We start from the raw sequence: 107,707 nt of genomic DNA, 5'->3' as shown, positions 1-107,707 counted from the left end.
CGGAAGGCGCTCAGCACCGCGAAGCCCGTCCCGATCGCGGGCAGGCCCTTGCCCTGGACGTCACCGACCAGCACCCGGGTGCCGTGCGGGGTGGCGGCGATGTCGTACAGGTCGCCGCCGACCAGCGCGTCCTGCTCCACCGGCCGGTACAGCCCGTCCAGGCGCACGTCGGAGGTGGTCACCGGCAGCGGGCGCAGCAGCTGACGCTGGAGGGCGACGGCGCTCTGCCGCATCCGGGACAGCTGCCGCTCCCGGCGCACCCGCCGCGCGCACAGGCCGATCACCGCGGCCTCGGCGGCGATCACGCCCAGCACGGTGCCGAGGCGGGCCGTCAGGTCACCGGGCGGGAACAGCACCGAGTGGACCACCACCACCGCCGTCACCCACACCGAGGCGGCCACCGTCTGGGCGATGGTCCCCAGACCCGCCAGCAGCGCGGGCAGGAACACCAGCAGCAGCACCAGCCGGGAGTTGGTGCCGCTGGCCGCCTGGACGAGCAGCACGGCGACGGTCGCGGCCAGCACACCGAGGGCCACCGCCCCGTTGCCGGGGGCGCGCGGGGAACCGGGTTGCTGATCGTCGCGGTCCAACCCCGTCGCCCTCTCCGCCGTCCGGCCGTCCCTCCAGGGTGGTCGGCCCGGCGGGGCGGACGCGAGCGGGTTGCGCCGTGTGGGTGACAGCGGGGCAGCGCGGGGGAGCACCGGCGGGGACGCCGACTGTCGGAGGCACTGGGTACGGTGGCCGGTGTGCCGCCCTCGTCCTCTCCCGCCTCCGCCGCCGCCTCGTCCCCCCGGCTGCCGCTCGACGACCTCGTGCGGCTGCGCCGGGCCAGGGACCGGATGGACCGCGAGTACGACCAGCCGCTGGACGTCCCCGCGCTGGCCCGCACCGCGCTGATGTCCTCCGGCCACTTCTCGCGCAGCTTCCGCACCGCCTACGGCGAGACCCCGTACAGCTACCTCATGACCCGCCGGATCGAGCGCGCCAAGGCACTGCTGCGCCGCGGGGACCTGAGCGTGACCGAGGTGTGCATGGCGGTGGGCTGTACCTCGCTGGGCTCCTTCAGCACCCGGTTCACCGAGCTGGTGGGGGAGAGCCCGAGCACCTACCGGGCCCGCGACCACGAGGAGGGCGCGGCGATCCCGGCCTGCATCGCCAAGATCCGCACCCGCCCGGTGCGGCGTACGGAGGCCAAGGGTGCCAAGGAGGCCAAGGGGGCGGAGGGGGCGGAGGGTGCCGGTGGCCCCGGTGCTCCCGTAGCGTGACGGCCATGAGCATCGAACTCGCGCAGTGCTTCATCGCCGTCGACGACCACGACCGGGCCCTCGCCTTCTACCGCGACGTCCTCGGCTTCGAGGTGCGCAACGACGTCGGCTTCGAGGGCATGCGCTGGGTCACCGTCGGTTCGCCCGACCAGCCCGGCGTCGAGATCGTCCTGGAGCCCCCGCTGGCCGACCCGCACGCCTCCGAGACCGACCGCCGGGCCGCCGCCGAACTCCTCGCCAAGGGCCTGCTGCGCGGCGTGATCTTCCGCACCGACGACTGCGACTCCACCTTCGAGCGGCTGCGCGCGGCCGGTGCCGAGGTCCTCCAGGAGCCGATGGACCAGCCCTACGGGGTGCGCGACTGCGCCTTCCGCGACCCGTCGGGCAACATGCTGCGCTTCAACCAGCCGCGCACGAAGTAGCCCGTGGCCCGCAGCCCGTGGCCGGGCGTGGGGTGCCGGCCGTTCAGGCGGGCCGGATGCGGGCGTGCAGGAGGCAGAACTCGTTGCCCTCGGGATCGGCCAGGACGCGCCAGTTCTCGGCGCCGCTCTGGCCGATGTCGACGGGCCTGGCGCCGAGCGCGAGCAGCCGTTCCAGTTCGGCGTCCTGGTTGCGGTCGGTGGCGTTGACGTCGATGTGCAGCCGGAGCTTGGCGGGCCGCGGGTCGCTGGTGGGGCCGAAGACCAGGGTGGGCTGCGGGCCGCCGAAGCCGGTGCCGGGCGGCCCGATCTCGATGCTGCCGTCGCCCTCCCGGCCGAGCTCGACGTAGCCCAGGACCTCGCTCCAGAACACGGCGAGGCGCTCGGGATCGGCGGCGTCGATGACCAGTTCGCTGATGCGGCATGCCATGGCCCGTGAGCCTACGTGCCGGTGCGGCGGCAGGGCTTCCGACGCTCCGGGCCCGGGTGCGTGTTCAGGCGGACCGCACCGGCAGCGGGTGGTCGGGCAGCGGGTAGTCGGGCAGGGCGACGTCGCCGGCCTTGGCGAACTGGGCGGCCATCAGCGGGCGCAGCGGCCAGCGGCCCATCCAGCGCATGGAGGCGGCGCGCAGGCGGATCGTCAGGGCGCTGCCGGGGGCGTAGCCGTTCAGGCCGCCGGGCGGCAGTTCCTGGGCACGGGCCACGTAGGGGCGCATCAGTTCCTCGTAGCGGGTGAAGGCGGTGCGGAAGTCGCCTGCGGCGGCGGCGAGTTCACCGGCCAGCAGGTAGGCGCCGACCAGGGCGAGGCTGGTGCCGAGGCCGGTGAGCGGGCTGGGGCTGTAGCCTGCGTCGCCGAGCAGGGCGATGCGGCCGCGGCTGTAGCGGTCGAGGTGGATCTGGCCGAAGGAGTCGAAGGCGAAGTCCTCGGCGGTGCGCATCCCGGCGAGCAGCCGGTCGCTCTCCCAGCCGGCGCCGGCGAAGCGGTCGGCGAGCAGGCGCTGCTGGGCGGCGGTGTCGTGGCGGTCGTAGGTCAGGGGTGCGCAGCGCACGCCCAGGGAGGCCTTGACCTCACCGGGCAGCCGGCCGGGGCGGGCGGCGGCGACCAGGCCGCCGGGGGCGTTGTACATCTGGAACCAGCCGTCCAGGGCCCGGGCGAGCGCGGGGTCGTGGACGGTGAACCAGGCGTGGTAGCCGCCGAGGGGGCGGTAGTGGGAGCCGTCGCCGGGGAAGGCGAGGCGGCGTACGGCGGAGTGCAGCCCGTCGGCGCCGACGACCAGGGCGAAGCGCCGGGCGGGGGCGTTCTCGAAGGTGACGGTGACGCCGGCGGCGTCCTCGTCGAGCGCGGTGACGGTGTCGTCCCAGAGGTACTCGACGCCGTCGGTGGCCTCGCGCAGCAGGTCGGCGAGGTCGCCGCGGAGGATCTCGATCTCGGAGACGATGCCCTCGCCGCCGAACAGGTCGACGGGTATCCGGGCGGTGGTTCGTCCGCGCCGGTCGACCAGGGCCAGGCCGTGCTGTTCGACGCACAGCGCGCGGGCCCGTTCCATCAGGCCCATCCGTTCGATGACGGTGCGTCCGGCGCCGCGCAGGTCGACGGCCTGCCCGCCGGGGCGCGGGCCGGGGGCGCGTTCGACGACGGTGGGGGTGAAGCCGTGGCGGCGCAGCCAGTGGGCGAGGGCGGGCCCGGCGATGCCGGCGCCGGAGATGAGGACGTCGGTGGTGGTGTGGTGGTGGTCCATGCCGAGAAATGTACGGCGTACGCATCGGCCCCAACAAGCCTTGTTCTGTGGGTACTTGAAAGTGGTGCACTAGTGCGGCGGGGTGCTGCAGGGCGAGTCGGGCGGCGGGCGGCGGGCGTTCGCGCAGGTTGGCGGCCCGGCGAGTGCACTAGTGCACTACGGGCGGTGGTGCCGGGGGCGCTCTCACCGGGGTTTCACGGCCGGCTCGGTCCCGGGCCGACGGGGTGGATGCCGCAGCCGGCGGCGTCCGCCCCGCGGCCGCATCGCCCCGGGGAGTCTGCCTCAGCCGAGCTTCGCGAGCGAGGCGGCGATGTTGCCGACCGCCGTCAGGACTCTGTCGGTGGTGTCGGCGGTGTAGCACAGCCGGAAGTACCCGGGCTTGGGACAGTGCATCTCCCCTCCGGGCAGGAGGGTGACCTTCGCGTCCTTCAGCAGGTACGCCCCCAGGAGGGCTTCGCGCTGGTCGATCTCGTGGTTGATCGGCATCAGGTCCGGGGGGAACGTCTTGTCCAGGTAGGCGCTCAGGTCGAGCAGGAAGAACTGGGCGGCGTTGCGGGAGGTGTCGTCCTGGCCCACGTACGGGATCTTCTTGTCCTTGAGTTCGGCCGCGGTCTGGTCGAACGCCGTCTTCAGGCGCTCGGCGTAGTCCTCCATGAGCGCGGTGGGGAAGGGGCTCGGCTTGCCGTCGTCGGTGAGGAACAGTTTGCGCACGTAGGCGCTCTTGAGCGAGTCGAGCGGGCCGAACCACGTCAGTGACTTCAGCGTCTCGTTGCCCTGCATGACGGTGCGGACGTCGTTCGACTTGGAGACGAGGAAGCCGATCCGGAAGCCGGACAGCCCGAAGTCCTTGGTCAGCCCGTACACGAGGTGGATGCGGTCGGGGTCGGTGGCGTAGGCGTCCGTCGACAGGACGCTGTGGAAGCCGTCGGTGCCGGTGCTCTGCGAGTGGGAGTAGATCTCGTCGGAGACGATGTGCATCTGCCTGTCCAGTGCCCACTGGCAGATGTCGTCCAGCAGCTGCTTGCCGTAGTTGACGCCGAGCGGGTTGTGCGGGTTGGTCAGGACCAGGAGCTTGGGCTTGGGCTCGGAGGCGGCCTCGTACGCGCGCTGGAGGGCGGCGACCGACAGCGTGAAGTGGTCCGGCCCGTCGAGGCGCACGGGCACGCACTTCAGTCCGGGCCGCTGCTCGAAGCACCACAGGAAGCCGGGCCAGAACGGCGCCGGCAGCATGACGCGGTCGCCCGGCGCCAGCACGCCGCCGTGGATCAGTCCGAACACCAGGCACTCCAGGGCCCCCGAGCCCCCGGCGGTCGCGTACACGTCGAACTTCGGGTCGATCCCGGCGGAGAACCTGGGGTGCAGGAAGGCGGTGATCGGATCGAGCAGGTCCTGCGTGCCGTAGGGCGGCGCCGCGTACTTGGCGTCCTCCTCGGTCAGCTTCACCTTGCTGAAGACGTCGGTGTCCAGCTGGTCGAACAGGAGGACGTTGTTCGCGATGCCGAGGTTGTAGATGTCCTCCGGGACGACCTTGTCGTAGTAGGCGAGGCGCTCCTCGGGGTCGGCGATCCGGTGCAGGCGCTCCATGGCCAGGGCCTGCTCGACGCTCGCGACGAGCGCGGCATCCGTGTCCTGCCCGGTGTCGCTCCTCGTGATGCTCTGGGTCATCTCTTCCGAACCTCCGTGGGTGAGAGCCGGGCCGGCTCCCTGCCGGTCCGGCTCTCCTTCTCCCCCTTCCGCGCAGGTCGGGTACGTGGTGGTAACCCGCGCGGATCAGGAGCTTCCCTCCATCGGGCGCCTGTTCGAGGGCCTCCAGGGAGCGAGGAAGGCCTCGGCGGTCCGGATCAAAGGCCTCACCCGACCCGCTACTTGGTCACCGCCCCAGGCGCCCCCGGTGCGGCACCATGGTGCGATGGAGAGCAATCGACAGACAGTCAGTTCCGGCTCACCCCTCGAACCGCGGATCGGCTTCTCCCGGGCCGTGCGCAAGGGGAACTACGTGGCGGTCGCGGGCACCGCGCCGATCGGGGAGGACGGCACGACGGTCGGGCAGGGCGACGTCCACGCCCAGACCATCCGGTGCCTGGACATCGCCGAGACCGCCCTGCGGGAGGCGGGCGCCACGCTCACGGACGTCGTACGGACCCGCATCATGCTCACCGACATGAGCCAGTGGCGGGAGGCCGCGCGCGCCCACGGCGAGCGTTTCGCGCAGATCCGGCCGGTCACCACCTTCGTGGAGGTGACGCGCTTCATCGACGAGCGGTGGCTGGTGGAGGTCGAGGTGGACGCGGTCATCGGCTGACGGGCCGGCGGAGCCCGGGGGTGCGGCCACCGGGGAGGCGGGTGCGGCCATCAGGGTGACCAGGCGCGCGCCGTCCGCGTCGTCCGAGCCGCCCGCGCCGCCCGCGACGACGCCACGGGCCGGCCGGGCCGCCACCCCCGTGAGCGGCCCGGACGGCCGGGCCTACGCGCGCCGCAGGGCGCCCAGCACCGCCGACAGGTCCTGCTCGGCGATCGACGGGTGTGCCAGCAGCACCTCGCGGGCCGCCGACAGGACGGGGCCGTCGCCCGCCAGGGCGAGGTCCTTGGCGGCCAGGCGGACGGGGAAGTCCGACTCCGCGCTGAACGCCCGGGCCACCACCCCCGCGAGCGGCCCGGCCGCCAGCACCTCCCGCGCCTGCTCCTGCGGGACGCCCAACTCCCCGGCCACCGCGAGGACTTCGCCGAGGGCGGTGACGCACGCGACGATCGCGCCGATCACCACCACCTTCAGCGCCGCGCCCGACCCGGGCCCGCCGCAGCGCCGCACCCGGCCCAGGTGCTCCAGGACGGGCCGGGCGCGGTCCAGGTCGGCGTCCTCGCCGCCCGCGAAGACCACCAGCTCGCCGGCGGCCGCCGGGCCCACGCTGCCGATCACCGGGGCGTCCACCAGGGCGACGCCGTCCGGCAGCCGGGCGCGCAGCCCGGCGGTGGCCCGCGGGCCGATCGAGGACATCTCGATCCACAGGGTGCCCGGCGCCAGCCGCTCGGTGAACCGTCCGGCCACCTCGGCGACGGCCACCGGGTCGGAGAGCATGGTGACGACGACGTCCGCGCCGCGGACGGCCTCGGCCGGGGTGGCGGCCTCGGTGAGGCCGCCGGCGCGTCCGGGGGAGCGGTTCCAGACGGTCAACGGGTGCCCGGCGGCGGCGAGTCGGCGGGCCATCGGCAGGCCCATCCGGCCCAGCCCGAGAAAAGCGATCTTCTGCATGACCGCCACGCTAGGCAGCCACGAGCCAGGCGACAAGCGAATGTCCCGCATGGTATCCATGCGGAATGGACATGGCTTGGCTGGAGGTCTTCCGCACCGTCGCGCACCTGGGCTCCTTCACCGCCGCGGGTGAGCGGCTGGGCTTCACCCAGTCCGCGATCTCCCGGCAGATCGCCACCCTGGAAGGGGAGTTGGGCACACCGCTGTTCGACCGGCTGCCGCGCGGCGTGCGGCTCACCGAACACGGCCGCGCACTGCTGCCGCACGCCGAGGCGATGCTGGAGAGGCTTGGCACCACCCGGCGCGACCTGGCCGCGCTCACCGAACTCACCGCCGGCCGGCTACGGGTGGGCGCCTTCGACAGCGCCAACGCCGCCCTCGTCCCCGGCGCCCTGGCCGCCTTCCGCGCCGCGCACCCCGAGGTCGCGATCAGCCTCACCGAAGGGCTGACGGCACACCTGCTGGACCTGCTGGCCGACGGCGCGATCGACCTCGCCCTCATCGCCTCCTACACCGAACCCGCCGACGACGGCGAGCAGTTCGACTTCCACCCGCTGATGGCCGACCCGGTGCTGGTCGCCCTCCCGCGCGGACACCGCCTCGCCGGGCGCCGCCGCCTGCGGCTGGCCGAACTCGCCGACGAACCGTGGATCGCCGCCCGCCGCCACGCCGAGTCCACCCTCCTCGCCGCCTGCGTCCGCAGCGGCTTCCAGCCCCGCATCGAGTACGCCGTCGCCGCCTGGACCGCCAAACTCGGACTGGTGGCCGCAGGACTGGGCGTCACCCTCATCCCCTCCCTGGCCGCCCGCGTCGGCCACCCCGGCGCCACCCTCGTCCCGCTGCACCCCGACGACACCCCGGTGCGGCAGGTGCACACCGTCACCAGGCGCGGCCGGCGGGTGCCCCCGGCCGTGGAGGCCTTCGGCGCCTTCCTGTGCGCGCAGGCCACGAGCCCGCCCGACCGGCCGCGCACCGGAGCGGTGGCCTAGGGTGTGATGCCGAGAACGAGGGGGGAGCGAATGTCGAGGCACACGGTCGAGGCGGAAGCGCGGATGAAGGGGATCACCTTCCCCGCCTGGCAGGGCCGCCACTACGTGACGCTGGCCGAACTGCTCATCCGCCTCGGCAGCTTCGGCCTCGGGCTGCGCTGGCGGGTCGAGTGCGACGAGGAGTGGGACCTCACCGCGGAGCTGGAACGCCGCTCCGAGGGCGACGGCATGGACACCCTGACCCTGCTGTCCCTCGTCACCCCCGGAGTCCAGCTGATCGACGCCGAGGCCGGCGGGTTCCGCGGGGACACCCTGGTGGTGGTCCTGACCGAGGCGGACAGCTCCTTCTGGAACGTCAGGGCCGACGACGAGCGCGTGCTCACCGTCCTGCGGCGCCACTACCCGGGAGCCCGCGCGCTCTGAACCCGCCCCTCAGCAGGTGGTGTCGGCGGCCGGCAGCGCGCCCGTCGACAGGTAGGCGTCCACGGCCCGGTCGGCACACGCGCTGTAGCCGCCCAGGTAGACGGTGTGGACCCGGCCGGGGACGGTGACCAGGCGCGAGCCGGACAGCCGGGAGTGCAGGGCGAGCGCGCCCTGGTAGACGGCGTGGGTGTCCCCGGTGGCGTGGAGCTGGAGCGCGGGGACGGCGTTGCGCACCTCGACCGGCGGCTCCAGCGGGACACCGCGCCAGAACGCGCACGGCGTCGGGCCGTTGTAGACCGGGCCGAACACCGGCTGGGCGGCGCGGGAACGCTCGACGGCCTCGCGGTACCACTGCGCCGAACGCGGCATCGCCACGTCGTCGCACAGGATGCCGATCGCGGCCGCCAGGTCCGCGCCGCCCGCCGGGCCGGGATCCAGGACGACGGTCAGCAGCTCGTGCAGGGTCGCACTCACCCGCACCGGCCTGCCGTCGGCGGCGTCCAGCAACTGGCGCAGCACGTCCGCGTAGTCGGCGCCGTCACGGTCGTCGTTCTGGCAGACCGCGAGCAGCACCGGCAGCATGGCACCGTCCAGCCGGAACCCGTCGACGGCGATCGGCGCCGCCTCGGCCCGGCGCACCAAGCCCTCCACGGTGGCCCGCACCGCCGCCGGGGTCGCGCCCAGGTGGTGGTCGGCGTCGCGCGGCGCGGCCCAGGCCGCGAAGCCGTCCAGGGCACGCTCGTTGGCGCCGCCCATGTCCTGGAAGGTCCGCATGCCGTACCGGGCCGGATCGAGGGCGCTGTCCAGTACCAGCCGGTCCACCCGCTGCGGGAACAGCTGCGCGTACACCGCGCCCAGCAGCGCACCGTAGGACTGCCCGAAGAAGGAGGTCCGCTGCTCGCCCAGCGCCGCGCGCAGCACGTCCACGTCCCGGGCGATGTTGCGGGTGGTGAGGTGGGGCAGCAGGTCCGGGTACTTGTTCCAGCAGGCGTCCGCGTCGGCCTTGGCCAGCCGCAGCCCCTCCGCGAGGCCCGCCGGGCCGCTGCCCGCCGAGCGCAGCCAACTGCCGCGCGTCAGACCGCAGTCCAGACCGCCGCTGGCACCCACCCCGCGGGTGTCCATGCCGACCAGGTCGTACGCCGCCGCCGTCTCCGGCGCCAGCCGCTCGCGCAGCGCGGCCGGCATGTCCAGCCCGCGGTTGCCCGGGCCGCCGGGGTTGGTCTGCAGGACGCCCCGGCGCCTGGCCGGGTCGGCCGCCCTGATCCGGGAGACGGCCAGGGACAGGGTGCGGCCCTGCGGCTCGCGGTAGTCCAGCGGGACGGTCAGCGTCGCGCACTCGGTGCCGGTCAACTGTGGGTCCTGGCAGGCGGACCAGGCCAGCGGCTGGTGGCGGAAGCGCTCCAGCGGGTCCGGCGACGCGGGGGAGGCGGAAGCAGGGGAGTCGGCGGCAGGGGAGTCGGCGGCAGCGGAGGCCGGGGCGCCGGCCGTGAGGACGGTGGCCGCGGACAGGGCGAGGGCGGCGGCGAGCGCCGAAGCGGTCTTCATGTGCGCCAGCCTAGAAGGCAGTTGACCACCCCGGCGGGCCGGGCCCGGGTTCCCGAACCGCCTTGACCTCAAGTCGACTTCAGGTCCTACGGTCGGTCGCGTCCTGGCGAACAGGAGACAGACGAACAGCCGCGAGGAGCACGGAAGCATGACGATCAAGACGTACGAGCCGCAGATCATCGCCGCCCAGCCCATCGGAGCCTGGACCGGTGAACTCTTCCGCCGCCTGGTGGTGGAAGGCCTGCGCGGGCAACTGGCGGTCGAAGGCCTCACCCAGCCGCACTGGTGGACGCTCAACCACGCCGCCGGCAGGCCCGGCGGCTGGACCCGCACCACCCTCACCGAGCGCCTCACCCCCTACGACGACCAGCACACCGCCTTCGACACCGTCTACGACGACCTGATCGCCCGCGGCTGGCTGACCGAGGACACCGACGGCGCCCTCACCCTCACCGAGGACGGCGAAGCCGGCCGCCTGCGCGCCCGCGAACGCAACCTGGCGATCCACGAACGCGCCCACGAAGGCATCGGCACCGACGAGTTCGTCACCACGGTCAACGTGCTGCGCCGCATGGTGGCCAACCTGGGCGGCAACGGGAACCTCCCGGACTGACGAAGCCGGGGCCCGTCCGAGGCACGGACGGAATTGACCCATGAAAGCAGCCGCTGATTGCCACATGATCATGGGTCTTTCCGGCCATAGCCTGGTCACATGACGACGACGACGAAGAACACCACCGCCCCCGCCGCCGCCCCCGTGCTGACCCGCTGCGCCGAGGCCGAGATCTGCGCAGACCCGAGCTCCACCATGACCCTGCTGGCCGACTCGGCCCCGGAGCAGGGCGGCTTCACCGTCTACCGCTCCACCTTCGCCGCCGGTGCCGCCGGAGCGCCCGCGCACTTCCACACCAAGGCCTGGGAGCTGTTCTTCGTGATCGGCGGCTCGCTGCGGGTGCTGGTCGGCGAGGAGGTCACCGTGCTCGGCGCGGGCGACTTCCTCGCCGTGCCCCCGCACACCCCGCACGCCTTCGCCGCCGCCCCCGGCTCCGAGGCCGACGTCCTGTGCGTGTTCACCCCCGGCATGGAGCGCTTCGACTACCTGCGCCTGCTGGGGCAGGTCATGCGCGGCGAGAGCGACCCCGGGGCGATCGCCGCCTCCTCGGAGCGCTTCGACAACCACTACGTGGACAGCCCGGCCTGGCGCGCCGCCCTGGCGGGCGAGAACGCCTGAGGACGCCTGAGAACGCCTGAGGACGGCTGCCCCGGGGTGGCGGAGCCCCGGGGGCGCGGGCCGCTCGACGGGCCGGGGCCGCCCGGGTGTGGAACGGTGGAAGACCGGAAGGACCGATCCCGGCTGCGAGAGGAGTGGCCATGTCGTCCAAGCGCCGCCGCAAGAAGAAGGCCAGGGCCAGACACCGGGCCAACCACGGTCGTCGGCCCCAGTGCTGAGCCGCGGCTGAGCGGGTGAGGGTGCCCGGACCGGCCGGGAAGGCCGTCCGGGCGCGCCCCGCACCCACCCGTTGCCCTACATCCGCCCGCGCCCCGCGAAACCGCCCCGCGCCACCCGGTGGTACCGGCAGCGGCCGCCCCAGCCCGCGCCGAAGGCCAGCTCCAGGAGCGTGCCCCGCCCGTCCGCCCGCCCCTCGCGCAGCAGCTGCGCCGCGTCCGCGTCCGGCGGGTCCTGCTCGAACACGTAGAGCCGGCTGATGTACGGGCCGGCCGGGATCGGCTCCCGGCACGGGACGCCGGGCCGCTCCCAGGTCAGCCTCACGCCCGGGCCGGCCAGACAGGGGGAGTCCATCCGCCGGCCGTTCGCGTCGATACCGCCGTCGCGGTGCCAGCGCAGCGCGTGCTCCAGGCTCCCGTGCGGGTCCGGCCCCTGGCCGTCGGCCCGCCACTCGGCCACGCCCGCCGCCGCGATCCTGGGCAGCACGTCGACGACGTCCTCCCGGACGACGAAGTAGGCGCGGGCGTGGATCTCGCAGACCAGCAGCGTGTCCCTGGGGTGGTCCGCGCCGTGGAAGGTCGGGCGCACGGACTGGTCCAGGACCTGGGTCACCACGTGCTCGACCCCCTCCACCGCCCCCAGCACCCCGACCAGAGTCCGGATCCGCTCCCGCTCCGTCGCCCGGGCCGCCCGCGCCCTCGGCGAGCGGACCAGCGCGAGCCGGCGCCGCTCGGTGGGCCAGCGCTGCGCCGACAGCGACCGCACACCCTCGACGGCCCGGAACACCGGCATGCCGACGAGGTACAGGACGCTCTTCAGCACGTTGTGCAGGAAAGCCTTCACCAACCGGTCCTCTCGGGTCACCCGCGTTTTCGCCCACACCCTGGCCCGCCCGCGCCCCGGTCCGCAATCCACTCCCGTACTCAACTCCCCTCCGTGCCCGCACGGTTGCGCAGTGCGTCCACCCGGGCTCACGCATCGCCCGGCCGGCCGGCCGGGCGCAGTAGCCGGGGCGCGCCGCTGCCGGGACCGTGGTCGTCCGGCCTGCCGGACAGTCTCCAGCTGCCGGGCATCCTCATGCCGCCGGCCGTCGGTACGGTGGGATCCTCTTCCGTGCTCAACTTCCCTCCACCTCCGAGCGGTTGGCGAGCGTATCCACCGCCGCCCGGGCGGTGTGCGGGCGGCCGAGGAAGTCGGTGCCGTCCGCCCACTGGTCCACCGCGCCCACCGGCGGCAGTGCGCGCAGGTGCTCGTCCGTGAGGCCGGCCAGCAGCGGCCGCGCGAAGCGCTCGGCGTGCAGCACCAGATACGGGCGGCCGTGGTACGGGCGGCGCGTCGCCTCGACCGGGGCACTCAGGCCGAGGGCGTTGTGCCGGCGGCCCGCCGCCTCGTACGCCTCGCACAAGTACCGCTCCCGGTCGGCGTATTGCCGTGCCGCCAGGGCGCCCCGGAGCAGCGGCCCCAGCTCGGCCGCCGCCTCGGTGCGGGCGAACGCGCTGCCCAGCCACTTGCCGTACGGGGCGTAGCGGCGCTCCAGCAGCAGGCACAGCCGCATCAGGTCCCGCACCAGGCGGGCGGCCGTCACCGCCGAGCCCAGGTCGTCGCCGGCCTCCGCGCAGCGGCCGACGAACGCCTCCTCCTGGGCGATGCGCTGCCACTGGCAGGCGAGCAGGTAGCGCCACACCTGCTCCGGGTACCAGGCCAGGCGCTCCCGTGCGGCGGTCAGTTCGCCGGGGCCGTCGTGGAACACCGCGCCGGCGGTCACCTCCAGCAGCCGCTGCTGGGGCAGCGCCAGCCAGCCGAGGGTGTCAGGGCCGGGCGTGTCAGGGCCGGTCGGGGCGGCGGCCGGGCCCAGCCGGCCGGCCAGCCAGGACGGCAGGTCGTGCACCTCGACGCGGTGGTCGACCGGGCCGTCGGTCCACGCCAGGTGGCGCACCGGGTCGTGCGGGTCCTCGCCGCGCCGGAAGTGGGTGGGCACGCCGCGCACCTGCCGGGGCAGGTGGTGCGCCAGCAGTTCGTGCAGCCGGGGCCCGTGGCGGGCGGCGTCGGCGGAGGAGAGGAACAGCTCCAGGCGCGGCCCCCAGTCGTGGTCGGCCGAACGCGCCGAGTCGAAGCCCAGCACCTCCGAGCCGGCGCCCACCCGCGCCGCCGCGTACGGCAGGTGCGGGAACTCCCGTGCCAGCAGCGGCCGTACGGCCTCCTCGTAGAGGATGCGGGCCAGCCGGAGCCCGGGAACGAACGCGTCATCGGCGGTGTCGGGAGTGGTCACGGCGCCCACTGTGCCGTCGCCGCCGCCGTCCGGGCCACCGGATTCCCGCGGCGCGCCGGTGCGGGCGAACCGTGTGGACGCTGGCGATGCTGGTGGCGACCGTCCGGCGGTCCGCCTTCACCAGTACGGAAAGAGGTCCCCTTGAACGACTCGAACGGCGTGCACGACTCGAACGGTGCGAACGACTGGAACGGCGTGCACGACGACCTGCTGACCACGAAGATCGCCCTCGGCTTCGACCAGCTCGACGCCGACGGCGACGGCCGTCTCACCGAACGCGACCACGTCCTGATGGGCGAGTCCTCCGCCCGCGCCCTCGGGCACCCGCCGGGCTCCGAGGCCGAGCGCAGGATCATCGACGCCTACGTCGGCATCTGGCGCGACCTGCACCAGCCCGCCGTCGGCGGCGCGGACGCGATCAGCCGCGACGACTTCATCGCCTCCACCCTCACCCTGGCCGACGACCAGGAGGCCGCCGCCGCGACCGTCGGCCGGCTCGCCGAGATCTTCCGGTCCGTCGCCGACGCGAACGGCGACGGCACGGTCGACCCCGACGAGTTCCACGCCTTCCACCACGCCCACTTCCCCCGCCTCGGCCGCGACCGGGCGGACACCGCCTTCCGCCACCTGGACCGCAACGGCGACGGCACCCTCTCCCACGACGAGTTCGTCGGCGCGATCGTGGAGTACTGGACCAGCCGCGACCCCGAGGCCCCCGGCAACTGGTGGACGGGCGAGTACCCGTCGCGGGCCGGGTAGCCGGCTACCGGCGGGTGCAGGTGGGGTCGGTGTCCGGGAGGTGTCCGGAGGCCAGGTAGGCGTTGACGGTGTCGTCCACGCAGGCGTTGCCGTACGTCCCGTACAGCCCGTGCTGGTCGGCGCCCTGGAGGGTCAGCAGGCGTGAGCCGGGCAGCAGGTGGTGCAGGGTGAGGCCGTCCCGGTGGAGGGCGCGCGGGTCGCCGGTGGCGGACAGGAGCAGCACCGGGGCGTCGCGGCGCACCTGGGTGGGCGCCTCGCGCGGGGCGTCCCAGAAGGCGCAGGGGCTGATGGTGCCGAGCATCGGGCCGAAGAGCGGGTGCTCGGCGCGGGCCGCCTCGATCCGGCGCCAGTAGTCCTCGGGGTCGCGGGGCGCCGCTCGGTCCGCGCACAGGACGGCCTGCATGGCGCTGCCGCCCGGCGAGCCCTGCGGGCCGAACAGCAGGTGCAGCAGGGCGGCGGTCGGCGCCGACGGGGTGGCCGGCCGGCCCGCCGCGGCCTCGGCGAGCATCGTCATCTGCCCGGCGAGGGCGGCCCGTTCCGGGTCGGAGTCGCCCTGGAGCCCCACGTAGAGCAGCATCGGCACCCGGGTGTCGTCCAGTTCGACGGCGTCGGCGCCGCTGCCGACGACGAGCGGGCGGGCCGCGGCCGCGTCGATGGTGCGCAGGACTCCGGCGGTCACCTCCTCACCGGTGCGGCCGAGCCCGTACGTGCCGTGGCGGGCCGCCGTCCAGCTCGCCCAGTCGGCGAACGCGTTTTCCTGGCCGGGCAGTTGGTGGGGGAGCAGGGCGGGTCCTGTGTGGTGCGGGTCCAGTGCGCTGTCCAGGACCATCCGGTCGAAGCGGCCGGGGAACAGCTGGGTGTACACCGTGCCGAGGTATGTGCCGTAGGACAGGCCGAGGTAGGAGATCTTCCGTTCGCCGAGCGCGCCCCGGAGCACGTCCAGGTCCCGGGCGGTGTCGCGGGTGCTCGCGTACGGCAGCAGGTCCCCGGCCGTGGAGCGGCACTTGGCCGCGAGGTCCCGCTGGTAGGTGACCTGGCGATCGAAGGAGGCGCGGCCGGTTCCGGCGGAGTAGAAGCCGCCGTCCGGCCAGCCGCAGTCCAGCGGGGTGCTCCGGCCGACGAAGCGAGGGTCCATCCCGACGATGTCGAAGCGGGCGGCGGTCTCCTTGAGGGCGGCGTGCACCCGGGGTGGGGCGCCGATCGTCGGGCCGCCGGGGCCGCCGTCGTTGAGCAGCAGCGCGCCGATCCGGTGGCGGGTGTCGGTGGCGGCGATGCGGGAGAGCGCCAGGGTGACGGTGCGTCCGCCGGGGTCGCCGTAGTCGAGTGGCACGGTGATCTCGGCGCAGCGGGCGCCGGCGCGTTCGAGTGCGGCGCCGTCCTGGTCGTCCGGGCCCAAGGCACAGCCGTGCCAGTCGAGATGCTGCCGGTAGTAGCCGTCGAGTTCCGGGGCGCCAGCCTCTGCGGGGGCGGTCGCGGCGGCGGTGACGGCCAGGCCGGCCACGAGGGCGAGGCCGGCCGCCACGGTGCGCCGCAGGGCGCTGGGCCGTCGGGCGGCGGGAGCGGTACGGCTGCGCTGGGGGTCGGGCATGAGGCCTCCTCGGCGACGTGGGCCCTTCCCCGAGGAACCGGCCGAGGAGAGCCCCTGTGATCAGCCTTTCCTGTTCCGTTCCGGAGCCGTCGCGGAGACGGCCCCGCGGTGCAAGCTCCTCAGCGTAGACGCCGAACCGGCCGTGGAAGGTGCAGAGTTCGCGTCACGTCGTCGTTCCGTCCCGCCGAACCCCCCGGCCCCCGCCGCGCACGAGAAGTCGGCCCCGCCGACTTCTCACGCAAAGCCCCTGGTCGGATGGCCTACCATGGCCCCCATGTTCCTCTCGCGTGACTAGGACCACAGGCGGCGGCCGCACCCCGGTGGTGCGGCGGCCCTTCGGCGTCCCGGTACACCGGCGCGCGGCGCGCGCCAGCCTTCGAGGAACCCCTTCATGCCTTCGTCCTACGCGGCGGTCCTGCGCACCCCCGGCGCGGTCCGGCTCTTCTCCGCTGCCCTCATCGGCCGCCTCTCCTACGGCGTCGTCCCCCTCTCACTCCTGCTCGCCGTCAGCGCCACCACCGGCTCCTACGCCCGGGCCGGCTGGCTGACCGCCCTGTTCGGCGCCTCCAGCGTGTTGCTCTCGCCCGTCCGCGCCGGACTGGTCGACCGCCACGGCCCGCGCCGGGCGCTGCCGCCGATGGCGGCCGGGTACGCGCTGGTGCTGCTCGGCCTGGCCACGGCCACCTGGCGCCCTGGCGTCCCCTACCCCGCGCTGCTCGCCCTCGCCGTGGCGGCCGGGGTGTTCGCGCCGCCCCTCGGGCCGGTCACCCGGGCGCAGTGGAGCGCCCTGCTGCCCGACCCCGGCCTGCGCCGCCGGGCCTACAGCCTGGACACCGTCGCCGAGGAACTCCTGTACGTCACCGGGCCGTTGCTGGCCGGTGTGATCGCCGCTGCGACGGCGCGTCCGGCGCTCGGGCTGGTGCTCGGCGCCGGTCTCGTCCTCGGCGGCACCCTCGCCCTGGCCGCCTCCGTCCGCACCGGGTCCGGCGCTGACACCGGCTCCACGGACGCCGGGGACCGGTCGCGTCCCTGGCAGTTGCTGGCCCGCACCCGCCAGCCGCTGGCCGCCGCGGCCGGGGCCGGTGCCGGGCTCGGGGCGTTCGGCCTGCTGGCGGTGGTCTTCGCCCAGCGGCACGGGCAGGCCGCGGACGCCGCCTGGGTGGAGGCGGCGCTGGCGGCCGGCAGCGCGGTCGGCGGTCTCGTTCTCGGTGCCCTCGACTGGCGGGCTCCGGCGCGGGCCAGGCTCGCCGTCCTCACCGCGGCGTTCGGCGGCACGCTGGCCCTGGCGGCCTTCGCCCCGACGCTCCCGCTCCTGGCGGCCGTCGCCGCCCTGGCCGGACTGGCCGTGGCCCCGACCCTCACCACCGCCTACCTGTTCACCGACGAACTCGCCGGCCCCGGCCGCCGCACCCGGGCCGGCGCCTGGGTCAACGCGTCGTTCAACGCGGGCAGTTCGGGCGGCACCGCGCTGGCGGGCCTGCTCGCCGACCGGCTCCCGTTGCCCCTGTGTCTCGCCCTCGCCGCCACCCCGGCCCTGGCCGCCCTCACCACCGTCCGGCTCGGCGGGCGGCCGTCCTCGGGCTCGGCGGACCGGCCGGACGAGGCTGCTCGCGCGGAGGATCCGTCGGCTCACCTCGGCGGGGCGCCGTCCGCGTGATCACTCGGTACCGCTCCTACCGCGATGTCGAGGGGTCGTTCGCCGTACCTGCCGGGACCGGCTCCTCGGCGGGGCAGGTGGTGGGGACATCCGCGCGGCCTCCATACCCGGGGCCCCGAACGCGGCGGCCCGGCGCCGGCGGCCCGGCGCCGGCGGGGCGGTAGAGGGGCGGTCCCGGTCGCTCGCACGGGCTAGCGACCGGGGCCAAGTCCCCCGTTTCTTTTGGTGCCTTGCCCATGTCACCGGACCCGCGACGGCTCGCAACGCCGTCGGAGGGAGTCGATCACCCCGCGAGCCCATCGCGTGTCCCCGGAATCCCCGAGCTCGGGCAGGGCGGCGAGCTGCAACCGCTCCCACACCCCGGCCCGGCTCCACTGGGCGAAGCGACGGTAGACCGTCTGCCATCGCGGACCGAACAGCGGCGGCAGCTCACGCCACGGGATGCCGGCGGTGACCACGAACACGATCCCGGCCAGCACCTCGCGGTCATCGGCCTTGCGCCGGCCGCCGCCTTGCGGCCGGACCGCCTCCGTCGGCGGTACCACTCTTCTGAACGGATCCCACAGCTCGTCGGGGACCAGACGCGAAACCAGGAGGACTGCCACGTCCTGGTCAAACGAGCGGGCGAGCCATAGGAAACCCTGCACAGGGAGAGGTTCGGGTACCTACTTGCTAGCGTCGCCTCCGGTGGGCCGGAACGGCGTGATGGATGCCGACAAAGGCGGCCCACTTTCGAACGCTAGCAGGGGGATGACGGCAATGCCCCAGCCTGAATTCATCAGGGTGCTGATCGTGTTCAACGCCGAAGACATCGTCAACGATCTCGGTCCGGGTTCCCAGGATCCGAAGAATCCCACGTGGGTCGAAGCGGCCGCCAAGTACATCTACGTGACCGTCAAGCAGGCGAACACCGTGTCCGGAAGCACCGGAGCCGAACTCAACATCACCGCACACGTGGATGACGAGATCCGGTGGCGCGAGACCACGTACTCCCTGGACGACAACTTCGCCGCGCTGCTCTACGACTACGAGAGCACGAGCAACCTCATCAGCAAGCCGCAGCCTTCAGGCCCGGCCCAAGCCAGGCTTCCCTTTTCGACCGCGACCAGCGCGGGGGACACGAAGTACGACGCCACGCAGAAGGTGCAGAACAGCTACTGGTCCGCCAACGTGACCAACCCTGGAAGCGGCAGTTACACGTTCTCGTTCCAGATCATCGACAGGGACGGAAACCTGGTGGGCTACTACAAGTGGGACCCGTTCCTCACCATCACGGGGTGACCTTCCGCGTCCCTGCCCGGCCGTTCTCGACCGGCTGGACAGGCACGGATCGACGGGCCTTCGACGCTCGTGGAAATGCGCTCCGGCATTCGCCTGTGGAATGGTGCCGTGGTGCGCGGGGAGTGGCGCGAGGGCCTTTCCGGCCGACGGCGTGGATGCCGGACTCCGCCGTTCCGGAAGGCCCGCACCCGTTCCAGGACGGTTGTACGGCGCACCGCCTGGTCCACCCGGAGTGGGAAGTCGGCCGGCCCGACTTCCCACTCCGGGCGGCGGGCCGGTGGGCGTCAGTCCTGGGAGAGGATCCAGTTCTGGTCGGGGGTGCCGGGCAGGCCGGCGCCGGTGGGGCCGGCGCCGTTGTCGGGGGCGGGGGAGCCGGTGACGGGCTGGTCGACGCCGGTGGTGTGGAGGACGAGGCCCAGGTCGCCGTGGCTCCTGATCAGGGTGGTGTCCTGGCTGTTGTCGATGATCCAGCGCTGCGTCAGGTCGCCGCTGCGGCAGGTCTCCTGGACGACGGCCTGCCCGATGCCCTTGGCGGTGACGCACTTGCCCGAGGTGCTGCCCTTGACGGTGAAGACGCCGACGGACTCGTAGGCGTAGTCGACCTTGTCGAACACCCAGGTCTGGCCGGCCGGAGCGGCGGCGCGGGCGAGGACGCCGGTGCCGGTGCCCTCGTCCAGGTAGGTCTGGTTGCCCTGGACCTGGAGCTGCCCGGTGAAGTGGGCCAGGCCGGCGGACGCCGGGGCGCTGTTGAGGACGGCGATGCCGGTGAACGCGACGGTCGCCCCCGCGAGGGTGGCGAGGGTCTTGTGGGTGATGAGCCTCATGTGACCCCACCCTACGCACAAGATCCTCCTCCGATAAAGGGCTTAGGTCTCCGGCCCGTTACGCCCCCGACCCGCGTCCGCCTACGGTCCTTGCCGTGGATACGACAGGGATTCTGGACGAGGCGCTCCACCGGCTGCACGGCACCGGGCCCGAGCGGCTCGGGCGGCTCAGCAACCACGCGCCGATGGCCGTCGAGGCCCTCGCCGCCCACGGGCAGGCGGGGGCGGTGCACCGCTGGCTCGACCTGTACGCGCGGAGGCTGGAGGAGTTCCCGTCCCGCGTCGAACCGGTCACGGACGCCAACTGGCGTTCGGCGCTGGGCGATCCGGGCCGCGTAGCCGACTGGATCGGCCACTTCGAGCGGGAGCTGGCGGAGCGTCCCTGGCGCGAGGTGCTCGCCCGGTGGTGGCCCCGGCTGCTGCCCGGCCTGTACGGCGGTTCGACGCACCCGGTGATCCGGGTCGGCCACGCGGTGCGCACGCTGCTGGCGGGCGAGGCCGCAGGCGCCGCCGGGGCCGTCGGGGTCGCCGCAACCGGGCCGAGGCTCGCGGAACTCGCCCACGGCCTCGGCTACTGGGCCGCCCGCCACCGGCCCGTCGCCGCACCCGCCCGGCTGCCCGGCGCCGCCGGCGCGGCCGCCGCGCTCGACGCGGTGCCGCCCGTCGCCGTCCGGGACGGCGGCTTCCCCGACCGGCTCGACCGCGTCACGGCCCTGCCGGTGTGGGCGGACGCGGTCACGGAACCGGGGGAGGCGTACGACCGCCTCACCGAACTGGTGCGGGCGGCCACGCACCGGTACGCCGCGTACGGCCACGGCGAGGAGACGATGCTGGTCCACGCGGCCACCGCCCCCAACGCCGTGCTGCGCACGCTGCCCGCGCTCCCGCGGGCGCTGTGGCCGGCGAGCCTGCGGGCGGCCTGGACGGCCTCCGCGGCGGTGACGGCGATGTACGCGCCCGCGGCGCCGGTCGCCTGCGTCCCGCCCGGGGCGGTCACCCCCGAGGAGGTGTTCGAGCTGGCCCTGGCGCACGGGGACGAGCACGTCATCAAGCTGGCGGACACGGCCCTCGACGTCGGCGACGCACCGGCGCTGGCGGCGGCCCTGCGCGCGATGGAGCTGAGCGACCGGCTGGGGTGAGGTGCGGAAGGGGACGCGGAATTCGTCCGGTGGTCCCGTCGTCGGATCCGTCGGCCTGAACGTGTACATCAGGGCGGCAACTCCCCGACGGCGCCTGCCACATGCCTCCGAAGGCCGACCCCCGACGTCCCGCGCGACCGCCGCGCACCGACCCCCGCCGCCCGGACCGGCCCGGGCGCCCCGTGAGCGTGCACCCCACCGCCTCCACCGCGAAGGAGTCCTGATCATGGCGAAGCTCATCATCGACCTGGTCGAGCGCACCGTTGCCACGTACGCAGCGGCGTTCCTCGGCCTGCTGCTGGCGGACGGGTTCGACCTGACGTCGATCAGCGCGCTCAAGGCGGCGGCACTGGCGGCGCTTCCGGCCGCGCTGACGGTGGTCAAGGGGGCGGTCGCGTCCCGCGTCGGCGACCCGCAGTCGGCCGCCCTGCTGGGCCGCAGCCGGGAGTGACCCGGGCCGGGGCCCCGCCCCGCCCGGCCGGGGCCGGCCTCACCCGGCAGCCGGCCCGCCCCACGGGGTCCGCGCCGGGTCGCCGCCCGTCCACGGCGCCCGGCCGTCCTCCGCCAACACGCTGACGAGCCACTGGAAGTGGGGCTCCTCGTCGAGGTGGCGGGAGGAGCCGGGCAACGGCCTCAGCGCACCCTCGCGGAGGCGGTCCCCGAAGAGCACCACCGACCTCGCCCCGCTGTCCTTCGACGACCGCCAGACCAGGCCCTGCGCCCAGGGGGCCGTCGCCCGCAGGGCCCTGGCCCACTGCCGGGTCCTGCGGTAGTCCTCCTTCGCCCCCCGGACGAGCCACTCGCCCTGGCCGACGGCGGCCAGGTCCCCCGGCTCGGCGAGGGACACCAGGCAGGCGTCCACGGTGAGTTCCACCGCCGAGATCACCCGGTTCCTGGCCCCGACCTTCGGGTCCTCGGCGGGCCCGCCCCGGCCCTCGTCGAGGAACACCTCGAAGACCGCCGTCCGGGGACTCAGGGCCGCGTAGTAGTACGGGTACGGCTCCTCGGAGGTGCTGTCGAAACGCCCGCCGCGCGGGGTGCCCCCGGTCGAGCCGGGGTTGAACTCGACCGGCGACCGGTGGGAGCGGTGGACGCGGTGCAGGACGGTTCCGCGGGGGAGCAGGTGCCGTCTGGGTGCGGTGGTCATGACGGTGAACCACTCAGAGTCGCTGGTGTGTTCCGGTCGACGTCAGTCCGGCCGTCTCTTCGAGGGCCGAGAGGAAGGCATCGCGGGTGAGGTTCTTGCGCGCGAGGAAACAGATGTCGGTCAGCGGCGACTTGGGGTTCTGCCGCAGGTAGCCTACCGCGGCCGCCACCATGCGCTGCGCGGTCGTCTCCCGGTCCCCGCGGCCCGAACCGACGCCCAGCGGCGGGAAGACGATGGACCGAGGCGGCTTGTCCGCGCCCAGGCGGGCGGCGGCCGCCAGCGCGTTGGTCACGCAGCGGTCGATCCCGCCGATCTGCTGGAAGCCCTCTCCCGGCTCGCCCCGGACGGTGGCCACGTGGACGACGAACGCCACGTTGTGCGAACGCGCGAGTTCACCGGAGCCCGTGACGATCGCGACACCGGGGGCGACCGGCGTCTTCCCGGCGACCTTCGCGGAGAGCTCGTCGGCGATCACGTCCTCGACGATGTGCCCGAACTCGTCGCGCCTGGCGCCCTCGTACCTGATGGTGCCGGAGATCGAGCGTTCGAACTGGCTGGACATCTGCATCTCGGTGTTCTCGGAGTTCACCCAGATGTCGACGCACTTGAGGTCGCGGAGATTGCCGGTGATCAGGCAGATCCGCTTGCCGCGGACACCGTCCAGGAGGAACGGGTGTACGACGAACTCCCGCAGGGTCTCGGGCGCTTGATCGGTACGGGTGGCTGCGGTGCGCTGACGCGGGATCCGGGCCGGGGGAGGGGAGGCGTTGCCGCGGTCGATCTCGGTGACCCTGCCGTGCACCCACATGATGGCGCGCAGGACGACGAACACGAAGGCGCCGGCCCCGCCGAGGGAGAACCCGAACGCGGAGCCCTGGGCCTCGGTTTGGGGGAAGAAGGCGAAGAGGACGAGGGTCGCTGCGAGGGCGAGGCAGAGCCAGGCGTACGTCATGGTGGCCTGGCCGCGGGTGCCGGATCTTTCGTTCGACCGTCGCAGCAGGAGGGCCATGCTGAGGACGAGCAGCACGGTGGCCGCAGCGAGTACGGGGACGTTGACCGACAATCCGCACCACCCAGGGGAGTCCGGTGTTCCGGGGGCTCCTTACCCGAGTGGTCGCGGGGACATGCGGGGGTGGTTCAGGGGCGTTGGGTCGGGAACTCGCCCCCGCGGACGGCTTCGATGAAGGAGGTCCAGGAGGAGGCGGGGAAGAGGAGGGCCGGGCCGTGGGGGTCCTTGGAGTCACGCACCGGGACGGCTCCGGGGAGGAAGCCAAGGGCCGCCTCGATGCACTCGCGTCCGTCGCCCGCGCTGTAGCTGCTCTTGCGCCAAGCGGCCTTCTTGAGATCGACGTTCTGCAAAGCGGTACTCCTCCATCGCATCGGTGATCAGGGCGCGGGTATCCCCCGGCGAGAGCACATCGGTACGTGCCAGGTCGAAGTCTCGCCTGGACTCTGCGACAACCGATGGGGCGTCACTGAATCGCCCACGGTACAGGCTCTCCGAGTACACGCATTCCTTCCCATCCGGCATCACCATCAGGATGAAGGATGTCGACGGCGTCACCGGCGCCGGACGATCGAACGGGGCCACCTCGACCACGATGTTCGAGCGCTCAGTCACCGCGAGCAGGTGTTCCATCTGCCGCCGCATCACGCCCGGACCGCCGATGATTGAGCGGATGGCACTCTCGTCAAGCACCACCATGAGTGTCGGCCCATCAGCAGTCAAGAAGCGGCGCTGTCGCTTCAGCCGAGCTTCGACCCGCTCGGCGAACAGCTTCGGGTTGTTGCGCGCGTTTCCGGTGCACATCATCGCGTGAACGTACTCCTCGCACTGCAAGAGGCCGTTGATCCGATTGTACTGAAGCACTCGAATCGCCAGAGCTGTCTCCTCCAGCTCCGTGAACATCCCGAACCAGTCCGGGCTTTCGATTTCCGCTTGCCAGTCCACTCGTTCCCAGAGTCGGACCAGCATGCCTCCCATGGCCAGGAAACCGTCGATCCGCTCCACGGTCTCCCGGTCCATCGACCTCCTGCCGCCCTCGAACCGGGTGATCACCGTGCGGTCGACGTGCAGCAGCTTGCCCAACTCCTCCTGCGTGTAGCCGGCTTGCTCACGCGCGAAGCGGAGCGCTTCGCCGAACATCTCTGCCGGGCTCACCGTCGGTCCGCTACCAAGACGCCGATGTGCCATGTGTTTCTCCTTCAGGTGCCACGGATCCCTACACAGCGTTTTGGTCGCCACCGTATCTCCAGCACCTCGATGATTGGCACCGGAACGCATTCAATCGCATGCAAAGCGTGACGTACGCCCCCTTTGCGCGCCCCCTCCTCCCCCTCCGAGGTCCCCTGATGCTCGCTGCCCGTCGCCCCCGCATGTTCGTCGCGCGCCTCGACTCCGAGACCGAATCCACGCCCCTGGCCCGCTACTTGCTCCGCGCCTACCTCTCCGGGCTCCCCATCGGCGAGCGCTACGCCGACACCGCCGAACTCCTCCTCGGCGAACTCTTCGCCAACGCCGTCCAGCACACCGACACCCCCGACGACCGCCACATCGAGATCCGCTTCGACCTCACCCCCGACCACCTCCTGCTCCTCGAAGTCCACGACGCCGACAGCGGCCACCCCACCCTCCGCACCGCCGGCCCGGACGACGAGCACGGGCGCGGACTCTTCCTCGTCAACGAACTCGCCCACCGCTGGGGCTACTCCCCCCGTCCGGGCGGTATCGGGAAGTTCATCTGGGTCCTCGTCGCCCCCGCCGTCACCCCCTCCCTCCTCACCGCCTGAAAGCCCGACCCCCTCATGAACCTCACCACCGTCGCCCGCCACGCCCTCACCCGTGGCCACACCCCCGCCGCCACCTACGCGCTCCTCGCCAAGCGCTCCGGCAAGCCCCTGCACTCCGCCCGCGCCGTCTGCCTCGCCCTGGCCATCCCGCTCGCCGAAACCACCCGCCGCCTCACCGACTGCCACGACACCCTCCTCGCCGACCCCCGCCCGAACTCCGAAACCGACACCGGCGAAGTCCTCGAAGCCCTCGGCATCTTCGACGTCCCCAAGTCCCTCACCGACACCGAACTCGCGGTCGTCGACCTGTTCCTGACCGCCATCGACGCCATGGGCGGCATCCGGGCCGGCCACCAGCACGGCCTCCAGCGCTGGATCACCACCGGCAACCTCACCACCGCCTACCTCTCCCTCGCCGCCGCCCACCCCCTCCCCCGCACCGGCAACCCCGCCCGGTACTGGACCACCCTCGTCGCGGCCGGCGAACTCCTCGCCACCACCCCCAGCCCCGACCGCCGCATCATCTACGCCCTCACCCACTGCCGCACCCAAGCCACCATCCAGCACCAGAAGTCGGCCCCGCCGACTTCCCACGCACCCACCGCGGCATACTCGGGCACCCGTTCGACGGCGACGACCGGGCGGCACCCGTAGTCCGTTCCCTACGCGGCATCCGGCCGGTCAAGGCCGGATGCTCCGGCCTCACGAATGCCGAGGCGTCACGCCGTTCTCCCGGCCGTGGTGCCTCCGGACAGCGGTGGGCGCAGGCTCCCCGGACGCTGAAATCGGAGTGCCTGCACCCGTGTCCGGTTCCCTACTTCAGGACCACGAACTTGTAGGAGCCGCTGGTGCCGCCCGAGCCCTCCACGGTCACGTCGTAGGTCCCGGGGGTCAGTCCGTCCGGAACCGTCACGGTCAGCGTTTCATCGTCGACCACGGTCGGGACGGCATCCTGCTTGTGGCCGGAGCCGTCATCGAAGTGGACCTTCGTCACGAAGGCCAGGTGATCACCGCTGATGGTGATCGTCGCCCCCTTCTTCGCCGCCTCGGGGTCGATGTCGTCGATCTTCGGCTTGTGGGTGGACCTGGTGCTGGTCATTGCTCCTCCTGCTGTCGGGTCGGGTGTTGACGACCCGGGCGTCCGCCCGTGCGGCTCGCCCGGGGGACTCGGGGACCCGGTGAACTCGACCCTCCGGTGCCTTCCGGAGGCCGGGGCACGTCGGGTCGATCGCGGGCCGGTCAGGACCGGAGAACGGCGAAGACGTACGGAGCGCTCCAGCCCGCCGAGTTCTCCACGGTCACGTCGGTGTTTCCGGCGGGAAGCCTCTCGGGAACCTTCACGGTGATCAGCTCATTGCTGAGGACCTCAGGGGTGACATCCTGAGGACTGCCCGTGGCGGGTGTGAACTTGACCTTGATGGCGCCGCCCAGGTGATCGCCCTCGATGCTGATCACCGTCTTGGTCTTCGCCGCCTCCGGTTCGATGTCGACGATCTTCGGCTTGTGAATGCTCCTGGTCTCCGTCATGTCTTCTCGTGCTGTTTCGGTGGACCACGCAGGCCTGAGGGTCGTTCGTGCAGGGAACTCGGTGGACCGCACGGTGCCTTGCGATGCGTCGGTCATCCGGTACGCGGGAGGAGCGTCTTCGGTGAAGGATCGGGACGGCGACGGCGAACTCCGGGTGGTGGTCTCGGAATTCGATGCACGTTCTTCTCGCGGAGCCTTCGCGGCACGGGTGTATCGGGCGGAGTCGCCCTTGGGGGAGAACGTATCACCAGGAAGTTCGTGCAAGTCTGACCTCGGCCGCAGGACAACGCGGGCGGGCTAACCCCGGGCTGTCACGGGGCGGGCTGTCCGAGGGGCGCGGGGCGTCGCGCGGGTACCGCGACGGACCGGGCGAGGGCGCCGCCCGCCGGGCGGGCGGCGCCCCGGTGGTCCTGCCAGTGGGGTTCCTGCCGTTGCGCCACCGCTTGCCGGTCCGGGAGTTGATCCCGACGATCCGGCAGGCTTCCCTGCTGCTCAGACCCTGGTCCATGAGCCGGAAGCATTCCTCCCGCTCACGGACCGGCTTCCGTCGTCCCCGTCCCGTTCGGTCCTTGCGGATCTCGAAGTCATTGCACTCCTCAGCTGGAGTGTTGCAACGATCCCTAGAACCCAAGCACGGGGCCGGGGGCCGCCGAGGTAGGTGTGCACCTGCGGTGAGGCGAGCAGTTCGATGAACGCCGCACGGTCCCGGGCCTCGGGCTGACGGAGCACGAGCCTGTCGGTCCTGATCGGCTCGGGCGGCCACGCCACGGGTCCCAGATCTTCCACCCCCGCACGCTGACAGACGGTCGCACCAGCCGAACGGGCGACGGATCCGGCCCCAGTGTCCGGCAGAGGGCAGAGGGCAGAGGGCGAGGAGCAGCAGACCGAGGGAGGCCGCGGAGAAGGGGACGATGCGGCCACGTCCCAACGCCGCTGGGAGACCAGGGTGTCGAGGCCGGACCAGCCTCGGCCCCGGCTCGCCGGCCGGGTGTCAACGTGCCGGGCCCGGGGCGGCAGCGGACCTGACGCCGCGTGGGATCGGACCGGGCTGGTGGCGCGGTGTCGGCCGGCTGTCAGCGGGGACGGCGACCTGCCGGTGGGATGTGAGCGGCCTGCGGAACCGTGGGGAGGGACGGCGGCCGATCCGCCCGCCGTCCCTCCAGACCCACTCCGAACTCCGGGAGCCCCGCCGTGCCAGCCACCCCCTCCGTACCCCAGGCCGCGCCGTGGGACGTCCACCGGCTGCCCCGCGCCGACGGGAAGAACGTCCTGGTCACCGGCGGCAACGCGGGCATCGGGTACTTCGTCGCCGAGCAGCTCGCCGGCACCGGCGCCACCGTCGTCCTCGGCAGCCGCGACAGAGCGAAGGCCGAGGCCGCGATCGCCTCCATCGGCTCGCGCGTCCCCGGCGCCAGGGTGACGCACCTGCCCCTGGACCTGGCCGACCTCGGCTCGCTCCGGGCCTCCGTGGACGGGCTCGGGCTGGACCGCCTCGACGCCGTCGTCCTCAACGCCGGTGTGGCGCTCGACCATCCGCCGCGCCGCGAGACCGGGGACGGCCACGAGCTGATGTTCGCCACCAACCACCTGGGCCACTTCGCGCTGACCCACTGCCTGGGCCCCCTGCTCACGGCGACCCCCGGGAGCCGGATCGTCACCACGGGCAGCTTCGCCGCCAAGTCCGAACGCCTGGACCTCGACGACCTCCAGAGCACGCGCGACTACCGGCCCAAGCGCACCTACGGGCGCTCGAAGCTGGCCCAGATGCTCTTCGCCGTCGAACTCGACCGCCGCCTGCGGGACTCGGGCAGCACGACGCTGAGCGTGCTCGTCCACCCCGGCGGCGCGCTCGACTCCCTCACCCCCTCCCGCCCGCCGCTGCACGTCCGCACCACCGGCGAACGGCTGCGCCACCTGCCGCTCGGGCTCGTCGTCCAGGGCAAGGACGCCGCCGCCTGGCCCGCCGTCCGGGCGGTGCTCGACCCGGGCGTGCGCGGCGGCCGGATGTGGAGCCCCCGCGCGTTCGGACTGCGCGGCACGCCCAGGGCCGAACCCCTCTGGGACCACCTGACCGACCCCGCGACGGCGGCCCGGCTGTGGGAGGCCAGCTGCGACCTGGTCGGCGATGGGCCGGCGCCCGCGCTCTGAGGCTGACGGCTGTGCGTGGGAAGTCGGCCCGGCCGACTTCCCACGCACGGCCTTCCACGACCGCGTACTCCTCGGTCAGTACGTCCTGGAGGCCAACCCACGTGTCCTGAAGCGGTAGGAGCCCGGTCAACCCCTTCGCTGATCGGACGTCCTCACGCTGCCACCCGGCGCGGAGGCGAGGAAGTGCCGGCCCCGGAGAGCGACCGTCCAGCCGGGGCCGTCGGACGCCGCCGGGACGTCCAGCCGCCAGCCGTTCGCGAACCGGACGCTCAGGGTGCCCGAGTCGTCGGCGCGGACCCCGGCGACCACCTGGTCGAGCAGTTGCGTGACCCTGCCCAGGTTGAGCCGCGCCGCGGCGTGGACGGGAAAGGTCTCCGTGCCCGCCGTCAGTTCGGCCGGCCCGTGCGCCTCGATGCCGTGCGGGCCGATGTGCAGCCGCACCGTGCTGCCGAGGACCACCTCGCCGACGCCCACCCCGCGCATCGGGCGGAGGTCCCAGCCGTCCTCGACGCGGTCGATCCCGTTCTCCATGGGGGGCAAGGCTACGGAGCGGCGCGGCCAGGGACGCGGGTGGCCGGCGGGGCGGGGATCAGTCTGCGTGTGGGGGCCAGGGGCCGGCGAGCAGCCGCCGGGCCTCGGCGACGATCGCCGAGGCGGTCCCGGTGCGCGGGCCGTGGCCGGTCGACTCCCAGGCGTCGACCAGGTCGACCAGTGGCCGCAGTGCCTCGGGCCGGCCCAGCGGGCCCCAGCTGTCGTGGGCGATCGCACCGCCGCCGGTCGCGGGTGCCGCACTTCCCGTCACGATCAACCGGAGCCACCAGCGGGCGAGTTCCCAGCGGGCCGACTCCGCCGGGAGGGCGGTGCCGTCGGCGGGAGGAGCCGGGGCGAGGCCCAGTTCGGTGAGCACCTGCCCGAAGAGCGCGCCGGCCCGCCCGTACTCGTCGCCGGGCAGGCCGGCGAGCGGGGGAGGGACGGAGCCTCGACGCCGAGGGCCAGCGCGACCAGCCCGGCCTGGACCATCTGGTCGTCGTGGACCCGGCGGCCGATCAGTTGCTCCAGTGCCAGCATCCGCAGGTGCTCGACCGCTTCCGCCGGGGTCGTCGCGCAGGGGTCGTGCGGTGTGGTGAACGCCGTCTCGGGGCAGCCCTCGACGATGGTCGACCAGAAGCGGACCGTGGCACGGGCCCGGGAACGTCCGGTCGGCCCGGTGTCCGGCCGGGTGCCCGGCCCGGTGCCCGGCTGGTCGTTCGGCCGGCCGGTGAACTCGTGCCGGACGTAGTCGGCGAGGTCGTCCCCGTAGCGGATGATGTCGCTCTGGTGGACCGAGAGCACCGGATGGCCCGACTCGCCCGGCGTGCCGGGCAGGTAGCGGTGACCGTAGACCGGGACCAGCCGCGGTACGGCCGCCAGTGCGGTACGCGCGATCCGCAGCGCGTCCGGTGCCCCGGTGGGCCTCGGCCCCCAGCCCGGGTACCAGAACCCGTTGTGCGTGACGTCGAACAGCACGCCCTCGACCGGCCGGGACAGTCGCTCCCGCAGGTCCTCGGGGTCGCCGTGGCGCCAGTCCGGCCACTCGCGCGCGCCGTGCGGGAGCCCGGCGGCCAGGAAGACCCGGTGGTCCGCGGCGAACCGGACGCCGAACCGGGCCTCGACCCCGTCGAGTTCGTCCTCGCTCAGACCCGGCCCGATCTCGGCGCCGAGGAGGCACTGGAGGTCCTTGGCGGCTTCGGGGGTGAGCGGGCGGGGCGACGAGTCGATCACGGGGGCAGCGTACTGGTCCGTACCGGTACCGGAGGGGGCGGAGCCTGTGAGGCCGGGCGGCTCGACCGAGGGGGCCGGGGGTCGGGGCGGGGGCCGGCTCAGGGCCGGTCGTCGGGGTCGGCTGCCCGGGCCTTGGCCGCGGCGCCGGGGCGGGGTGCCCCGTCGACCGCGACGCAGATGCCGAAGACGCGGGCGCGGTTGGTCCAGCCGTTGACGCGGCCCCGGTTGTTGCTGATCTGGACGCGCTGCCTCGCCGGGTCGAGGGAGGACACCAGGTGCAGGTAGACGGTGCCGGCGACGCGGGCGAGGACGATGTCCCCGGGCTCCAGCTTCGACGGGTCGACCGGGGCGACGGCCACCAGCTGCCGACTGCGGATCAGCGGGACCATCGAGGAGCCGCTCGGCCGGAACTCGACGGTGGCCCCGCCGGCCACCCTTGCCGCCACCGCGTCCAGTGCACCCATCCGGTGATCGTGGCAGACGCGGTGGGGGCGGGCCCACCGGTTTTTCGGCGTCACCTCCCCGCCGGGGAGGCGGGCGTTGACGCGTCCGTGAGGGCGGAGCCGCACTACCGGGGCGGTGCCGGTTCCTTCCGGAGGAGCTCCTCGGCGGAGCACATGCCGTCCGGGTCCAGGTAGAGGCAGATGTTGAAGCCCTTCGCATCGTGCTGGACCTGGGCTTCGAGGCCGCACCAGCTGGGGAGATCGGCGTTGTCCGGCGATATCGAGAAGTTCGTGCCTTCGTCCGCCGAGCCGCTCGGCTCCCAGACCCGCCACTTGCCGGCCTTCATGCTCGTGGAGCAGGAGTAGCCGTGCATCGCGTGGTCGATCCCGTCCGCCGTCAGGCTGTGGTCGGCCGACAGGTGCACCCTGGCACCGGCGGCGTTGCTCCAGTCCCCGACCAGCTCGGCCTGCGTGAGCACGGCCACCTCGCCGCCGGCGGCGGCGCACGAGGTGCAGGCGAGTACCAGGCACCCGACGACCGCGGCCACCCGTCCGGCGAACCCGCCGAGTCGGTGGGCCGTGCGGTGCGCCCGGCTGCCCGGGCGCGGTGCCGGCCGTCTGCCGTGGCCGGCTCCGGCCGGGCCGTCGTGTGCTGGATCCATGTCCCACCCCTTGGTTCGGGAGCGTCGGCGCATGCGCGTGCCCAGAGGGCCGGCGATGCTCCGCCGCGTTCGGGCCAGCCTGCCACATGTTTTGAACCCGTTCAATTTGCGAGGGTCGATGGATCGGAGCGGCCGCCCCGGGCTGCCGAGGCGCTGGTCGCAGACGTCGGGCACGGGCGGTGGCGGTGGCGGCGGCGGTGGTGACGGTGGTGGCGTCACCTGTGGCGCACGGTGGTCCTCTCACTGGTCCTCCTCGGAGGATCGGGGGCTGATGCCACGGTTGTTCCCGTACGATCCGACCGGTAGGCCGCCCGCAGGGGTGGTGCGGGCGGCGCTGGGTTGACGCGGATTCAGCCGGCGGAGAGCACCAAGGCGGCGGGCGGTGGTGCGGTAGCCCAGGCGCTCGAAGGCCGCGGCCATCGGCGTGTTGGCCAGGTCGGTGTCGGCGCGGACCTGCCGCGGGTCGGTCTCGGCCGCCAGGATCCGGGTGGTCTCGGCGAGGATCTCGTCCGCGTACCCGTGGCCCCGGTGCCCGGGCAGCACCCCGAGGTAGCCGACCACGGGGGAGGCGTGGTTGCGCGAGGGGACGGCGAAACCGGCCACCTCGGCGCCGGGCGTACGGGCGGTGCGCCAACAGGAACGCTCGCCGGGCATGGTGTCGCGGTAGAACGCGACGTCCGCGCGCCCGGGCCCTGGCGCCGATCCGGGCGGCCTCCCGGCGGGTGGCGGCGTCGAGGCTGCCCTCCAGGACCCGGCGGAACAGGCCGGTGAAGACCTCGTCGTCGGGCTCGGCGCGGAAGAGCAGGCGCCCCGACGGCTCCGGGAGGCCGGCCCGGGGGGCCACTCGTAGCGCAGGCGCTCCACGCTCGCCGTCAGCCCGGCCCGGCGGGCCGCCTCCTGACGCCAGTCCACGCCCGCGACCGCGTCGGGGCGGTTGTGCCAGTCGACGGGGAGGAACAGGTGGTACGCGGGCGGGGCGCTCGCGCCGGCGGCGAACACCGGGTGCGCGGCGGCGAGCAGCCCGGCGGCCAGGGTGGTGCGGTCGGTGGCCGGCCGCACCGTGTCGTGGACGAGCACGGCGTCGAGGGCACCGGGCGACGTGTCGCCGGGGGAGCCCCACCAGACGGCGAGGGCGAGCGGCGCGGTGCCGGGGGCCTCCTCGGCGACCCACGTCCACGCGGGGCGGTACTCGCCGGCGGCGAGCCGGGCCCGGTACGTGTCGGCCGTGAGGTCGCAGGCCGGGCCGGTGACGAGGAGGGGGAGGAGGCGGTCGAGCTCGGACGCGAGGATGGGGCGGAAGATCACGGCCCCTCCGGGGAGGGGCAGGTGCGGTCGGGGAGGGACGGGTGCGGTCGGGGGCGAGGGCAGGGTCGGGGCGCACCCGGTCATCCCCGCCACCCCATCGCCGCGCGCAGGAAGTCGGCCCCGCCGACTTCCTGCGCGCACACCCCCAGGCCGTCTCGGCGCAGCCGTCGGCCGTGTCAGTGCCCGGTGGTAGGCATGGGCCGCAGGAACAGGAGGGGTACGCGTGACGACCGGTGAAGGCGAGGAGGCGAGATGAGCACGAGACTGTATCTGGACAGTGCCCGGCAGCCCCGGACACCGGACGGGTCGGCGGGGGAGTGGGCAGACTTCTTCGACGGGGCGATGGAACTGGAGGCCAAGAACTGGCCGCCGCTGCTGTGGTGGGCGATGTTCGGCCGCGCGGATCTCGCCGAGGCGAGGATCGCCGACACCGAGGACGCCGGAACCGTGGAGCACGCGGAACTGCTGGAGGAGTGGGGCGAGGCCGCCTACCCGTACCTGGTGGTCGACCAGCCGACGGCGCTGGCGCGGCTGCGCGCCCGGCGGGAGGCGCTGACCGGCCTGCTCGGCGAGCGGTTCGCGCCGCTCTACGACGAGTTCGTCGCGCTCGTCGACGCCCGGTTCGGCCCCTACGTGCTGCTGCGGACCGAGGCGTTGGCCGACGGCGGCGATGGCGGAGGCCTTCGCCGACTGTTCGAGGAGACCCTGGCCGACCTGGAAGGCCTCGACGCGGGCCGCGCCCCGGCGGCCGGCGGGTGCCTGGACGACCTGGTCGGGTACTTCCGGCGGTGGCAGCACACCGATCCGGTCTGGCTCTTGGCGGGAGCCGGCCGGGGATGGCCGAGCGCCGAGCTGCGCGAGCGCCTCGCCGGCGGCGCTGCCGGCGCTGCCGCGGCCGGGCGGCCGTCGGTAGCCGGGGGCCGGGTGCGGGGTGCCCTGGCCGGGCTGGTGGCAGGCCTCGTCCGGAGGAAGGGGTGAGCGGCTGGGGATGAGCGGCTGGGTGCGGGCGAGTTCGGCGGCCTGCTCCGGGGTCAGGGCTGTGCCGTGGGTGAGGGCCTTCCGGAAGGCCTGCTTGCCCAGGGCGGTGGTTCGGTTGGCGTTGGCGTTGGCGTTGGCGGTGAGCGGCTGGGTGCGGGCTCAGCCTGCCGTCGGGGTGCGGGCGAGTTCGGCAGCTTGCTCCGGTGCCATGGCCGTGCCGTGGGTGAAGGCCTCCCGGTAGGCCTGCTCGCCCAGGGCGGCGGTCGTGCGGGCGGTGATCCGGTCGACGTCGGCGCGTTCCGCGGCGGGTAGTGGCGCGTCGACGCTGCGCCGGGCGGCGTCGGCGGCGCCGAGCAGCAGCGCGGCGCGGGCCGGGCCCTCGGGGCCGGTCGCGAGCGACTCGGCTCCCGCCAGGCCCTCCAGGGACAGTGCGAACGCGCGCGGCTCGGCGAGGGTGAACGCGTAGTCCAGGCCCCGTAGATGGTGGGCGAGCGCCGCGGGGCGGTCGCCGCGCAGTTCGGAGGTGAAGCCCAGCTCGGCGTGCCGCAGGTGGTCGCCGACCGGGGACACGAAGCGTGCCAGCATGCTGAGCAGCCGTGCCTCGGCCTCGTCGAGGGCGCCGGAGCGGCGCGCGCCGAGCGCGAGGCCGGTCTCGGCGGCCGACTCGCCGAACCGGTAGCCCTGGGCGACGGCCAGCTTCCGGGCCCGCTCGTGGAGTCCGGCGGCGCGCGGCCAGTCCTCGGCGAGCAGGGCGAGGCGGCCGAGCCCGGTGAGCCGTGCGGACACCTCGGTGTGCAGGCCGAGCTCCTCGGCCAGTGCCAGGCCCTGCCGCTGGTGGCGTTCGGCCGTGGCGTAGTCGCCCATGATCTGCGCGTACGTGGCCAGCGGTGAGACAGTCTGCAACTCGCCCCAGCGGTCGCCGAGTTCGTGGAAGGCCGTGGCGGCGCGCACACCGTCGCGGTCGAGGTCGGCCAGGTCGCCGGTGAAGAGCCGGTGCAGCGTGCGCAGCGCGAGGCCGGCGGCGACGCCCCAGCGGTCTCCGGCCGCCTCGAACAGAGCCACCGCGGCGTCGTTCAGCTTCGCGCTCGCCGCCACGTCGCTCGCGCTGAACTCCCCGTACGCGCACAGCCACAGGGCCCGGCCGCGGCGCACCGGGTCCGGCACACCGTCCGCGAGGCCGTGCGCGGTGGCGTCGGTGATGCCGCCGACGGCCGCCGCGGGCTCGCCGGTCATGCGGGCGAACGCGTAGTGCAGCAGCGCGAGTTCGGCATCGCCCGGGGCGGCCTCCACGGCGGCGTGGAGGCGGCGCCTGGCCTCGGTGAGGCGGCCGCGCAGGAGCCACCACCAGCACAGCGAGACGGTGAGCCGGGCCGCGTCGGAGGGCCCGGACGGCCCGGGCCGGGTGAACGCCTCGTCGAGGGCGGTGCGCAGGTTCGCGGCCTCGGCGTCGAGCACGGCCAGCCGGCGCTGCTGGCCCGCGCCGCGCAGCTCCGCCTCCGCGCCTTCGGCGAGTGCCAGGTAGTAGCGCAGGTGTCGGCGCCGGGTGTCGGCCGCGTCCGCCATCTCGTGCAGCCGGTCGAGGGCGTAGGCGGCGACCGTCTCCAGCAGCCGGTAGCGGGTGCCCGTCGGGCCGGTGACGACCACCACCAGCGACCGCTCGACCAGCCGGGTCAGCAGGTCCAGGACGTCCGTGCGGTCCACGCCGGCGCCCGCGCACACCGCCTCGGCCGCGTCGAGCGTGCAGCCGTCGCGGTGCACGGCCAGGCGCCGCAGCACGATGCGTTCCGGTGCGCCGAGCAGTTCCCAGCTCCAGTCGATCACGGCGCGCAGCGTGCGCTGGCGGGCGGGTGCGTCGCGGCGGCCGGAGGTCAGCAGCCCGAACCGGTCGCCGAGCCGGTCCGCCAACTCGCGGACGCCGAGCGCCCGGACCCGGGTCGCGGCCAGTTCGAGCGCGAGCGGGATGCCGTCCAGGCGCTCGCAGACCTCCGCCACCGCGGCCAGGCCGCCGTCGTCCTCGGCCGCTCCGAATCCCGGTGCGGCGGCCGCCGCCCGGGCCAGGAACAGCGCCTGCGCCTCCGCCGGTTCGAGCGGTTCGACCAGTACGACGGCCTCGCCGGCGACCGCGAGCGGCTCCTGGCTCGTCGCCAGGATCCGTACCCCCGGCGCGGCGCGCAGCAGCAGGGCGGCCAGCTGCGCGGCGGCGTCCACCACGTGCTCGCAGTTGTCCAGCACGAGCAGCACGGACCGTTCGCGCAGCGCCTGGACCAGGCGTTCGGCGGGCGCCGACGGGAGGCCGAGGCGCGGGGCGCCCGTGGGGCTGTCGTCGCGGATGCCGAGGACGGCGGCGACCTCGGCGGCCAGGTCGGCGGCGTCGCCCTGCCGGCCGGCCAGCTCGACGAACCGGACGCTGTCGGGGCGCTGCGGGGAGGAGGGTGCGGCGTCCGTCAGGCGTCGTGCGGCGGCGATCGCCAGCCGCGTCTTGCCGACCCCGCCGGGGCCGGTCAGCGTCACCAGGCGGGAGCCGTCCAGGAGCCGGGCGACCCGCGTCAGCAGCGCGTCGCGCCCGATCAGCGGGGTGAGGTCCGCAGGGAGATCGGAGGGGAGACCGGCGGGGAAAGCAGCGGGCGATGGGGACGGGACGGCGGGGGAGTTGTCGCCCGGGGGAGCGGGAGCGGCGGCGGGCCGTTCGGGCGTCCGCGCGGCCAGGGACGGGTCCTGCCGCAGGATCGCGTCGTGCAGCGCGGCCAGGCCGGGGCCCGGATCGAGTCCCAGGTCCTCCGCCAGCCGGCCGCGCAGGTCGGCGTACGAGGCCAGCGCCTCGCTCTGCCGCCCCGCCCGGTACAGCGCCCGCAGCTGGACGGCCCGCAGCCGTTCGCGCAGCGGGTACCGGTCCACCAGGTCGGCGAGATCGCCGGTGAGCAGCGGGTCGCCGCCCGCTTCGAGGCGGGCTTCGGCGTGCTCCTCCAGCACGGCGACGCGCTGCTCGTCGAGCCGGTGGGCCGCGGCACGGGCGAACTCCTCGTCGGCGAAGTCCGCGTACGCCGCGCCGCGCCACAGCCCCAGCGCGGCGGCCAGCCGGGCGGCGCGCTCCTCGGGGTCGGTGACGGCGCGGGCGTCGGCGACCAGTGCCAGGAACCGCGCGGCGTCCACCTCGTCCGGCTCACCCGCCTCGCCGCTCTCGCCGCCGTCGGCGGTGGCGGGGGCCAGCCGGTAGCCGGCGCCCTGGCGCAGCACGCGGTCGCGGCCGATCGCCCGGCGCAGCTGGGACACCTTGGCCTGGAGCGCGTTGGCCGGGTTGCCGGGCGGTTCGTCGCCCCACAGGTCGTCGACCAGCAGGTCCGCGGAGGCCACCCGCCCCTCCCGGACGAGGAGCGCGGCCAGCAGCGCGCGGACCTTCGCCTCGGGGACCTTCACCTGGTCGCCCGCGGCGTCCCACACCGCAAGCGGACCCAGCACCCCGAAACGCATGTCTGCACGCTACACGGCGTGTCCCGGAGCACCGGCAGTGGACCGTCAGCCGTTCCGGGGCACCGTCAGCGGATCGTCAGCCGACCCGAAGCGCCCGCGGCCAGAGTCGTTCCTGTCGGAAGCCGGCAGAACGGCAGAACGGCAGAACGGCAGAACGGCAGAACGGCAGAACGGCAGAAAGACACGACGCGACACGGCACGACACGAGCGATCGGAGGGAGCGGACCATGCCGAAGTACACGGGTCGGAACGCGGTCGTCGTCGGCGGCACCACGGGGGTCGGCCTCGCGATCGCCAAGCGCCTCGTAGAAGGCGGCGCCCGCGTGCTGCTGACCGGCGGCGCGGCGCACGGATCGGCGGAGGCGGCGGCCCGGCTGGGTACGGCGGCGACCCTGGTCGCCTGCGACACGGGGGACGCAGGGGACCCAGGGGTCGCCGGGGCCGCCGGGGTCGCCGGGGACGTCGCCGAGGCGAATGCCGCGGCGCTCGCCTCGGCGGCGCGGAGCACCCTCGGCACCGTCGACATGCTGTTCGTCGCCGCCGAGCCCGGCGCCGCGCAGCCGCAACCGCAGCAGCAGACGGAGACGGAGCCGCAGCCGGAGTCCGAAACGCAGCGCTACGACCGGCAGTTCACCGCCGCCACGAAGGGCGCGTACCTCGCCGTCCGGGCGCTGGCACCGCTGGTCGCCGACGACGGCGCCATCGTCTTCACCACGGTGGCGGCGGACGCCTGCCGGCCCGGCCTGCCGGACGCGGGCGTGCACGCCATGACGGCGTCGGCCGTGCACGCCTTCTCCCACGTGCTCGCGGTCGAACTCGCCGACCGCGGCGTGCGCGTCAACGCCGTCTCGCCGGGCGCCATCGGCACACCCGCCGACGGCGCCGCCCGGGGCCCCCGGCGCGACGCCGCACCGCCGCTCGGGCGCCGCGGATCCGTCGACGACGTCGCCCGCACCGCGCTCTTCCTGGCCGCCGACGCCACCTTCACCACCGGCACCGTGCTCGCCGTCGACGGCGGCCTCGGCTGCGCCACCGCCCGGCCGGGCCCCGCGCCCCGCCACTGAGTGGCACTCCCACCGCCACACCACACCCCAGCCACACCCACACCGCCACACCCACACCACACCCACGAACAGGACGACCCGCCATGCCCGCCACCGCACCCGCCGAATCACCCGGGACACCCCGCAAGACAGCGCCCCGCAAGGCACCGCCCCCGGGCCCCGGCCGCCTCCCGCTGCCCGCACTGCTCGCCCTGGCCACCGCCGTCTTCATCACCAGCCTCACCGAGACGCTGCCCGCCGGACTCCTGCCCGCGATGAGCGCCGACCTGGGCGTCGGCGAGTCGGCGGCCGGGCAGACCGTGACCGTCTACGCCCTCGGCACCGCGCTCACCGCGATCCCGCTCGCCGTGGCCACCGCCCGCTGGTCGCGCAAGCGGCTGCTGCTCGTCTCGATGGCCGGGTTCGCCGCCGCCAACACCGTCACCGCCGTGTCGTCGGCGTACCCGCTGACCATGGCGGCCCGGTTCGTCGCGGGCGTCGCCGCCGGCCTCGCGTGGGCGCTGCTCGCCGGCTACGCCCGGCGGCTGGCACCGCCGCACCTGGAGGGCCGGGCCGTCGCGGTGGCGATGGCCGGCATCCCCCTCGCGCTGTCGCTCGGCGTCCCGGCCGGGACGTTCCTGGGAGACGCCGTGAACTGGCAGACCGCGTTCCTGGCCATGACCGGTCTGACCCTGCTGCTGCTCGCCTGGATCGCCGCCTTCGTGCCGGACCAGCCCGGCCGGGAGCACTCCGCCGGTACGCCCGTACGGGTCGCGCTGCGCAGGCCAGGGGTGCGGCCGGTGCTGACCGTCACCCTCCTGTTCGTCCTGGCGCACACCATCCTCTACACCTACATCGCCACGCTCCTCGACGACCTCGGCCTCGGTGACTCCACCGGCACCGTGCTGCTGGTCTTCGGCGGCGCCTCGCTGCTCTCCATCTGGCTGGTGGGCGCGCTCATCCACCGCAGGCTGCGGGTCCTGACGGTGGCCGCCACGCTGCTCGTCGCCGTCGCCGCGACCGGCTTCGCGCTGGGGACCGACAGCACCCCCGCCGTCTACGCCGCGGCCGCGCTGTGGGGCCTGGGCTGGGGCGGCGTGCCGACCCTGCTCCAGACCGCCGCGGGCGACGTGGCCGGGGACGCGGCCGACGCCGTGCAGGCCGCGCTGGTCACCCTCTGGAACGCGGCGATGGCCTTCGGGGGGCTGCTCGGCGGGCTGCTGTTCGACCTGTTCGGCGCGGGAGCGTTCGCCTGGAGCGCGCTCGTCCTGCTCGTCCCCGTCCTCGCCGTGGTGCTCGCGGCCCGCTCCCACGGCTTCCCGGCCGACCGGGGCACCGCGGCCTGAAGCCGCCTGAGGCCCGGCCCTCCGCCCTTTCGCCCCTCCGCTTCGCGAACTCCGAAGCCCCGTACCCGGAAAGGCCCCCGCCATGACCACGAGCCCCGCCGCCGCCCCCGCCGCCCGCGACCTGTTCGAGCCCGCCCGGCTCGGCCCGCTCGACCTGCCGAACCGCCTGGTGATGGCCCCCATGACCCGCAACCGGGCCGCCGCCGACGGCACCCCGCCGCCGATCATGGCCGAGTACTACGCCCAGCGGGCCGGCGCCGGGCTGATCATCGCCGAGGCCACCACCCCGAACCGGGTCGGCGCGACGTACCCGAACATCCCGGCCATCCACCGGGACGCGCACGTCGAGGGCTGGCGGGCGGTCACCGACACCGTGCGCGCCGCCGGCGGACGGATGTTCCTGCAACTCCAGCACGGCGGCCGGATCGGCCACCCGGAGACCAGCGGCCTGCACCCCGTCGCACCCTCCCCGGTGCCGTTCCCCGGCCCGGTGCACACCCCGTCCGGTCCGCGTCCGGCGGTGGTGCCGCGCGAGATGACGGCCGAGGACATCCGCGCCACCGTCGAGGACTTCGCGAACGCCGCCCGCAACGCGGTGGCCGCCGGCTTCGCCGGAGTCGAGGTGCACGCCGCGAACGGCTACCTGCTCCACCAGTTCCTCGGCCAGGACACCAACCGGCGCACCGACGCCTACGGCGGACCGGTCGCCCACCGCATCCGGTTCACCGTCGAGGTCGTGCGCGCCGTCGCCGGCGCCATCGGCCCCGAGCGGGTCGGCGTCCGCATCGCCCCCGGCGTCACCGCGAACGCCATGGCCGAGGGCGACACCGAGGCGATCTACCCGGAACTGGTCGCCGCCCTCGCCGGGATCGGCCCGGCCTACCTGCACGTCGTGTTCGCCGACCCCGGCCAGGCGCTGTTCCGCGAGCTGCGCGCGGCCTGGCCCGGCACCCTCATCGCCAACCCGGTGCTGGGCTGGGGCGGCCCGCTGCCCGAGGACGGCGGCAGGGCCGCCGCCGAGCGGCTGCTCGCCGCGGGCGCCGACCTGATCGCGCTGGGCCGCCCGTTCCTCGCGAACCCGGACCTCGTCCACCGGCTGCGCACCGGCGCGCCGGTCAACCAGGTGCGCGACCGCGGCCTGATGTACACGGGCGGAGCCGAGGGCTACACCGACTACCCGGCACTGCACACCCCGGCCACGGCACCCCGCCCCGCCCCCGCCCCGGCGGGCGGGTGACCCGCCGTCCACCGAACGCGGGGCACCGGCCGGTGCCGGGAAATACAGAGAGACCGCTCGGGCCACCAGGGCCGGGCGGTCTCTGCTGTTCGGGCGGACCCATGCGCCAACACGGCCCGCTGCCGATGTTCCCGAGTTGTTGGAGTGAACAGCGCCCCCGGGTTCCGGACCCGCGGGTCCGGGTGAACGCCGCTCCAAATCGTCACACCCAGCCAGGACGGCTCACAAGGGCATGCTGCACAAAGGCGCATCAAAATCCGGTTTCAGTTCGTTGAACTGTGCGTCTCTGATAGGGCGTTCACAGAATTGCGGGCGGAGACCGGGACAGTGGCGCATCAATCCGCGCGATGTTCACCGAACCGATTGGGATTCACCCGTACGCCTGACAGAGTGTGATGCCACCGGGCACACAGTGCGACGCCAACCGCACAAGTGCCCGTCAGTTGGAGTGGACAGTGATATGGAGGCCTCCTCGATGACGAGGAACCGGAACAAGCGCATCCGCACCCGAACCCGCACCCGCTGCGCGACGGCGGACCCCGTACCGCTGCGCCCGCGCCCGTACGGGCCGTTCGCGGCCGGTGAGACGGCCGTGGTCGTCGTCGTGGTCGTGCTGGCCGCCGTCCTGGTGGCGACGGGCATGTCGGCCGGGGCGGCGATCGAACTGGCCACGGGCGGCTGCCTGTTGGCCGTAAGGCTGCGACGGGGGCAGGCCTAGGAAGAACGCCTGCCTGCGATGGGACGCCAAGAGAATCCGATCGAGGTGACCGAGCCGGCGCTCGCCCGGCTGGCCCTCCTGCTGCGGAATCAGCGCGAGCAGGCAGGGTTGACGTATCGTCAGCTCGCCGCTCGGACCAACTACCACCCCACCACCCTGCAACGGGCCGCCGACGGTCGCTCCGTGCCGAGCTGGAAGGTCGTGGAGGCCGTCACCCGCGAATGCGGCGGCGACCTCAAGACCATCCGGCGCAAGTGGGCCCAGGCCAACTACTGGTCCCACGTCCCCCGCCCCTCGGGGAGCCGGCGGCTGCTGCGCGCACCCCGCCGGGTCGACCCCCAGCAGGTCGACTCCTTCGCCGACCTGCGCCGGGCGATGCACGAGATGCGCCGCAAGGCCGACTGGCCCTCCCTGAGGGAACTGGACCGCCGGGCCCGCGAGCGGGGCGAACGCCTGCCCTCCAGCACCCTGTCCCTGGTCCTCAAGGGCGAGGCCCCGCTGCGCAAGCCCGTGTTCCTCGCCTACATGGAGGTCTGCGGGGTCAAGGAGGCCCGCCGCGCCCAGTGGGCGGCGGCCTGGGAGCGGACCAACAACTCCCGCACCCCGGTCCCGGTCAACTCGCGCACGTACCAGAGCGAGTTCGCCCGGGCCATGCAGTCCTCCAGCGCGGGCGCCTCGACGGACATCCTGTTCCGCCTGTGGGTGACCCTGCGCAACAGCCGGGCCGCCGACCGGGACGAGAGCCCCGGCCACCCCGCCGCGGCGGGCCGCGACGGCACCGACGACAACCCGTCGGTCCTCGTGTGACCGGGTCCGCGGCCGGGACGCGCGACCCGCGCCCCGGCCGCGGACCAGCACCCACCCGCGCCACCTCGGGACACCACCATGCCGACACCACCCCGCCGCCCGGCCGACCCCGGGCCCGCGCTGGGCCTGCGGGCGCTGCGCGACCTCCACCAGCGCCACTACCTGGACTACGCCGAACTGCTCCTGCCGCCCGCCGACGCCCGACTGGCCGTCCACGACGCCTTCGAGGAACTCGGCGGCCACTGGCTCGACGCCCTGTCCACCGCCAGCCCGACGGCCTGCGCCTGGCAGGCGGTGCGCCGCCGGGTCCGCACCCTGGCCGGCCCCCGGCCGTTCGGGCCGGTCGCCCACCTCACCGCCACCCAGCAGGACGTCCTGCTGCTGCACCTGGTCCTCGACCTGCCGGCCGCCGAGATCGCGGCGCTCACCGGCACCGAACCGGCCGCCGTCCACGTCCAGCTCCGTTCCCTGGCCGCCGCCCAGCGCTGACCGTTCGGCGCTGACGGTCCAGCGCTGACGGGGCAGGGCGGGGGCGAACGAGGGCAGCCGCCCGCTCCCCGGCGGGAGCGGACGGCTGTGTGGTGCAGAGCGGCTGATCAGGGGGGAGGAGCGTCAGTTGGCGAGGGTGTTCAGGTGCATGTCGCCGTTGGGCATCCCGGTCGCGGCGATGGCGTTCACCTTGCCGCCGGCATCGGCCACGGCCGCGCCCTGCCAGTTGCCGTTGGCGAAGCGGACGTTGTCGTACACGTTGCCGTTGCTCAGGGTGACCAGGTGCAGGTCGCCGTTGGGCATCGCGGTGATCGCGGCCTGGCCGACCGCGCCGCCGGCGTCGGCGAGGGCTGCGCCCTGCCAGTTGCCGTTGGCGAAGCGGACGTTGTCGTACACGTTGCGCTCGCCCACGGTCGCCAGGTGCATGTCGCCGTTCGGCATGCCGGCCACCGAGATCGAGGCCACCTTGCCGCCGGCGTCGGCGACCGCGGCGCCCTGCCAGGCGCCACTGGTGAAGCGGACGTTGTCGTACACGACACCGTTGGCCAGGGTGACCAGGTGCAGGTCGCCGTTGGGCATCGCGGCGACCCCCGCCTGGGTGATGGTGCCGGCCGCGTCGGCCAGGGCCGCGCCCTGCCAGGAACCGTTGGCGAAGCGGACGTTGTCGTACACGTTCCCGTTGACCACGGTCTCCAGGTGCATGTCGCCGTTGGGCATGCCGACGGCCGCGATCGAGGAGATGGTGCCGGCGCCGTCGGCGAGGGCTGCGCCCTGCCAGGTGCCGTTGGCGAAGCGGACGTTGTCGTACACCTTGCCGTTGCTGAGGGTGACGACGTGCAGGTCGCCGTTGGGCAGCGCCGCGGTGACGACCTGGGAGACGTCCGCACCGGCGTCGGCGAGGGCGGCGCCCTGCCAGTTGCCGTTGGCGAAGCGGACGTTGTCGTACACGTGGTTCGGCGCGGGCGGGGTCGGGGCGGGGGCGGCGGGGCTGCCGGAGTCGGTGCCGCCGATCGGCGACACGTAGCCGCTGAGGCGCTGGCCGCCCCAGCTGTAGCCGATGGCGGAGCTGTGGGTCACTTCCTTGACCCTGGAGGTGGCGGCCCAGTTGCCGCTGGTGCCGCCCTCGTTGCCGCCGATGGTGGTGATCGTGCCGTTGCCGACGGCCGTCACGATCGCCACGTGCGCCGCGTAGCCGCCGCTGTAGTCGTACAGGACCGCGTCGCCGACCTGCGGAGTCTTGTGCAGCCCGCCGTTGTAGCGGCCGAAGTCGCCGGCCCACGGGCTCAGGCCGCGCACATCCACGCCGTTCTGCTTCCAGACCCACATGGCGAAGTCCGCGCACCAGTTCTCGGGGTTGCCGGAGGCACCGGTGCAGCTGCTGTAGTAGTAGTTGGTGCCCGCGCTGTTGACCGAGCAGGCGTTCTTGCCCACGTTGGCCTTGGCGGTGGCGGCGATGGAGGTGCCGACGCTGGCGGAGGCCGTGGAGGCGCCCAGGGCGAGGCTGAGCGGCAGGACCGCGGCGGCGGTGGTCAGCGCGGCGGCACGGCGAAGGCTGGTCTTGGACATGACATATCTCCCGAGGTGTTCGAGGGTGTGAGAAGTCGAGGGGGCGACGGCGGGGCGTCATCGGCCGCGCGCCGTCAGCGGTGCGTCGTGATCGGCGGTACGTCGTGACTGGTGCGTCGTGAGTGGTGCGCCGTCAGCGGTGCGTCGTCGTGAAGTGTTCAGGGCCTCGCGGACCGAGGGGCCGGCGGTCCCGGAGCACCGTCGGCGGTGCGCGGAGGGACGGTCCGGTCCGGCCGGGCGGCTGCCCTGCAGGAGCAGCCGATCGGTGGGCGTCCGCGGCCCGGGGATCAGCCCCAGATCATGTTGTCGGACGGGCCGGGGGTGATCGTGGTGGCGACGGTGGCGACGGCCGGTTCGGCGGCCTCGGCCAGGACGACGCCCGCCGGCTGGGCGGGGGAGGCCTGGGCGGCGACGGCCGGGACGAGGGCGGCGAGGGCGAGGGCGGCGACCGCGGCGGCCTTGGCGGGGACGGAACGAAGCATGACGGTGTCTCCTTCTCGGATGTGACGGGCTCGGGGCTGTTCCGGTGTTCGCGTCCCGCGGTGACGCTCTCTCCGGTCTGTCGCCGGCGGTGTTCCCTGCCGACATCAACTAGCTTCGTCGCTGGTCACGGCCCATGGAAGGGGATTCAGGTGGACGGAAGCGCCCCTGGACCGTTCCGGCCAGGGCCGGCGGAACCGTCCTCACGGGCGGGGGCGGCGGGGCCGGCGGAACCGTCCACGCCGTCCGTGTCGTCCGCGCCGGCGGGGCCGGACAGCAGCCGCTCGTAGAACGCCGCGACGAGCGGCACACCCGACCCCGCCGCCCTCCAGCCCTCGAACCCGGGCACGGCCGCCAGCACCCGACCGCAGAACACGGCCGCCCGGCCCTCCGCCTCGGCGAGGGAGTCGGCGACGAGGTACACACCGAGCACCGGATCCGGGAACGCCTCCGGATGGACGACCAGGTGCTCGACCCGGTCCCCGGGAAGGGCGGCGGCCAGCAGCAGCTCACGGGCGTCGGGGGGCAGCGCGAGGCCCGGCGAATCAGGGCGCAGCGCGGTGTGGACGAGGTACATGCAACGAGCTTGCCGCGCAAGGGCGTTCGGAACATAGGAAAGGGCGAGGACCATACCGGCCCAGGCCTGAACCGTCCACCACGGCGATGGTCACGCCCGGAAGGTTGTGAAATGATCGCGCGCGGATCGAACACGGGTTCATCACGGGGGTGGGGAAATGCTGACGGCACTGGGGCTGGACAAGGTCTCGGAAACGGTCTACCGGACGATGCTCGCGCACCCGCAGGAGGGGGTGGCCGCCCTCGGCGTGCGCCTCGCCCTGCCGGAGCAGCAGGTCAGGCAGGCCCTGGACACGCTCAGCGATCTGGCCCTGCTGCGCCCGTCCGCGGACCGCGCGGGCGAGCTGCGCGCCGTCTCCCCCGAGGTCGGGATGGAGATCCTGATGGCCCGGCAGCAGGCCGAACTCGCGGCCCAGCAGTCGCGCATCGAGGCCTCCAGGGCCGCGGCCGCGCAGCTCATCGCCGAGTACGCCGACCTGCGCCCGGCCTCCGACCAGCCCGGCGTCGAGCAGCTGACCGGCCTCGACCAGATCCGCGACCGGCTCACCACGCTCACCCGGGAGGTGCGCGAGGAGGTCATGACCTTCGCCCCGGACGGCGGCCAGAAGCCCGAGAACATCGAGGCGGCCAAGCCCCTCGACCTCGACCTGCTGGAACGCGGCATCCGGATGCGCACCGTCTACCTGGACAGCATCCGCAACAGCCCGCACACCGTGGAGTACGTGAACTGGCTCGTCTCCCACGGCGGCCAGGTCCGCACCGTGGCCGCACTGCCGACCCGCATGATCGTCGTCGACCGCGCCACCGCCGTCATCCCCGTCCTCAGCGACAGCACCGCCACCGGCGCCGTCGTGCTCACCGGACAGGGCATGCTGGCCGCGCTGTGCGCGCTGTTCGAGACCGTCTGGGCGGACGCGCAGCCGCTCGGCACCACCACCCGCCTCAACGAGCACGGGCTCAGCGCCCAGGAACAGGCCGCCGTCACCCTGCTCGCGGACGGCCACACCGACGACGCCATCGCCAAGCGCCTGGGCGTCTCGCCCAGGACCGCCCGCCGCATCGCCACCGACCTGATGGAACGCCTCGACGCCCGCAGCCGCTTCCAGGCCGGGGTCCGGGCCGCCCAGGCGGGCTGGCTCACCGGCTGAGCCGGCGGCGGGCTCACCGAGCGGCCGGCTCACCGGCTGAGCCGCGCGCCGGTGCGGGGCCGTAGACGTGGACGGGGCGCCCTCTGCCGGAGCGGGCGCCGCGGCGTCAGGAGGCAGGCATGCTCAGGTTCCACGGCGCGTGGCGGATCACCGTGGTCGGCAGGAGCGCCGACTTCGACCAGCGGGTCGTCGTCCGCGGCGCGTACGGGCTGCGGGTGCTGCCCGGCCGGGTCGGCGCCGCGATCGACGTGGACGAGGAGAGCTGGACGCTGTCCCTGGAACACCACCTGTGGGGCCGCAGCTGGCAGCCGAACCTGCGCACCACCCCCGGGCCGGTCACCGAACACGACGGCCTGCGCAGCCAGCTGCTCACCAGCAACGACTGCCACTGGCCGGGCAAGCCGCTGGACTACGTCAACTTCGTGCTGCGCCTGGACCAGGCCGTCGCCCCGGCCGCCGTGCCGGTGCGCGCGGCGCGGGTGAACGAGGCGCCGGTCGGCGCGCCCGTCCAGGCCGTCCGCACCGTCTCCTCGGGCTGGCCCGAGCCGGAGCGTGAGCGCGAGTCCAGGCCGGGGCGTGAGGCGGAGCGTGAGCGCGGCACCGCCCCCGCGGCGCTGCCGCCGCGGCTGCCGTCGCCGGTGCCGTCGCCGTCGCAGGGAATGGCCGGGGAGGCCGTTCGAGCCGGTGTCCCGGCCGTCACGCCGGCCGTCACCCGGTGAGGGCCCCGCGGCGGCTCCGTACGGCCGGAAAACCGGTTTCGGCCGTTCGAAAGGCGGCCTGAGGAAATCCTTCATCCGTGCCCTGGCAGCCCGTACGAATACGGGAACAGCCGGCGGCGGCGGAAGCGTCCGCGGAAGCAGAAGGAAGAGGCCGGGCCGCGCGCCGCGCTTTACCCGTCGGCGTGCGTGGACCCGGACAAGGAACGGGGCCCGTACCGCCTGAGCGGTACGGGCCCCGTTCGCCGTGCGAAATCGAAAAAGAAATCGCTCAGCGGGATATGTCAGAGGGCGACGGGGCGAATGTTCTCCGCCTGAAGGCCCTTCTGGCCCTGGGTGACGTCGTACTCGACCTTCTGGCCCTCGAGCAGCTCACGGAAGCCGGAGGCGTTGATGTTCGAGTAGTGGGCGAAGACGTCCGGGCCGCCGTCCTCCTGCTGAATGAAGCCGAAGCCCTTTTCGCCGTTGAACCACTTCACGGTACCGAAAGCCATAGGAATTCTCCTTAGAAGGCGCCATAGACCCGCACTGCGCGGACTATCCGTCGCCGCACTGATGACCCGCCGGGACCTCAGAAAAAAAATACGCCTGCGATGGAACCAGCAGGCGCACACAGAGTCATGGGAACCAAAACTGCAACTCCTACGACCGTATCAGGCTTCGCCGTCAAACGGGAACTTCCGCTTCGCGGGTTTTGCCGGTGCCGAAAGCAGCGCGGGGACGGCGTGCGGGGCACCGGATACGGGGGATACCCCCAGGCCGGGGCGGCCTGCTGGCCGGGTGTTCCGGCCGGACGGTCCGGGGTTGGCTGGAGCCATTCGCACCAGCACAACCGAAAGGCCGTCACCCGTGCCGTTCCGCAAGACCGTCGACGCCACCGCCGACCGTACGACCGAGGCCACGACCGCCCGCACGACTTCCCGCACGAATCCCCGTACGACCGCCCGCCGCCGCGTCGGCCGGGCCGCCGCCGTCACCGCCCTGGCCGCGGCCCTGGGCGCCACCGCCATGAGCGGAAGCGCCTCCGCCATCATCAACGGCCACGACTCCACCGAGCGCTACCCCTTCATGGCCACCCTCCCGCTCAGCGCCGCGCAGCTCGCCGACGGGGCCTGCGGCGCCACCCTGATCGACCCCCGGTGGGTGCTGACCGCCGCGCACTGCGTGGTGGGCACCGAGGCCACCGGCGTCACCCTCAAGGGCACCGTGCGCATCGGCAGCGCCCACCGCGACAGCGGCGGCACCGTACGCAACGTCGACCGCGTCGTGGTCCACCCCGGCTTCGGCTTCGGGGACGGCGCCACCGCCCCCAACCACGACGACCTCGCGCTGGTGCGCCTGGACCGCCCCGTCGCCCAGCAGCCCGTCCGCATCGCCGACCGACCGGGACCGGCCGGCACCCCCACCAGGCTGCTCGGCTTCGGCACCGTCGTCGACACCACCGACTACCAGCAGATGGTCTTCCCCGACCGCCTCCAGGAACTGCCCACCCGCGTCGGCGCCCAGGCCGACTGCGCCCCCGGCTGGGCCGGCTCCACCCGCCTGTGCACCCTCAGCCAGGTCCCCCAGGCCATGGCCTGCTTCGGCGACTCCGGCGGCCCGCAGATCCAGCGCGGCCGCGGCGGCCGCTGGGAACTCGTCGGCACCACCTCGGGCCCCGGCGCCCCCGGCACGGCCTGCGCCGACGGACCCGGCCTCTACACCGAGGTGCCCGCCTACGCCCCCTGGATCCGCGGCACGCTCAGCGGCCGCTGACCGGCCACGACCGGCACCGCTGGCCGGCGCCACATGACCGGTACGACCGGCACCAGGTGACCGGCACGACCGGCACCGCTGACGCCGCCAGGCCCCGCACCGCGGCCGGACCCCGCCGCGGCTAAGGTCCCAGGTGAGCACCGTCGCGCCCGAGGAGACCCCGCCATGCCGACCGACCCCACCGCCGCCCCCGCCCCCGCGCACCCGCACCCCGCGCGCCTCGGCCTGGGCACCGCGGCCGTCGGCCGGCCCGGCTACATCAACCTCGGGCGCGACACCGACCTGCCCGCCGACCGCACCGTCGAAGCCCTGCGCGAACGCACCCACGCCCTGCTCGACGCCGCGTACGCCGCCGGCGTGCGCTACCTCGACACCGCCCGCTCCTACGGCCGCGCCGAGGAGTTCCTCGGCCAGTGGCTCGCCGGGCACCCCCGGGCCGCGGCCGAGGTGACGGTCGGCAGCAAGTGGGGCTACACCTACACCGCCGGCTGGCAGACCGACGGCGTCGCCGCCCACGAGGTCAAGGAACACTCCACCGCCGTCTACGACCGCCAGATCCACGAGACCCGCACCCTGCTCGGCGACCACCTCGACGTCTACCTCGTCCACTCCGTCACCCCCGACAGCCCCGCCCTCACCGACCCCGCCCTGCACGAGCGCCTCGCCGGCCTCGCCGCCGGAGGCGTCCGGGTGGGCCTGTCCACCAGCGGCCCCGCCCAGGCCGACACCATCCGCCGCGCCCTCACCGTCACCGCCGGCGGCCGCCCGCTGTTCACCGCCGTCCAGTCCACCTGGAACCTGCTGGAGACCTCCGCCGCCCCCGCCCTCGCCGAGGCCCACGCCGCCGGATGGCTGGTCGTGGTCAAGGAGGCCATGGCCAACGGCCGCCTGGCCGGCCGCAACGCCACCGGCCCCGGCACCGCCGCGCTGCGCACCCTCGCCGACCGCACCGCCGCCACCCCCGACGCCCTCGCCCTGGCCGCGGCCGCCGCCCAGCCCTGGGCCGGCATCGTCCTGTCCGGCGCCGCCACCCCGGACCAGCTCACCTCCAACCTCGCCGCCACCGCCCTCCACCCCACCCCCGACGACCTGGCAACCCTCGCCGCCATGGCCGAGCCCGCCGAGGCGTACTGGCGCACGCGCGCCGGGCTGCCCTGGTCCTGACGGGAGCGGCGGGGCACCCGGCGTCGGTGCGCCGCTGTCGGTGGGGCGTTGCCGGTGCGCCGTTGCCAGTGCGGCGCTGTCGGTGCCCGCCCCTACGGTGAGCCGCATGACCGAGCACCTGGACCTCGCCGCCGCCCTCGCGGCCCTGCCCACAGCCCTGCCGCCCGGCCGACTGGTCGCCGAGGACGAGGGGCGGGAGCCGCTGATGTGGGTCAGCGACGACCTCGCCCCCGCCGGGCTGTGGGCGCGGCTGCACCGCGCCCACCCGCAGAGCGGCCTGTGGCCGCTGCTGCTCACCCCGCTGGGCCACGGCGACGACGACTTCAGGCCCTGGCTGTCCGGCGAACTGTCCCCGAGCTACGCCTCCCGGCCCGACCTCTACGACCCGGCCGCCCTGCTGCGCGGCTGGTGGGAGAGCGACGGCGACGAGGACGACGAGGACGGTGACGGCCACGCGTCCGGGGACGAGGAGGAGCCCGACGAGACCCTGGCCCCCTACGGCCGCACCTGGCCGGGCACCGCCCGCGCCGTCACCCTCCCCGCCGGCGCCGCCGGTGCCGAGGCCAGGGGGCTGGCCGACGTGCTGCGCTCCTTCAAGGACGTCCGCCTCGGCCTGGTCCGGGCCGACAGCGGCGCCGACGCCCTCGCGGTGTGCGGCTGGAGCGGCCCCCTGAACCACGAGAACGACATCGCCAAGATCGCCGCCGTGCTCGCCGACTGGGAGCGCCGCTTCGGCACCCAGGTGGTCGAAGTCGGCTTCGACACCCTGGAGTTGAGCGTCCCCGTGCCGCCCGCCACGCTCGCCGAGGCGCTCCCGCTGGCCGCCGAGCACACCGCCTTCTGCCCCGACCTGATCTTCCAGGGCGCCGGCACCCTCACCGAGTACGCCGAGCAGCTGGTGGGCGTCCACCAGTGGTCCTTCTGGTGGGACTGACCTGACCCCGGGGGGCGGAGGCAGTCCGTCTGCGGGCCGCCCGCGGGCCGCGGGCCGCCGTGTGGCATGCTGCGCCGGGCCGCGGACCCGACCCCGTGCACACCGGCCACCGGCCACCGGCCGCCGAGCACCCCCCTGCCCGAGGAGCACCGCTGAACACCGCCTGCGCCGAAGCCCTGTCCGTGGGCCTGCTGGTGCTCGTCCTGGTCTGCGCCGTCGCCCGGCCCCGGGGCTGGCCGGAGGCCGTCGTCGCGGTGCCGGCCGCCGCCCTGCTGGTGGCGACCGGCGCCGTCCCGCTGGGCCACGCGACCGCCGAGGCCGCCCGGCTCGCACCGGTGGTCGGCTTCCTGGCCGCCGTCCTGGTCCTGGCCAGGCTCTGCGACGACGAGGGCCTGTTCCGCGCCTGCGGGGCCTGGATGGCGCGCGGCGCCACCGGGCGCCCGCGCCGCCTGCTGGTCCAGGTGTTCGCCGCCGCCTCGGCGGTCACCGCTGTCCTCAGCCTGGACGCCACCGTCGTCCTGCTCACCCCCGTGGTGCTCGCCACCACCGCCCGCCTCGGCGCCCGGCCCGCACCGCACCTCTACGCCTGCGCCCACCTGTCGAACACCGCCTCGCTGCTGCTGCCGGTCTCCAATCTGACCAACCTGCTGGCCTTCACCGCCGGCGGCCTGAGCTTCGGCCGCTTCGCCGCCCTGATGACACTGCCCTGGCTGGCGGCCGTCGGCGTCGAGTACCTCGTCCTGCGCCGCTTCTTCGCCACCGACCTGGACGCCGTCCCCGCCGGGACGCCGACGGCCGGGCCGGCCCCCGCCATGCCGCTGTTCGCCCTGCTCACCGTCGCCGGCACCCTCGCCGGATTCGTCCTCGCCTCCGCCCTGGACATCGACCCGGCCTGGGCCGCGGCCGCCGGCGCCACCGTCCTGGCCGTCCGCGCCCTGGCCCGCGGCCACACCACCGCCACCACCGTCGTCCGCTCGGCCAACCCGCCGTTCCTCGCGTTCGTCCTGGCCCTGGGCATCGTCGTGCGCGCCGTCGTCGACAACGGACTGGCCACCGGCCTGGCCCACCTCGTCCCCTCCGGCACCACCCTGCCCGCCCTGCTCGCCACCGCCGCGCTGGCCGCCGTCCTCGCCAACGTCATCAACAACCTGCCCGCCACCCTCGCCCTGGTCCCGCTGGCCGCCACGGCCGGGCCCGGCGCCGTCCTCGCCGTCCTCCTCGGCGTCAACATCGGCCCCAACCTCGGCTACGCCGGCTCGCTGGCCACCCTGCTGTGGCGCGGCATCGTCCGCGACCACGGCGTACCGGTGGACCTGCGCCGCTTCACCCGCCTGGGCCTGCTCGCCGTCCCCGCCACCCTCACCGCCGCCGTCCTGGCCCTGTGGGCCTCGCTGCGCCTGATCGGGGCCTGAACGGGGGCCCTGTTCGGGCCCGAGTGTGCAGGCGGGTGGTGCCTCAGTACTCGGAGCTGGGGGCGGCCGTGACCGGTCCGAGGTCCGGTTCGTCGCGCAACTCCACCGCGGTGCCGTGCCGTTCGAGTTCCAGGACGACCAGCTCGTTGGGGCCGGCGCGCCACAGCGGGGCGGGGGCGTAGAGGGTGTGCTGGGGGCCGGCGGCGCAGTGGCGGCCGAGGAGGAAGCCGTTGAGCCAGAGCAGCCCGCGGCCCCAGCCGGGCAGGGCGACGAACGCGTCGGCGGGGTCGGGGAGGTGGGCGGTGAAGCGGTGGAAGGCCGGCTCGCCGTCGCCGGCCCTGGTGCCGGTGTTGTCGCCGTCGTCGGTGAAGCGCAGGGCGGACAGGTCGGTCAGCGGCAGCGGCCGGATCTGCCAGTCGAAGAGCCGCTGGTGGCCGTGCGAGACGCCGCGGGTGATGCCCTTGCGGTCGTCCATCTGCGGGCCGTAGTTCACCCGGCCGAGCGCCTCGACCAGGATGTCCAGCACGACGCCGTCGGGCCCGGTGGCCAGCGGCAGCGTCGCGCCGGGGGAGTTGCGCTCCAGCACCCCGAGCGGGCGACCGTCGGCGAAGACCTGCGCCCGGTCGGCCAACCCGTCGATGCGCAGCGGCAGTTCGGGTCGGCCGGCGGGTACGCGGGTGCGGTAGTGGATCAGCCCGCGGTCCTGCCCGACCCGTTCCATCGGCAGCGGCGCGGCGTGCTGCCGGGGCCGCGAGAGCGCGTCCAGCCCGTCCAGCAGCGCCGCCCGCCCCTCGGCCCGCTCCAGGCGCTGCGGTGCCACCCGGGGTACGGGGGCGGGCAGTTCGCCGTCCGGCAGGGGCAGGTAGCGGCCGATGACCTCGCGCAGGGCGTGGAACTTCCCGGTCAGCTCGCCGGCCTCGCCGATCGGCGCGTCGTAGTCGTAGCTGGTGACGGTCGGCTCGTAGCCGGCGTCCAGCGGGTGGGCGCCGGAGTGGTTGGCGCCGGACCACAGGCCGAAGCTGGTGCCGCCGTGCGCCATGTAGAGGCTGACGGAGGCGCCGGTGGCGAGCAGCTCGTCGAGCGAGGCGGCGGTCTCCTCCGGGTCGCGCACGTGGTGCGGCAGGCCCCACTGGTCGAACCAGCCGATCCAGAACTCCATGGCGGTCAGCGGGCCCTTGCCCTGGTGGCGGCGGAGCACCGCGAGGCGCTCGGGGGCGCGCGAGCCGAAGGTCACGGTGGCCAGCTCGCCGGGGATGGCGCCGCCCTGCTGCATGGAGTCGTGGGCGCCGTCGGTGGTGAACAGCAGGCAGTCCACGCCGCGGCGCAGCAGGCCGTCGCGCAGGTGGGCGAGGTAGCCGGCGTCGTTGCCGTAGCTGCCGTACTCGTTCTCCACCTGCACCGCCACCACCGGCCCGCCGCGGCTCGCCAGCAGCGGCAGCAGTTCGGGCACCAGCGCGTCGAACCAGCCGTCCACCTCGGCCAGGTACGCCGGGTCGGCGCAGCGCAGCCGCAGGCCGTCCACCGCGAGCAGCCGGGCGGGCAGCCCGCCGAACTCCCACTCGGCGCAGATGTACGGACCGGGGCGCAGGATCACGTCCAGGCCCAGGCCGGCGGCCAGCCGCACGAACCGGGCCACGTCCCGCCAGCCGGTGAAGTCCACGGTGCCGTCGGGCAGTTCGTGGAAGTTCCAGGGGATGTAGGTGTCCACGGTGTTCACCCCCAGCGCCCGCACCCGGCGCAGCCGGTCCTCCCACAGCCGCGGGTGCACCCGGAAGTAGTGCACCGCCCCGGCCACCACCCGGTGCGGCACCCCGTCCCGCACGAACCCGTCCGCGTCGTACCCGAGCATGCGCACACCTCGCCGTCCCGTCGGAGCCCTGGCGCTGTCGAGCCTAGCGAGGAACCCGCCGTACGGGCCGGTGGCGGCCGCTCACGTGTCGTAGCCGCCGGTCCACGGCGGATCGGAAGAGTCGGCCTTCCCGAGGGAGGACTCGTGGTCTTCGACGACCTCTGACGGCGGCGGGCGGCGCCCGAGCCTCACCGCGCCGTAGGTGCGGTCATGCGGTCATGTGGTCAAGGGGCCGGCGGCCGGGGGACTTGCGAGTCCGGGCCGTCCGCCCGGCGGGAGGCGTCGGGTGATCCGGTCGAACAGCTCCGTCAGCGGCTCGCCCACCTCGTGGCCGAACTCGGTCAGGCCGTAAGTGACCTGGGGCGGCGTGGTCGGCTCGACCTTCCGCCAGAGCAGGCCGTCCCGGACCAGTACCCGCAGGGTCTGGGCGAGCATCTTCTCGCTGATGCCGTGGATGCTCTCGCGCAGCTCGAAGAAGCGCAGGTCGTTGCTCCGCAGGGAGATCAGCACCCAGACGCCCCACCTGCTGGTGACGTGGTCGACCATGTCGCGCGCGGGGCAGTCGGTGTGAAACACGTCATACCGGCCGCCCGCCTCGGTCCCTCTGTCCTGCACCCCTCCCACCATGCCATGAGCTTACCTCCAGGTATGTCCTTACCCGGAGTCAGTCCGCCCTCCTAACGTCGGAGCCACCGAGAACATCTGACGAGGAGTGACCATGATCGTGGTGACCGGAGCGACCGGGAACATCGGCCGGCCGTTGACGCGGGCGCTGACCGAGGCGGGGCAGCGGGTGACGGCGGTGTCGCGGCACCCGGCGGCGGTGCCGGACGGCGCCCGCCATCTGGCGGCCGACCTGGCCGGGCCGGCCGAGCTCAGGCCCGCGCTGGCCGGGGCGACGGCGCTCTTCCTGCTGCTCTCCGGCGACCTGCACGCCGCCGGGGGCGACCCCGCCGACCTCATCGGCGAGGCCGCGGCCGCCGGGGTCCGGCGGGTCGTGCTGCTCTCCAGCCAGGGCGTGGTGACCAGGCCCTTCGGGCCGACCCGGATCGCGATGCGCGAACTGGAGGACACACTGCGGGAATCCGGCCTGGAGTGGGCGATCCTGCGGCCGGGCGGCTTCGCCTCGAACGCTCTCTGGTGGGCCGATTCCGTCCGTGCGCAGGGGCTCGCCGCCGCGCCCTTCGGCGATGTCGGCGTGCCGGTCGTCGACCCGGCGGACATCGCGGCGGTCGCGGCGGCCTGCCTGCTGGACGACCGGCACGCCGGCGGCGTGTACCAGCTGACCGGCCCCGAGGTGATCACGCCGCGCGGGCAGGCGGCCGCGATCGCCGACGCGCTGGGCTCGCCGGTGCGGTTCCACGAGCTCACCCGCGCCGAGGCCAGGGCTGCCATGAGCCAGGCCATGCCGGCGGAACTCGCCGACGACACCCTGGACATCCTCGGCGCACCCAACCCGGCCGAACTGCGCATCAGCCCGGACGTCCAGCGGGTCCTCGGCCGCGCCCCGCGCCCCTTCTCCGCCTGGGCCGCCCGCAACGTCGCCGCCTTCCGCTAGCACGGGCCCGGGGCCTGTCCGATCCTGCGAACGATGCCGCGCCGCCGCGGCGTCAGGCCGGGGGCCGGCCGAGGGTGGGGAGGTGGTCGGCCATGAGGAGGGCGACCAGTTCGCGGCGGGTGCCGGTGCCGGTCTTGTGGAGGATCGCGGTGACGTGCTGCTGGACGGTGGGCACGGTCAGGTGGAGGAGGGCGGCGATGTCCTTGGTGCTGGCGCCGCGCACCGCGTGCAGGGCGACCTGCTGTTCGCGCGGGGACAGGCCGTGGGCGAGCAGGGCCAGGGGCAGGCGCTGGGCGGGGGAGACGGGGGAGGCGACGACGGCGACGCCGCCGCGGCGGCCGTCCAGCGGGGAGGCGTTCAGGGCGAGCCACTGGCCGTCGGGGGTGCACACCCGCACCTCCGCCGGCCCGCCGGTGCGGGCGGCGTGGCGGGCGACGGTGAGGAAGCCGCTGGGCACCCCGCCGGTGTGGGCGGTGGGTTCGGCCATCCGTCCGATGAGTTCGCGGGCCGCCGCGTCCGTCGAGCGCAGCCGCCCGTAGCCGTCGAGGATGGCCACGGCCGGGGCGTGTACGGGCTGGGTGCCGCGCAGGGCGGCGAGGTGGGAGCCGCGCAGGGCCGCGCCGATCGGGGCGGCGACGCGTTCCGCCAGGCGCAGGTGGGGCAGTTCGTAGTGGCCGCGGGCGCGTTCGCGCATGAACGCCGCCGAGGCCCAGCGGCCGCCGCCGAGGTCGAAGTTGATCCGCAGTTCGTCGCCGTAGCCGCAGGGGTGGAGCAACTCCCGGTAGCGGACGCTGCGTTCGGGCCGCCCGTCGGTGGCCCGGCCGACGCTCTGGGCCAGCCGGCCGGCGGTGCGGATCGCGGTGAAGGTGGTGGCGTCATCGCCCTGGAGCTCCAGTTGCACGGCCTGCTCGAACCGGGCGGGGTCGAGGCCGTCGGCGACGGTGGAGACGGGGAAGCCGGTGACCGGGTCGTTGCCGTGCCAGCAGCCGCCGTCGAAGCCGAGCGGGCCCACCAGCAGGGTGTGCAGCTCGCGGAACAGCTCGGCCGCGGGTATCAGGGAGGCCGACAACTCCCGGATGGAAAAAAGGACTTCACGCTCGACATCACGTCGTTTGGCCACGGACGGAATACTACGGAAGTCGGGGACCGGTGTCCGGTGAACGGATGGAGTGGGGCGGAGAGGCCCGCCACGGAAGCAGCGGCGGCGGGCGGCCCCGCGCCGGCTACGCCCGCTCGCGCCACCAGGCGACCGTCGCCCGCAGCTGCTCCTCCAGCGGCGTGGCCCGGACCGTGAACGCCGCCTCGTACGCGGAGCAGTCCACCGTGAACGGCCGGTCGAACTGGTAGCGCACCTCCCGCAGTTCGCGCAGCAGCGGGTTGACCAGCCCCGCCACGGCGAGCAGCGGCGCGGGCAGACGGCGCACCGCGACCGGTCCGCCGCCGGCCTCGGCGGCCAACCGGCCGGCCATCGCGCGCACCGACAGCGGCGCGGCGGTGGGCACGTGCCAGGCCCGGCCCCAGGCCCGCTCCTCGCCCGCCAGCTCGGCCATCGCCCGGGCGACGTCCGGCAGGTAGGTCCAGCTGTGCGGGGTGTCCGGGTCGCCGAGGGTGGCGACCGGGCGGCCCTTCAGCAGGTTCGGCATCACCCGCGCGGCCAGGTGGCCGCCGTCGGTGACGCCGGGGCCGAAGAAGTCCGAGGCCCGCACCTCCACGGCCCGGATCCGTCCGGCCTCGTGCAGCGCCCGCGCCTGCTCCCAGGCCGCCGCCCGCACCCGCCCCTTGGGGCCGGTGGCGGCGAGCGGCAGGTCCTCGGTCATCGGGCCCGTCACCGGCCCGTAGCCGTACAGGTTGCCGAGCATCACCAGCACCGTGCCGCTCTCCTCGGCCGCCGCGCACAGCGAGGCGGTCAGCGCGGGCCACAGCCGGGTCCACCGCGGCAGTGGCGGGGCGGCGCAGCCGTGGACGGCGGCGGCGCCGCGGGCGGCCCGCGCCAGCCGTACGGGGTCGGACGCGTCCAGGGCGAGGTGCTCGACGCCGGGGACGGCCGCCCCGGCGGGGCGCCCGGTGCGGGTGACGACCCGGACCTCGTGGCCCTGTCCGGCCAGCAGGCGGGCGGTGGCGGCCCCGGCGGGCCCGTGTCCGACGACCAGGTGGAAGCTCATCCGCCACAGCGTAGGGCCTGCGCCGACCGGGCTGGCGCGCGTGGGGGTGGGGCGGGCCCGGGCGGCGGATCCGGCCGCGGGCGCGGCGGCGACCGACGCCAGGACACGGGGCTGGCAAAGGCCCGCGCCAGGGACGAGGCCGCGACGACCAAGCCCGGTACGGGCAGCGGCACCGGCAGCGGTGGACACCGCGGGGCCTGCGGCTCAGCTGCCGTCCCCGCCGTCCCCGCCCTCTCCGCCGCTGTTCGTCCGGCGGGGCTGGCGCTGGTAGCCGCGCACGGCCTTGCCGGCGCCGATGGTGAGGGCCGCGACCGCGCGGGTCCAGCGGGGCCCGCCCCGGTCGGCCCACACCACGCAGCCGCACCCCGCGACGACCAGGGCCAGCACTCCGATCAGAACCGCACCGACCATCACGGCCACCTGCCCCTTCGTCCGACGTTCTCCCTGGGTACGACGTGTGGATCGTCCCACCCGGTTCGGCCGCGGGCCCGGAGGCTGTGCCAGGATGCCGTAGCCGAACGGCCCTGATCATCGCACCGGCCGCACAGGCCGCACCCGTCGCCATCCACCCGAGGAGTCACCCCGTGGCCACTGCCCGGTTCGCCACCCTGCACACCACCGCGGGCCCGATCCGCCTGGAGCTGTTCCCGTTCCACGCGCCGAAGACGGTCCGCAACTTCGCCGAACTCGCCGAGGGCACCCGGGAGTACACCGACCCGCGCACCGGCGAGCCGGGCCGGGGCCCGTACTACGACGGCACGCTGTTCCACCGGGTGATCAAGGGCTTCATGATCCAGGGCGGCGACCCGACCGGCACCGGCACCGGCGGCCCGGGCTACGAGTTCGCGGACGAGTTCCACCCGGAGCTGTTCTTCACCAAGCCGTACCTGCTGGCGATGGCCAACGCCGGCCCGGGTACCAACGGCTCGCAGTTCTTCGTCACGGTGGGCACCCCCGCCCACCTCAACCGCCGGCACACCATCTTCGGCCAGGTCGCCGACGCCGCGTCCAGGGCCGTGGTCGACGCGATCGCCACCGCGCCCACCGAGGACGACCGCCCGGTCGAGGACGTGGTGATCACCTCGGTCGAGATCGGGCACTCCTGACCCGGGTGGCGTCGGGCCCCGGGTTCCGAGGAGCCGGGCGTCACCGGACGGCGCGGGGGCGCCGTCCGGCGGAGCACGGGGCCGGCGGGACCGTCACACCGTGCGGATCACCCAGCGGGACGCCGTCGAGATGGTGGGCTGGAAGCCGACCTCGGCCCCGACCGTTCCGTTCGCGTCCAGGTACTTGCCGCTCTTGTTGTGTTTGATGGACTTCGGACTGCCGGACGTGGTCGTCCACTTCTGGTAGTCGCCGCCGTTGCACGGGTGCGTGTAGACGTCCGCGCCGTTCCCGTCGAGGCAGTGGCCCGAGGCCGGGTTCTTGAAGACGCCGCCGCTGATCTGCCACACCTGCTTCGCGCTGCGGTCGCAGCTGCCGAGGACGACGTTCCCCGGGTCCGTCCTGGCGTCCACCTGGAGGCAGGCGCTGGTGTTGTTGGCGTTGGCCACCTCGTAGTACGTCACCGCGTGCGCCGGGGTGGCGCCGCCGACCAGCAGCGTCGAGCTGAAGGCGATCGCCGCACCTGCACCGGCGATCCGAGTGACGTTTCCCTTGGATTCCACGATTGATCCCTTCGCGTTCGGTTCGGCCGGGCGGCGCGTGTGGTCGGCGCGTGTGCTCGGCGAGCGAGACGCGCAGGGCCGCGCAGGGGGCGCTGCCCGCCGTGGTCCGGCTGGTGCCGCGGTCCGGGACCGAGGGGCGAGGGGCGAGTGGTGGGACGGTGCTCCCTCGGCAGGCAGGACATGCTGCGGCACCCGTATGCCGTCCATCCTGCGGGGCGGCGCCGCTCACCGCTCGTGGTGGCCGGGGACGTGCGGCCGACCGGGTGGAGGCCGGGGAACGGCACGGGAAACCGGCCCTGCCGCCCGAGCCCTCCGCGGCCACCCGCTGCAACCACCCCCTCTGCGGCCTCCCCGGCCGTCCGCGCTGCGGCAGCCGGTGCCCACGGCGCGGCTCCCGTGGTGAGGGGCCTGGTCCGGGCGGACGCGGGGCCGCCGCCCGGTGAAGCACGGGCGGCGGCCCTGGAATTGACGTTGCGTCAGGAACAGCTGGTGAACGTCGCGCTGGTGTTGGCGATGTAGAGGGTGGCGCCGGCGGTGGGGTCGGAGCTGAGCGGCACGGTGATGGTGTCCTCGGCGGTCCACGGGATGCCGTGGGCGTCGAAGGTCCAGGTGCCGGTGACCTTGCGGGCGACCTTGGCGAGCGTCACCCAGCCGTACTCCTGGGGCGGGACGGTGACGGTCACGCTGTTGTTGACGCTCCGCGACCCGTGCCACTCGTTGGTGTAGTGCAGCGTGGAACTGATCGTCGCGGTCAGGACGTTGCCGGGGGCGCCGCCGGTGATGGACGTCGTCATGTCGCCGCCGATGCTGTTGGACCAGCCGCTGTCGTCGTTGACCGAGAAGGACTGCTGGACGGTGCCGCTGGTGTTGTTGAACCAGACGGCGGAGGCGCAGGCGCGCGGCAGCGGTGCGGCCGGGGCCTCGCTCACCGTGGTCCAGGAGCAGCTGGAGGGGTCCTTCTGGCACTGCTTGGCGCCGTGGTCGACGGCCAGGTTGCGGGCGGCGAGCGGGAACCCGGTGGACCACTGCTGGTTGGCGGTGCCGTTGCAGGTGTACTGGTCGGTCCAGGCGTCGTCGTAGTTGCCGCCGAGCAGCAGGTCCAGGCAGGTGTTGTCGCCCTGGTGGCGGATCATGAACGCGTCGCCGCCGCCGGACACGGGCTGGAAGTACCAGCGCTGGCTGGCCTGGCCGGCGCAGGTCTGCTGGCGCAGCGCCGGGGTGAGGAAGGCCAGGTCGATGCACTTGCCGGTGTCGTTGTTGACGATGGCGAAGGAGGAGTCGGCGGGGTTGACGCTCAGCCGCCAGGACTGGTGGTAGCCGGGGGCGGAGTTGGTGACGATGTAGGCGCCGTCGCCCATGGTGCCGTTCTGGACGTCGAGTTGGCGTCCGTTGCTGAGCGACTTGATGGTCAGGCACTGCTGCGGCGTGGTGCAGGCGGCGACCGGGGCGGGCGCGGCGGCGGCACCGCTCGCGGAGGCCGGGGCGGCCAGGCCCAGGGCGGCGCAACAGCTCACCAGGAAGGCCGCGAGCAGGCGCGGCCAGGAGGCCGTACGGCCGGGGGTCGGGGTGGCGGGCAAGGGGGTGTCCTTTCATCGGGGTCGGGGGAGAGGGGCGGGGCGCGCGGCTCGGGGCGTGCGGCTCGGGGCGGGGTGCGCGGCTCAGGGCGCGGCGGCGAAGGCCGCCTCCAGGCGCGGGACGTAGTCCACGAGGTCCTGGGCCCAGCAGCCAGGGGTGTGGCCGCCGTGGCAGTCGGCGCCCCAGCCGGTGCCGTCGCCGTAGTCGACGTAGTGGTGCGGCAGGCCGAGCGCGTCCAGGCGCTGCTTGACGCGCTTGGCGGTGCCCTCGGCCCAGAACTCCATGTCGGAGGGGCTGTTGTTGCCGTTGCCGGTGTAGACGGCGATGCCGGTGCCGGCCAGGCGGGCCAGGCGGGAGGCGGGGTCGGCGGCGTTCCAGCGCCAGTCGGCGCCGAACACCGGGTACGGGCTGCCGAAGATCGCGTCGCTGGAGACGGTGGGCCCGAAGTCCAGGGCGCAGGGGTGACCGTCGCTGGGCCCGCACAGCACGGTGCCGGCGTTGGTCAGGGTGGCGACCACGGCACCGCGGATGATCATCTCGTCGGTGGACAGGTCGTTGGCGCCGGACATGGTGAGGACCTGGCCGAACAGGTCGGGGCGGTCCTGGGCGTAGTGCAGGGCGCCGAAGCCGCCCATGGACAGCCCGCCGACGGCCCGGTGGGCGCGGTCGGTGCGGGTGCGCAGGTTGGCGTCGACGAACGGGAGGACCTGGGTGAGGTGGAAGGTCTCCCAGTTCTGCGCGCCGGCGGCGGTGTTCTGGTCGAGCCAGTCGGCGTACCAGCCGCGCAGGCCGCCGTCCGGGATGACGGTGATCATCGACTGGGCGGCGGTCAGCGCGGGGTAGGCCAGCGCCGGGCTGCTCGGGTTGTCCGAGGCGCCGTGCAGGAAGTACAGCACCGGGTAGCGCTTGTCCGGCCGGGCCGCGTAGTCGGCGGGCAGCAGGATGCGGATGGTGTGCGGCCCGGCGACCTGCGCCGTGGTGACGGTGACGACGAAGTTGGTGGCGCTGCCGGTGGCGGCGCCGGTCTGGGTCAGTCCGAAGCCGTCGGTCAGCGGCGGCGGCCCGTCGGCCCCGGCCCGTACGGCGGCGGGGGCTTCGGCGGCCGTGGCGGTCGTGGCGGCCGTGGCGGGCGCCGCGGGTGCGGCGAGCGGGAGCAGGCAGGCGGCCAGGGCGGCGAGAGCCGCGCGGGCGCGCCGGAGCCGGACAGGGGTCATGGGCGTCCTCGGCCTCCTCGGCCTCCGGGGACCCGAGGCCTTCGATGATCTGACTGATCACCGACAACTCTTGCGAGTGGCCCCGCCGGACGCCAGAGCACCGTGGCGGCGCACCTGCGCCACTGGCGCATGTGCGCCGCCGGCGTGGGTAGCCTCCACCGGCCCCGCCAGGGGCGCCCGACGACAGGGGGGCTTCGTGCACGACGTGCTGGAACCGGAGTCCGAACGCGGACGCGTCTACCACTGCCTGGTCGGCCGGCCCCGGGCCCGCGTCCCCGAACTGGCCAGGGAGGCCGGCCTGGACGAGGAGGCCGTCCTCGCCGTGCTGCGCGACCTCGCCGACGAGGGCGTCGCGGTCGCCTTCGACACCACCGACAGCGCCGACGACCGCGACCACGCCTGGGAGGCGCTGCCGCCGGCCCGGGTGGTCGAGACGGTGCTGCAACGCGACGCGCTGCGCCAGGCCACCGTGCGCCGGGCCGGCGCCGAACTGGAGCGCCTCTACCGCTACGCCCGCCGCGACACCGGCAGTTACGGCGCGCTGGAGGTGGTCGAGGACCCGGCCGAGGTGCTGGCCGCCAGCCGGAGCCTCCAGCTGGCCGCCCGTCACCAGGTGCGGGTCATCGACGTGCCGCCGTACTCCGGCAGCCCGGCCCACTACCTCGACCAGGAGGTGCTGCAGCGGCGCCGGATGGCCGCGGGGGTCGGCTACCGGGCGATCTACCAGGGCTGCGCGTTCCAGGACCCGGTGGCCGGGCCGAACATGGCACGGATGGTGGAGGCGGGGGAGCAGGCCCGCACCCTGGACGAGCCGCCGCTCAAGCTGGCGATCGGGGACGACGACCTGGCGATCGTCACGCTGCCCGCCGACGACGGGCCCGGCGTGGTCTCGCTGCTGGTCCGGCCGTCGGGGCTGCTGAACGCCCTGACGGCGGTGTTCGAGACGCTGTGGCGCCTGGCGGTGCCCGCCTCGGTGGCCGGGGTCGGCCCGCACATCGACGAACGCGACCGCCGCATCCTGACGCTGATGGCCGGCGGGGCCACGGACGACGCCATCGCCCGCCGGCTGGGGCTGGGGCGGCGCACGGTGGTGCGCCGGGTGTCCGTCCTGCTGGCCAACCTGGGCGCCACCACCCGCTTCCAGGCCGGCGTCCAGGCGGCGCGGCGGGGCTGGCTCTGACCGGGCGCCGGGCCGGGGCCCGGGCACGAGCGTCGGGGCTCCGGCGAACCGGAGCCCCGACGCTCACCTGACGACGCCTCGGCTCACGTCAGCACGCGTACCCGCTGCCGCCGTCCGGGAGCAGGCTGTCCTTCAGCGCGTGCGGCGGCCGGGCCGGGAGTCTGTGAATGTGCCGTGCGGCCGGTGCTGTCAGGGGCGGCCGAGGGCGCGGAAGGTCCAGCCGGCCGCGCGCCAGCGGTTCGCGTTGAGGGTGCCGCGGGCGTCGAGGACCTTGGGGACGGCGATGTGCTGGGCGAGTTCGGCCGGGTCGGTGTCGGAGTACTGGGGCCAGTCGGTCAGGTGCAGCAGCAGCCCGGCGCCGGTGACGGCCTGGGTGGGGTCGTCGGCGTAGTCGAGCCGGGGGTAGGCCCTTCGGGCGTTCTCCATCGCGGCGGGGTCGTGGACGGTGACCTCGGCGCCGGCCCGCTGGAGGGCGTCCGCGACGGCCAGGGCCGGGGAGTCGCGGATGTCGTCGGTGTGGGCTTTGAAGGCGGCGCCCCAGACGGCGATCCGCTTGCCGGCCAGGGTGCCGCCGAGGGCTTCGCGGGCGAGGTCGACGGTGTGCTCGCGCCGGCGCCGGTTGATCGCCGCGACCTGGCGCAGGAGGCCGGTGTCGGCGCCGAGTTCTTCGGCGCGGTAGGTGAAGCCGGCCAGGTCCTTGGGCAGGCAGCCGCCGCCGAACCCGAGACCGGGCCGCATGCCCTTGGCACCGATCCGGTGGTCGTAGCCCAGGGCGAGGGCGACCTGCTGGACATCGGCGCCGGCCAGTTCGCAGAGCTCGGCCATCGCGTTGATGAAGGAGATCTTGGTGGCGAGGAAGGCGTTCGCGGCGCCCTTGATCAGCTCGGAGGTCGCGATGTCGGTGACGATCAGCGGCGAGCCCTTGGCCAGGATGTCGGCATAGACCCTCCGGAAGATGGCCTCGCTGCTGGTGTCGCCGTCCTCGATGCCGAGGACGATCCGGTCCGGCTCCAGGGTGTCCAGGACGGCGAACGACTCGCGCAGGAACTCCGGCGACCAGGCCAGGCCGACGCTCGCGCCGGTGTGGACGTGCTCGTCCAGGGTCTGCCTCAGCTCAGCGACGGTGCCGGCCGGGACGGTCGACTTGCCGACGATCAGCGCGCCGTCCCCGAGTCGAGGGGCCAGGCGGCGGACGGCGGTGTGGAGGTGGGTGAGGTCGTAGGCGCTGCTGCCGTCCTGCTGCGGGGTGCCGACGCCCAGGAAGTGGACGTCGGCGAAGGCGGCGGCCTCGGCGTAGGAGACGGTGAAACTGAGCTGTCCGGTGGCGGTGTGCTTGGCGAGCAGGTCGTCCAGGCCACGTTCGACGAACGGGGCCTGGCCCTTGTTCAGCGCGTCGACCTTGTCGGTGTCGGTGTCCATGCCGAGGACCTGGTGGCCGAGCTCGGCCATCGCGGCGGCGTGGGTCGCGCCGAGGTAGCCGCAGCCGATCACGGTGAGCTTCACGAACGTGTCCTTCCGAGGGGGCGGGTCGGCGACCCGGCCGGGCCCCGCCCCCTCGGGGACGGGGGCGTCAGGTGCCGGGGCGGGCGGCCAGGAAACGGTGGATGCCGTCGCGGATGAACGGCGGGATGGTCAGAACGGGCAGGTGCTCGGGGGCGAAGAACTGGAGCTTGACGCCCTCGGCCAGCGGCAGCGCGGTCTCGTCGCCGTCCCAGGAGCCGGCGAAGAAGGTGATGACCTGACCCGAGCCGTGGACGTCCCGGGTCTCGAACAGCTCGGCCGGGCCGCCGTCGACGGCCAGGCCGGCTTCCTCGTCGAGCTCGCGGACGATCGCGTCGGCCGGGCTCTCGCCGGGGTCGCAACCGCCTCCCAGGAGGCTCCAGTGCCGGGGCCAGGCGATGCCGTCGAGGTCGTCGCGCAGGTGCAGGAGGAACTCGCCGCGCCGGTTGGTGATGATCGCGACCGCTCCGTGCGACTCGGCGGCGGCCGGGTTCGGGGGAAGGATGTCCATGTGCTCACCGTAGTGAGCCGACGGCGCGTCATGCGGCGGCCGTGAGGGTGTGGTCGGAGAACCAGGCTGCGGCCATCAGCGCCTGCATCCGGGTGCGATCGAACCGGCCCCCGGGCTTCAGACCGCCGGCCAGCAGCGGCCGCAGCGAGACGGGGGCCTGGTCGAGCGCGGTGGAGATCTTCGCAGTCGCCCAGTGCTCCAGCGGGCCGGACAGCCAGCTCGGGACCGGTGAGGCGAAACCGAGCTTGTCTCGGCTGCCCCAGACCTCCCGGGGCAGCCCGAGCGCCCTGGCGGCGTCCCGCAGGATCCGCTTGCCCCCGGCCGGGTCGGCGATCTTGTGCTCGACCGGCAGCCGGTAGGAGAACTCGACCAAGTCCCGCGCCAGGAACGGCGAGCGCCGCTCCAGCGCGAACGCGGAGGCCAGCTTGTCCGAGGTCATCACCAGCGGGCGCCAGGCCGTGGCCAGGTCCGCCAGCGTCAGCCCGCGGGCCAGGTCGCCGTCGGCCCGGCGAAGGGCGTCAGCGACGACTTCCCGGACCCGGCCGTCGGGGTCCGATCCGCGCAGGATCAGGCGGACGATCGCCTCGGACGGCTCCAGCGGGCCGCCGTCCCCGTTCAGGAGCTTGGAGGCCAGCGGCCGGTAGGCATCCAGCCCGGCGCCGAGCACCGCCTCCGGCCCGAAGAGGACGAGCGCGTGACGGACGTAGCCCATCAGGAACTCGTCCGGCCCCAGCCCGCCGACGACGACGCGGATGCCTCGCTCGGCGACCGCCCGGTAGGCCATGTGCTCGGAGAACGTGGACGCGTTGCCCATCGGGTAGTCCAGCGCGTGCATGATCTCCGGCAGCGTGCGGGCGAAGTCGGCGGCGGTCGGCTCGATGACCAGCAGCTCGGCGCCGATGTCCCGCGCGCCGACGGCCGCGGTCGCGGACTCGTCCAGCCGGTCCTGGCCGGGGTAACGGACCGTGACGCAGACCTGCGGGCGCATCAGGTAGGCCAGGACCGAGGAGTCCAGCCCGCCCGACAGCAGCAGCGCGAAGTCGGTGCCAGGGGCCCGCATCGGGATCCGGTCCGCCAGCAGGGTCGAGAACCGGGCGAGCGCCGTCCTGTAGTCGCCCTGCCAGGGTTCCAGGCCCTCCAGGGACCACCAGGTCCGCTGGGCCAGGGAGCCGGTGGCGACGTCGAAGGCGAGAAGCCCGGCGGGCGGCAGCAGTTGGATGCCCTGGAACGGGGTGTCGGCGCCGGTGGGCGTCTCGATGGACAGCATCTCGGGGCGGACGACCAGCGGGGCGGTGCCGTAGCCGGTGAGGGTGGTGACCTCGGAGGCGAACGCGAGGCGTCCGCCGTCCAGGCGCCAGTAGAGGGGCTTCTCGCCGAGCCGGTCCCGGGCCAGGAACAGCCGGCCCTCGCGCGGGTCGTAGGCGGCGAGGGCGAACATGCCGTCCAGGCCGGCGAGGCAGCCGGGGCCGAGCTTGGCCCAGGCCCGCAGGACCAGGTGGGCGTCGGTCTCGCCGGGCTCCAGCTGGATGCCCCAGGCCGCGGCTGCCTGCCGGTAGTTGTAGATCTCGCCGTTGAAGGTGAGGACGATGCCGCTGGCCGGGTCCTGGTAGGGGCCGGGCTGGGCGGCGGTGTCGACGATCAGCAGGGTGTTCATGGACACCACCGCCCGGCCGTCGGCCGAGGTGAGGTGCCGGGTGCCGTCCGGGCCGCGATGGTGCTGGGCCATGCCCATCGCCGCGACCGTGGTCTCGTGGCGGGCGGCGTCCGCGCCGGCCAGTCCTGCGATTCCGCACATCTGGTTGTCACCCCCGAGCGTGAATCGGTGGCGGCCCCCGCCGGAAGGTTTGTGGTCCGTCCCGGCGGAGGCCCGGGGCATCAGACAACCGCGTCCGCCGAGGCCCGGGGCAGGGCTCGCAAGGGGGCTCACAACTCGCGAAAGCGATTCACCGTGAGCGGCGAAGGCAATACCCTCGGTGATCCGGCCGCGGTGCCGGATGTACGACTTCTCGTGCCCAGTCGCGTACGACTCCCCGGACCCAGCCGGGGACCGATTGAGGGGGACGCTGTGGCGTCGACCACCCGCAGGGCCAAGCCGCCGAACGAGGCTCTGGCCCGGATGATCGACAAGTGTGAGGGGGCCAGCCACAAATCGCTGGCCCTGCGCGTGAACCAGCTCGCCCATGAGGCCGGGCTGACCACCACGTATACGCATACCTCGGTCGCGAACTGGTGCCGCCGGGGCATGGTCCCGGAATGGCCGGTGCCCAGGCTGCTGGCTCAGGCGATCGGTGAACGGCTGGGGCGGCCGGTGCAGTTGGCGGAGATCGGCATGGCGGATGCCGAGACGCCGGACGCCGCGGTGGGGTTGGATTTCCCGCGAGACCCCGCCGACGCCGTGCGCGTCGCCACTTCGTTCTGGAGTTCCGTGAACCGCCGCGACTTCCTCACCGGAACGGGCTTCGCCGTCTCCGCGTTCACCACTCCGGTCACCCGGTGGCTGGTCACTCCGGCCGACGAGACCGCCGCCTACCGCGGCCGCGGCCGGGTCGGCGCCGCCGACCTCACCGAACTGCGGGAGGCCGCTGACGACGCCCGGCGCTGGGACTCGAAATACGGTGGCGGGAACTGGAAGGCCAACTCCGTCACCGCCTGTTTGCAGGAACGGGCGGTGCCGCTGCTGAACGGCTCGTTCAGCGACGACGTCGGCCGCCGCCTGTTCTCGGTGACCGCCGAACTGTCGCGGCTGGCCGGCTGGACCGCCTTCGACGTCGGCCAGCACGACGCCGCCCAGCGGCACTTCATCCAGGCCCTCCGCCTCGCCCGGGCCGGCGGCGACATCGAGCTCGGCTGCTATGTGCTGACCACGATGGCGATGCAGACCCTGCTGCGGGGCTTCGCCAGCGAGGCCATCGACATGACCCAGGGCGCCTTCGAGCGGGCCAAGGGCCATGCCGCCCCGAGGGTGCTCGCGTTCACCAAACTCATCGAGGCCCGCGCTCACGCCCGCGACGACAACGCCCGGGCCGCCTCGGCGGCGCTGGCCGCCTCGGAGAGCCTGCTCGACCGGGCCCGCGACGGCGCCGGCGACCCCGCTTGGATCGACTTCTATCACCATGCCCGGCTCTCCGCCGACGCCGCCGAGGTCTTCCGCGACCTCAAGAACCCCAAGGCCGCCCTGGCCTGGAACGCGCAGGCCGCCGCCATGCCGACCGGCTTGTTCACCCGCTCCGTCGGCATACGCCTGGCGATCGTCGGGACCGCCCATCTCCAGGGCCGCGACCTCGACCAGGGGCTCGCGCTCGGCCACCAGGCCGTCGACGTCCTCGCCCGCGTCCAGTCGAGCCGGGCCCTGGACTACGTCCGCGAGTTCAACACCGCCCTGGCCCCCTGGCGGCGGGAGAGCGCCGTGCGCGACTTCCTGCACCGAACCCGTACCGAACTCGGCATGGCGGCCTGACGCCTGAACGCGGCCGATCGGTTCCTCCCCTGAAAGGGCCGGCCGGCCGCCGGGCTCACGACGGGCCCATGCGAGGTGAATGCGGGCACACGCTCTGTAACCACGGTCCGGCCCCTGGGCACCCAGAAAACGCGCCAGCCAGTCATGTTCAACCCCTCCAACTCTGGCTTCAACATGTCGATTCAATAGGGAAGACGTCCCAGGCGGGCAGCGGCTGGTGCCGGGCGGTGTTTTCCAGGCTGGCCCGTAAACGGCCGCGGGGCGTGGAACGGATCCGGTCGATCAGCTCGGCGGGGGTCGGGGCGTTCGCGCCGCTCAGGAAGTCGGTGATCCGCCCGCGCGGGGGCATGAGGGCGAAGACCATCCGCGAGGCGGGGTGCAGGGCGGACAGGGTGCGGTGGCGCCAGGCCCCGAGCCGTACCGGATGCGTGCGTTCCTGGAGCTGCCGGGCCGCGGTGCTCAGCTCGATGCAGGGCGCGGGTCTGTCGGAGACGCGGGTCCGCGCGAGGTCCTCCACGGTGAAGTGAATGCGTAACGGCACGTCATCGCCCTCTCCCGAAGCCTGACGGTCCATCCTCGCCGAGAGCGGGCACGCGGGCCAGGGGGGAGGCTGCCGCACCGGCCGCCCTCGCCGGCCGGGCGTGCGGCACGAACGTCCTTGATTACTTCACGGACCGGATGGACCACTGCTGGATTTCCGCCGCCGTATAGGGCCGGAGAACGACCTGGTTGCTGCCGGCCTGCGCGCCCCCGGTGAGGGCGAGGGAACCGTGGGCCGGGGGTGAGATCTCGACCTGGCTGGACGTCACGTCATGCACGTCCCACCGCTGGTTCGGGTTGTTCTTGTCGCAGGTCTGCACGGTGACGGGGTCCAGGGTGTCGTCCGGCGCGGTCAGGCACGTGCCCGTCGCCCTGTTCTTGATGACCGGCAGCCCGCCGTCGGCGCTCAGGCTCCACTGCTGGCGTTCGCTCGCGGGGTCGGGCGTGGACACGACGACTCTGCCGCTGCTGTCGACGTCCAGGTTCCTGGCCGGGAGGTTGGGCGGCGGCCAGATGCTGAACCGGCGCCATTCCTCGGTCTGGAGGGACGGCAGGGTGGTCTGCGGGGCGACTGCCATGGCCAGGCCGGGAGTGCCGGCCAGCAGTACGGCGGTGACGGCCGCGGTCGCGATGCGCCTGGCAGGAGACATGGGCGTCACTCTCATGTGCTCTCCCTTGTGGGATGTCCGAGAGGTGTGCGGGCTCTTCCGTGGATGGCGTCGGAAGCGCTGCGGGCCGTGGGCCGCGCCGGTGGGTTGCCCGGGCGGGCGGATCGCTGACCGCCCGGGCCCGGCGGGCATGGAGATGCTTCGTGCCCACTCGACCAGGCTAGCCAGCTGCCCGGCCGCCCGCAGCTCCGGCGGAACTCGCAGGTCACGGGCGTGCGGGCGGGCGTGGTGTCGCTGCGGTCCGGTCGTCCGGCCCCGTCGGACGCCCCGGCCGCCGTGTTCGGGGCGCGGGGGTGCCGGGCGGTGCCCACGCGCGCTTGACCGTCCGGGCCCGCCGTCAGGTGACCACCGGCCCGGTGCCCCCGCGGACGATCCACAGCGACCGCCTGCCCCGTCATCGTCGGTCTCACGGACCCGTGCGCGTTCAGCCGCGTGGTCGTTCCGTGCGCCCGGTTGCCACCTGGGGCAACCGGGCGCACGTCACAACGGGGAGAACGCGGCCTGATGCGGCGCTAGTTGACGCTGACGGCGCTCCAGGCCGCGGCGACCGCCTTGTACTCGGCGCTGTTGACCTTGTACAGGTCACTGGCGGCGTTGAGGGAGGCGGTGCGGGCGTCCTTGTAGGTGGTGGTGGAGGTCATGTAGACGGTCAGCGCGCGGTACCAGATCCTGGCGACCTTGGTGTTGCCGATGCCGGCCACCGTGGAGCCGTTGCAGGTGGGGCTGTTGTAGGTGACGCCGTTGACGGTCTTGCTGCCGCTGCCCTCGCTCGCGAGGTAGAACCAGTGGTTGCCGACGCCGGAGGAGAAGTGCACGTCGAGGCTGCCGACGCCGCTGCTCCAGCAGTCGGCCGAGCGGCCGTCCAGCGAGGGCTTGTCGAAGCGGCGCAGCCACGGCGGGGTGGACTGGTCGCTGAACAGGTAGTCGGGAGTGTCGATCGGGTTGTCGGCGTACCACTCGACCATGGTGCCGAAGATGTCGCTGGTGGACTCGTTGAGGCCGCCGGACTCGCCGCTGTAGCGCAGGTTGGCGGTGGCGCTGGTGACGCCGTGGGTCATCTCGTGGCCCATGGTGTCGAGGTCGACCTGCTCCGGGTCCTTGGTGCCGTCGCCGTCGCCGGTGAGCATGCAGAAGCAGTCGTCGGACCACTGGGCGTTGTCCCACTTGGTGCCGACGTGGACGAAGACGGTGGCGGCCTTGCCGTCGTTCTTGATGCCGTTGCGGCCGTGGACGTTCTTGTAGTAGTCGTACGTCCAGGCGGTGTTGGCGTGGGCGTCGACGGCGGCGGTGGAGCGGTCGGTGGAGAACTTCTTCCCGTCGCCCCAGACGTTGGTGGTGCTGGTGAACGTGGTGCCGGAGCTCGCGTCGCTGGGGTCGGAGTTGTTGGCGTCCTTGGTGACGTGGCCGCGCACCGGGTCGGTGAGCGTGTAGCCGCCGCCGACCGGGGTGGTGTCGATGGTGACCTTGCCGGTGTACTCGGAGTTGCCGGTGCCGGCCGCCTGGTGCCCGGCGTCGTAGGCCTCGATCCGCTCGCCGGTGACGGCGTCGGTGACGACGACCCGCCCGGCGGGCTGGCCGTGGTCGCCGCTGCCCCGGACGGTGGTGCGCCAGGCGAGGCGGGGGGTTCCGTCGGCGGCCCAGACGACCAACTCGGGGGTGCTGACGGCGTTCTGGATGCCGGGGGAGGCGGAGAGCGCGTTCGCGGCGCCGGTCTGTGCGGGCACCACGGGGACGGTGGACTTCAGGGACGGGTCGTGGGCGGCCGCGCGGGAGGAGTCCTCGAACCGGCCGCGGGCGTCCTGGTGGACGACGAGGTCGCCGCCGACCACCGGCAGGCCCTGGAAGGTGCGGTCGAAGCGGACGTGCGAGGCGCCGTCGGCGTCGAGGACGACGTCCTTGGGCACGAGGTCCTGGCTCGGGCCGAAGCCGAACACCCCGGCGTTGTGGGCGACGTTGGCGCGGGCCTGGGTGACCGCCGTCTCCCGCTTGCCGGGGGCGGCGGAGGCGGAGACCGCGGTGGTGGGGATCGCGACGGCGGCGACGGCGGCGACCGCCACGGCCATGGCCGCGAGGGGGCGGCGGGAGAAGGGGGTGGTGCTCACTCTGGCTCCAGGGGGTAGCGGTGCGGCGAGAAGAGCTACCACCGAGGTTGGCGACGGACCGTCAGGCCTGGCCAGGGGAACGGACATAACGTTGCCAAGTTGTGCTTTTCTGTCCAAAGTTATGGAACGTCGCACATCAGCCCATTGCTTCCGTCGTGGCGATCGAGCGTCGCAGGCCGGGTTCTCGTCCCTGTGCCGGAGGAAGACGGGCGGGAGGGCAAGGGGCGTGAGAAGTCGGATGGGCCGACTTCTCACGCGAAGGGGGCGGAGCGGGGCGTGGACGGGCCGGGGCGGGCGTCAGCTCCGGGCGTGGTGGATCACGTGGGCTCCCGGGTGGGGTTCGCCCAGCTGATGCGGAGTTCGCGGTCGCCGAGGGGGAGGACGAGGACGGGGGCGCCGGCGAGGTCGCGCAGGATGTCGCGCCGGGCGCAGGGGCCGGTGAGGCGGCGCTCCAGGACGTGGTGCTGGAAGCGGGACATCGGGAGGTGGCAGACCGAGGCCCAGATCCGTTCGAGGGCGTCGGCGTTGAGGGTGTGGACGGTGGGCGGGCGGAGGTCCGGGACCTCCACGAGGATGTCGTGGTCGGCCCTCATGCGGTCAGCTCCGACCAGACGATCTTGCCGGTGTGCTCGCGCGGGGAGCAACCGGTGTGGGCGGAGAGGGACTTGACGAGGTGGAGGCCGCGCCCGGCCTCGCTGTCGAGGGTGAGCGCGCGCAGGACGGGCTCGCGGTTGCGCCGGGCGTCGTGCACCTCGATGCGCAGGCGGGCGGGGTCGAGGTCGAGGGAGAGGTAGATGCGGTGGCCGGGCGGCGTGCCGTGCACCAGGGCGTTGGTGACGAGCTCCGAGACGATCAGGAGCCCGGAGTCGCGGTAGAACTCCCCGCCCGGGGCGGAGGCGAGGAAGGAGGCGAGGAGGGAGCGCCCCTCGGAGGGCGCGCGGCGGCTGCGCGGCAGCCACGTGGTGGAGCAGTTGGAGGACATGGTGAATCCACCTTCCGGGCACGGAGTTTGAAGCCATGCGGAAGCCGGGCGGAGGCATGGGGATGCCCGGCAGCAGGCCGGTCATGGTCACTCAGGAGACCTGAAGCGCTACTCCCTGTAGCATGCTCTGCAATAGCTCCATTACGCAAGCGCACTCTCGCGCAATTGCGTGGCGACGCAAGATTCTTGTGATCTCCGAGGGAGGTGGCAGACTGTGACCCGACGTCAACCAAGAGGGAGCGACGAGCGTGGACAGTCCAACCGTGCTGCGCCGTAGGCTCGGCTCCGAGCTGCGACGATTGCGCGAACGGACCGGGCGTCAGGCCAAGTCCGTTGCGGACGAACTCGGCTTCAGCGCAACCAAGGTGTCGCGGATCGAGTCAGGCCAGACGACCCTCAAGGAATCCGACGTTCGTGCGATGCTCGAACTGTACGGCGTCGATGATGAAGCCGAGTTGCGGCAGTTCATCTCCCTGACCCGCCGCAGCACGCAGCGCGGTTGGTGGCATGACTACGCGGACACGCTGCCGGACTGGTTCCAGACCTATGTGGGGCTTGAGGCCGATGCCGCGCGGATTCGTGGCTACGAGGTCGAGTTGGTTCCTGGTCTGCTCCAGACAGCGGACTACGCCCGGGCCATGTTTCGTGTCTCGCCTACTGGGATGAGCAAGGAAGAGATCGAACGCCGGGTCAAACTGCGTATCCAGCGACAGGAGGTCTTTCGCCGGGCGATAGCGCCTGATGTGAAGGTCATCCTGAACGAATCAGCCCTTCGTAGGCCAGTCGGTGGACCCGACGTCATGCATAGCCAGGTGGGGCACCTTCTCGCGCTCTCGGAGAATCCCTGCATCACGATCCAGGTTCTCCCGTTCAGCCATGGCCCCCACCCCTCCATGAGCTCGGCGTTCCACATCCTCTCCTTCGCCGATGTGCCGGGCGACATCGTCTACGTCGAGGCGTTGACGAGCAGCCTCTACCTGGAGAAGGCCGAGGACATCGCCCATCATGAGCTGGTATTCGATCAGCTCACAGCTGCCGCGATGAGCCCGGACGACTCCCGGGCTTGGATGCAAAAGTTGGCAACCTAGGGGTACGGACATGACGATTGAATTGACCTGGCAGAAGAGCAGCTACAGCGGCAGTGAGGGCGGTAACTGTATCGAAATCGCCACCGGGCTTCCGGACTCCATTCCCGTCCGTGACAGCAAGGATCCTCACGGCCCGGCCCTCGCTTTCACCCCCGAGGCCTGGCGAGCCTTCATTGCCGGCATCCAGGCCAACGGCTTCCCGATCAACCCCTGAATCGCTCCCCATCGGACGGCCCCGCGCACCACGCGGGGCCGTCCGGCGTGTGAGGTGTGCCGAGAGGGATATCTCCTGGTTGAGGAACACCGCAGAGGAGTACGGAACATGAGAGATCGGCCCGACGAGACCGTCTGGCGCAAGAGCACATACAGCAATGGCCAAGGCGACTGTGTAGAGATAGCCGACGGCTTGGTGGACATGGTCCCTGTCCGTGACGGAAAGGATCCGCAAGGCCCAGCCCTCGCATTCACTCCCGATGCGTGGCGGTCCTTCGTCGCCGGCGTCCGGGTGGGCGACTTCCCGGCAGCCAACTGACTCAGTACCGTGGGCTGCCCCGCGTCGGACGGGGCAGCCCATCACAGGCTGAGAGCTTCGGGAGGTCATCCGCGTGACAGCTGACCTGGCATGGCGCAAGAGCAGCTACAGCAACCCGAACGACAACTGCATCGAGATGGCCGAGGGCATCATCGGCGTGGTTCCGGTTCGGGACAGCAAAGACCCTCACGGCCCTGCTCTCAGCTTCGCCCCTGAGGCATGGCAGTCCTTCGTTGAGGGCATCCGGGCCGACGACTTTCCGGTCGGCCCCTGAAGCCTTCCGGGCGGCCCCGCGCGTGGTGCGGGGCCGCCCGGTGTCACTGGCCGTCGGCGTGCTGGTGCGCGAGAAGTCGGCCCGTCCGACTTCTCGCGCTGGATGGTGAGCGGTAGCCATCGATGAGGTCGCGCGGCCACTCGGCCCGGTGCGTGCGGCGGTGCTGTTCGGGGTCGGGCACCTCGGCAACTGGCTGTTCTTCGACGCGCCCCTGGACAACACGCTGTGGCAGGTGGTGGAGGCCGGTGCGTTCGGCTTCTGCCTGTGCGGCGCGCGCCTGTACATCGGGAGCATCTGGCCGCTGGTGCTGGTGCACGCGCTGTCCGACTACCTGGAGATCTACTCGCCCGGGAAGACGGCCGACTGGCTCCAGGCACTGGACGTGGCCGTCGACCTGGGCCTGGGGCTGGTCCTGCTGCTCCGGGCCGCTCCCGCTTCCGCCCCCGTTCCTCCTCCTGCCTCTCCTCCGGCAGTCGGCCCTCCCACCCCGTCCTGAAGCGCTCCGCCGTCCGGAGCCGCGAGCGATTCGTTCAAGACCCCGCCCCAACTGCCCGTCCACACTGGCCGCATGACACCGACCGACACCTTCACCCCCGCCGCCGGGCGCTTCGCCCTCGGCCTCTACGACCCCATCGTCTCCCTCACCCGCGAACGCCTCTGGCGCAGCCTGGTGGCCATGCACGTCGCCCCCCGCCCCGACGACGTCATCGTCGACGTCGGCTGCGGCACCGGCTCCCTCGCCGTCCTCCTCGGCCGCACCGAACCCCGGGCCACCGTCATCGGCGTCGACCCCGACCCCGCTGTGCTGCGCCTGGCCCGCCGCAAGGCCGCCGCGGCCGGCGCCGCCCCCGACTTCCGCACCGGCATGGGAGACGCCGTCGCCGACCTCGTCGGCGACGGAACCGCCGACACCGTCGTCTCCAGCCTCGTCCTCCACCAGTGCCCCCTCTCCGCGAAGCAGGCGATCCTCGCCGCCATGCACCGCACCCTGCGCCCCGGCGGCAAGCTGGTGATCGCCGACTTCGGCAGGCAGCGCACGGCGGCCATGCGGCTGGCCTTCCGGATCGTCCAGTTCGCCGACGGCAAGGAGGACACCCAGCCCAACGCCGACGGCATCCTGCCCCGGCTGATCGCCGAGGCGGGCTTCGAGGGCGTGCGCGAGACGGAGACCGTCGCGACGGTGACCGGCTCGCTGTCCCTCTACACCGCTCGCCGCGCCGCCTGAGCGGCCGGGGCAAAAGCCGAAGCCGAAGCCGAGGCCGACGCCGCGTCCCCGGTGCCGCGCAGGGCGGGCAGCACCTGAGTGGGCGTCAGGCCGGTCGACTCCCGCATCCAGCGCGTGAAATGGGCCTGGTCGGCGAACCCGCCCGCGAACGCCGCCTCGGCCGGCGAGCACCCCGCACCGAGCGCCAGCGCCGCCCTGGACAGCCGCTGCCAGCTGCGCCAGCGCGCCAGCGGAACCCCCAACTGCCGCTGCGCCAGGGCCCGCAGGCGCGGCGGGGACAGTCCGACGCGCGCGGCGAGGCCCTCCAGCGGCACCTGGTCGTCGGCCAGCGCCGCCAGTGCCGCGCGCAGCCGCGGGTCCAGCCCGGTGGCGGGCAGCCCACCGTGCGACCGTACGTCCCGCTCGGTCAGGCCGTGCCACCACGGGGTGACGGTGACGCCCTCGCCGCACTGCTGCCGCAGCCGGTCGGCGAAGGCGCAGTGCGGGTCGACGTAGAAGACCAGTACCTCCCGGACCGGGGCCATCCGGTGGCGCACCATCGGCGGCACCACGATCGCGGGCCCGCGGTGGCGCCGGCCGTCCGCGTCGTCGATCGTCACCCCGTGGGCGCCCCCGGGTGAGGCTTCACCGGCCACCGCGACGGCGATCTGGAAGGTGGCGTGGCGGTGGAAGGTGCTGTCCGCCAGCGGTCCCCGGTACAGCGCGTACCCGGGGCCGACGGCGAACCGCGGCCGGGCCGGCCGGCAGGTGCCCGATTCTTGTCCGTCCACGTTCCAACCGTAGGCGCAGCCGAAAGGCCGCGTGCCCGATTCACCGCCCCGCCCCTCGGCTCGAAGGACCCCGTGTTCGAATCGATGTGTCGACACTGTGTCATCACCGCAGACCAGCGGCCCATTGCGGTTCGATCACGGCGTGTCCGATTCATCGAACATTGGGTGAGAGTGTGGTGATTGAATGTTTTGGCAGTGGTGTCGACGGGCTCTCATAATTCCTGCCGACACGCGTTGACGGAATGCCCGGAGAACCCGCATGGGGGAGGGGTTCCCGCGAGGGGCCCGCGCGTGAGATTCCGCAATCTTCCTGGGGGATTCCCTTGCCCGAGTCCGACAACGAGAGCGCAGCCGCCGGACCTCCGGCGCCGGTCGCCGAACCGGCAGCCCCGCCCGCGCCGCCCGTCCTGCCCGCCCCCGTCGCGCCGCCCGCCCCGGCCGCCGTCCCCGCCGCGCCGGCCACCGAACCGGCCGTCGCCCCGGAGCCTGCCCCGCGCCGGCTGCCGCGCGCGGTCGGCGTCGCGCTGGCCACCGCCGGTCTACTCGCCGTCACCGCGGCCAGCGCCGCCGTGACCGTCGCCGTCGGCAAGCCCGACGCCCGCCCGGCCGTGGCCGCCACCGGCCCGTCGAAGACGGCCGCGACCACGAGCGCGAGCGCGAGCGCCCCCGCGAGCGCGACGCCCTCCGCGGTGCCCGTCCCCACGCCCACCGCCGTCCCGGCCGAGCCCGCCCCGGCCAGCACCGTCAAGGGCACCGTCAACGGCGGCAAGCACGAGGGCGACCTGCGCTACTTCCTGCTCCCCATCCCGGCCGGCGGCGAGTCCTACGGACCCGCGGACGGGATGACCATGACCGACGAGGACACCGCCGACCTGTTCGGCAACCAGGACAGCATCATGGACATCCTCAAGTCCTACGGCTACAAGGGCGGCGCGACCCGGATGTACCGGACCGCCGACGGCAAGGCCGAAGTCACCGTCACCCTGCTCAAGCTGGGCTCCACCGCGATGGCCGGCGACTTCGCCAAGAACTACAAGGTCAAGTCGCTGGAACCGTTCGACATCGCCGGCGACTCCGGCGGCCGCGGCTACCTGAAGGCTCCCAAGCAGCAGGCGTACACCGGCTCGATGAGCGGCATCTCCAGCCAGGGCGACGTCCAGTACACGATCGACGTCGACGTGAAGGGGACGCCCGACAAGGCGCTGCTGAACGAGCTGATGAAGCGCCAGCGCGAGTGGCTCACCAACGGCGGCTGAGCCCGGGGCCCCGAAACCCCGTGCCCGTCCGCCCGCGTACCACGCCACCCCTTCCTCTCCTCCCTCCTCTGGAGCCACTTCCGTGACCACCGAACCCGCGGAGCCGGCACCCGCCGAGCCCGCCGAGCCCGCCGCGTCCGCGCCCGCTGTTCCGCCGCCGCCTGCCGCGCCGCCCGCCGCCCCGCCCGTCGCGCCCGGCGCCGGCGAGTCCGCCGCCCCGGCCGAGCCGGTGCGGGAGGCCCCCGCGCCCCGCGCTCCGCGCCGCCCCCGCCCGGTGCTGCTGACCGTCTGCGCCCTGGTGCTGGGCACCCTGGCAGGCGGCGGCGTCGGCTACGCCGTGCAGGCCCAGCGCCCGCCCACGCCGCTGCCGCCGCTCCAGGCCGCCCGCCCCTCCTATCCGGCCGAGACCGTCGACGCGGCCGCCCTCGCCGCCGAGCAGCCCAAGCCGCTCGCCATCGACGGCGACCTCACCAAGCTGCTGATCAGCGCGCCCGAGGGCAGCACCTCCTGGGAGGACTACCCGGACAAGCCGAGCTGGATCTCGATCGGCGAACTCGCCGAGCAGAGCGGCAGGGCGGCCGAGCGGTTCAAGGACCTCGCGTCGACCGGCTTCCGGCGCGCGGCCGCGGTGGACTGGAAGAAGGACGACGTCAAGTACCGCGTCCAGCTGGTCCAGTACACCGCGGACCACGCCGACGAGGCGAAGGCCGTCACCTGGCCCCAGACGTTCGCCGAGAACGCCAACGGCGGCTACAAGGTGTACCCCGAGGCCCACCACTGGGCCGAGACCACCGAGCAGTACTACTACGGCCAGGCCATCGCCAAGCGCGGCACGGTGCAGATGACGGTCGAGGTCTTCGCCCCGAAGCCGGTCAACCCCGACACCCTCAAGGACCTCGCCAAGCGGCAGTGGGAGCGGCTCGCATGAACGACGACACCGTGACCACCGCCGCCGCCCCCGGCGCGCCCGAGCCGGCCCCCGAGGCCCGGCCCGTCCTGACCGGCCCGCCCATCGGGTCCGTTCCGCCCGGCAGGTCCGTCCCGCCGCTCGGGCCCGTCGATCCCGCCGCCCCCTCGGGCCCCGCCGCCCCGGCCGGGCCGAACCCCGCCCCCCGCCGGCTGCTGCGCGCCGGCGCCGCGACCGCCGCCGCCGCGCTGGTCGGCGTGGCCATCGGCATCGGCATCATCAAGACCCAGTACGACGACCCCGCGCCGGCCACCGCCGCCGCCCCGTCCACCGCTCCCACCCCCACCGCGACCGCCACGCCGTACGGCGCCAAGTCCAACGGCAGCCACTTCGGCTCGCTGCGCGACCTGCTGCTGCCCGTCCCGGCCGGCTACGAACCCGGCCCGGACGACAGCGGCTACGGCAACGACACCGAGTTCAACGGCGAGCAGCTGTCCGCCGAGCTGGACGCCGAACTCCAGCAGCTCCCCAAGGAGAAGCGCGACAAGATGCGCTCCTACTGGGAGGGCATGCACGTCAAGGCCACCGGTGTGCGCACCTACCGCGCCTCCGGCGACGACCTGGTGATCGGCCTGAAGCTGCGCCAGTTCAACCAGCAGGAAGTGCAGCGGATCAACGAGTACACCGCGGTCTTCACCGGCGACACCGGCCTGTTCCGGATCGGCCCGTCCATCCCCGGACACCCCGAGGCGCACTGCTACCTGATGCCGGCGCCGCCGTCCGCGCCGATCGACTACCTGGAGTGCTCGGCCGCCGAGGGCGACCTCCTGGTGATCATGAGCGCCGAGGGCGTGGCACCGCTGCCCAAGGACAAGATCGTCGCCCTCTTCACCCTCCAGCTCGAACGCCTCGCCCTCCCGGGAGCAGCCGTATGACCGACCACGTCACCCCGTCGGCCGCCCCCGGGAACGAGCCGGGGAGCGCGCCCGAGGCCGATCCGGTCCTGGCGGCGCTCGCCGCGCCCGTCGCCGTCCCCGTGGACCCCGCCGTCCTCGCGGAACAGGAGGCCCGCCGCACCCGCCGCCGCAAGGCCGCGGTGCGCTGGAGCTGCGCCGCCCTGGTGTTCGCCCTCGCCGGCACCGGCACCGCCCTGGCCGTCACCGCGCCCGAGCGCACCGACCTGCCGGGCCTGGCCACCGCGGGCGACGGCCGCTACACCTTCGCGCCGCTGACGCTGCCGCCGCTGCCCTCGGGCAAGAGCGCCCCGGACGACAAGGGCACGTCCCCGCACTACGCGGACCTGCGCCACCTGCTGCTGCCGGCGCCCAAGGAGGCCGGCGGCTCCCTGACCCCGCCGGTCTTCCCGGCGCCCACCCCCACCCCCTCGGCCCCCGCCACGCCCTCGGCCCCCGCCACGCCCTCGGCGTCCGCGACGCCCCCGGCGTCCGCCACCGCGTCCGCCACCGCGCCCGCGCCCGGCTCCGAACCCGGCCAGTGGGCGCCCTGCGACGCGATCGCCGAGGAGCAGCAGGACGCGGTCAAGATGCGCGCCCTGCTCCTGGCGGACGCCTGCCGCGCGGCCACCGTCCGGGAGTGGACGGCCTCCGACGGCACCCGCACCCAGATCCGGCTGCTGCGCTTCGGCTCGCACCGGGAGTCCTGGGACGCCTTCGCCTCGCTGCGGAACAAGGCCCGCCCCAAGGCCGCCGAGGACACCAGGACCACCGCCCACGACGACTGGGACACCGTCGACGGCATCAAACTCACCACCGTGGAGTCGACCACGACCGGCTCCAGGGGCGCCCCCACCGCGCGCTTCGCCTACCTCTCGGCCTCGGACATCCTCGCCGTCGTCACCATGACCAACCCCGCCGGCGTTCCCATGGCCCCGTTCCGACAGGTCGTCACCCTCCAGTCCGATCTGCTGCTCTGACCCCGTCTCACCCGACCCGGCCGGGCCGGCGTCCCCACCCGGGGGCGCCGGCCCGCCGCGCGCGCGGGCGGCGTACGGGCCGCGCCGGCTTCTGGAACAGGATCGGGATATTTCCCGCACCAGCCCGTGAACGACCCCGACTTACGGTGATCACACAGCAGAGACCGGTACCGCCCGAACGACCGCAGGAGCACCCCATGCGCACGCGCCGCCTCGTCCTCACCGCCGCCGCCGTCACGGTGATCGCCGCCGCCGCGACGGCCTGCGGGCCGGAGAACAGCGACACCGCCGCCCCTGCCGCCGGCGGACCCGCGGCCACCGCCGCGCCCACCGCCGGGGCGCCCGCCGGAGCACCCGCCCCGGCCGCGCCGACGGGGGCCGCGCCGGCCGGGGCCGCCCCGACGAAGAGCGCCCCGCCCAAGTCCCCCGCCGGTTCCGGCGCCGCCTCCGCCCCGGCCGGCGACAAGAGCGGGTACGGCCAGGTCTGCGGCGCCAACGACCTGGACCTCGGCGCGAAGACCGAGACCCAGGCCGGCGGCTACATCCTGATCTCAGCCAAGGCCAAGTCGGGCATCACCTGCACCCTCCCCGCGGGCCACCCCGTCATCGCGTTCGGTTCGGGCGGCATCGAGGCGACGCCCGTCGAGCACACCGCCGGGGAGCAGATCACCCTGAGCGGCGCCAAGACCGTGTACGCGGGCATCATGGCCAAGACCACCAAGGGCAACCAGGCGGTCCAGTACACCGACGTCATCATCGGCATCGGCAACCCCGACCCGAACCCGGTGAGCGTCCCGGTCGGCACCACCCCGGTCGACAAGCCGGCCGTCACCAACTGGCACACCCTGCCGAAGGACACCGTGCCGATCGCCTGACGATTCGTCAGAACATGCTGTGCCGTCAGTCCTTGAGCCGTCAGTCCTTGAGCCTCGCCGCCACCGGGCGATGGTCGCTGGGGGTGGCGGGCAGGGTCCAGGTGGCGGTGGCCGGCAGGCCCCGGGTCAGGACGTGGTCGATGCGGGCCAGCGGGAAGGCCGCCGGCCAGCTGAAGCCGAAGCCGGTACGGGCCGGGGTGAGCCGGCTGGTGAGCGGGGCGAGCGCGCGGTCGTCGGCGGCCGTGTTGAGGTCGCCCAGCAGCAGGACGCGGCGCAGCGGTTCGCCGTCCAGCGCCCGGCCGAGGGCGGCGAGGTCGCGGTCGCGGTGGGCGGTGGCGAAGCCGGTGACGGTCGGGCGCACCGACGCGAGGTGGACGACGTAGACGGCCAACGGGCCGCCGGGGGCCTGGACTTCGGCCCGCAGGGAGCGGTTCCAGCCGGGGTCGATGACCAGCCGCCGGGAGTCCGTCACCGGGTAGCGGCTCCACAGGGCGACGGTGCCGGTACGGGCGTGGTGCGGCAGCGCCCGGTCCAGCACGCTCCGGTAGGCGGGCAGCGCGGCGTCGGTGACCTCCTCCAGCGCGACCAGGTCGGGGCCCGCGGCGAGCAGCGCGCGGGCGGTGCCGGCCGGGTCCGGGTTGGCGGCGTTCACGTTGTGGGTGACCACCGTCAGCCCCGGCCCGCCGGAGCCGCCCGCCGGCGCCCCGCCGGACAGCAGCAGGGGACCGAACACCACCGCCCACACCACGGCCAGCACCCCGCCCGCGCAGGCCGCCGCCGGGGCCCGGCGCAGCGCCGCGCACAGCAGGGCCGCCACCGCCACCAGGCCGCTCCAGGGCAGGGCGCTCTCCCACAGACTGCCCAGGCCCAGGCCGAGCTCCGGCACCAGCCGGTGGCCGCCCAGGGCGAGGGCGGTGAGCAGCCCGAGCGCGGCGGGCACCAGCCCGCGCCGCCACCGGGGGACGGAGCGCCACGCGGGGGCGCTCCCGGGCGCGGCCCGCCGCCGGAGGAAGGCGCACGGCCGGGGTGCGGACCGCCGCCGGTGCGGTCGGTGCGGCTGGTGTGGCCGGTGCGGCCGGTCGGCGTGCGGGGCGGCGGTCACGGCGGGCCCGCTCATCCCGCGGCGTCCGGCAGCGGCGCCGGGCAGGTCCCGCCCGGCCGGGTGAGCAGTTCGAAGTGCCAGATCTCGTTGGCGTACACCTGGCACAGCCCGTACCGGGCGCCGTGCCGGATGAGCCAGTAGTCCGCGTCGGTCGGGCCGACGTCCACCGCCTTCCCGCTGACGTGCGCGGACTTCTCCGGCGTGTTGACGAACTTCCTGGCCTGCTCCACGCTCCCGTACCTGGTCACCGCCCGGTCCAGCAGCCGCTGCTGGTAGGCCTTGTTGCGCCAGCCGGAGGTGACGGTCATCTCGATGCCCTGGGCCCGGGCGTCGCCGGCCGCCTGTTGCAGGGCTTCGAGCAGCGGCCCGTCCAGGTTGCCCACGGCCGGGGCGTGGGTGTCGAAGGGGCTCAGCGTCCGGCCGTCGGGTATCTCCCCGTCCGCCTCCGCCCCGGCCGTGGCGGGCTGGGCGGCGACGACGGTGGCCGCCAGGGTGCGCAGGACGGCCCCGGTGCCCGGCGGGTCGGCGGCGCACGCCCCGACCAGGGCCAGCGCCGCCGCCGCCGAGGCGCCCACGGCCAGCCGCCGCCGCTTGCCCCGCACCGCCGGTGCCGTCGCCGCCGCTGTCTCCGGCGTGTCCATCGCTGCCTCCCACTGTGTTCGTCCGTTGCCGGACCATTGGAGGAAAAGCGGTGTTGCGAGGACGTCTGCGCGGGCCGATACGTTTTCGATAGGCCACATCGGGTCCAATGGGACGCGAACGGCGAGGACGGGAGAACAGCGCGTGCGGGTCCTGGTGGTGGAGGACGAGATCTACCTCGCGGAGGCGGTCCAGGCCGGCCTGCGACTGGAGGCGATGGCCTGCGACATCGTCACCGACGGCGACGCGGCGCTGGAGCGCCTGGCCGTCCACAGCTACGACGTCGTCGTCCTCGACCGTGACATCCCCGGCACCCACGGCGACGACGTCTGCCGCAGCATCGTCGGGCGCGGCCTGGGCTGCCGGGTGCTGATGCTCACCGCCGCCGCCCGCCTGAACGAGAAGGTCGCCGGCTTCGAACTCGGCGCCGACGACTACCTCACCAAGCCCTTCGACCTCGCCGAACTCGTCGTCCGGCTGCGCTCGCTCGCCCGCCGCCCGGCCCAGGCCGCCCCGCCCGTCCTGGAGTACGCCGGACTGCGCCTGGACCCCTTCCGCCGCGAGGTCTACCGGGACGGCCGCTACGTGGGCCTGTCCCGCAAGCAGTTCGCCGTCCTGGAGGTCCTGATGACCGCGCGCGGCGGCGTGATCAGCGCCGAGGACCTGCTGGAACGCGCCTGGGACGAGAACGCGGACCCCTTCACCAACGCGGTCCGCATCACCATCTCCGGCCTGCGCAAACGCCTCGGCGACCCGTGGGTGATCCAGACCGTGCCGGGCGTGGGCTACCGCCTCACCGCCCCCGGCGGGGAAGACGGCCCGAGGTGAACGAGCGCGACGACCGTCCCCGTACCGAGCGCCCGCGCCGCCTGACCGCCCGGATGCGCCTGACCCTCAGCTACACCCTCTTCGCCGTCACCGCCGGCCTGCTCTCCCTCGCCGTCGTCTACGTCGGCATGCGCTACATCCCGAACTACCCCCTCACCTCCTCCAACCCGCGCTACCGCTCCGACGCCCCCTCCCGCCAGGAGATCCTGGACTCCCTGCTCAGGGCCGGCGGCTACGCCCTGGCCCTGCTGACCGCCGTCGGCATGGCCGGCGGCTGGCTGATCGCCGGGCGGGTGCTGCGCCCGCTCCAGGACATCACCGGCGCCGCCCACCGCGCCGCGAGCGGGGCACTGGAGCACCGCATCGCCCTCACCGGCCCGCGCGACGAGTTCACCGACCTCTCCGACGCCTTCGACGAGATGCTGGCGCGCCTCCAGCGCTCCTTCGAGGCCCAGCAGCGCTTCGCCGCCAACGCCTCCCACGAACTGCGCACCCCGCTGGCGATCACCAGCACCATGCTCCAGGTCGCCGCCGCCGACCCGGCGGGACAGGACTGGGGAAAGCTCGTCGCCCGCCTCCAGGACACCAACCGCCGCGGCATCGAGATCAGCGACGCCCTGCTCCAGCTCGCCGACCTCGGCCACGCCCCGCCCGACCTCGCCCCCACCGACCTCGCCGCCGCCACCGGGCAGGCGCTGACCGCCGTCCGCGACGAGGCCGCGGCCCTCGGCGTCACCGTCACCGCCGACCTGCGCCCCGCCCCGGCCACCGGCAACCCCGTCCTGCTGCGCCAGGCGGCCGTCAACCTGCTGCACAACGCGCTGCGGCACAACCTGCCCGGCGGCGGGCAGGTCACCGTCACCACCGGGACCGACCCGCGCCGGCCCGGGCGGGTGCGCCTCACCGTCGCCAACACCGGCCCGCGGCTGACGCCGGAGGCCGTGGCCACCTTCACCGAACCGTTCCTGCGCGGGCGCGGACGCACCGCCGAGACCGACCCGGCCCGCCGCGGCCACGGCCTGGGCCTGGCGATCGTGGCCGCCGTCGCCGACGCCCACCACGGCGAACTCCACCTCACCCCCGAACCGGCCGGCGGCCTGCGGGTCACCCTCGACCTGCCCGGCACGGGGGAGGGCCTCGGAGGGTGAGGCGGGCGCCGGCCGTTCGGCTCCGGCCGCTCAGCTGGGGCGCTCAGCTCCGGCCGGTGCAGGTGCCGGCGTGGACGAGGTCCTGCCAGGCCCGCCCGCCGGCCGCCGGGTCCGAGGTGTCGTAGAAGGTCACCGACACGGAGAACTGGCGCTGCCCGTCCGCGGAACCGAACATGCCGGTGCTGTAGCCGGGGATGCCGCCGGTGAGGCCCCAGAACAGTCCGCAGGGCGTGTCGTAGCGCTGGAGGCCGAGCCCGTAGTCCTTGCCGTCGCCCAGGCCGGTGGTCCGCTGCATCTCGGCGAGTTCGGCGGGGCGCAGCAGCGTGCCGTTCAGCAGGGCGGCGACGAACCGGTCGAGGTCGGCGGCGGTGGAGATGCCGCTGCCGGCCGGCCCGGCCCAGGAGGGGTTCTCCAGGGTGACGTCGGCCGGACCGGTGGGCAGCGGGAGGTAGCCGTGGGCGTGCGGGCCCGGGACGAACGGGGAGCTGACGGGCATGGAGGTGCCGGTCAGGCCGAGCGGCCGGACGATCCTGCGCTCGACCTCCGCGCTCCAGGTGTGCCCGGTCACCTTCTCGATGATCATCCCGGCCAGGACGTAGTTGGTGTTGGAGTAGTTCCAGGCGGTGCCGGGCGCGGCGGGTGACGGGAGCCGGTTGGCGATGTCGACCAGGTCCTGGGCCCGGTAGTCCTTCCACCGGCCGCGCTCCGCCCAGGCCGGATCGCCGAAGTCGAACGCCGGGTCGCTGGTGTGGTTGGGCAGGCCGCTGGTGTGGTCGAGCAGTTGGCGCACCGTGACGACGGCGCCGGTCGGTATCTCGCCGGGCAGGTAGCGCTCGACCGGATCGTCCAGGCCCAGCCGGTGCTCACCGGCGAGCTGGAGGACCACCGTGGACACGAAGGCCTTGGTGACGCTGCCGATGCGGAAGCGGCCGTTCTCGTCGACCGGCGCGCCGGTGGCGAGGTCGGAGGTGCCGGCCGCGCCCGTCCAGGCGGGGCGGGAGCCCTCCCGGACGGCGCCCAGCGCGGCCGCGGCGCCGCCCTGCTTCACCAGCGCGGCCACGGCGGCGTCCAGGGGGCCGCGGTCCACCCGGGGGGTGCCGCCCCGGGCGGCCGGGCCGCCCTGTGCCGCCGCCGTTCCCGCCGTCGCCGCAGGTGCCGCGGTGGCCGCAGGTGCCGCGGTGGCCAGCAGGCCCGCGCCCACGAGCGCCGCCACGGCCGCCCGGAGCCGGCGGCGCGATCCCGCCGTGCCGCGCTCCGACCGAACCGACCGCATGCCGCGGTTCCCCGTCATGTGCCCCGCCCTTCCGCACGGGCGGAGCCCTGTCGGCGCCCGCCCCCTGCGTGACAGCCTGTCAGCCGGGCCGGGAACCGGTCCTCCGCCGCAGGTACCGTCGGCGCCCGCTCCGCGCCGCGCTGCCTCCCCCCGCAGGGGTAGGCCTCAGGCCGGAGGCGGCCCGCCCGGCGGCGGGAGTCCGACTTCCCTTCGCCGCACCGGAAGTCGGCCCGGCCGACTTCCGGTGCGGGTGGCCGCCGAGGACATCCGCACGCGGTTCAGTCCCAGGGCTCCTCGACGGTGCCGGTGGCGAAGGAGCCGCCCTCGAAGAGTTCAGGGCCCAGGCGGACACCGGTGAGGTGTTCGGCGAGAGCCGGAGCCGTCTCGATCCTGCCGCGGTATCGCGTCGCGTCGAAGTCCGGCACGGCGGCGAGGCCGGCGGCGGAGGCCGGCGGCCAGGCGGCGGTCAGCCCGACGTGGACGGGGTGCCGGGGCGGTCCTCCTGCCGTGCGATGGTCTCCGCCCACTGCGGGAACCGCGCCACGGGTACCGCGGGCGAGGCGGCGAAGTCGGGGCGCAGCGCGGCCGCGGGGAGGAACACGGCGCGGCAGCGCCGGCACAGCCAGGTCGCCCGCCACACCCGGTGGAGCTTCTGCCACTGGTCGTAGGTCCGCGGCCACTGGCCGGCCGTGTCACCGCGGCGGCTCCGGTGGTCGGAATGGACGGTGAGCCCGATGCCCAGCAGGATCGCGGCGACCAGGAACGCGCCGTAGCGGTAGCCGAGTTGGTACGCCATGTCGGAGCTGCCGCCGCCGTCGCCGGAGAACAGCCCACGCAGTCCCAGCAGGCCGAACAGGCCGGCCAGGACGAAGAGGGTGATCGCGGCCCCGGTCGTGCCCCCGGGTTCGGACGGCATCGACAGCAGCTCCCGCGTCGGCGGGTCGAGGGGCCGGTCGGAGTCCAACAGGGCGTTGCGCACGGCGACGGTCCCGTCCGCCGCGGCGCACGTCGGGCAGGTAACGCTCATCGAGGTGTGACTCCGGAGGTGACGCGGGTGTACACGGAAGAGCCCGTAGTACAGCACAGGGGTCTGACCACCCGTGTGACCGGCCCCGCGACCGGAAACGGGGAGGCGTCACACCCGACGCGTCGTCACGCGGGGATCCAGCGGGGCCACCAGCCGGGGACGTTGCCGGCCGGACAGAGACCGCTGTCGCTGACCGTTCCGGGAACGGTGCCGATCCAGGCGAACTGGCACCAGGTCATCGCGAGGAGCGCGAACAGCGCGACGGCGACAGGAACCAGTGAGGAGATCCTCCTGCGGCCCGGCCGCCGGGCAAGGACCCAGGCGGCCCGGTAGGCGGCGAGTGCGACGGCGCCTCCCGCGGCAACGGACAAGGGGAGTTCGTAGGGCCGGACACCACCCCAGTCCACATGCTCGTCCTGGTACGAGCCGCAGTACCTGCGAGCCGCGTCCGAGAGCGCCCACGAGCCGGCCCCTCCGGCCAGTCCCACGAGGGCCACCAGGCAGCCCGGCATACGGCTTGTCCCCGAACGGTCGTTCATCTCCACAAGGACACCCGGCGGCACGCGGTGGTTCCCGGTCGCCGGCCACCGGCGCGGCGACCACGGCAGAACCGTAGGACTTGGAGTGCGCTCCAACTCAAGTCCGACACTCCGCCCCGCCTCAGCAGGAAGATTTGCGGCCGGGACGCCCTGAAGTGGGGTCACCTCACCGGGCGGAGCTGAAAGATTTCCTGTGGGCGCACCGTCAGAAGGGGCGGAAGGGCTCCGGGGTAGCGTTGTCCGTCCCGCCCCGCCCCGAGTTTCGTGAGAGGGAGCCGCCGTGGCCCCGAACGTCTTCCGCAGTGGCATCGGAGAGCTGCTCCCCGGCCGGGGGCCGGACGGGCTGAGGGTCTGGAGCGTGGCCGAGGCGCCGAGGAGCGCGCTGTTTGGCGCGCCCGTCGAGGCCGCCATCCTGCTCGAAGGCACCGACGACCTCGACCGGGCCGATCTGCCCCTGGTCGGCGAGGTGCTCGGCAGGATCGACCACTACCTGGAGGCGGGGCTCCGCTTCGTGCGCGAGGCGGTGGAGGCCGACCCGGCCTTCTTCGGTCTCACCGAAGCGGAGGCGCGGCCCTTCCGCGGCCTGCCCGTCGCGGACTTTCCGCTGGATCTCCCGCAGCTCACCTTCCACCTCGACGAGTGGCACCTGCGTTTCGCCGAGGGCCGCCTGCCCATCTGCGACCCCTACGGCCTCGCGGTCGTGTTCGACGGGCAACGGCCGCTGAGGGTGGAGGACTTGAGCGACGCCGAATCCGTTGAAACCGATGAAACCGCTGAATTCGTTGAAACCGCTGAAACCGAAGCCGAAGCCGAAGCCGCTGAAACCGAAGCCGCCGACGCCGGTGGCGTCGACGGCTCGGGGCGGCCGGGCGCCTGAGTCGCCCCGGGCGCCCGCTCGGGGCGGAGCCGGTGTCAGGCGCGGTGGTACGGGAGGGGTGTGGCGACCTCGCCGCCGAGTTCGGCGGCGGCGCGGCGGGCCCAGTAGGGGTCGCGCAGCAGTTCGCGGCCGATCAGCACGGCGTCGGCGTGGCCGTCGGTGAGGACGGCCTGGGCCTGGGCGGGGTCGGTGATCAGGCCGACGGCGGCCACCGGCAGGTCGGTCTCGCGGCGGACGGCCTCGGCGAAGGGCACCTGGAAGCCGGGCGCGGCCTCGATCCGGGCGTCGGGGACGATGCCGCCGGTGGAGACGTCGAGCAGGTCGACGCCGTGGGCCCGGAGTTCCTTGGCGAGGCGGACGGTGTCCCGGGAGGTCCAGCCCTCGCGGCCGTCCTCCGGGTTCTCGGTGATCCAGTCGGTCGCGGAGACGCGGAAGAAGACCGGCAGGTCCTCGGGCCACACCGAGCGGACGGTGTCGACGACCTCCAGCGCGAAGCGGATGCGGCCCTCGAAGGAGCCGCCGTAGCCGTCGGTGCGGCGGTTGGCCGCGGGGGAGAGGAACTGGTGGACCAGGTAGCCGTGGGCGCCGTGGACCTCGGCGACCTGGAAGCCGGCGTCGAGGGCGCGCCGGGCGGCGTCGGCGAACTGGCGCACGATCTCGCCGATCTGCTCCTCGGTCAGCTCCTCCGGGGTGGTGTGGGCGGGCGAGAAGGCCTCGGCGCTGGGGCCGACCGGCGTCCAGCCGTGCTCCTCGCCGGGGGCGACCGGGCGGCCCCGGTCGACCCAGGTGCGCTCGGTGGAGCCCTTGCGGCCGGCGTGGGCGAGCTGGATCGCCGGGACGGTGCCCTGGCTCTTCAGGAAGGAGGTGATCCGGCGGAAGGCCGCGGCCTGCTCGTCGTTCCAGATGCCGAGGTCGTACGGGCTGATGCGCCCCTCGGGGCTGACCGCGGTGGCCTCCGTGATGATCAGCCCGGTGCCGCCGGCGGCGCGGGCCGCGAGGTGGGTGAAGTGCCAGTCGGTCGGGACGCCGGCCGCGTCCCCGTCCGGGACGGCGCTGTACTGGCACATCGCCGGCATCCAGATCCGGTTGGGGACGGTCAGGGCCCGCAGGGTGAGCGGGGTGAAGAGAGAGGTGCTCATGTCGGACTCCCGGTGGGGTCGGCGCCAGGACGAAGGGGCGGTCATGCAACTTTTGCAACTGCATCTACATTCGCGAACAATAGTTGCACGTGCAGAGACTTGCAAGGGTGTTCCGCCGGGACACCCTCCCACCTGCGACAATCCCCTCCATGATCGACCCCGCAGCCACCAGCACCCCGACCGCCGAAGCCACCCAGGCCGCCGAAGCCGCCGCAGCCACCCCGACCGCCCCGCTCACCGTCGCCGCCGCCGCGATCATCCGGGACGGCAGGCTCCTGGTCGTCAGCAAGCAGGCCGCCCCCGAGGTCTTCTACCTCCCCGGCGGCAAGCCCGACCCCGGTGAGGACGCCCTGGCGGCCCTGACCCGCGAACTGCGCGAGGAACTCGGCGCGGCCCCGGTCGGCCCCCGCCACCTCACCGACATCCGCGCCACCGCCGCCCTCGAAGGCGTCCCCATGCTGATGACCGTCTTCACCGCCGGCCTGGACCGCGAGCCCGCCCCCGCCGCCGAACTCGCCGACCTGCGCTGGACCGACGGCCGCGACGACACCCTGTGTCTGGCCCCCGCCGTCCGCGACCACCTGCTGCCCCTGCTGCGCGAACGCGGCGACCTGGCCTGACCGCTCCGGGCATGAGGGAACGGCCCGGGGGAGCGGGCCCGGGGTAAGCGGCGGACGGCGCCCCGTGACGCCGGACGGCGCCGCCCGGGAGAACCGGGCGGCGCCGTCGAAGCCGTACGCGGCGGTAGTGAACCGGCCGTCAGCGCGCCGTCTGCGGCACGCGCTGGGCCGGGACGGAGCCCCGGGCGGTGCGCTGGGCGGCGGCGGAGGCGGGGGCGGCGCCGAGGGCGGTGCCCCGGGTCTCCTCGGCCCACAGGGCGCAGACCAGCAGGCCCAGGGCGGTGACCCCGGCGGCGATCAGCATGGTCGGGCCGGTGCCGAGCCCGGTCAGCGACAGCGGCAGCAGGTAGGTGCCGACGGCCGCGCCGATCCGGCTGACCGAGGTGGCCACGCCCACGGCGGTGGCCCGGATCTCGGTGGGGAACAGCTCGTTGGGGTAGGTCCAGTCGAGCACGTTGGGCCCGCCGCACAGGAACGCGTACGCGCACAGCGCCAGCAGGGCGACGGCGGCCGGGGCGGTGGGCCACACGCCCAGCAGCGCGAGCGGCACGGTCATCAGCGCGAAGGACCAGATGATGACGGGCCGGCGGCCGCGGGTGTCGATCAGGCGCAGCGCCGGGTAGCAGCCGAGCAGGAAGACCAGGCTGATCAGGCCGGTGCCGAGGGTCTCCATCACGGTGCCGCCCGGCATGCCGAAGGAGGAGAGGATCTGCGGGCCGAAGGTGAGCATCGCGAACAGCGGGGCGACCTGGCACAGGAAGAACAGTCCGCAGAACAGGGTGCGGCGCCGGTAGGGCGGGGTCATCAGCAGGCGCAGTCCGGTGGGAGCGCCGCGCTCGGCCGGTTCGGGCATCAGCTCCCGGCCGTCGACCTTGACCCCGAGGTGCTTCTCGACCACGCGCACCGCGTCGCCGACCCGCCCGTTGGCGGCCAGCCAGCGCGGCGACTCCGGCGAGCCGCGGCGGATCACCAGGAACACCACGCACAGCACCGTGGAACTCGCCAGCATCCAGCGCCAGCTGCCCGGGCCGGCCAGCTCCAGGAACAGGTAGCCCACCACGTAGGCGAGCACGGAGCCGGCGTACCAGGCGATGATCTGCTGCCCGAGGAGCCGGCCGCGCTGCTTGGACGGCAGCCACTCGGCGAGCAGTGAGGTGGCGATGGGGTAGTCGGCGGCCACGGCCATGCCGAGCACGAAGCGCAGCACGGCGATCGCCCACACCGTGTCCACCCAGAAGGAGAGCACCGAGCAGGCGACCATCACGAGCAGGTCGGCGGTGTACATCACCTCCCGGCCGATCTTGTCGGTCAGCACGCCGAAGAGCGCGCCGCCGACGAACATGCCGACCAGCGCGGCGGCGCCGATCAGGCTGACCTCGGCGGTGGACAGCCCGAGCTCAGGGCGCATCCCGATCAGGGCGACGCCGACGATGCTCAGGATGTAGCCGTCGAGCAGGGGCCCGCCCGAACAGGCGAGGGCCAGCCGACGGTGGAACGCGGTATACGGGGCGTTGTCGATGGTCTGGGACATGTGCTGGGGGTCCTCCGGAGCGTACGGCGCGCACTGCGCACCGTGCGCCGGGTAGACGGCAGGGAAAGACGCCGCCCACCTCGGACGGCGCCACCGCCCGGTCACAACGGGCGACCGTCCACGGTTGCCCCGCCTCCATGGGGCCGCCACCGGGCCGAAGGTCGAGCGGATTCATGACCAAGGTCCCGAAGCGGACGGGCCGTTCGCCCGTGCCGGAACGGCGCTCGGCCAGTCCTGCCGGGGCCCTCGCCACCGGGGGCCGCCGGCGGGCGCCGGAGGTGACCCTTCTCACCACGTGGCCCCGGCGGCCCCGGAACTGTGGCCCTTCCCACAGCGGGGCCGTGTCCGTGCGTACGGGAACGATCCCGCTGTGTCACCGGCGAGGCGTCGGTCGGGGCCCACCGGTGGCGGTTCGCGAGTCCGCCGTGCAGCCCGTCGCGCGGCCCGTCCGGCGCATGACCCCGGGGCCGACGTGCTCCTCGATCCCGATCGCGCGCAAGGGGACGACACCTTCCTGTGCGGCTCGTCCCGGAGGGAGCGAACAGCACGGTGGGCAGCCGAGACGGACCGCGAGTCCAGAATCCCGGACCCCGGCGCAGCGGCCGGGCCCCGTCCGCTTCATGGCGGTACGTCAGCTTTCCCGCCGGATCCGCCCGCCGGATCCCGCCTCCTGTTCGCGGCCCGGAGCGGGCCGGTTCACCGGGCCGTGGACTGGAGGCCGTCCGTGCACGGTTGGCTTCCTGCGACCTGGGAGGACACGCCCCCGGGTTGCACCGTCCGCGGGCGAACGGCCGATCCGGCGCCCCGCACGCCGCCGGAAGACCCCAGCCCGCCGCCGTACGAGGAGAGCCCCACATGTCACCCCCACCCGCCACCACCGCGCCCGCGCCCACCGCGCCCACCGGCACCCGCACCCGCACCCGCCGGCGCGGGCTGGGCGCGCTCGCACTGGCCACCGCGCTGGCCGCCGGCCTGCCCGGCCTCGCCACCCCCGCCTGGGCCGCCCCCGCACCCGCCCCGGCCAAGGACGCGGCCAAGCCCGCCGACCCCGGCCTGGTCCTGGACCGCCCGGGCGAGTCGGTGGTCACCCGCCGCGACGTCACCCCGATCGCCCCCGGCCTGACCATGACCTCCTTCGACCGCCTCGGCGGCGCCGGCTGGATCCGCGGCAAGGTCCTCGTCGCCGACCTGGACACCAAGGGCCTGAGCGTCGACTACCTGTCCTCCGGCAAGGTGACCACCCGCCAGACCGTCACCGAGATGGCCCGCGGCGCCGGCGCCGTCGCCGCGATCAACGGCGACTACTTCGACATGAACGCCTCCGAAGCCCCCCTCGGCGTCGGCGTCTCCCGCCAGGACGGCCTGATCCAGGCCCCCGTCGAAGGCTGGAACCAGGCCGTCACCGTCGGCACCGACGGCCTGGCCCGGATGGCCCAGGTCTTCCTGGAGGGCCACGCGAGCCTGCCCGGCGGCCGCGAGGCCACCCTCACCGGCGTCAACACCTACGGCCTGCCCGCCGACGGCATCGGCGTGTTCACCCCCGCCTGGGGCGACGCCACCCGCGCCCACGTCGCGAACGGCTCCGCCGAGGTCGTCGAGGTCGAACTGCGCGACGGCAAGGTCACCGCCGTCCGCGACACCCTCGGCGCCGCCGTCCCCGAGGGCGCCACCGTCCTGGTCGGCCGCGACGCCGGCGCCCGCACCCTGCGCGACCTCAAGCCCGGCGACCAGGTCTCCGTCGGCTACCGCCCGCGCGCCTCCTTCGGCGAGGTCGCCGTCGCGGTCGGCGGCTACCAGGTCCTGGTCGCCGACGGCGTCGCCCAGCGCTCCGGCGAGAACGACGGCAACGAACTCAACGCCCGCACCGCCGTCGGCTTCTCCGCCGACAACCGCCGCATGTACCTCGTCTCCATCGACGGCCGCCAGGCCGACAGCCCCGGCATCAACCTGCCCGACCTCGCCGTCCTGATGCGTGACATGGGCGCCCACAACGCCCTCAACATGGACGGCGGCGGCTCCGCCGCCATGGCCGCCCGCCTGCCCGGCGCCGGCCAGGCCGGCACCGTCAGCAACCCCTCCGACAACGGCGGGGAACGCGCCGTCGCCAACGGCCTCGGCCTGTTCTCCACCCCCGGCTCCGGCCGGACCAAGGGCTTCCGGCTGCGCCCCGCCGAGACCGTGGACACCGCCGCCCGCGTCTTCCCCGGCCTGCACCGCACCGTGCGCGCCCTGCCCCACGACGAGGCCTACGGCGCCGTCACCGCCACAGTGCCCGCCACCGCCTGGTCCACCGCCACCGGCGCCAAGGTCACCGTCGAGGGCCGCGGCCTGGACGCCGTCGTCACCGGCCGCGAATCCGGCCCCGCCGAGGTCGCCGTCACCGCCAAGGGCGCCGACAGGTCCGTCCTGCCGCTCACCGTGCTCGGCCCCGCCGTACGCATCACCGCCGGCAACGAACCGATCGGCCTCGAAGGCACCGGCACCACCGCCGGCCTCACCGTCACCGGCTACGACGCACTCGGCCACGCCGCACCCGTCGAAGCCGCCGACGTCAAGGTCACCGGCGGCGAGGGCGTCGTCGAGGCCGGCGCCGCCGCCGACGGCACCATCACCCTCAAGGCCCTGGCCGACGGCAGGTCCGCCACCCTCAGACTGACGGTCGGCACCCTGGAGACCGCCGTCGCCGTCACCGTCGGCATGACCGAGAAGCCCTTCGCCGACTTCTCCGACGCCGCCGCCTGGAAGTCCGGCAACGACCGCGCCCCCGGCGGCTCGGTCGCCCCCGCCGCCGGCCCCGACGGCACCCACGGCCTGCGCCTGACCTACGACTTCACCCAGTCCACCGGCACCCGCGGCCAGTACGCCATCGCCCCCGAGGGCATCGTGCTGCCCGGCCAGCCCCGCTCCGTCAGCATGTGGATCGAAGGCGACGGCAACGGCGCCTGGCCGCGCGTCCAGTACCGCACCGCCGCCGGCGTCACCGCCAACCTCGACGCCCCGATGGTCACCTGGAACGGCTGGCGCAAGGTCGAATTCCCCATCCCCGCAGGCGTCCAGTACCCGCTGACCTTCCAGCGCTTCCGCCTGATGGAGACCGGCGCCGCCCGCTCCTACAGCGGCGCCCTCACCCTCGCCGACCTGCGCGTCAAGGTCGCCCCCGACGTCGAACTGCCCGTCCAGCCCAAGGTCACCGACCCCGTCGTGCTCACCCACGGCACCGTCGACGGCCGCCAGTTGCGCGTCGCCGTCATGTCCGACGCCCAGTTCATCGCCCGCAGCCCCGACAGCGACATCGTCCAGGCCGCCCGCCGCACCCTGCGCGACATCGCCGCCGCCAAGCCCGAACTGCTCGTCATCGACGGCGACTTCGTCGACGAGGCGTCCCCCGCCGACTTCGCCCTCGCCCGCAAGCTCCTCGACGAGTTCGACCAGCTCACCGGACGCACCATCCCCTGGCACTACGTGCCCGGCAACCACGAGGTGATGGGCCCCGGCACCATCGACAACTTCAAGGCCGCCTTCGGCGACACCACCCAGGTGTTCGACGTCAAGGGCACCCGCTTCGTCACCCTGAACAGCTCGCTCGGCACCCTGCGCGGCAGCGGCTTCGACCAGATCGCCACCCTGCGCAACGCCCTGGACGGCGCCGCCAAGGACCCGTCCATCACCGGCCTGCTGCTCTTCGAACACCACCCCACCCGCGACCCGCTGCCCGACCAGGGCAGCCGGCTCAGCGACCGCAAGGAAGCCGCCCTCGTCGAGCAGTGGCTCGCCGACCTCCGCACCAAGGGCAAGTCCGCCGCCATGGTCACCGGCCACGTCGGCGCCTTCCACGCCCAGAGCATCGACGGCGTCCCGCACCTGATCAACGGCAACTCCGGCAAGGGCCCCGCCTCCGAACCCGACCGCGGCGGCTTCACCGGCTGGACGATGCTCGGCATCAACCCCACCGCCGGCAAGGTCACCGACCCCTACGCCGTCACCGACGACACCTCCGCCTGGCTGCGCGCCGAGGTCCGCGCCCGCGCCGACGCCGTCGACCTCAAGGCCCCCACCGCGCTCGGCCTGCTCGAAGCCGCGCCGGTCAACGCCACCTTCACCCAGGACGGCGAGCGCACCGTGCCCGTCGCCTGGCCCGTCACCGCCCAGTGGGGCGGCACCGGCGTCCACATCGGCACCGCCGCGAGCGCCCCGCGCGGCGCCCTCGCCGCCTACGACCCGGCCACCGGCACCCTGACCGGGCTGCGCCCGGGCCGCGGCACGCTGAGCGTCACCGTCGGCGGGGTGAAGGCCGAACAGCCGCTCACCGTCGGCGCGGTGCCCGCCTGCACCACCACCGTGCGCGGCAAGCACTCCTCGCTCGCCGTCACCGCGGGCGTCACCTGCCTGGAGGGCGCGAGCATCGACGGACCGGTCCTGGTCCAGCCCGGCGCCGCCCTGATCGCGGTGGACTCCACCGTCAACGGCCCGCTCTCCGCCCGCGGCGCGAGCACCCTGGTGCTGACCGACACCACCGTCAACGGCCCCGTCGCCGTCAGCGGCACCACCGGCACCACGGCGATCCTGCGCGGCACCGTCGCCGGGCCGCTGCACGTCGCCCTGAACAAGGGCGCCACCCTGCTGGCCGGCACCACCGTGCGCGGCCCGCTGGACTGCGCCGGCAACACCCCCGACCCGGTGAACGGCGGCATCGCCAACACCGTGAACGGGCCGAAGGGCGGTCAGTGCGCCAAGTTGTGACGGATCGTCAGAAATGAACGGTCGGAAGTGAATCTCCAGTGATGCACCGCAGGCCCGGACCGCTCCTCGCGGCCCGGGCCTGCGGCCTTCCCGGAAACTTTCGAGCGGGAACCGTCCGTACGGGCTATCGTGGTCGCGGGCCGTGACTGGCGCTGAGGTGGAGAACCACCGGGGAGCGGCCTGACACCCCGTCGATGCCGTGCGCCTGGGCACCCATTGTGGAGCTCGGGAGTGGCACGTGGTGCAGACACAGCAGGCGCGGCTGATGAACGGCACGGATCTCGCCCGCCGGATCATCGAGACCAGCGCGGCAACCGCCGAGGACATCCGCCACCGCACCGGCACGTCGCCGTGCCTGGCGACCGTCCTGGTGGGGGAGGACCCGGCCTCGGTCACCTACGTCCGGATGAAGCAGGCCCGTTGCGCGAAGGCCGGCATCCGCTCGCGGCATGTCGCCCTCCCCGCCTCGGTGAGCACCGCCGGGCTGGTGGAGGCCGTCACCGAGTTGTCCGAGGACCCGGACGTGCACGGCATCCTGCTCCAACACCCGGTCGGGCCGCACCTCGACGAGCGCGCCGCGTTCGAGGCGATCGCCCCCGGCAAGGACGTCGACGGGGTCACCACGCACTCCTTCGCCGCGACGGCCTTCGGACTGCCCGGCTTCGTCTCCTGCACGCCCGGAGGGATCATGCGCCTGCTGGACGAATACGACGTCGACCTCACCGGCAAGCACGCCGTCGTGGTGGGACGCAGCCCCATCCTCGGCAAGCCCGCCGGCCTGCTCCTGCTCGGACGGGACGCCACCGTCACCTACTGCCACTCCCGCACCGTCGGCCTGCCCGCGATCGTGCGCGAGGCCGACGTCCTGGTCGCCGCCGTCGGCCTCCCGCGCTTCATCGAGGGGGCGGACGTCAAGCCCGGCGCCGTGGTGGTCGACGCGGGCTACAACCCGGGCAACGTCGGGGACGTCGACTTCGGGACCGCCCGCCATCGGGCGAGCCTGATCACCCCCGTGCCCGGCGGCGTCGGCCCGATGACCATCGCCGTCCTCCTCGCCCAGACCGTCGAGGCCGCCGCACGCCAACTCGCCCTGCCTGCACCGGCCCCCGCTCCCTCCAGGCCCTGACGCTCCGCCCCGCCCCCGGTTCACTCCGTCACGGGCAGGCACTCCGCGAGCAGGCCGACGATGTCGCGCCACGCCCGCCGCGCGTGCAGCGGGTGGTGGCCGACGCCGGGCAGCACCTCCTGGTCGACCATCGGGTGGTGGAAGGCGTGCAGCGCGCCGCCGTAGACCACCAGGCGCCAGTCGACGCCCGCGTCCTGCATCTCGGCGGCGAAGGCCTCCCGCTGCGCGGGCGGCATGATCGGATCCTCCGACCCGACCCCGGCCCACACCGGGCAGCGGATGCGCGCCGCCTCGCCCGGGCGGCCCGTGGTCACCGCGTTGACCGTCCCGATCGCCCGCAGGTCGACCCCGTCGCGCCCGAGTTCCAGCACGACGGCGCCCCCGGTGCCGTAGCCGATGCCGGCGATCCGCTCGGGGTCGGTCCGGGGCTCGGCCCGCAGCACGTCCAGTGCCGCATGGCCGATGTCCCGCAGCCGCTCGGGGGCGGCGAGCAGCGGGAGCACGTGCGCCAGCATCTCCTGCGGATCGGTGAACCAGCGCCCGCCGTTGATGTCGAACGCCAGCGCCACGTACCCCAGTTCGGCGAGGGCGTCGGCGCGGCGGCGCTGGAAGTCGTTCAGGCCAGGACCCTCGGGCCCGACCAGCACCGCGGGCCCGCGGCCGCTCCCGGCGGGCAGCGCGAGGTGCCCGACCATCGTCAGTCCGTCGGCGGGGTACTCGACCGTGCGTGTGGTGACCGTCGTCATGTCACCGGACTGTAGTGGCGGTTGGGGTCCATGCGGGCCCGCCTTGGCTGTCGGCAGAGCGGCGGGCCGTGGCGCCGTACGCCGCGGCTGCCCACGCAAACGGGAGGGCCGACCGCCAGTTGTGTCACCGGTGGGTACATCCGGTCGCATCTTCGGCATGCTGACCGCACACGTGATCCGGATACGGCAAGGGAGATGGCCATGCGTCGAATCGCGGCTCTGGGTACGGGGGCGGCACTGCTGGTGGCCGCCGGTGTGATGGCGGCGCCGGGGGCGGCGGCGACCTCGTACTGCAGCACCACCCAGGGGACGAACTGGGGGTCGGTGAGCTGCCAGACCACCGCCACGAAGAACCACTGGCAGCTGGTGCTGGTCTGCAACAACGACAACGTCAAGGGCAACCAGACGACGGTCCTCGGCTCCTGGCACATGGGCAACGGGACCGACACCCTCTACTGTCCGACCGGCTACAGCACGGCCTACACCAAGGTGAACAACGACAACTGACCTTCCGGGCAAGGGTGTTCGGCCCCCAACATCGAAGGCGGGGGCCGACACCCTGCCCGCGGTGCCGTGTCCTACGTGGCCTTGTGGTTCTTGACGAGGTCCTGGACGGACTTGGGGACGGGGGTGCCCTGCTTGACGCGCTTGTCGGGGACGGGGTCGCCGTAGGTCTGGTGCAGGGCGAGGACACCGCCCCAGGCGTTGGGGTAGTCCCAGTCCCGCTGGGTTTCGTGTTCGGGCCCGTCGGGGTGGGTCGCCAGTTTGGCGTGAACGGTCGTGCCCTCCTCACCGAGGTCGACGGAGAGGACTCCGGTGGTGGGGCTGTGCTGCCCGTCCGTGTTCAGGTCCTTGTCGTCGATGGGGCGCAGCTCGCTCCAGCGCCCGGGGATGATCTGGTCGCTCAGCGCTTGGAAGGCCTTCGCGCGCTCGGAGGGGCCGACCTTCCTGGCGACGCCGTTGACGACGACGGAGCGGTAGTTGAGGGAGGTGCTGATGGCCGCGCGTCCGACGACGAGGCCGTCGACGAGGGTGACGGCCAGGCTGACGGACACGCCGTCATCGCTCCACAGGTGCTTCAGCGAGACCGGGATCCCGGTCGGGTAGTAGATGGACCCGTGCAGGTAGAGGAGTCTCCTGCCGCCTTCCTCGTGGTAGGCGTAGACCATGGGGACGCACCGCGGCCTGATCGTCAGCCGGTCGCCCGGGGTGCTGATCTCCAGGTGTGCGGCGGTGCAGACGAAGCCGGCCTTGAGGACGGGGGCCCAGTCCTTCGGGTCGGTGCTCACCTGCGTCCTCTTGATCGACACCGTGGCGTCCGACGGTCCTGTGGCGGTGCCCGGTTCCTGGGGCGTGGCGGGCGTGGTGGACATGGCGGCTCCTTCACGACGGGGGACGGGGGTGGCCCGGCTCCGCCGGCGACGGGAGCGGGCCCGGAACACTGGTCATGACTACGGCACGGCGGGCGCCCGACGGGCTCCAACGTGCGCGCGGCGGTGGCGGATCACCCCGCCAGAGCAACGGCCCCCGCAGGCCGCGACCGCGGGACGCCGGGACGTTCCGATGCGCCATCCGGCCGTCCGCCGTTGGAAGGGGAGCGCCTCGCGGTCGTGGCCGGCAGCCTCCACCGGTCGGCTGACGGGGGCCGGTCGCCACGACCGGAAGAACGTTTCGGCTCTTCCGGTCGGCCGCCGGAGGAGGCAATTCCTCATATCAGCAAGGGAATTCACGGACCGGTGACGCCCATGTGTGTCCGCCCCGGCCGCTGGCCGGGGCGGAGCCATACTCGTGGACGCCGAGACCAGAGAGGTGATCCGAAAGGGGACGCCTCCGCGGCGGACGCGAAAGGGAGAGCATGCCGGACAACGGTGAATTCTCGAAGTCACTCAAAGAGTTCCTCGACAAGATCGGCGACTGGTACCGCGACAATCACGAGGGCTTCAGGACCCTGTTCGACGCGACGATCGCCAACGTGGTGAAGTGCCCGGCCGACCCGACCGATCCCGATGGAAAGAAGGTGTACTACGACTGGCGGGGGGCGACGATCGAGACGCTGAAGAAGTTCTTCACGGACTGGTACGACGACTGGTACAAGACGAAGCCCAACGACGGCCTGGACTACATCGAGAAGTTCAGCTGGCTCACCTACGAGAACGACTACGGGATGGTCTTCATGACCTGTGGTCCCGGCCTGGAGATGACCAAGGACTTCACCAATCTCCAGGGCGGTCAGATGGACGACAAGGGGAAGGAGGGGCAGGATCTCATCAAGCTCTGGCGCACTGAACTCGGCACGAGGATGGACGACTTCGAGCAGGGCCCCTGGGACACCTTCAACCGGTTCTTCATCCGTGAGCTGCGGGACCCGTCGGTACGCCCGGTCGACGCCCCGGGCGACGACAGCGTCGTGGTCGCCCCGACCGACTGCGTCATCAACATGATCGTCGACGACCTGGCCGAGGAGACGCCGATCCCGGTCAAGACCGTCACCATGAACGTCAAGCAGCTGCTCGCCGGTTCCGAGTACTACAAGAAGTTCGTCCCCAGAGAGGAGGACGGCAGCACGCTGCCCGGAGGCACGGCCGTTTCGTGCATCCTGATGCCCGACACCTACCACTGGTACCACGCGCCGGTGAAGGGCGAGGTCGTGGAGTCCCACGACGACGTCCACGGGATCTACTACGGAATGCGGGACTTCCCCGAGCTCCTCAACAAGGGGAACGTCGGTTACGGGTTCGACTACGAGATGTTCGACAACTTCCGCCGCGGCTACCTCGTCTTCAGGACGAACTTCACCGACCCCAAGGGGAAGCAGCACGAGACGTACGTGGCGATGGTGACCGTCGGCCTCAACTCGATCGGCTCCGTGCAGTACGAACCGGAGTTCAAGAACCCCCAGAAGCCCGTTGCGGTGGCGAAGGGTCAGAAGATCGGGAACTTCCAGTACGGCGGCTCCCTGAACATCCTGCTGTTCGAGTACGGCCGCTTCCCGGCCCTGCAACTGCACATGGGGCAGCGCATCGGCACCCTGGAGGCCCCGGAGCGTACGAAGGGGCTGTTCACCGGCTCGTACCACACGCAGTCCCGCCGGGGCATCCCGTTCGCCCGTTGAACCCGTCGATCCCGTTGATCCGGTCGATCCCGCCGATCCGCTCCCGAACGAAGGACCGAACCATGGACCCGGAAGACCTCGTCACGTCGATCCCGGCGAACCTCCTCGACACCCAGAGCCTCGACCTGTACACCAAGGACACCAAGAGGCTCCGCTCCTACGCGGGGCGCGTACGGCTCGACGGCACGGGCACCAGGAAGAACCACCTCTTCTACTGGTTCTTCGAGAGCCAGACCTGTAGCCCCCACGTGCCCGTCTCCGAGCAACAGGACCTGGTCAGCGCCACGCCGCTGCTGATCTGGCTCAACGGAGGCCCCGGCGCCTCCTCGCTGGTGGGGCTCTTCCTGGAGAACGGCCCGCTGACCATCACCGAGGACAGCGTCGGGACCGTGTCGCTGACCACCACCGGCTGGAACAAGGAGGCGCACGTCGTCTACTGGGACCAGCCCCTGGGCACCGGATACACCCACTCCGACAAGCCCGAGGAGTACGTCCGGGACGAGGCCGAGCTCGGCCACATGTTCTGGCAGGCGCTCCAGGAGTTCTTCCGGCTGCACCCCGAGTACGCGAAGTGCCCGCTGTACGTCTGCGGCGAGAGCTACGCCGGCAAGTACGTGCCGGCGATCGCCCTGGAGATCGACAAGCAGAACGGGCAGAAGAAGGGACGGCACCTCGACCTGCGCGGGATCGCGGTGGGCAACGGCTGGATCACGCCCGAACTCTCACTGGGCCTCATGATCGACTACGCCTACACCACCGGGTTCATCGGCATCGGCCAACGCGAGGAACTGCTCCGGGACTACGCGAACGTCCAGGCCGAGATCAAGGAAGGCAGCATGGTCCAGGCCACCAAGGACGGCAACGCCCTGGTGGACAAGACCCTGGCCTACGGCGGGAACTTCGACGTCTACGACGTCCGGCGGTGGAACGGCCTCCCCTGGGAGACGATGAAGAAGTACCTGACCAGCGAGCCCGTCAAGAAGGCCCTGCACGTGCCCGGGGTCGAGTGGACGTGCGAGGACAACAGCGGCCCGGTGGCCGACAACCTGGCAGCCGACAACATGGCGGACGCGTCCGACAAGTACGGCGACCTCATCGACAGGAGCGACGGGGACTCCAAGCGCTACAAGGTGCTGCTCTACACCGGGAACTTCGACACCGCCTGCGGCTACCGGAGCACCGAGGAGATCCTCGACGCACTCATGCGGGAGCGCGACCCGAAGTGGCACAGCGCGCCCCGCCTGATCTGGAAGCAGTCGCCGGGCGACCCCAAGGGCTTCGTCCGCCAACTCGGCAACCTGACGCAGGTGGCCATCCCCGACTCCGGTCACGAGGTGCCGGCCTACCAGCCGGAGATCTGCCGGGAGATGCTCTACAACTGGCTCTTCGACCGCCCCTTCCCCGGGCACGACCCGCAGGGACCGCTCGCGTAGCGGACCGGCGACGGCGCCGGGGAGGCGGCAGGACGGCAGGACGGCAGGACGGCAGGGCGGCACCGCGGACTGCACCGCGGTGGCGCCCTGCCGTGCGTGGCGCCACCGGCACGGGGTGGTCGGCGTTGGCCGTGCTGGTACTTCGCTCCCTGAGTTGCTTCTTCACACCGCTTGCCTGCCTGTGGACTCCGGAACCCGCGATCACGGGGGCGGCGAGAGCCACTTGGTACGACGCTCGCCCTCTCCCGGAGTCCTCGGCGGCCGGACGGCATCGAGGTGGGCGGGTGCGTGAGAAGTCGGTGGGGCCGACTTCTGGTGTGTGGGGCGGGGGTTGCCGGGTCTACCGCCGGCCCGGTGCGTGGGAAGTCGGTGGGGTCGACTTCTGGTGCTGGATGGTGGCTTGGGTGCGGCAGTGGACGAGGGCGTAGATGATGCGGCGGTCGGGGTTGGGGGTGGTGGCGAGGAGTTCGCCGGCCGCGACGAGGGTGGTCCAGTACCGGGCGGGGTTGCCGGTGCGGGGCAGGGGGCGGGCGGCGGCGAGGGAGAGGTAGGCGGTGGTGAGGTTGCCGGTGGTGATCCAGCGCTGGAGGCCGTGCTGGTGGCCGGCCCGGATGCCGCCCATGGCGTCGATGGCGGTCAGGAACAGGTTGACGATGGCGAGTTCGGTGTCGGTGAGGGACTTGGGGATGTCGAAGATGCCGAGGGCTTCGAGGACTTCGCCGGTGTCGGTTTCGGAGTTCGGGCGGGGGTCGGCGAGGAGGGTGTCGTGGCAGTCGGTGAGGCGGCGGGTGGTTTCGGCGAGGGGGATGGTGAGGGCGAGGCAGACGGCGCGGGCGGAGTGCAGGGGCTTGCCGGAGCGCTTGGCGAGGAGGGCGTAGGTGGCGGCGGGGGTGTGGCCGCGGGTGAGGGCGTGGCGGGCGAGGGTGGTGAGGTTCATGAGGGGGTTGGGCTTTCAGGCGGTGGTGGTGGCGGGGGTGATGAGGGCCCAGGTGAACTTGCCGATGCCGTCGGGGAGGGTGGCGCTGCCCCAGTGGTGGGCGAGTTCGTTGACGAGGAGGAGTCCGCGTCCGTGCTCCGCGTCGAGGGTGGGGGTGTGGAGGGTGGGGTGTTCGGTGCCGGCGTCGTGGACTTCGAGGCGCAGGAGGTGGTCGGGGGTGAGGGTGAAGCGGATCTCGATGTGGTGGTCGTCGGGGGTGTGGGTGTGCTGGACGGCGTTGGCGAAGAGTTCGCTGAGGAGGAGTTCGGCGGTGTCGGTGTAGCGGTCGCCGTCGGGGAGGCCGGAGAGGTAGGCGCGGAGCAGGTACCGGGCCAGGGGCGTGGATTCGGTGCGGGAGTCGAGGCGCGCGACGAACATGCGGGGGCGGCGGGCGGTGAGCATGGGGGTACCTCGGGGGGAGGGGTGTGAAGGGGGGTTGTTGCCGGTCGGGGGATGTGGTCAGCCGATCGGGACGGGGGCGCCCTGGATGAGGAGGGGGAGGCCGGCCCCGTGTTCCCAGGCGTCCCAGGCGTCTTCGACGCGGCGGTAATGGTCGTCGGTCATGGCGTGGTGGAGACCGGAGCGGGGGATCCAGTGGAGGGTGCGGATCCGCTGCGGGGGCTGGTGGTGGCGGAGGGTGTGGGCTTGTCGGGGTGTGAGCATTCCGCCCGCGTAGACGAGGTCGAGGGCTTCGGGGGTGTCGGTGGCGGGGGTGTAGTCGATGGTGAGGATGGTGCGCAGGGGGAGGACGAGGCCGGTTTCGGTTTCGAGGTGCCGGCGGGCTGCGAGGTGGGGGAGTTCGTCCTGTTCGGCGGGGCCGCCGGGGAGGGTGAGGCCGTCCGTGTCGATGGGTTCGACGAGGAGGACGGAGAGGTCGTGCGAGCCGTCGGGGTCCTCGCGGAGGACGAGGGTGTGGTGGCCCGAGCGGCGGGTGGGGGGCTTGGTCGTGATGCGGGTCGTTCTCAACTCTGCTCCAGGCATGAGGGTTTGACTGTCACAGCGGCCGACGGTGCGACTTCCCGCAGGGCATGGGGAAATTTCCGTAGATTGCGCTGCGCGTCCGGCAAATCACCGGGTGTAGCCATAGTGGTGGTTCATCCCCTACGATCGGAACCTGGCCTGAATCTTGAAGTCAGTGCTCGGCAAGTAGGTGAAGATCAATGAACCTCAAAGAACTTGATCCAACGTCAGGCCCATGGGCGCCTTTTGGAGTGCAACTCCGCAGGTCGCGCAAGGCCGCTGGCCTCACACAAGCTCAGTTGGCGAGACTCGTGGGGGTCGATCCCTCCTATGTCTCCTACGCCGAACTTGCTCCGCCCGACCGGACCCCTCCCAGTGAGAAGTTCGCGCGCGATGCCGACCGGGTGCTTGAGACCGGGGGGACCCTGCTGCTGATGTGGCTCCAGGTCAAGCACTCGGCATTGCTGGAGGGCTTCCCCGAGTTCGCAAATCAGGAGCAGAGTGCCACGGAGATAAGGATCTACGAGGCTGGAGTCATCCCAGGACACTTCCAGATTGAGCCCTATGCCCGGGCTCTGGCAGTCGGTGATGTCCGGCGGGGGACGATCACTCAGCAGCAGGCTGACGAGCGAGTAACCTACCTGCTCACGCGGCAACAGCTACTCCTCCAACGCGTCCGGCCGCCACTGGTGCATGCTGTACTGGACGAGAGTTGCCTGCACCGCCCTATCGGTGGCCGCGAGGTGATGATGGCTCAGCTTGCACGGCTGGAGGAGCTGTATGCCGTCAGCAATGTGATTATTCAAATTGCGCCGTTCGCGCTGGCGGAAGAACGTCCCTTCGCCTTGCCGATCGTGCTCTTGACTCTCTCCGACCGGTCTCTCCTGGGCTACTCGGAATCCGAGGGGCGAAGCCACCTTGAGCGGGACACCGAACGGCTCGCCCTCTGGAGGAAACACTACGATCGACTCCAAGTGGGAGCGCTGTCCGAGACGGCGACTCTCGAATGGATGCGCGCTGCTCGGAAAGGGATCGAATGTCCGACATCAACTTGGCCACTGCCCATTGGGTGAAGGCGAGCTACAGCCAGCAAGGCGGCAACTGCCTTGAGGTTGCGCGCGGCTCTCGTGACGTGATGCCTGTCCGTGACTCGAAGGACCCTCAGGGCCCGGCGCTCGTCTTCCGAGCCGAGGCCTGGGCGTCGTTCGTCGCTGCCGTCCGTGGCGGCGAGTTCGGCGATGTCTGATCCAGCGCCTTGAACCGCAGGCCCGGGCCGTTCAGGGCCCGGGCCTGCGGTCTTGGGGTATGGCTGGTGTGCTGGGCTTCTGTTGGGGTACGGGTGGGTAAGGAAGCCTGGGCGTGCGATCGACTCCAGGTCACCGCGTTCAGCCGGCCGGACGGTCTGGCGTGATCCGGGCGGCATGGAAGGGGCTGGACCATGCATGACCCAGCGGGCGCCAAGTGGCGCAAGAGCATCTACAGCAACGGGCAGGGCGGCTGCGTCGAGGTGGATGATGCGCACCCGGGCAGGGTTCGTGACTCGAAGGACCCTCAGGGCCCGGCGCTTGTCTTCCGAGCCGATGCCTGGGCGTCGTTCGTGGCTGCTGTCCGTAGTGGTGAGTTCGGTGAAGTCCGGGAGGGGCACCATGGTTGACCGGGTGGACCTGTCCAGTGCTTCGTGGGTGAAGTCGACGTACAGCCAACAGGGCGGTGCCTGCCTTGAGGTTGCGCGCGGCTCTCGTGACCTGATGCCTGTGCGTGACTCGAAGGACCCTCAGGGCCCGGCGCTTGTCTTCCGAGCCGATGCCTGGGCGTCGTTCGTGGCTGCTGTCCGTAGTGGTGAGTTCGGTGA

115 protein-coding genes, 2 pseudogenes and 1 riboswitch (1 of these 118 cut by a window edge) are annotated in these 107,707 nt (G+C 73.5%); of the genes and pseudogenes, 57 read left to right on the top strand and 60 right to left on the bottom strand.

The features are described 5' to 3' along the window. On the bottom strand, positions 1 to 590 hold the 5' portion of the coding sequence (locus ACZ7C5_RS22805) for a PP2C family protein-serine/threonine phosphatase (RefSeq protein ID WP_401090661.1). It extends 532 nt beyond the left edge of the window; 590 of the gene's 1,122 nt are visible here — the first part of the coding sequence; the start codon lies at positions 588 to 590; its stop codon lies off the left edge, out of view. Positions 591 to 794: 204 nt separating this feature from the next. Between ACZ7C5_RS22805 and ACZ7C5_RS22800 the strand changes: the two genes are divergently transcribed. Next, on the top strand, positions 795 to 1,265 hold the full coding sequence (locus ACZ7C5_RS22800) for a helix-turn-helix transcriptional regulator (protein WP_401090721.1): 471 nt from the start codon (positions 795 to 797) through the stop codon (positions 1,263 to 1,265). A gap of 5 nt (positions 1,266 to 1,270) precedes the next feature. Beyond that, entirely contained in the window at positions 1,271 to 1,687 is a 417-nt protein-coding gene (locus ACZ7C5_RS22795) for a VOC family protein (RefSeq protein ID WP_401090664.1), read from the top strand. A 43-nt stretch (positions 1,688 to 1,730) separates the two neighbouring features. Here the strand turns inward: ACZ7C5_RS22795 and ACZ7C5_RS22790 are convergent, their stop codons facing one another. The 3 genes from ACZ7C5_RS22790 to ACZ7C5_RS22780 form a co-directional block, all read right to left on the bottom strand. Next, entirely contained in the window at positions 1,731 to 2,114 is a 384-nt protein-coding gene (locus tag ACZ7C5_RS22790) for a VOC family protein (protein WP_401090666.1), read from the bottom strand. Positions 2,115 to 2,178: 64 nt separating this feature from the next. After that, complete coding sequence (locus ACZ7C5_RS22785) at positions 2,179 to 3,423, bottom strand: FAD-dependent monooxygenase (protein ID WP_470323338.1); 1,245 nt, start codon at positions 3,421 to 3,423, stop codon at positions 2,179 to 2,181. Positions 3,424 to 3,705: 282 nt separating this feature from the next. Continuing rightward, positions 3,706 to 5,088, bottom strand: coding sequence for an aminotransferase class I/II-fold pyridoxal phosphate-dependent enzyme (locus tag ACZ7C5_RS22780; RefSeq protein ID WP_401090670.1), 1,383 nt, complete (start codon positions 5,086 to 5,088; stop codon positions 3,706 to 3,708). A 244-nt stretch (positions 5,089 to 5,332) separates the two neighbouring features. Here ACZ7C5_RS22780 and ACZ7C5_RS22775 point away from each other — a divergent pair, with 244 nt between their 5' ends. Continuing rightward, complete coding sequence (locus ACZ7C5_RS22775) at positions 5,333 to 5,725, top strand: RidA family protein (RefSeq protein WP_401090671.1); 393 nt, start codon at positions 5,333 to 5,335, stop codon at positions 5,723 to 5,725. 162 nt (positions 5,726 to 5,887) lie between these two features. Here the strand turns inward: ACZ7C5_RS22775 and ACZ7C5_RS22770 are convergent, their stop codons facing one another. Beyond that, entirely contained in the window at positions 5,888 to 6,673 is a 786-nt protein-coding gene (locus ACZ7C5_RS22770; protein ID WP_401090673.1) for an NAD(P)-dependent oxidoreductase, read from the bottom strand. A 71-nt stretch (positions 6,674 to 6,744) separates the two neighbouring features. On the opposite strand from ACZ7C5_RS22770, the gene ACZ7C5_RS22765 reads away from it, so the two are divergent. Together ACZ7C5_RS22765 and ACZ7C5_RS22760 are read left to right on the top strand one after the other, a co-directional pair. Beyond that, entirely contained in the window at positions 6,745 to 7,662 is a 918-nt protein-coding gene (locus ACZ7C5_RS22765; RefSeq protein ID WP_470323337.1) for a LysR family transcriptional regulator, read from the top strand. A gap of 30 nt (positions 7,663 to 7,692) precedes the next feature. Then, on the top strand, positions 7,693 to 8,085 hold the full coding sequence (locus tag ACZ7C5_RS22760; protein WP_401090677.1) for a hypothetical protein: 393 nt from the start codon (positions 7,693 to 7,695) through the stop codon (positions 8,083 to 8,085). 9 nt (positions 8,086 to 8,094) lie between these two features. On the opposite strand, the gene ACZ7C5_RS22755 is transcribed toward ACZ7C5_RS22760, so the two are convergent. Next, complete coding sequence (locus tag ACZ7C5_RS22755; RefSeq protein WP_401090679.1) at positions 8,095 to 9,630, bottom strand: alpha/beta hydrolase; 1,536 nt, start codon at positions 9,628 to 9,630, stop codon at positions 8,095 to 8,097. A gap of 148 nt (positions 9,631 to 9,778) precedes the next feature. Between ACZ7C5_RS22755 and ACZ7C5_RS22750 the strand changes: the two genes are divergently transcribed. The 3 genes from ACZ7C5_RS22750 to ACZ7C5_RS22740 all read left to right on the top strand — a co-directional run bounded on the left by ACZ7C5_RS22750 (position 9,779) and on the right by ACZ7C5_RS22740 (position 11,079). Then, the gene (locus ACZ7C5_RS22750; RefSeq protein WP_401090681.1) at positions 9,779 to 10,243 is read left to right on the top strand and encodes a MarR family transcriptional regulator; all 465 of its coding nucleotides are present in this window, start codon (positions 9,779 to 9,781) and stop codon (positions 10,241 to 10,243) included. Positions 10,244 to 10,342: 99 nt separating this feature from the next. After that, positions 10,343 to 10,861: a cupin domain-containing protein gene (locus ACZ7C5_RS22745; RefSeq protein ID WP_470323336.1), complete on the top strand. Its 519-nt coding sequence runs from the start codon at positions 10,343 to 10,345 to the stop codon at positions 10,859 to 10,861. Between the two features lie 140 nt (positions 10,862 to 11,001). After that, positions 11,002 to 11,079: a hypothetical protein gene (locus tag ACZ7C5_RS22740; protein WP_470323405.1), complete on the top strand. Its 78-nt coding sequence runs from the start codon at positions 11,002 to 11,004 to the stop codon at positions 11,077 to 11,079. 76 nt (positions 11,080 to 11,155) lie between these two features. On the opposite strand, the gene ACZ7C5_RS22735 is transcribed toward ACZ7C5_RS22740, so the two are convergent. Next, a complete protein-coding gene (locus ACZ7C5_RS22735) occupies positions 11,156 to 11,920 on the bottom strand; it encodes a hypothetical protein (RefSeq protein ID WP_470323335.1) in 765 nt (254 codons plus the stop codon). 274 nt (positions 11,921 to 12,194) lie between these two features. Further along, complete coding sequence (locus ACZ7C5_RS22730) at positions 12,195 to 13,346, bottom strand: DUF4037 domain-containing protein (RefSeq protein ID WP_470323334.1); 1,152 nt, start codon at positions 13,344 to 13,346, stop codon at positions 12,195 to 12,197. Positions 13,347 to 13,487: 141 nt separating this feature from the next. On the opposite strand from ACZ7C5_RS22730, the gene ACZ7C5_RS22725 reads away from it, so the two are divergent. Further along, positions 13,488 to 14,105: an EF-hand domain-containing protein gene (locus ACZ7C5_RS22725; protein ID WP_401090688.1), complete on the top strand. Its 618-nt coding sequence runs from the start codon at positions 13,488 to 13,490 to the stop codon at positions 14,103 to 14,105. Between the two features lie 4 nt (positions 14,106 to 14,109). Here the strand turns inward: ACZ7C5_RS22725 and ACZ7C5_RS22720 are convergent, their stop codons facing one another. Beyond that, positions 14,110 to 15,693: an alpha/beta hydrolase gene (locus ACZ7C5_RS22720; protein WP_470323333.1), complete on the bottom strand. Its 1,584-nt coding sequence runs from the start codon at positions 15,691 to 15,693 to the stop codon at positions 14,110 to 14,112. 391 nt (positions 15,694 to 16,084) lie between these two features. On the opposite strand from ACZ7C5_RS22720, the gene ACZ7C5_RS22715 reads away from it, so the two are divergent. Beyond that, a complete protein-coding gene (locus tag ACZ7C5_RS22715) occupies positions 16,085 to 17,350 on the top strand; it encodes an MFS transporter (protein WP_470323332.1) in 1,266 nt (421 codons plus the stop codon). Between the two features lie 239 nt (positions 17,351 to 17,589). Here the strand turns inward: ACZ7C5_RS22715 and ACZ7C5_RS22710 are convergent, their stop codons facing one another. Then, entirely contained in the window at positions 17,590 to 17,955 is a 366-nt protein-coding gene (locus ACZ7C5_RS22710; RefSeq protein ID WP_401089315.1) for a transposase, read from the bottom strand. Positions 17,956 to 18,109: 154 nt separating this feature from the next. On the opposite strand from ACZ7C5_RS22710, the gene ACZ7C5_RS22705 reads away from it, so the two are divergent. Beyond that, the gene (locus ACZ7C5_RS22705; protein ID WP_401089317.1) at positions 18,110 to 18,631 is read left to right on the top strand and encodes an AidA/PixA family protein; all 522 of its coding nucleotides are present in this window, start codon (positions 18,110 to 18,112) and stop codon (positions 18,629 to 18,631) included. Positions 18,632 to 18,915: 284 nt separating this feature from the next. Here ACZ7C5_RS22705 and ACZ7C5_RS22700 read toward each other — a convergent pair whose 3' ends face one another. Further along, positions 18,916 to 19,455: an RICIN domain-containing protein gene (locus ACZ7C5_RS22700; protein WP_470323331.1), complete on the bottom strand. Its 540-nt coding sequence runs from the start codon at positions 19,453 to 19,455 to the stop codon at positions 18,916 to 18,918. 95 nt (positions 19,456 to 19,550) lie between these two features. Here ACZ7C5_RS22700 and ACZ7C5_RS22695 point away from each other — a divergent pair, with 95 nt between their 5' ends. Together ACZ7C5_RS22695 and ACZ7C5_RS22690 are read left to right on the top strand one after the other, a co-directional pair. Continuing rightward, complete coding sequence (locus tag ACZ7C5_RS22695) at positions 19,551 to 20,594, top strand: questin oxidase family protein (protein ID WP_470323330.1); 1,044 nt, start codon at positions 19,551 to 19,553, stop codon at positions 20,592 to 20,594. A gap of 226 nt (positions 20,595 to 20,820) precedes the next feature. Beyond that, positions 20,821 to 21,045: a holin gene (locus tag ACZ7C5_RS22690; RefSeq protein ID WP_401089323.1), complete on the top strand. Its 225-nt coding sequence runs from the start codon at positions 20,821 to 20,823 to the stop codon at positions 21,043 to 21,045. 39 nt (positions 21,046 to 21,084) lie between these two features. Here the strand turns inward: ACZ7C5_RS22690 and ACZ7C5_RS22685 are convergent, their stop codons facing one another. From ACZ7C5_RS22685 to ACZ7C5_RS22670, 4 genes are all read right to left on the bottom strand, one after another. Then, entirely contained in the window at positions 21,085 to 21,741 is a 657-nt protein-coding gene (locus tag ACZ7C5_RS22685) for an RES family NAD+ phosphorylase (RefSeq protein ID WP_470323329.1), read from the bottom strand. A 13-nt stretch (positions 21,742 to 21,754) separates the two neighbouring features. Beyond that, positions 21,755 to 22,804, bottom strand: coding sequence for a macro domain-containing protein (locus tag ACZ7C5_RS22680; RefSeq protein WP_470323328.1), 1,050 nt, complete (start codon positions 22,802 to 22,804; stop codon positions 21,755 to 21,757). Positions 22,805 to 22,878: 74 nt separating this feature from the next. Next, positions 22,879 to 23,028: a DUF397 domain-containing protein gene (locus ACZ7C5_RS22675; protein ID WP_470323404.1), complete on the bottom strand. Its 150-nt coding sequence runs from the start codon at positions 23,026 to 23,028 to the stop codon at positions 22,879 to 22,881. After that, positions 22,982 to 23,935 (bottom strand): helix-turn-helix domain-containing protein, encoded by a 954-nt coding sequence (locus tag ACZ7C5_RS22670; protein ID WP_401089329.1) that lies wholly within the window; start codon positions 23,933 to 23,935, stop codon positions 22,982 to 22,984. The genes ACZ7C5_RS22675 and ACZ7C5_RS22670 overlap by 47 nt, the downstream gene beginning before the upstream one ends. Positions 23,936 to 24,093: 158 nt before the next feature. On the opposite strand from ACZ7C5_RS22670, the gene ACZ7C5_RS22665 reads away from it, so the two are divergent. Further along, positions 24,094 to 24,531: an ATP-binding protein gene (locus ACZ7C5_RS22665; RefSeq protein WP_470323327.1), complete on the top strand. Its 438-nt coding sequence runs from the start codon at positions 24,094 to 24,096 to the stop codon at positions 24,529 to 24,531. 15 nt (positions 24,532 to 24,546) lie between these two features. Beyond that, positions 24,547 to 25,185 carry a hypothetical protein gene (locus ACZ7C5_RS22660; protein ID WP_470323326.1) on the top strand — a complete coding sequence of 213 codons (639 nt, stop codon included), beginning with the start codon at positions 24,547 to 24,549 and terminating at the stop codon, positions 25,183 to 25,185. A gap of 160 nt (positions 25,186 to 25,345) precedes the next feature. Here ACZ7C5_RS22660 and ACZ7C5_RS22655 read toward each other — a convergent pair whose 3' ends face one another. From ACZ7C5_RS22655 to ACZ7C5_RS22640, 4 genes and pseudogenes are all read right to left on the bottom strand, one after another. Continuing rightward, a complete protein-coding gene (locus tag ACZ7C5_RS22655) occupies positions 25,346 to 25,630 on the bottom strand; it encodes an IPT/TIG domain-containing protein (protein ID WP_401089335.1) in 285 nt (94 codons plus the stop codon). 140 nt (positions 25,631 to 25,770) lie between these two features. Further along, positions 25,771 to 26,058: an IPT/TIG domain-containing protein gene (locus tag ACZ7C5_RS22650; protein ID WP_401089337.1), complete on the bottom strand. Its 288-nt coding sequence runs from the start codon at positions 26,056 to 26,058 to the stop codon at positions 25,771 to 25,773. A gap of 334 nt (positions 26,059 to 26,392) precedes the next feature. Beyond that, positions 26,393 to 26,689 (bottom strand): annotated as a pseudogene (locus tag ACZ7C5_RS22645) (helix-turn-helix domain-containing protein); the annotation flags it as partial. 2 nt (positions 26,690 to 26,691) lie between these two features. Then, positions 26,692 to 26,844 (bottom strand): annotated as a pseudogene (locus ACZ7C5_RS22640) (GNAT family N-acetyltransferase); the annotation flags it as partial. Positions 26,845 to 27,249: 405 nt separating this feature from the next. On the opposite strand from ACZ7C5_RS22640, the gene ACZ7C5_RS22635 reads away from it, so the two are divergent. Beyond that, entirely contained in the window at positions 27,250 to 28,206 is a 957-nt protein-coding gene (locus ACZ7C5_RS22635; RefSeq protein WP_401089340.1) for an SDR family NAD(P)-dependent oxidoreductase, read from the top strand. Positions 28,207 to 28,332: 126 nt separating this feature from the next. Here ACZ7C5_RS22635 and ACZ7C5_RS22630 read toward each other — a convergent pair whose 3' ends face one another. The 6 genes from ACZ7C5_RS22630 to ACZ7C5_RS22605 all read right to left on the bottom strand — a co-directional run bounded on the left by ACZ7C5_RS22630 (position 28,333) and on the right by ACZ7C5_RS22605 (position 32,377). Then, the gene (locus tag ACZ7C5_RS22630) at positions 28,333 to 28,737 is read right to left on the bottom strand and encodes a DUF6188 family protein (RefSeq protein WP_470323325.1); all 405 of its coding nucleotides are present in this window, start codon (positions 28,735 to 28,737) and stop codon (positions 28,333 to 28,335) included. 58 nt (positions 28,738 to 28,795) lie between these two features. Further along, entirely contained in the window at positions 28,796 to 29,014 is a 219-nt protein-coding gene (locus tag ACZ7C5_RS22625; protein WP_470323324.1) for a hypothetical protein, read from the bottom strand. Continuing rightward, positions 29,011 to 29,967 carry a hypothetical protein gene (locus tag ACZ7C5_RS22620; protein ID WP_470323323.1) on the bottom strand — a complete coding sequence of 319 codons (957 nt, stop codon included), beginning with the start codon at positions 29,965 to 29,967 and terminating at the stop codon, positions 29,011 to 29,013. Before ACZ7C5_RS22620 ends, ACZ7C5_RS22625 begins: the two co-directional genes overlap by 4 nt. Before the next feature lie 98 nt (positions 29,968 to 30,065). Beyond that, entirely contained in the window at positions 30,066 to 30,431 is a 366-nt protein-coding gene (locus tag ACZ7C5_RS22615) for a S24/S26 family peptidase (RefSeq protein WP_470323322.1), read from the bottom strand. A 104-nt stretch (positions 30,432 to 30,535) separates the two neighbouring features. Next, positions 30,536 to 31,072, bottom strand: a complete 537-nt coding sequence (locus ACZ7C5_RS22610; protein ID WP_401089348.1) for a hypothetical protein — start codon at positions 31,070 to 31,072, stop codon at positions 30,536 to 30,538. 240 nt (positions 31,073 to 31,312) lie between these two features. Then, positions 31,313 to 32,377, bottom strand: coding sequence for a GNAT family N-acetyltransferase (locus tag ACZ7C5_RS22605; protein ID WP_470323321.1), 1,065 nt, complete (start codon positions 32,375 to 32,377; stop codon positions 31,313 to 31,315). A gap of 252 nt (positions 32,378 to 32,629) precedes the next feature. On the opposite strand from ACZ7C5_RS22605, the gene ACZ7C5_RS22600 reads away from it, so the two are divergent. Further along, entirely contained in the window at positions 32,630 to 33,355 is a 726-nt protein-coding gene (locus tag ACZ7C5_RS22600) for a hypothetical protein (RefSeq protein WP_401089352.1), read from the top strand. 159 nt (positions 33,356 to 33,514) lie between these two features. On the opposite strand, the gene ACZ7C5_RS22595 is transcribed toward ACZ7C5_RS22600, so the two are convergent. Continuing rightward, positions 33,515 to 36,823 carry an AfsR/SARP family transcriptional regulator gene (locus tag ACZ7C5_RS22595; RefSeq protein ID WP_470323320.1) on the bottom strand — a complete coding sequence of 1,103 codons (3,309 nt, stop codon included), beginning with the start codon at positions 36,821 to 36,823 and terminating at the stop codon, positions 33,515 to 33,517. Positions 36,824 to 37,050: 227 nt separating this feature from the next. Here ACZ7C5_RS22595 and ACZ7C5_RS22590 point away from each other — a divergent pair, with 227 nt between their 5' ends. From ACZ7C5_RS22590 to ACZ7C5_RS22565, 6 genes are all read left to right on the top strand, one after another. Then, complete coding sequence (locus ACZ7C5_RS22590; RefSeq protein ID WP_470323319.1) at positions 37,051 to 37,887, top strand: SDR family oxidoreductase; 837 nt, start codon at positions 37,051 to 37,053, stop codon at positions 37,885 to 37,887. Positions 37,888 to 37,970: 83 nt separating this feature from the next. Beyond that, positions 37,971 to 39,212, top strand: a complete 1,242-nt coding sequence (locus ACZ7C5_RS22585; protein WP_401089357.1) for an MFS transporter — start codon at positions 37,971 to 37,973, stop codon at positions 39,210 to 39,212. Between the two features lie 82 nt (positions 39,213 to 39,294). Continuing rightward, entirely contained in the window at positions 39,295 to 40,449 is a 1,155-nt protein-coding gene (locus ACZ7C5_RS22580; protein ID WP_470323318.1) for an alkene reductase, read from the top strand. 475 nt (positions 40,450 to 40,924) lie between these two features. Beyond that, a complete protein-coding gene (locus ACZ7C5_RS22575) occupies positions 40,925 to 41,167 on the top strand; it encodes a hypothetical protein (RefSeq protein ID WP_401089361.1) in 243 nt (80 codons plus the stop codon). Positions 41,168 to 41,212: 45 nt separating this feature from the next. Continuing rightward, the gene (locus tag ACZ7C5_RS22570) at positions 41,213 to 41,974 is read left to right on the top strand and encodes a helix-turn-helix domain-containing protein (protein WP_401089363.1); all 762 of its coding nucleotides are present in this window, start codon (positions 41,213 to 41,215) and stop codon (positions 41,972 to 41,974) included. Between the two features lie 78 nt (positions 41,975 to 42,052). Beyond that, positions 42,053 to 42,463, top strand: coding sequence for a sigma factor-like helix-turn-helix DNA-binding protein (locus ACZ7C5_RS22565; protein WP_401089365.1), 411 nt, complete (start codon positions 42,053 to 42,055; stop codon positions 42,461 to 42,463). 123 nt (positions 42,464 to 42,586) lie between these two features. On the opposite strand, the gene ACZ7C5_RS22560 is transcribed toward ACZ7C5_RS22565, so the two are convergent. The 3 genes from ACZ7C5_RS22560 to ACZ7C5_RS22550 form a co-directional block, all read right to left on the bottom strand. After that, on the bottom strand, positions 42,587 to 44,029 hold the full coding sequence (locus tag ACZ7C5_RS22560; RefSeq protein ID WP_401089367.1) for a CHAP domain-containing protein: 1,443 nt from the start codon (positions 44,027 to 44,029) through the stop codon (positions 42,587 to 42,589). 287 nt (positions 44,030 to 44,316) lie between these two features. Beyond that, positions 44,317 to 44,511, bottom strand: coding sequence for a hypothetical protein (locus tag ACZ7C5_RS22555; protein ID WP_188299886.1), 195 nt, complete (start codon positions 44,509 to 44,511; stop codon positions 44,317 to 44,319). A gap of 146 nt (positions 44,512 to 44,657) precedes the next feature. Then, complete coding sequence (locus tag ACZ7C5_RS22550) at positions 44,658 to 45,086, bottom strand: hypothetical protein (protein WP_401089370.1); 429 nt, start codon at positions 45,084 to 45,086, stop codon at positions 44,658 to 44,660. Positions 45,087 to 45,243: 157 nt separating this feature from the next. On the opposite strand from ACZ7C5_RS22550, the gene ACZ7C5_RS22545 reads away from it, so the two are divergent. Beyond that, the gene (locus tag ACZ7C5_RS22545; RefSeq protein WP_401089372.1) at positions 45,244 to 46,233 is read left to right on the top strand and encodes a helix-turn-helix domain-containing protein; all 990 of its coding nucleotides are present in this window, start codon (positions 45,244 to 45,246) and stop codon (positions 46,231 to 46,233) included. A gap of 119 nt (positions 46,234 to 46,352) precedes the next feature. Further along, positions 46,353 to 46,952 carry a hypothetical protein gene (locus tag ACZ7C5_RS22540; RefSeq protein WP_470323317.1) on the top strand — a complete coding sequence of 200 codons (600 nt, stop codon included), beginning with the start codon at positions 46,353 to 46,355 and terminating at the stop codon, positions 46,950 to 46,952. Between the two features lie 281 nt (positions 46,953 to 47,233). On the opposite strand, the gene ACZ7C5_RS22535 is transcribed toward ACZ7C5_RS22540, so the two are convergent. Continuing rightward, positions 47,234 to 47,443 (bottom strand): cold-shock protein, encoded by a 210-nt coding sequence (locus ACZ7C5_RS22535; protein WP_049660537.1) that lies wholly within the window; start codon positions 47,441 to 47,443, stop codon positions 47,234 to 47,236. Positions 47,444 to 47,930: 487 nt separating this feature from the next. Between ACZ7C5_RS22535 and ACZ7C5_RS22530 the strand changes: the two genes are divergently transcribed. The 4 genes from ACZ7C5_RS22530 (at position 47,931) to ACZ7C5_RS22515 (ending at position 52,214) form a co-directional block, all read left to right on the top strand. Then, positions 47,931 to 48,704: a S1 family peptidase gene (locus ACZ7C5_RS22530; RefSeq protein ID WP_470323403.1), complete on the top strand. Its 774-nt coding sequence runs from the start codon at positions 47,931 to 47,933 to the stop codon at positions 48,702 to 48,704. A gap of 165 nt (positions 48,705 to 48,869) precedes the next feature. Further along, complete coding sequence (locus ACZ7C5_RS22525) at positions 48,870 to 49,868, top strand: aldo/keto reductase (protein WP_470323316.1); 999 nt, start codon at positions 48,870 to 48,872, stop codon at positions 49,866 to 49,868. A gap of 106 nt (positions 49,869 to 49,974) precedes the next feature. Further along, on the top strand, positions 49,975 to 50,802 hold the full coding sequence (locus tag ACZ7C5_RS22520) for a DUF4253 domain-containing protein (protein ID WP_401089381.1): 828 nt from the start codon (positions 49,975 to 49,977) through the stop codon (positions 50,800 to 50,802). A gap of 152 nt (positions 50,803 to 50,954) precedes the next feature. Next, entirely contained in the window at positions 50,955 to 52,214 is a 1,260-nt protein-coding gene (locus ACZ7C5_RS22515; protein ID WP_401089706.1) for an SLC13 family permease, read from the top strand. 43 nt (positions 52,215 to 52,257) lie between these two features. On the opposite strand, the gene ACZ7C5_RS22510 is transcribed toward ACZ7C5_RS22515, so the two are convergent. Beyond that, entirely contained in the window at positions 52,258 to 54,063 is a 1,806-nt protein-coding gene (locus tag ACZ7C5_RS22510) for a glycoside hydrolase family 35 protein (protein ID WP_470323315.1), read from the bottom strand. Between the two features lie 216 nt (positions 54,064 to 54,279). Next, positions 54,280 to 54,690 (bottom strand): winged helix-turn-helix transcriptional regulator, encoded by a 411-nt coding sequence (locus ACZ7C5_RS22505; protein WP_401089385.1) that lies wholly within the window; start codon positions 54,688 to 54,690, stop codon positions 54,280 to 54,282. A gap of 91 nt (positions 54,691 to 54,781) precedes the next feature. Between ACZ7C5_RS22505 and ACZ7C5_RS22500 the strand changes: the two genes are divergently transcribed. Beyond that, a complete protein-coding gene (locus ACZ7C5_RS22500; RefSeq protein WP_470323314.1) occupies positions 54,782 to 55,621 on the top strand; it encodes an SDR family oxidoreductase in 840 nt (279 codons plus the stop codon). A 52-nt stretch (positions 55,622 to 55,673) separates the two neighbouring features. Here the strand turns inward: ACZ7C5_RS22500 and ACZ7C5_RS22495 are convergent, their stop codons facing one another. The 3 genes from ACZ7C5_RS22495 to ACZ7C5_RS22485 all read right to left on the bottom strand — a co-directional run bounded on the left by ACZ7C5_RS22495 (position 55,674) and on the right by ACZ7C5_RS22485 (position 58,194). Further along, positions 55,674 to 56,690, bottom strand: coding sequence for a helix-turn-helix transcriptional regulator (locus ACZ7C5_RS22495; protein WP_401089389.1), 1,017 nt, complete (start codon positions 56,688 to 56,690; stop codon positions 55,674 to 55,676). 154 nt (positions 56,691 to 56,844) lie between these two features. Further along, complete coding sequence (locus tag ACZ7C5_RS22490; protein ID WP_470323313.1) at positions 56,845 to 57,783, bottom strand: NAD-dependent epimerase/dehydratase family protein; 939 nt, start codon at positions 57,781 to 57,783, stop codon at positions 56,845 to 56,847. A 204-nt stretch (positions 57,784 to 57,987) separates the two neighbouring features. After that, entirely contained in the window at positions 57,988 to 58,194 is a 207-nt protein-coding gene (locus ACZ7C5_RS22485) for a hypothetical protein (RefSeq protein WP_401089392.1), read from the bottom strand. Positions 58,195 to 58,367: 173 nt separating this feature from the next. On the opposite strand from ACZ7C5_RS22485, the gene ACZ7C5_RS22480 reads away from it, so the two are divergent. Then, a complete protein-coding gene (locus ACZ7C5_RS22480; protein ID WP_401089394.1) occupies positions 58,368 to 58,889 on the top strand; it encodes a peptidylprolyl isomerase in 522 nt (173 codons plus the stop codon). Positions 58,890 to 58,982: 93 nt separating this feature from the next. On the opposite strand, the gene ACZ7C5_RS22475 is transcribed toward ACZ7C5_RS22480, so the two are convergent. From ACZ7C5_RS22475 to ACZ7C5_RS22465, 3 genes are all read right to left on the bottom strand, one after another. Further along, positions 58,983 to 59,450, bottom strand: a complete 468-nt coding sequence (locus ACZ7C5_RS22475; RefSeq protein WP_401089396.1) for an RICIN domain-containing protein — start codon at positions 59,448 to 59,450, stop codon at positions 58,983 to 58,985. 476 nt (positions 59,451 to 59,926) lie between these two features. After that, complete coding sequence (locus ACZ7C5_RS22470; protein WP_401089398.1) at positions 59,927 to 61,027, bottom strand: RICIN domain-containing protein; 1,101 nt, start codon at positions 61,025 to 61,027, stop codon at positions 59,927 to 59,929. A gap of 81 nt (positions 61,028 to 61,108) precedes the next feature. After that, positions 61,109 to 62,239: an alpha/beta hydrolase gene (locus tag ACZ7C5_RS22465; protein ID WP_470323312.1), complete on the bottom strand. Its 1,131-nt coding sequence runs from the start codon at positions 62,237 to 62,239 to the stop codon at positions 61,109 to 61,111. Positions 62,240 to 62,435: 196 nt separating this feature from the next. Here ACZ7C5_RS22465 and ACZ7C5_RS22460 point away from each other — a divergent pair, with 196 nt between their 5' ends. Then, positions 62,436 to 63,419 carry a LuxR family transcriptional regulator gene (locus ACZ7C5_RS22460; protein ID WP_401089401.1) on the top strand — a complete coding sequence of 328 codons (984 nt, stop codon included), beginning with the start codon at positions 62,436 to 62,438 and terminating at the stop codon, positions 63,417 to 63,419. 189 nt (positions 63,420 to 63,608) lie between these two features. On the opposite strand, the gene ACZ7C5_RS22455 is transcribed toward ACZ7C5_RS22460, so the two are convergent. From ACZ7C5_RS22455 to ACZ7C5_RS22445, 3 genes are all read right to left on the bottom strand, one after another. Then, a complete protein-coding gene (locus ACZ7C5_RS22455) occupies positions 63,609 to 64,922 on the bottom strand; it encodes a UDP-glucose dehydrogenase family protein (RefSeq protein WP_401089402.1) in 1,314 nt (437 codons plus the stop codon). Positions 64,923 to 64,989: 67 nt separating this feature from the next. Then, entirely contained in the window at positions 64,990 to 65,430 is a 441-nt protein-coding gene (locus ACZ7C5_RS22450) for an NUDIX domain-containing protein (protein ID WP_470323311.1), read from the bottom strand. A 28-nt stretch (positions 65,431 to 65,458) separates the two neighbouring features. Further along, positions 65,459 to 67,225 carry an asparagine synthetase B family protein gene (locus tag ACZ7C5_RS22445; RefSeq protein ID WP_470323310.1) on the bottom strand — a complete coding sequence of 589 codons (1,767 nt, stop codon included), beginning with the start codon at positions 67,223 to 67,225 and terminating at the stop codon, positions 65,459 to 65,461. A gap of 270 nt (positions 67,226 to 67,495) precedes the next feature. On the opposite strand from ACZ7C5_RS22445, the gene ACZ7C5_RS22440 reads away from it, so the two are divergent. Next, positions 67,496 to 68,887: a sporulation protein gene (locus tag ACZ7C5_RS22440; RefSeq protein WP_401089405.1), complete on the top strand. Its 1,392-nt coding sequence runs from the start codon at positions 67,496 to 67,498 to the stop codon at positions 68,885 to 68,887. A 169-nt stretch (positions 68,888 to 69,056) separates the two neighbouring features. Here the strand turns inward: ACZ7C5_RS22440 and ACZ7C5_RS22435 are convergent, their stop codons facing one another. The 5 genes from ACZ7C5_RS22435 to ACZ7C5_RS22415 form a co-directional block, all read right to left on the bottom strand. Then, positions 69,057 to 69,428 carry a hypothetical protein gene (locus tag ACZ7C5_RS22435; protein WP_401089407.1) on the bottom strand — a complete coding sequence of 124 codons (372 nt, stop codon included), beginning with the start codon at positions 69,426 to 69,428 and terminating at the stop codon, positions 69,057 to 69,059. A 121-nt stretch (positions 69,429 to 69,549) separates the two neighbouring features. Next, entirely contained in the window at positions 69,550 to 70,077 is a 528-nt protein-coding gene (locus ACZ7C5_RS22430) for an RICIN domain-containing protein (protein ID WP_401089409.1), read from the bottom strand. 530 nt (positions 70,078 to 70,607) lie between these two features. Continuing rightward, on the bottom strand, positions 70,608 to 72,158 hold the full coding sequence (locus tag ACZ7C5_RS22425) for a M4 family metallopeptidase (protein ID WP_470323402.1): 1,551 nt from the start codon (positions 72,156 to 72,158) through the stop codon (positions 70,608 to 70,610). A 356-nt stretch (positions 72,159 to 72,514) separates the two neighbouring features. After that, positions 72,515 to 72,790, bottom strand: a complete 276-nt coding sequence (locus ACZ7C5_RS22420) for a hypothetical protein (RefSeq protein ID WP_470323309.1) — start codon at positions 72,788 to 72,790, stop codon at positions 72,515 to 72,517. Further along, on the bottom strand, positions 72,787 to 73,179 hold the full coding sequence (locus tag ACZ7C5_RS22415) for an ATP-binding protein (protein WP_470323308.1): 393 nt from the start codon (positions 73,177 to 73,179) through the stop codon (positions 72,787 to 72,789). Before ACZ7C5_RS22415 ends, ACZ7C5_RS22420 begins: the two co-directional genes overlap by 4 nt. Positions 73,180 to 73,427: 248 nt before the next feature. On the opposite strand from ACZ7C5_RS22415, the gene ACZ7C5_RS22410 reads away from it, so the two are divergent. The 6 genes from ACZ7C5_RS22410 to ACZ7C5_RS22385 all read left to right on the top strand — a co-directional run bounded on the left by ACZ7C5_RS22410 (position 73,428) and on the right by ACZ7C5_RS22385 (position 76,298). Continuing rightward, the gene (locus tag ACZ7C5_RS22410) at positions 73,428 to 74,267 is read left to right on the top strand and encodes a helix-turn-helix domain-containing protein (RefSeq protein WP_401089415.1); all 840 of its coding nucleotides are present in this window, start codon (positions 73,428 to 73,430) and stop codon (positions 74,265 to 74,267) included. A gap of 10 nt (positions 74,268 to 74,277) precedes the next feature. Beyond that, positions 74,278 to 74,481, top strand: a complete 204-nt coding sequence (locus ACZ7C5_RS22405) for a DUF397 domain-containing protein (RefSeq protein WP_401089417.1) — start codon at positions 74,278 to 74,280, stop codon at positions 74,479 to 74,481. A 108-nt stretch (positions 74,482 to 74,589) separates the two neighbouring features. Next, on the top strand, positions 74,590 to 74,799 hold the full coding sequence (locus tag ACZ7C5_RS22400; RefSeq protein WP_401089419.1) for a DUF397 domain-containing protein: 210 nt from the start codon (positions 74,590 to 74,592) through the stop codon (positions 74,797 to 74,799). 73 nt (positions 74,800 to 74,872) lie between these two features. Next, complete coding sequence (locus ACZ7C5_RS22395) at positions 74,873 to 75,073, top strand: DUF397 domain-containing protein (RefSeq protein WP_470323307.1); 201 nt, start codon at positions 74,873 to 74,875, stop codon at positions 75,071 to 75,073. A gap of 148 nt (positions 75,074 to 75,221) precedes the next feature. Beyond that, positions 75,222 to 75,569, top strand: coding sequence for a CPBP family glutamic-type intramembrane protease (locus ACZ7C5_RS22390; RefSeq protein ID WP_470323306.1), 348 nt, complete (start codon positions 75,222 to 75,224; stop codon positions 75,567 to 75,569). Positions 75,570 to 75,641: 72 nt separating this feature from the next. Beyond that, positions 75,642 to 76,298, top strand: a complete 657-nt coding sequence (locus ACZ7C5_RS22385) for a class I SAM-dependent methyltransferase (protein WP_470323305.1) — start codon at positions 75,642 to 75,644, stop codon at positions 76,296 to 76,298. Here ACZ7C5_RS22385 and ACZ7C5_RS22380 read toward each other — a convergent pair. Beyond that, entirely contained in the window at positions 76,274 to 77,068 is a 795-nt protein-coding gene (locus tag ACZ7C5_RS22380) for a helix-turn-helix domain-containing protein (RefSeq protein ID WP_401089426.1), read from the bottom strand. The two genes, ACZ7C5_RS22385 and ACZ7C5_RS22380, sit on opposite strands and share 25 nt — an antisense overlap. A 323-nt stretch (positions 77,069 to 77,391) precedes the next feature. Here ACZ7C5_RS22380 and ACZ7C5_RS22375 point away from each other — a divergent pair, with 323 nt between their 5' ends. The 5 genes from ACZ7C5_RS22375 to ACZ7C5_RS22355 all read left to right on the top strand — a co-directional run bounded on the left by ACZ7C5_RS22375 (position 77,392) and on the right by ACZ7C5_RS22355 (position 82,039). Beyond that, positions 77,392 to 78,324 carry a hypothetical protein gene (locus ACZ7C5_RS22375; RefSeq protein WP_470323304.1) on the top strand — a complete coding sequence of 311 codons (933 nt, stop codon included), beginning with the start codon at positions 77,392 to 77,394 and terminating at the stop codon, positions 78,322 to 78,324. An 82-nt stretch (positions 78,325 to 78,406) separates the two neighbouring features. Beyond that, positions 78,407 to 79,252 (top strand): hypothetical protein, encoded by an 846-nt coding sequence (locus tag ACZ7C5_RS22370; protein ID WP_470323303.1) that lies wholly within the window; start codon positions 78,407 to 78,409, stop codon positions 79,250 to 79,252. Continuing rightward, on the top strand, positions 79,249 to 80,166 hold the full coding sequence (locus ACZ7C5_RS22365; protein WP_470323302.1) for a hypothetical protein: 918 nt from the start codon (positions 79,249 to 79,251) through the stop codon (positions 80,164 to 80,166). The genes ACZ7C5_RS22370 and ACZ7C5_RS22365 overlap by 4 nt, the downstream gene beginning before the upstream one ends. After that, the gene (locus ACZ7C5_RS22360; RefSeq protein WP_470323301.1) at positions 80,163 to 81,164 is read left to right on the top strand and encodes a hypothetical protein; all 1,002 of its coding nucleotides are present in this window, start codon (positions 80,163 to 80,165) and stop codon (positions 81,162 to 81,164) included. Before ACZ7C5_RS22365 ends, ACZ7C5_RS22360 begins: the two co-directional genes overlap by 4 nt. A gap of 197 nt (positions 81,165 to 81,361) precedes the next feature. Continuing rightward, entirely contained in the window at positions 81,362 to 82,039 is a 678-nt protein-coding gene (locus ACZ7C5_RS22355; RefSeq protein WP_470323300.1) for a DUF4232 domain-containing protein, read from the top strand. Between the two features lie 40 nt (positions 82,040 to 82,079). Here ACZ7C5_RS22355 and ACZ7C5_RS22350 read toward each other — a convergent pair whose 3' ends face one another. Both ACZ7C5_RS22350 and ACZ7C5_RS22345 read right to left on the bottom strand, forming a co-directional pair. Continuing rightward, positions 82,080 to 82,979: an endonuclease/exonuclease/phosphatase family protein gene (locus ACZ7C5_RS22350; protein ID WP_470323299.1), complete on the bottom strand. Its 900-nt coding sequence runs from the start codon at positions 82,977 to 82,979 to the stop codon at positions 82,080 to 82,082. A 173-nt stretch (positions 82,980 to 83,152) separates the two neighbouring features. Further along, positions 83,153 to 83,782, bottom strand: coding sequence for a M15 family metallopeptidase (locus ACZ7C5_RS22345; RefSeq protein WP_401089439.1), 630 nt, complete (start codon positions 83,780 to 83,782; stop codon positions 83,153 to 83,155). A 142-nt stretch (positions 83,783 to 83,924) separates the two neighbouring features. On the opposite strand from ACZ7C5_RS22345, the gene ACZ7C5_RS22340 reads away from it, so the two are divergent. Both ACZ7C5_RS22340 and ACZ7C5_RS22335 read left to right on the top strand, forming a co-directional pair. Then, positions 83,925 to 84,608, top strand: a complete 684-nt coding sequence (locus tag ACZ7C5_RS22340) for a response regulator transcription factor (protein WP_401089441.1) — start codon at positions 83,925 to 83,927, stop codon at positions 84,606 to 84,608. Further along, a complete protein-coding gene (locus ACZ7C5_RS22335; RefSeq protein ID WP_401089443.1) occupies positions 84,605 to 85,756 on the top strand; it encodes a sensor histidine kinase in 1,152 nt (383 codons plus the stop codon). Before ACZ7C5_RS22340 ends, ACZ7C5_RS22335 begins: the two co-directional genes overlap by 4 nt. 43 nt (positions 85,757 to 85,799) lie before the next feature. Here ACZ7C5_RS22335 and ACZ7C5_RS22330 read toward each other — a convergent pair whose 3' ends face one another. The 4 genes from ACZ7C5_RS22330 to ACZ7C5_RS22315 all read right to left on the bottom strand — a co-directional run bounded on the left by ACZ7C5_RS22330 (position 85,800) and on the right by ACZ7C5_RS22315 (position 88,427). Continuing rightward, positions 85,800 to 87,029, bottom strand: a complete 1,230-nt coding sequence (locus ACZ7C5_RS22330; protein ID WP_401089444.1) for a serine hydrolase domain-containing protein — start codon at positions 87,027 to 87,029, stop codon at positions 85,800 to 85,802. Between the two features lie 278 nt (positions 87,030 to 87,307). After that, entirely contained in the window at positions 87,308 to 87,454 is a 147-nt protein-coding gene (locus tag ACZ7C5_RS22325; RefSeq protein ID WP_401089445.1) for a DUF6461 domain-containing protein, read from the bottom strand. A gap of 41 nt (positions 87,455 to 87,495) precedes the next feature. Further along, positions 87,496 to 88,056 (bottom strand): hypothetical protein, encoded by a 561-nt coding sequence (locus ACZ7C5_RS22320; protein WP_401089447.1) that lies wholly within the window; start codon positions 88,054 to 88,056, stop codon positions 87,496 to 87,498. A 125-nt stretch (positions 88,057 to 88,181) separates the two neighbouring features. Then, positions 88,182 to 88,427 (bottom strand): hypothetical protein, encoded by a 246-nt coding sequence (locus ACZ7C5_RS22315; RefSeq protein WP_401089449.1) that lies wholly within the window; start codon positions 88,425 to 88,427, stop codon positions 88,182 to 88,184. Between the two features lie 448 nt (positions 88,428 to 88,875). On the opposite strand from ACZ7C5_RS22315, the gene ACZ7C5_RS22310 reads away from it, so the two are divergent. Beyond that, positions 88,876 to 89,472: a hypothetical protein gene (locus tag ACZ7C5_RS22310; RefSeq protein ID WP_470323298.1), complete on the top strand. Its 597-nt coding sequence runs from the start codon at positions 88,876 to 88,878 to the stop codon at positions 89,470 to 89,472. A 35-nt stretch (positions 89,473 to 89,507) separates the two neighbouring features. Here ACZ7C5_RS22310 and ACZ7C5_RS22305 read toward each other — a convergent pair whose 3' ends face one another. Beyond that, positions 89,508 to 90,611, bottom strand: coding sequence for an NADH:flavin oxidoreductase/NADH oxidase (locus tag ACZ7C5_RS22305; protein ID WP_470323297.1), 1,104 nt, complete (start codon positions 90,609 to 90,611; stop codon positions 89,508 to 89,510). Between the two features lie 149 nt (positions 90,612 to 90,760). Here ACZ7C5_RS22305 and ACZ7C5_RS22300 point away from each other — a divergent pair, with 149 nt between their 5' ends. Then, on the top strand, positions 90,761 to 91,231 hold the full coding sequence (locus tag ACZ7C5_RS22300) for an NUDIX hydrolase (protein WP_401089453.1): 471 nt from the start codon (positions 90,761 to 90,763) through the stop codon (positions 91,229 to 91,231). A 139-nt stretch (positions 91,232 to 91,370) separates the two neighbouring features. Here the strand turns inward: ACZ7C5_RS22300 and ACZ7C5_RS22295 are convergent, their stop codons facing one another. Further along, entirely contained in the window at positions 91,371 to 92,762 is a 1,392-nt protein-coding gene (locus ACZ7C5_RS22295) for an MFS transporter (protein ID WP_401089455.1), read from the bottom strand. Between the two features lie 855 nt (positions 92,763 to 93,617). Between ACZ7C5_RS22295 and ACZ7C5_RS22290 the strand changes: the two genes are divergently transcribed. Beyond that, positions 93,618 to 97,502: a phosphodiester glycosidase family protein gene (locus tag ACZ7C5_RS22290; RefSeq protein WP_470323296.1), complete on the top strand. Its 3,885-nt coding sequence runs from the start codon at positions 93,618 to 93,620 to the stop codon at positions 97,500 to 97,502. A gap of 132 nt (positions 97,503 to 97,634) precedes the next feature. Next, a riboswitch (ZMP/ZTP riboswitch) is annotated at positions 97,635 to 97,720 on the top strand. 47 nt (positions 97,721 to 97,767) lie between these two features. Next, on the top strand, positions 97,768 to 98,628 hold the full coding sequence (locus ACZ7C5_RS22285; RefSeq protein WP_401089710.1) for a bifunctional 5,10-methylenetetrahydrofolate dehydrogenase/5,10-methenyltetrahydrofolate cyclohydrolase: 861 nt from the start codon (positions 97,768 to 97,770) through the stop codon (positions 98,626 to 98,628). Between the two features lie 20 nt (positions 98,629 to 98,648). On the opposite strand, the gene ACZ7C5_RS22280 is transcribed toward ACZ7C5_RS22285, so the two are convergent. After that, positions 98,649 to 99,374 carry a dienelactone hydrolase family protein gene (locus tag ACZ7C5_RS22280; RefSeq protein WP_401089458.1) on the bottom strand — a complete coding sequence of 242 codons (726 nt, stop codon included), beginning with the start codon at positions 99,372 to 99,374 and terminating at the stop codon, positions 98,649 to 98,651. Between the two features lie 201 nt (positions 99,375 to 99,575). Between ACZ7C5_RS22280 and ACZ7C5_RS22275 the strand changes: the two genes are divergently transcribed. Continuing rightward, positions 99,576 to 99,881: a hypothetical protein gene (locus tag ACZ7C5_RS22275; protein WP_470323295.1), complete on the top strand. Its 306-nt coding sequence runs from the start codon at positions 99,576 to 99,578 to the stop codon at positions 99,879 to 99,881. A gap of 71 nt (positions 99,882 to 99,952) precedes the next feature. Here ACZ7C5_RS22275 and ACZ7C5_RS22270 read toward each other — a convergent pair whose 3' ends face one another. Continuing rightward, positions 99,953 to 100,747, bottom strand: a complete 795-nt coding sequence (locus ACZ7C5_RS22270; protein WP_401089462.1) for a pyridoxamine 5'-phosphate oxidase family protein — start codon at positions 100,745 to 100,747, stop codon at positions 99,953 to 99,955. A 482-nt stretch (positions 100,748 to 101,229) separates the two neighbouring features. Between ACZ7C5_RS22270 and ACZ7C5_RS22265 the strand changes: the two genes are divergently transcribed. Both ACZ7C5_RS22265 and ACZ7C5_RS22260 read left to right on the top strand, forming a co-directional pair. Beyond that, on the top strand, positions 101,230 to 102,486 hold the full coding sequence (locus ACZ7C5_RS22265) for a phosphatidylserine decarboxylase (RefSeq protein WP_470323294.1): 1,257 nt from the start codon (positions 101,230 to 101,232) through the stop codon (positions 102,484 to 102,486). A gap of 62 nt (positions 102,487 to 102,548) precedes the next feature. Next, positions 102,549 to 103,919 (top strand): S10 family serine carboxypeptidase-like protein, encoded by a 1,371-nt coding sequence (locus ACZ7C5_RS22260; protein ID WP_401089466.1) that lies wholly within the window; start codon positions 102,549 to 102,551, stop codon positions 103,917 to 103,919. Positions 103,920 to 104,259: 340 nt separating this feature from the next. Here the strand turns inward: ACZ7C5_RS22260 and ACZ7C5_RS22255 are convergent, their stop codons facing one another. The 3 genes from ACZ7C5_RS22255 to ACZ7C5_RS22245 are packed head-to-tail and all read right to left on the bottom strand — an operon-like array spanning position 104,260 to position 105,861. Further along, positions 104,260 to 104,856 (bottom strand): hypothetical protein, encoded by a 597-nt coding sequence (locus ACZ7C5_RS22255; RefSeq protein ID WP_470323293.1) that lies wholly within the window; start codon positions 104,854 to 104,856, stop codon positions 104,260 to 104,262. Between the two features lie 15 nt (positions 104,857 to 104,871). Then, entirely contained in the window at positions 104,872 to 105,297 is a 426-nt protein-coding gene (locus ACZ7C5_RS22250) for an ATP-binding protein (RefSeq protein ID WP_401089470.1), read from the bottom strand. Positions 105,298 to 105,354: 57 nt separating this feature from the next. Continuing rightward, entirely contained in the window at positions 105,355 to 105,861 is a 507-nt protein-coding gene (locus tag ACZ7C5_RS22245; RefSeq protein WP_470323292.1) for an NUDIX domain-containing protein, read from the bottom strand. 194 nt (positions 105,862 to 106,055) lie between these two features. Here ACZ7C5_RS22245 and ACZ7C5_RS22240 point away from each other — a divergent pair, with 194 nt between their 5' ends. The 4 genes from ACZ7C5_RS22240 to ACZ7C5_RS22225 form a co-directional block, all read left to right on the top strand. Next, positions 106,056 to 106,928: a helix-turn-helix domain-containing protein gene (locus tag ACZ7C5_RS22240; protein ID WP_401089474.1), complete on the top strand. Its 873-nt coding sequence runs from the start codon at positions 106,056 to 106,058 to the stop codon at positions 106,926 to 106,928. Beyond that, complete coding sequence (locus ACZ7C5_RS22235; RefSeq protein WP_401089476.1) at positions 106,892 to 107,101, top strand: DUF397 domain-containing protein; 210 nt, start codon at positions 106,892 to 106,894, stop codon at positions 107,099 to 107,101. Before ACZ7C5_RS22240 ends, ACZ7C5_RS22235 begins: the two co-directional genes overlap by 37 nt. 192 nt (positions 107,102 to 107,293) lie before the next feature. Next, positions 107,294 to 107,509 carry a DUF397 domain-containing protein gene (locus tag ACZ7C5_RS22230; protein ID WP_470323291.1) on the top strand — a complete coding sequence of 72 codons (216 nt, stop codon included), beginning with the start codon at positions 107,294 to 107,296 and terminating at the stop codon, positions 107,507 to 107,509. Then, positions 107,502 to 107,707: DUF397 domain-containing protein (locus ACZ7C5_RS22225; protein ID WP_470323290.1), on the top strand; the 206-nt coding region annotated here is incomplete at its 3' end. The genes ACZ7C5_RS22230 and ACZ7C5_RS22225, both read left to right, overlap by 8 nt.

The organism is Kitasatospora sp. NPDC036993, assembly GCF_055607525.1.
Note: the sequence above shows the minus strand (reverse complement) of the source record. Positions and strands in the feature narration are given on the sequence as shown.

Excerpts from the sequence above, each read along its gene's own strand:
- ACZ7C5_RS22795 (WP_401090664.1), top strand. The coding sequence starts at position 1,271 with ATGAGCATCGAACTCGCGCAGTGCTTCATCGCCGTCGACGACCACGAC.
- ACZ7C5_RS22790 (WP_401090666.1), bottom strand. The coding sequence starts at position 2,114 with ATGGCATGCCGCATCAGCGAACTGGTCATCGACGCCGCCGATCCCGAG.
- ACZ7C5_RS22785 (WP_470323338.1), bottom strand. The coding sequence starts at position 3,423 with ATGGACCACCACCACACCACCACCGACGTCCTCATCTCCGGCGCCGGC.
- ACZ7C5_RS22780 (WP_401090670.1), bottom strand. The coding sequence starts at position 5,088 with ATGACCCAGAGCATCACGAGGAGCGACACCGGGCAGGACACGGATGCC.
- ACZ7C5_RS22775 (WP_401090671.1), top strand. The coding sequence starts at position 5,333 with ATGGAGAGCAATCGACAGACAGTCAGTTCCGGCTCACCCCTCGAACCG.
- ACZ7C5_RS22770 (WP_401090673.1), bottom strand. The coding sequence starts at position 6,673 with ATGCAGAAGATCGCTTTTCTCGGGCTGGGCCGGATGGGCCTGCCGATG.
- ACZ7C5_RS22765 (WP_470323337.1), top strand. The coding sequence starts at position 6,745 with ATGGCTTGGCTGGAGGTCTTCCGCACCGTCGCGCACCTGGGCTCCTTC.
- ACZ7C5_RS22760 (WP_401090677.1), top strand. The coding sequence starts at position 7,693 with ATGTCGAGGCACACGGTCGAGGCGGAAGCGCGGATGAAGGGGATCACC.
- ACZ7C5_RS22755 (WP_401090679.1), bottom strand. The coding sequence starts at position 9,630 with ATGAAGACCGCTTCGGCGCTCGCCGCCGCCCTCGCCCTGTCCGCGGCC.
- ACZ7C5_RS22750 (WP_401090681.1), top strand. The coding sequence starts at position 9,779 with ATGACGATCAAGACGTACGAGCCGCAGATCATCGCCGCCCAGCCCATC.
- ACZ7C5_RS22745 (WP_470323336.1), top strand. The coding sequence starts at position 10,343 with ATGACGACGACGACGAAGAACACCACCGCCCCCGCCGCCGCCCCCGTG.
- ACZ7C5_RS22740 (WP_470323405.1), top strand. The coding sequence starts at position 11,002 with ATGTCGTCCAAGCGCCGCCGCAAGAAGAAGGCCAGGGCCAGACACCGG.
- ACZ7C5_RS22720 (WP_470323333.1), bottom strand. The coding sequence starts at position 15,693 with ATGCCCGACCCCCAGCGCAGCCGTACCGCTCCCGCCGCCCGACGGCCC.
- ACZ7C5_RS22715 (WP_470323332.1), top strand. The coding sequence starts at position 16,085 with ATGCCTTCGTCCTACGCGGCGGTCCTGCGCACCCCCGGCGCGGTCCGG.
- ACZ7C5_RS22705 (WP_401089317.1), top strand. The coding sequence starts at position 18,110 with ATGCCCCAGCCTGAATTCATCAGGGTGCTGATCGTGTTCAACGCCGAA.
- ACZ7C5_RS22700 (WP_470323331.1), bottom strand. The coding sequence starts at position 19,455 with ATGAGGCTCATCACCCACAAGACCCTCGCCACCCTCGCGGGGGCGACC.
- ACZ7C5_RS22690 (WP_401089323.1), top strand. The coding sequence starts at position 20,821 with ATGGCGAAGCTCATCATCGACCTGGTCGAGCGCACCGTTGCCACGTAC.
- ACZ7C5_RS22685 (WP_470323329.1), bottom strand. The coding sequence starts at position 21,741 with ATGACCACCGCACCCAGACGGCACCTGCTCCCCCGCGGAACCGTCCTG.
- ACZ7C5_RS22670 (WP_401089329.1), bottom strand. The coding sequence starts at position 23,935 with ATGGCACATCGGCGTCTTGGTAGCGGACCGACGGTGAGCCCGGCAGAG.
- ACZ7C5_RS22665 (WP_470323327.1), top strand. The coding sequence starts at position 24,094 with ATGCTCGCTGCCCGTCGCCCCCGCATGTTCGTCGCGCGCCTCGACTCC.
- ACZ7C5_RS22660 (WP_470323326.1), top strand. The coding sequence starts at position 24,547 with ATGAACCTCACCACCGTCGCCCGCCACGCCCTCACCCGTGGCCACACC.
- ACZ7C5_RS22655 (WP_401089335.1), bottom strand. The coding sequence starts at position 25,630 with ATGACCAGCACCAGGTCCACCCACAAGCCGAAGATCGACGACATCGAC.
- ACZ7C5_RS22650 (WP_401089337.1), bottom strand. The coding sequence starts at position 26,058 with ATGACGGAGACCAGGAGCATTCACAAGCCGAAGATCGTCGACATCGAA.
- ACZ7C5_RS22630 (WP_470323325.1), bottom strand. The coding sequence starts at position 28,737 with ATGGAGAACGGGATCGACCGCGTCGAGGACGGCTGGGACCTCCGCCCG.
- ACZ7C5_RS22615 (WP_470323322.1), bottom strand. The coding sequence starts at position 30,431 with ATGGGTGCACTGGACGCGGTGGCGGCAAGGGTGGCCGGCGGGGCCACC.
- ACZ7C5_RS22610 (WP_401089348.1), bottom strand. The coding sequence starts at position 31,072 with ATGGATCCAGCACACGACGGCCCGGCCGGAGCCGGCCACGGCAGACGG.
- ACZ7C5_RS22600 (WP_401089352.1), top strand. The coding sequence starts at position 32,630 with ATGAGCACGAGACTGTATCTGGACAGTGCCCGGCAGCCCCGGACACCG.
- ACZ7C5_RS22595 (WP_470323320.1), bottom strand. The coding sequence starts at position 36,823 with ATGCGTTTCGGGGTGCTGGGTCCGCTTGCGGTGTGGGACGCCGCGGGC.
- ACZ7C5_RS22590 (WP_470323319.1), top strand. The coding sequence starts at position 37,051 with ATGCCGAAGTACACGGGTCGGAACGCGGTCGTCGTCGGCGGCACCACG.
- ACZ7C5_RS22585 (WP_401089357.1), top strand. The coding sequence starts at position 37,971 with ATGCCCGCCACCGCACCCGCCGAATCACCCGGGACACCCCGCAAGACA.
- ACZ7C5_RS22580 (WP_470323318.1), top strand. The coding sequence starts at position 39,295 with ATGACCACGAGCCCCGCCGCCGCCCCCGCCGCCCGCGACCTGTTCGAG.
- ACZ7C5_RS22575 (WP_401089361.1), top strand. The coding sequence starts at position 40,925 with ATGACGAGGAACCGGAACAAGCGCATCCGCACCCGAACCCGCACCCGC.
- ACZ7C5_RS22565 (WP_401089365.1), top strand. The coding sequence starts at position 42,053 with ATGCCGACACCACCCCGCCGCCCGGCCGACCCCGGGCCCGCGCTGGGC.
- ACZ7C5_RS22560 (WP_401089367.1), bottom strand. The coding sequence starts at position 44,029 with ATGTCCAAGACCAGCCTTCGCCGTGCCGCCGCGCTGACCACCGCCGCC.
- ACZ7C5_RS22555 (WP_188299886.1), bottom strand. The coding sequence starts at position 44,511 with ATGCTTCGTTCCGTCCCCGCCAAGGCCGCCGCGGTCGCCGCCCTCGCC.
- ACZ7C5_RS22550 (WP_401089370.1), bottom strand. The coding sequence starts at position 45,086 with ATGTACCTCGTCCACACCGCGCTGCGCCCTGATTCGCCGGGCCTCGCG.
- ACZ7C5_RS22545 (WP_401089372.1), top strand. The coding sequence starts at position 45,244 with ATGCTGACGGCACTGGGGCTGGACAAGGTCTCGGAAACGGTCTACCGG.
- ACZ7C5_RS22540 (WP_470323317.1), top strand. The coding sequence starts at position 46,353 with ATGCTCAGGTTCCACGGCGCGTGGCGGATCACCGTGGTCGGCAGGAGC.
- ACZ7C5_RS22535 (WP_049660537.1), bottom strand. The coding sequence starts at position 47,443 with ATGGCTTTCGGTACCGTGAAGTGGTTCAACGGCGAAAAGGGCTTCGGC.
- ACZ7C5_RS22525 (WP_470323316.1), top strand. The coding sequence starts at position 48,870 with ATGCCGACCGACCCCACCGCCGCCCCCGCCCCCGCGCACCCGCACCCC.
- ACZ7C5_RS22520 (WP_401089381.1), top strand. The coding sequence starts at position 49,975 with ATGACCGAGCACCTGGACCTCGCCGCCGCCCTCGCGGCCCTGCCCACA.
- ACZ7C5_RS22510 (WP_470323315.1), bottom strand. The coding sequence starts at position 54,063 with ATGCTCGGGTACGACGCGGACGGGTTCGTGCGGGACGGGGTGCCGCAC.
- ACZ7C5_RS22505 (WP_401089385.1), bottom strand. The coding sequence starts at position 54,690 with ATGGTGGGAGGGGTGCAGGACAGAGGGACCGAGGCGGGCGGCCGGTAT.
- ACZ7C5_RS22500 (WP_470323314.1), top strand. The coding sequence starts at position 54,782 with ATGATCGTGGTGACCGGAGCGACCGGGAACATCGGCCGGCCGTTGACG.
- ACZ7C5_RS22490 (WP_470323313.1), bottom strand. The coding sequence starts at position 57,783 with ATGAGCTTCCACCTGGTCGTCGGACACGGGCCCGCCGGGGCCGCCACC.
- ACZ7C5_RS22485 (WP_401089392.1), bottom strand. The coding sequence starts at position 58,194 with ATGGTCGGTGCGGTTCTGATCGGAGTGCTGGCCCTGGTCGTCGCGGGG.
- ACZ7C5_RS22465 (WP_470323312.1), bottom strand. The coding sequence starts at position 62,239 with ATGACCCCTGTCCGGCTCCGGCGCGCCCGCGCGGCTCTCGCCGCCCTG.
- ACZ7C5_RS22450 (WP_470323311.1), bottom strand. The coding sequence starts at position 65,430 with ATGGACATCCTTCCCCCGAACCCGGCCGCCGCCGAGTCGCACGGAGCG.
- ACZ7C5_RS22445 (WP_470323310.1), bottom strand. The coding sequence starts at position 67,225 with ATGTGCGGAATCGCAGGACTGGCCGGCGCGGACGCCGCCCGCCACGAG.
- ACZ7C5_RS22430 (WP_401089409.1), bottom strand. The coding sequence starts at position 70,077 with ATGTCTCCTGCCAGGCGCATCGCGACCGCGGCCGTCACCGCCGTACTG.
- ACZ7C5_RS22425 (WP_470323402.1), bottom strand. The coding sequence starts at position 72,158 with ATGGCCGTGGCGGTCGCCGCCGTCGCCGCCGTCGCGATCCCCACCACC.
- ACZ7C5_RS22420 (WP_470323309.1), bottom strand. The coding sequence starts at position 72,790 with ATGAGGGCCGACCACGACATCCTCGTGGAGGTCCCGGACCTCCGCCCG.
- ACZ7C5_RS22415 (WP_470323308.1), bottom strand. The coding sequence starts at position 73,179 with ATGTCCTCCAACTGCTCCACCACGTGGCTGCCGCGCAGCCGCCGCGCG.
- ACZ7C5_RS22405 (WP_401089417.1), top strand. The coding sequence starts at position 74,278 with ATGACGATTGAATTGACCTGGCAGAAGAGCAGCTACAGCGGCAGTGAG.
- ACZ7C5_RS22400 (WP_401089419.1), top strand. The coding sequence starts at position 74,590 with ATGAGAGATCGGCCCGACGAGACCGTCTGGCGCAAGAGCACATACAGC.
- ACZ7C5_RS22385 (WP_470323305.1), top strand. The coding sequence starts at position 75,642 with ATGACACCGACCGACACCTTCACCCCCGCCGCCGGGCGCTTCGCCCTC.
- ACZ7C5_RS22365 (WP_470323302.1), top strand. The coding sequence starts at position 79,249 with ATGAACGACGACACCGTGACCACCGCCGCCGCCCCCGGCGCGCCCGAG.
- ACZ7C5_RS22360 (WP_470323301.1), top strand. The coding sequence starts at position 80,163 with ATGACCGACCACGTCACCCCGTCGGCCGCCCCCGGGAACGAGCCGGGG.
- ACZ7C5_RS22355 (WP_470323300.1), top strand. The coding sequence starts at position 81,362 with ATGCGCACGCGCCGCCTCGTCCTCACCGCCGCCGCCGTCACGGTGATC.
- ACZ7C5_RS22345 (WP_401089439.1), bottom strand. The coding sequence starts at position 83,782 with ATGGACACGCCGGAGACAGCGGCGGCGACGGCACCGGCGGTGCGGGGC.
- ACZ7C5_RS22330 (WP_401089444.1), bottom strand. The coding sequence starts at position 87,029 with ATGCGGTCGGTTCGGTCGGAGCGCGGCACGGCGGGATCGCGCCGCCGG.
- ACZ7C5_RS22320 (WP_401089447.1), bottom strand. The coding sequence starts at position 88,056 with ATGAGCGTTACCTGCCCGACGTGCGCCGCGGCGGACGGGACCGTCGCC.
- ACZ7C5_RS22305 (WP_470323297.1), bottom strand. The coding sequence starts at position 90,611 with ATGAGCACCTCTCTCTTCACCCCGCTCACCCTGCGGGCCCTGACCGTC.
- ACZ7C5_RS22300 (WP_401089453.1), top strand. The coding sequence starts at position 90,761 with ATGATCGACCCCGCAGCCACCAGCACCCCGACCGCCGAAGCCACCCAG.
- ACZ7C5_RS22295 (WP_401089455.1), bottom strand. The coding sequence starts at position 92,762 with ATGTCCCAGACCATCGACAACGCCCCGTATACCGCGTTCCACCGTCGG.
- ACZ7C5_RS22290 (WP_470323296.1), top strand. The coding sequence starts at position 93,618 with ATGTCACCCCCACCCGCCACCACCGCGCCCGCGCCCACCGCGCCCACC.
- ACZ7C5_RS22285 (WP_401089710.1), top strand. The coding sequence starts at position 97,768 with ATGAACGGCACGGATCTCGCCCGCCGGATCATCGAGACCAGCGCGGCA.
- ACZ7C5_RS22280 (WP_401089458.1), bottom strand. The coding sequence starts at position 99,374 with ATGACGACGGTCACCACACGCACGGTCGAGTACCCCGCCGACGGACTG.
- ACZ7C5_RS22275 (WP_470323295.1), top strand. The coding sequence starts at position 99,576 with ATGCGTCGAATCGCGGCTCTGGGTACGGGGGCGGCACTGCTGGTGGCC.
- ACZ7C5_RS22270 (WP_401089462.1), bottom strand. The coding sequence starts at position 100,747 with ATGTCCACCACGCCCGCCACGCCCCAGGAACCGGGCACCGCCACAGGA.
- ACZ7C5_RS22265 (WP_470323294.1), top strand. The coding sequence starts at position 101,230 with ATGCCGGACAACGGTGAATTCTCGAAGTCACTCAAAGAGTTCCTCGAC.
- ACZ7C5_RS22260 (WP_401089466.1), top strand. The coding sequence starts at position 102,549 with ATGGACCCGGAAGACCTCGTCACGTCGATCCCGGCGAACCTCCTCGAC.
- ACZ7C5_RS22255 (WP_470323293.1), bottom strand. The coding sequence starts at position 104,856 with ATGAACCTCACCACCCTCGCCCGCCACGCCCTCACCCGCGGCCACACC.
- ACZ7C5_RS22250 (WP_401089470.1), bottom strand. The coding sequence starts at position 105,297 with ATGCTCACCGCCCGCCGCCCCCGCATGTTCGTCGCGCGCCTCGACTCC.
- ACZ7C5_RS22240 (WP_401089474.1), top strand. The coding sequence starts at position 106,056 with ATGAACCTCAAAGAACTTGATCCAACGTCAGGCCCATGGGCGCCTTTT.
- ACZ7C5_RS22235 (WP_401089476.1), top strand. The coding sequence starts at position 106,892 with ATGTCCGACATCAACTTGGCCACTGCCCATTGGGTGAAGGCGAGCTAC.
- ACZ7C5_RS22230 (WP_470323291.1), top strand. The coding sequence starts at position 107,294 with ATGCATGACCCAGCGGGCGCCAAGTGGCGCAAGAGCATCTACAGCAAC.